Annotated in this window: 111 protein-coding genes and 1 tRNA gene (2 of these 112 running past the window's edge); 57 read left to right on the top strand and 55 right to left on the bottom strand. The window is 60.6% G+C overall.

The annotated features are described in order from the left end of the window. From J7447_RS23165 to J7447_RS23115, 11 genes are all read right to left on the bottom strand, one after another. Positions 1–398: the 5' end (the start) of a glycerate kinase gene (locus J7447_RS23165; protein WP_209171076.1), read on the bottom strand. The gene continues 874 nt to the left of window position 1, outside the view; 398 of the gene's 1,272 nt are visible here — the first part of the coding sequence; it begins with the start codon at positions 396–398; its stop codon lies beyond the left edge, outside the window. Further along, positions 395–1,408 carry a LacI family DNA-binding transcriptional regulator gene (locus tag J7447_RS23160; RefSeq protein WP_023002945.1) on the bottom strand — a complete coding sequence of 338 codons (1,014 nt, stop codon included), beginning with the start codon at positions 1,406–1,408 and terminating at the stop codon, positions 395–397. The genes J7447_RS23165 and J7447_RS23160 overlap by 4 nt, the downstream gene beginning before the upstream one ends. A 7-nt stretch (positions 1,409–1,415) precedes the next feature. Next, positions 1,416–2,579 (bottom strand): dihydrodipicolinate synthase family protein, encoded by a 1,164-nt coding sequence (locus J7447_RS23155; protein WP_209171075.1) that lies wholly within the window; start codon positions 2,577–2,579, stop codon positions 1,416–1,418. 27 nt (positions 2,580–2,606) lie between these two features. Further along, on the bottom strand, positions 2,607–2,921 hold the full coding sequence (locus tag J7447_RS23150; RefSeq protein ID WP_209171074.1) for a Dabb family protein: 315 nt from the start codon (positions 2,919–2,921) through the stop codon (positions 2,607–2,609). After that, entirely contained in the window at positions 2,918–4,510 is a 1,593-nt protein-coding gene (locus J7447_RS23145; RefSeq protein WP_286189470.1) for a GMC family oxidoreductase N-terminal domain-containing protein, read from the bottom strand. Before J7447_RS23145 ends, J7447_RS23150 begins: the two co-directional genes overlap by 4 nt. Positions 4,511–4,535: 25 nt before the next feature. Then, on the bottom strand, positions 4,536–5,294 hold the full coding sequence (locus J7447_RS23140) for a 3-ketoacyl-ACP reductase (protein WP_209171072.1): 759 nt from the start codon (positions 5,292–5,294) through the stop codon (positions 4,536–4,538). Beyond that, positions 5,291–6,775, bottom strand: coding sequence for a GMC family oxidoreductase (locus J7447_RS23135; RefSeq protein ID WP_152505378.1), 1,485 nt, complete (start codon positions 6,773–6,775; stop codon positions 5,291–5,293). Before J7447_RS23135 ends, J7447_RS23140 begins: the two co-directional genes overlap by 4 nt. Positions 6,776–6,778: 3 nt before the next feature. Further along, entirely contained in the window at positions 6,779–7,888 is a 1,110-nt protein-coding gene (gene ugpC, locus J7447_RS23130; protein ID WP_055659653.1) for a sn-glycerol-3-phosphate ABC transporter ATP-binding protein UgpC, read from the bottom strand. Positions 7,889–7,892: 4 nt separating this feature from the next. Continuing rightward, positions 7,893–8,765 carry a carbohydrate ABC transporter permease gene (locus tag J7447_RS23125; RefSeq protein ID WP_023002938.1) on the bottom strand — a complete coding sequence of 291 codons (873 nt, stop codon included), beginning with the start codon at positions 8,763–8,765 and terminating at the stop codon, positions 7,893–7,895. After that, a complete protein-coding gene (locus tag J7447_RS23120) occupies positions 8,765–9,670 on the bottom strand; it encodes a sugar ABC transporter permease (RefSeq protein WP_023002937.1) in 906 nt (301 codons plus the stop codon). The genes J7447_RS23125 and J7447_RS23120 overlap by 1 nt, the downstream gene beginning before the upstream one ends. 164 nt (positions 9,671–9,834) lie before the next feature. After that, positions 9,835–11,037, bottom strand: coding sequence for an ABC transporter substrate-binding protein (locus tag J7447_RS23115; protein WP_228148126.1), 1,203 nt, complete (start codon positions 11,035–11,037; stop codon positions 9,835–9,837). 316 nt (positions 11,038–11,353) lie between these two features. On the opposite strand from J7447_RS23115, the gene J7447_RS23110 reads away from it, so the two are divergent. Beyond that, positions 11,354–12,403, top strand: coding sequence for a substrate-binding domain-containing protein (locus J7447_RS23110; RefSeq protein WP_209171071.1), 1,050 nt, complete (start codon positions 11,354–11,356; stop codon positions 12,401–12,403). 8 nt (positions 12,404–12,411) lie between these two features. Here the strand turns inward: J7447_RS23110 and J7447_RS23105 are convergent, their stop codons facing one another. From J7447_RS23105 to J7447_RS23080, 6 genes are all read right to left on the bottom strand, one after another. After that, the gene (locus J7447_RS23105; RefSeq protein ID WP_023002934.1) at positions 12,412–13,932 is read right to left on the bottom strand and encodes an aldehyde dehydrogenase family protein; all 1,521 of its coding nucleotides are present in this window, start codon (positions 13,930–13,932) and stop codon (positions 12,412–12,414) included. After that, positions 13,929–14,702: an enoyl-CoA hydratase/isomerase family protein gene (locus J7447_RS23100; RefSeq protein WP_209171070.1), complete on the bottom strand. Its 774-nt coding sequence runs from the start codon at positions 14,700–14,702 to the stop codon at positions 13,929–13,931. Before J7447_RS23100 ends, J7447_RS23105 begins: the two co-directional genes overlap by 4 nt. Then, on the bottom strand, positions 14,699–16,273 hold the full coding sequence (locus J7447_RS23095; RefSeq protein ID WP_209171069.1) for a CoA-transferase: 1,575 nt from the start codon (positions 16,271–16,273) through the stop codon (positions 14,699–14,701). Before J7447_RS23095 ends, J7447_RS23100 begins: the two co-directional genes overlap by 4 nt. Positions 16,274–16,275: 2 nt before the next feature. Further along, a complete protein-coding gene (locus tag J7447_RS23090; RefSeq protein WP_031270236.1) occupies positions 16,276–17,274 on the bottom strand; it encodes a Gfo/Idh/MocA family oxidoreductase in 999 nt (332 codons plus the stop codon). A 491-nt stretch (positions 17,275–17,765) separates the two neighbouring features. Next, a complete protein-coding gene (locus J7447_RS23085; protein WP_152509349.1) occupies positions 17,766–19,883 on the bottom strand; it encodes an ATP-binding protein in 2,118 nt (705 codons plus the stop codon). After that, on the bottom strand, positions 19,884–20,627 hold the full coding sequence (locus tag J7447_RS23080; RefSeq protein ID WP_023002928.1) for a response regulator transcription factor: 744 nt from the start codon (positions 20,625–20,627) through the stop codon (positions 19,884–19,886). Positions 20,628–20,838: 211 nt separating this feature from the next. Between J7447_RS23080 and J7447_RS23075 the strand changes: the two genes are divergently transcribed. From J7447_RS23075 to J7447_RS23055, 5 genes are all read left to right on the top strand, one after another. Then, positions 20,839–21,879, top strand: a complete 1,041-nt coding sequence (locus J7447_RS23075; RefSeq protein ID WP_075283361.1) for an ABC transporter substrate-binding protein — start codon at positions 20,839–20,841, stop codon at positions 21,877–21,879. A 198-nt stretch (positions 21,880–22,077) separates the two neighbouring features. Continuing rightward, positions 22,078–23,106 carry an ABC transporter substrate-binding protein gene (locus J7447_RS23070; RefSeq protein WP_031270233.1) on the top strand — a complete coding sequence of 343 codons (1,029 nt, stop codon included), beginning with the start codon at positions 22,078–22,080 and terminating at the stop codon, positions 23,104–23,106. A gap of 236 nt (positions 23,107–23,342) precedes the next feature. Then, the gene (locus tag J7447_RS23065) at positions 23,343–25,574 is read left to right on the top strand and encodes an iron ABC transporter permease (RefSeq protein WP_209171068.1); all 2,232 of its coding nucleotides are present in this window, start codon (positions 23,343–23,345) and stop codon (positions 25,572–25,574) included. After that, positions 25,571–26,632: an ABC transporter ATP-binding protein gene (locus tag J7447_RS23060; RefSeq protein WP_168687497.1), complete on the top strand. Its 1,062-nt coding sequence runs from the start codon at positions 25,571–25,573 to the stop codon at positions 26,630–26,632. Before J7447_RS23065 ends, J7447_RS23060 begins: the two co-directional genes overlap by 4 nt. 1 nt (position 26,633) lies before the next feature. Further along, entirely contained in the window at positions 26,634–27,473 is an 840-nt protein-coding gene (locus J7447_RS23055; protein ID WP_286189454.1) for an inositol monophosphatase family protein, read from the top strand. Positions 27,474–27,559: 86 nt separating this feature from the next. Here J7447_RS23055 and J7447_RS23050 read toward each other — a convergent pair whose 3' ends face one another. Next, positions 27,560–28,441, bottom strand: a complete 882-nt coding sequence (locus tag J7447_RS23050; RefSeq protein ID WP_209171067.1) for a hypothetical protein — start codon at positions 28,439–28,441, stop codon at positions 27,560–27,562. Positions 28,442–28,493: 52 nt separating this feature from the next. Next, a complete protein-coding gene (locus tag J7447_RS23045) occupies positions 28,494–29,423 on the bottom strand; it encodes a helix-turn-helix domain-containing protein (RefSeq protein ID WP_209171066.1) in 930 nt (309 codons plus the stop codon). A 96-nt stretch (positions 29,424–29,519) separates the two neighbouring features. Here J7447_RS23045 and J7447_RS23040 point away from each other — a divergent pair, with 96 nt between their 5' ends. Beyond that, positions 29,520–30,359, top strand: a complete 840-nt coding sequence (locus J7447_RS23040; protein WP_209171065.1) for an MBL fold metallo-hydrolase — start codon at positions 29,520–29,522, stop codon at positions 30,357–30,359. 133 nt (positions 30,360–30,492) lie between these two features. Here the strand turns inward: J7447_RS23040 and J7447_RS23035 are convergent, their stop codons facing one another. Together J7447_RS23035 and ppk2 are read right to left on the bottom strand one after the other, a co-directional pair. Continuing rightward, positions 30,493–31,500: a Gfo/Idh/MocA family oxidoreductase gene (locus J7447_RS23035; RefSeq protein WP_075283366.1), complete on the bottom strand. Its 1,008-nt coding sequence runs from the start codon at positions 31,498–31,500 to the stop codon at positions 30,493–30,495. A 264-nt stretch (positions 31,501–31,764) separates the two neighbouring features. Continuing rightward, on the bottom strand, positions 31,765–32,673 hold the full coding sequence (gene ppk2, locus J7447_RS23030; RefSeq protein WP_055659675.1) for a polyphosphate kinase 2: 909 nt from the start codon (positions 32,671–32,673) through the stop codon (positions 31,765–31,767). A 222-nt stretch (positions 32,674–32,895) separates the two neighbouring features. On the opposite strand from ppk2, the gene J7447_RS23025 reads away from it, so the two are divergent. The 9 genes from J7447_RS23025 (at position 32,896) to J7447_RS22985 (ending at position 41,867) form a co-directional block, all read left to right on the top strand. Next, positions 32,896–33,537, top strand: coding sequence for a TetR/AcrR family transcriptional regulator (locus J7447_RS23025; RefSeq protein ID WP_209171064.1), 642 nt, complete (start codon positions 32,896–32,898; stop codon positions 33,535–33,537). 75 nt (positions 33,538–33,612) lie between these two features. Beyond that, positions 33,613–35,220, top strand: coding sequence for a carboxyl transferase domain-containing protein (locus J7447_RS23020; protein WP_209171063.1), 1,608 nt, complete (start codon positions 33,613–33,615; stop codon positions 35,218–35,220). A 4-nt stretch (positions 35,221–35,224) separates the two neighbouring features. Then, a complete protein-coding gene (locus tag J7447_RS23015; RefSeq protein ID WP_209171062.1) occupies positions 35,225–35,650 on the top strand; it encodes an ASCH domain-containing protein in 426 nt (141 codons plus the stop codon). Beyond that, entirely contained in the window at positions 35,647–36,168 is a 522-nt protein-coding gene (locus J7447_RS23010; protein ID WP_209171061.1) for an O-acetyl-ADP-ribose deacetylase, read from the top strand. The genes J7447_RS23015 and J7447_RS23010 overlap by 4 nt, the downstream gene beginning before the upstream one ends. Further along, positions 36,158–36,487 carry a hypothetical protein gene (locus J7447_RS23005; RefSeq protein WP_023002913.1) on the top strand — a complete coding sequence of 110 codons (330 nt, stop codon included), beginning with the start codon at positions 36,158–36,160 and terminating at the stop codon, positions 36,485–36,487. Before J7447_RS23010 ends, J7447_RS23005 begins: the two co-directional genes overlap by 11 nt. Before the next feature lie 3 nt (positions 36,488–36,490). Further along, the gene (locus J7447_RS23000; RefSeq protein WP_209171060.1) at positions 36,491–38,485 is read left to right on the top strand and encodes an acetyl/propionyl/methylcrotonyl-CoA carboxylase subunit alpha; all 1,995 of its coding nucleotides are present in this window, start codon (positions 36,491–36,493) and stop codon (positions 38,483–38,485) included. Beyond that, positions 38,472–40,103: an acyl-CoA synthetase gene (locus J7447_RS22995; RefSeq protein WP_209171059.1), complete on the top strand. Its 1,632-nt coding sequence runs from the start codon at positions 38,472–38,474 to the stop codon at positions 40,101–40,103. Before J7447_RS23000 ends, J7447_RS22995 begins: the two co-directional genes overlap by 14 nt. A gap of 118 nt (positions 40,104–40,221) precedes the next feature. Further along, positions 40,222–41,082 (top strand): hydroxymethylglutaryl-CoA lyase, encoded by an 861-nt coding sequence (locus tag J7447_RS22990; protein ID WP_023002910.1) that lies wholly within the window; start codon positions 40,222–40,224, stop codon positions 41,080–41,082. Further along, positions 41,079–41,867: a crotonase/enoyl-CoA hydratase family protein gene (locus J7447_RS22985; protein WP_209171058.1), complete on the top strand. Its 789-nt coding sequence runs from the start codon at positions 41,079–41,081 to the stop codon at positions 41,865–41,867. The genes J7447_RS22990 and J7447_RS22985 overlap by 4 nt, the downstream gene beginning before the upstream one ends. 231 nt (positions 41,868–42,098) lie before the next feature. Here J7447_RS22985 and J7447_RS22980 read toward each other — a convergent pair whose 3' ends face one another. From J7447_RS22980 to hemC, 7 genes are all read right to left on the bottom strand, one after another. Then, positions 42,099–42,836, bottom strand: a complete 738-nt coding sequence (locus J7447_RS22980; protein ID WP_035907952.1) for a hypothetical protein — start codon at positions 42,834–42,836, stop codon at positions 42,099–42,101. 288 nt (positions 42,837–43,124) lie between these two features. Then, the gene (locus tag J7447_RS22975) at positions 43,125–43,946 is read right to left on the bottom strand and encodes a response regulator (RefSeq protein WP_208984613.1); all 822 of its coding nucleotides are present in this window, start codon (positions 43,944–43,946) and stop codon (positions 43,125–43,127) included. Between the two features lie 742 nt (positions 43,947–44,688). Then, positions 44,689–44,764 (bottom strand) — tRNA-Thr (locus J7447_RS22970). A gap of 200 nt (positions 44,765–44,964) precedes the next feature. Beyond that, positions 44,965–47,007: a heme biosynthesis HemY N-terminal domain-containing protein gene (locus J7447_RS22965; protein WP_209171057.1), complete on the bottom strand. Its 2,043-nt coding sequence runs from the start codon at positions 47,005–47,007 to the stop codon at positions 44,965–44,967. Between the two features lie 77 nt (positions 47,008–47,084). Next, positions 47,085–49,049 carry a hypothetical protein gene (locus tag J7447_RS22960; protein ID WP_209171056.1) on the bottom strand — a complete coding sequence of 655 codons (1,965 nt, stop codon included), beginning with the start codon at positions 49,047–49,049 and terminating at the stop codon, positions 47,085–47,087. Between the two features lie 120 nt (positions 49,050–49,169). Continuing rightward, positions 49,170–49,886, bottom strand: a complete 717-nt coding sequence (locus J7447_RS22955; protein ID WP_209171055.1) for a uroporphyrinogen-III synthase — start codon at positions 49,884–49,886, stop codon at positions 49,170–49,172. Between the two features lie 7 nt (positions 49,887–49,893). Further along, positions 49,894–50,820: a hydroxymethylbilane synthase gene (gene hemC, locus J7447_RS22950; protein WP_031270219.1), complete on the bottom strand. Its 927-nt coding sequence runs from the start codon at positions 50,818–50,820 to the stop codon at positions 49,894–49,896. A 93-nt stretch (positions 50,821–50,913) separates the two neighbouring features. Between hemC and tsaD the strand changes: the two genes are divergently transcribed. From tsaD to J7447_RS22885, 13 genes are all read left to right on the top strand, one after another. After that, positions 50,914–52,020: a tRNA (adenosine(37)-N6)-threonylcarbamoyltransferase complex transferase subunit TsaD gene (gene tsaD / locus J7447_RS22945; RefSeq protein WP_062486703.1), complete on the top strand. Its 1,107-nt coding sequence runs from the start codon at positions 50,914–50,916 to the stop codon at positions 52,018–52,020. Positions 52,021–52,123: 103 nt separating this feature from the next. Continuing rightward, a complete protein-coding gene (locus J7447_RS22940; protein WP_023002901.1) occupies positions 52,124–52,627 on the top strand; it encodes an NUDIX domain-containing protein in 504 nt (167 codons plus the stop codon). A gap of 26 nt (positions 52,628–52,653) precedes the next feature. Further along, positions 52,654–53,130, top strand: coding sequence for an NUDIX domain-containing protein (locus tag J7447_RS22935; RefSeq protein WP_055659702.1), 477 nt, complete (start codon positions 52,654–52,656; stop codon positions 53,128–53,130). Further along, positions 53,117–54,124 (top strand): NAD(P)H-dependent glycerol-3-phosphate dehydrogenase, encoded by a 1,008-nt coding sequence (locus tag J7447_RS22930; RefSeq protein WP_023002899.1) that lies wholly within the window; start codon positions 53,117–53,119, stop codon positions 54,122–54,124. The genes J7447_RS22935 and J7447_RS22930 overlap by 14 nt, the downstream gene beginning before the upstream one ends. A 479-nt stretch (positions 54,125–54,603) precedes the next feature. Continuing rightward, the gene (locus tag J7447_RS22925) at positions 54,604–54,894 is read left to right on the top strand and encodes a YciI-like protein (protein ID WP_055659704.1); all 291 of its coding nucleotides are present in this window, start codon (positions 54,604–54,606) and stop codon (positions 54,892–54,894) included. After that, entirely contained in the window at positions 54,895–55,320 is a 426-nt protein-coding gene (locus tag J7447_RS22920) for an EVE domain-containing protein (RefSeq protein WP_023002897.1), read from the top strand. It begins immediately after the preceding gene. A gap of 27 nt (positions 55,321–55,347) precedes the next feature. Then, the gene (locus tag J7447_RS22915; RefSeq protein WP_062486697.1) at positions 55,348–56,019 is read left to right on the top strand and encodes a methyltransferase; all 672 of its coding nucleotides are present in this window, start codon (positions 55,348–55,350) and stop codon (positions 56,017–56,019) included. Positions 56,020–56,162: 143 nt separating this feature from the next. After that, positions 56,163–57,335, top strand: a complete 1,173-nt coding sequence (locus tag J7447_RS22910; protein ID WP_055659708.1) for a M20 aminoacylase family protein — start codon at positions 56,163–56,165, stop codon at positions 57,333–57,335. 136 nt (positions 57,336–57,471) lie between these two features. Beyond that, positions 57,472–58,266 carry an ATP-binding protein gene (locus J7447_RS22905; protein WP_023002894.1) on the top strand — a complete coding sequence of 265 codons (795 nt, stop codon included), beginning with the start codon at positions 57,472–57,474 and terminating at the stop codon, positions 58,264–58,266. A gap of 1 nt (position 58,267) precedes the next feature. Continuing rightward, positions 58,268–59,038, top strand: a complete 771-nt coding sequence (locus J7447_RS22900) for a sulfite exporter TauE/SafE family protein (RefSeq protein WP_055659711.1) — start codon at positions 58,268–58,270, stop codon at positions 59,036–59,038. A 180-nt stretch (positions 59,039–59,218) separates the two neighbouring features. After that, positions 59,219–60,331 (top strand): 3-isopropylmalate dehydrogenase, encoded by a 1,113-nt coding sequence (gene leuB, locus J7447_RS22895; protein ID WP_062486691.1) that lies wholly within the window; start codon positions 59,219–59,221, stop codon positions 60,329–60,331. Positions 60,332–60,411: 80 nt separating this feature from the next. After that, positions 60,412–60,831 (top strand): hypothetical protein, encoded by a 420-nt coding sequence (locus J7447_RS22890; RefSeq protein ID WP_209171054.1) that lies wholly within the window; start codon positions 60,412–60,414, stop codon positions 60,829–60,831. 13 nt (positions 60,832–60,844) lie between these two features. Beyond that, entirely contained in the window at positions 60,845–61,234 is a 390-nt protein-coding gene (locus J7447_RS22885) for a VOC family protein (protein WP_209171053.1), read from the top strand. 3 nt (positions 61,235–61,237) lie between these two features. On the opposite strand, the gene J7447_RS22880 is transcribed toward J7447_RS22885, so the two are convergent. Further along, on the bottom strand, positions 61,238–62,134 hold the full coding sequence (locus J7447_RS22880) for a LysR family transcriptional regulator (protein ID WP_209171052.1): 897 nt from the start codon (positions 62,132–62,134) through the stop codon (positions 61,238–61,240). Between the two features lie 94 nt (positions 62,135–62,228). Here J7447_RS22880 and J7447_RS22875 point away from each other — a divergent pair, with 94 nt between their 5' ends. Together J7447_RS22875 and J7447_RS22870 are read left to right on the top strand one after the other, a co-directional pair. After that, positions 62,229–62,966, top strand: a complete 738-nt coding sequence (locus tag J7447_RS22875; RefSeq protein ID WP_209171051.1) for an SDR family oxidoreductase — start codon at positions 62,229–62,231, stop codon at positions 62,964–62,966. 32 nt (positions 62,967–62,998) lie between these two features. Then, complete coding sequence (locus J7447_RS22870) at positions 62,999–63,211, top strand: 4-oxalocrotonate tautomerase family protein (RefSeq protein ID WP_075283965.1); 213 nt, start codon at positions 62,999–63,001, stop codon at positions 63,209–63,211. A 65-nt stretch (positions 63,212–63,276) separates the two neighbouring features. Here J7447_RS22870 and J7447_RS22865 read toward each other — a convergent pair whose 3' ends face one another. Beyond that, positions 63,277–63,708 carry a YqaA family protein gene (locus tag J7447_RS22865; RefSeq protein WP_023002889.1) on the bottom strand — a complete coding sequence of 144 codons (432 nt, stop codon included), beginning with the start codon at positions 63,706–63,708 and terminating at the stop codon, positions 63,277–63,279. After that, on the bottom strand, positions 63,705–64,154 hold the full coding sequence (locus J7447_RS22860; protein WP_023002888.1) for a MarR family transcriptional regulator: 450 nt from the start codon (positions 64,152–64,154) through the stop codon (positions 63,705–63,707). Before J7447_RS22860 ends, J7447_RS22865 begins: the two co-directional genes overlap by 4 nt. A 69-nt stretch (positions 64,155–64,223) precedes the next feature. Here J7447_RS22860 and J7447_RS22855 point away from each other — a divergent pair, with 69 nt between their 5' ends. Both J7447_RS22855 and J7447_RS22850 read left to right on the top strand, forming a co-directional pair. Then, positions 64,224–64,622: an antibiotic biosynthesis monooxygenase family protein gene (locus J7447_RS22855; protein ID WP_082809654.1), complete on the top strand. Its 399-nt coding sequence runs from the start codon at positions 64,224–64,226 to the stop codon at positions 64,620–64,622. Beyond that, positions 64,619–65,113, top strand: coding sequence for a cytochrome b/b6 domain-containing protein (locus J7447_RS22850; RefSeq protein ID WP_209171050.1), 495 nt, complete (start codon positions 64,619–64,621; stop codon positions 65,111–65,113). Before J7447_RS22855 ends, J7447_RS22850 begins: the two co-directional genes overlap by 4 nt. An 88-nt stretch (positions 65,114–65,201) precedes the next feature. On the opposite strand, the gene J7447_RS22845 is transcribed toward J7447_RS22850, so the two are convergent. Next, on the bottom strand, positions 65,202–67,421 hold the full coding sequence (locus J7447_RS22845) for an esterase-like activity of phytase family protein (RefSeq protein ID WP_209171049.1): 2,220 nt from the start codon (positions 67,419–67,421) through the stop codon (positions 65,202–65,204). A 227-nt stretch (positions 67,422–67,648) separates the two neighbouring features. Here J7447_RS22845 and J7447_RS22840 point away from each other — a divergent pair, with 227 nt between their 5' ends. Then, on the top strand, positions 67,649–68,848 hold the full coding sequence (locus J7447_RS22840; RefSeq protein ID WP_209171048.1) for a multidrug effflux MFS transporter: 1,200 nt from the start codon (positions 67,649–67,651) through the stop codon (positions 68,846–68,848). Between the two features lie 35 nt (positions 68,849–68,883). Here J7447_RS22840 and J7447_RS22835 read toward each other — a convergent pair whose 3' ends face one another. Together J7447_RS22835 and J7447_RS22830 are read right to left on the bottom strand one after the other, a co-directional pair. Then, positions 68,884–69,393 carry an arsenate reductase ArsC gene (locus tag J7447_RS22835; protein ID WP_209171047.1) on the bottom strand — a complete coding sequence of 170 codons (510 nt, stop codon included), beginning with the start codon at positions 69,391–69,393 and terminating at the stop codon, positions 68,884–68,886. Between the two features lie 16 nt (positions 69,394–69,409). Further along, positions 69,410–69,748 carry a metalloregulator ArsR/SmtB family transcription factor gene (locus tag J7447_RS22830; protein ID WP_209171046.1) on the bottom strand — a complete coding sequence of 113 codons (339 nt, stop codon included), beginning with the start codon at positions 69,746–69,748 and terminating at the stop codon, positions 69,410–69,412. Between the two features lie 165 nt (positions 69,749–69,913). Here J7447_RS22830 and J7447_RS22825 point away from each other — a divergent pair, with 165 nt between their 5' ends. The 7 genes from J7447_RS22825 to J7447_RS22795 all read left to right on the top strand — a co-directional run bounded on the left by J7447_RS22825 (position 69,914) and on the right by J7447_RS22795 (position 76,359). Beyond that, positions 69,914–70,996, top strand: a complete 1,083-nt coding sequence (locus tag J7447_RS22825; RefSeq protein ID WP_209171045.1) for a pyridoxal-phosphate dependent enzyme — start codon at positions 69,914–69,916, stop codon at positions 70,994–70,996. Further along, positions 70,989–72,131, top strand: coding sequence for a Xaa-Pro peptidase family protein (locus J7447_RS22820; RefSeq protein ID WP_209171044.1), 1,143 nt, complete (start codon positions 70,989–70,991; stop codon positions 72,129–72,131). Before J7447_RS22825 ends, J7447_RS22820 begins: the two co-directional genes overlap by 8 nt. A gap of 18 nt (positions 72,132–72,149) precedes the next feature. Further along, entirely contained in the window at positions 72,150–72,893 is a 744-nt protein-coding gene (locus tag J7447_RS22815) for an aspartate/glutamate racemase family protein (protein WP_209171043.1), read from the top strand. Positions 72,894–73,101: 208 nt separating this feature from the next. Next, a complete protein-coding gene (locus J7447_RS22810) occupies positions 73,102–73,239 on the top strand; it encodes a hypothetical protein (protein WP_006937785.1) in 138 nt (45 codons plus the stop codon). Positions 73,240–73,349: 110 nt separating this feature from the next. Beyond that, on the top strand, positions 73,350–74,384 hold the full coding sequence (locus J7447_RS22805) for an aspartate-semialdehyde dehydrogenase (RefSeq protein WP_023002877.1): 1,035 nt from the start codon (positions 73,350–73,352) through the stop codon (positions 74,382–74,384). Positions 74,385–74,720: 336 nt separating this feature from the next. Continuing rightward, positions 74,721–75,461, top strand: coding sequence for a TenA family protein (locus tag J7447_RS22800; RefSeq protein WP_209171042.1), 741 nt, complete (start codon positions 74,721–74,723; stop codon positions 75,459–75,461). Between the two features lie 4 nt (positions 75,462–75,465). Then, positions 75,466–76,359 carry a DMT family transporter gene (locus J7447_RS22795; protein WP_209171041.1) on the top strand — a complete coding sequence of 298 codons (894 nt, stop codon included), beginning with the start codon at positions 75,466–75,468 and terminating at the stop codon, positions 76,357–76,359. 490 nt (positions 76,360–76,849) lie between these two features. Here the strand turns inward: J7447_RS22795 and J7447_RS22790 are convergent, their stop codons facing one another. Continuing rightward, on the bottom strand, positions 76,850–77,842 hold the full coding sequence (locus tag J7447_RS22790; protein WP_209171040.1) for a LysR family transcriptional regulator: 993 nt from the start codon (positions 77,840–77,842) through the stop codon (positions 76,850–76,852). Positions 77,843–77,953: 111 nt separating this feature from the next. Here J7447_RS22790 and J7447_RS22785 point away from each other — a divergent pair, with 111 nt between their 5' ends. Then, positions 77,954–78,412 (top strand): cupin domain-containing protein, encoded by a 459-nt coding sequence (locus J7447_RS22785; RefSeq protein WP_083660780.1) that lies wholly within the window; start codon positions 77,954–77,956, stop codon positions 78,410–78,412. Between the two features lie 9 nt (positions 78,413–78,421). Further along, positions 78,422–78,922 carry a c-type cytochrome gene (locus J7447_RS22780; protein WP_209171039.1) on the top strand — a complete coding sequence of 167 codons (501 nt, stop codon included), beginning with the start codon at positions 78,422–78,424 and terminating at the stop codon, positions 78,920–78,922. A 77-nt stretch (positions 78,923–78,999) separates the two neighbouring features. Here the strand turns inward: J7447_RS22780 and J7447_RS22775 are convergent, their stop codons facing one another. The 7 genes from J7447_RS22775 to J7447_RS22745 all read right to left on the bottom strand — a co-directional run bounded on the left by J7447_RS22775 (position 79,000) and on the right by J7447_RS22745 (position 83,418). After that, a complete protein-coding gene (locus J7447_RS22775; protein ID WP_023002870.1) occupies positions 79,000–79,212 on the bottom strand; it encodes a hypothetical protein in 213 nt (70 codons plus the stop codon). Positions 79,213–79,321: 109 nt separating this feature from the next. Then, the gene (locus J7447_RS22770; RefSeq protein WP_152505337.1) at positions 79,322–79,735 is read right to left on the bottom strand and encodes a DUF1801 domain-containing protein; all 414 of its coding nucleotides are present in this window, start codon (positions 79,733–79,735) and stop codon (positions 79,322–79,324) included. 20 nt (positions 79,736–79,755) lie between these two features. Beyond that, complete coding sequence (locus tag J7447_RS22765) at positions 79,756–80,184, bottom strand: SRPBCC domain-containing protein (RefSeq protein ID WP_023002868.1); 429 nt, start codon at positions 80,182–80,184, stop codon at positions 79,756–79,758. Continuing rightward, positions 80,181–80,513 carry a metalloregulator ArsR/SmtB family transcription factor gene (locus tag J7447_RS22760; RefSeq protein ID WP_023002867.1) on the bottom strand — a complete coding sequence of 111 codons (333 nt, stop codon included), beginning with the start codon at positions 80,511–80,513 and terminating at the stop codon, positions 80,181–80,183. Before J7447_RS22760 ends, J7447_RS22765 begins: the two co-directional genes overlap by 4 nt. 60 nt (positions 80,514–80,573) lie before the next feature. Further along, positions 80,574–81,368, bottom strand: a complete 795-nt coding sequence (locus J7447_RS22755; protein WP_152507541.1) for an ABC transporter ATP-binding protein — start codon at positions 81,366–81,368, stop codon at positions 80,574–80,576. Then, entirely contained in the window at positions 81,365–82,351 is a 987-nt protein-coding gene (locus J7447_RS22750; protein WP_286189449.1) for an iron ABC transporter permease, read from the bottom strand. The genes J7447_RS22755 and J7447_RS22750 overlap by 4 nt, the downstream gene beginning before the upstream one ends. A gap of 32 nt (positions 82,352–82,383) precedes the next feature. Then, complete coding sequence (locus J7447_RS22745) at positions 82,384–83,418, bottom strand: iron ABC transporter substrate-binding protein (RefSeq protein WP_055659755.1); 1,035 nt, start codon at positions 83,416–83,418, stop codon at positions 82,384–82,386. A 342-nt stretch (positions 83,419–83,760) separates the two neighbouring features. Here J7447_RS22745 and J7447_RS22740 point away from each other — a divergent pair, with 342 nt between their 5' ends. From J7447_RS22740 to J7447_RS22730, 3 genes are all read left to right on the top strand, one after another. Then, positions 83,761–85,401 carry a Cache 3/Cache 2 fusion domain-containing protein gene (locus J7447_RS22740; RefSeq protein WP_209171037.1) on the top strand — a complete coding sequence of 547 codons (1,641 nt, stop codon included), beginning with the start codon at positions 83,761–83,763 and terminating at the stop codon, positions 85,399–85,401. 474 nt (positions 85,402–85,875) lie between these two features. Next, positions 85,876–86,970 carry an HD domain-containing phosphohydrolase gene (locus tag J7447_RS22735; protein ID WP_209171036.1) on the top strand — a complete coding sequence of 365 codons (1,095 nt, stop codon included), beginning with the start codon at positions 85,876–85,878 and terminating at the stop codon, positions 86,968–86,970. A 206-nt stretch (positions 86,971–87,176) separates the two neighbouring features. After that, a complete protein-coding gene (locus tag J7447_RS22730; RefSeq protein ID WP_023002861.1) occupies positions 87,177–88,634 on the top strand; it encodes a PAS domain-containing methyl-accepting chemotaxis protein in 1,458 nt (485 codons plus the stop codon). Between the two features lie 101 nt (positions 88,635–88,735). On the opposite strand, the gene J7447_RS22725 is transcribed toward J7447_RS22730, so the two are convergent. From J7447_RS22725 to J7447_RS22715, 3 genes are read right to left on the bottom strand one after another with little or no spacing between them, the layout of a single operon-like run. Then, positions 88,736–89,758, bottom strand: coding sequence for a substrate-binding domain-containing protein (locus tag J7447_RS22725; protein WP_228872690.1), 1,023 nt, complete (start codon positions 89,756–89,758; stop codon positions 88,736–88,738). A gap of 56 nt (positions 89,759–89,814) precedes the next feature. Next, positions 89,815–90,843, bottom strand: coding sequence for an ABC transporter permease (locus J7447_RS22720; protein ID WP_023002859.1), 1,029 nt, complete (start codon positions 90,841–90,843; stop codon positions 89,815–89,817). Then, positions 90,840–92,378 (bottom strand): sugar ABC transporter ATP-binding protein, encoded by a 1,539-nt coding sequence (locus J7447_RS22715; RefSeq protein WP_031270191.1) that lies wholly within the window; start codon positions 92,376–92,378, stop codon positions 90,840–90,842. The genes J7447_RS22720 and J7447_RS22715 overlap by 4 nt, the downstream gene beginning before the upstream one ends. A gap of 138 nt (positions 92,379–92,516) precedes the next feature. Between J7447_RS22715 and mtnK the strand changes: the two genes are divergently transcribed. The 4 genes from mtnK to J7447_RS22695 are packed head-to-tail and all read left to right on the top strand — an operon-like array spanning position 92,517 to position 96,562. Next, the gene (mtnK, locus tag J7447_RS22710; RefSeq protein ID WP_209171035.1) at positions 92,517–93,779 is read left to right on the top strand and encodes an S-methyl-5-thioribose kinase; all 1,263 of its coding nucleotides are present in this window, start codon (positions 92,517–92,519) and stop codon (positions 93,777–93,779) included. After that, positions 93,776–94,885 (top strand): S-methyl-5-thioribose-1-phosphate isomerase, encoded by a 1,110-nt coding sequence (gene mtnA, locus J7447_RS22705; protein ID WP_075283981.1) that lies wholly within the window; start codon positions 93,776–93,778, stop codon positions 94,883–94,885. The genes mtnK and mtnA overlap by 4 nt, the downstream gene beginning before the upstream one ends. Further along, the gene (locus J7447_RS22700; RefSeq protein ID WP_209171034.1) at positions 94,882–95,901 is read left to right on the top strand and encodes a sugar-binding transcriptional regulator; all 1,020 of its coding nucleotides are present in this window, start codon (positions 94,882–94,884) and stop codon (positions 95,899–95,901) included. The genes mtnA and J7447_RS22700 overlap by 4 nt, the downstream gene beginning before the upstream one ends. Beyond that, positions 95,894–96,562 (top strand): class II aldolase/adducin family protein, encoded by a 669-nt coding sequence (locus J7447_RS22695; RefSeq protein WP_075283982.1) that lies wholly within the window; start codon positions 95,894–95,896, stop codon positions 96,560–96,562. The genes J7447_RS22700 and J7447_RS22695 overlap by 8 nt, the downstream gene beginning before the upstream one ends. A 13-nt stretch (positions 96,563–96,575) precedes the next feature. On the opposite strand, the gene J7447_RS22690 is transcribed toward J7447_RS22695, so the two are convergent. The 5 genes from J7447_RS22690 to J7447_RS22670 form a co-directional block, all read right to left on the bottom strand. Further along, the gene (locus J7447_RS22690) at positions 96,576–97,079 is read right to left on the bottom strand and encodes a DinB family protein (protein WP_023002853.1); all 504 of its coding nucleotides are present in this window, start codon (positions 97,077–97,079) and stop codon (positions 96,576–96,578) included. A gap of 22 nt (positions 97,080–97,101) precedes the next feature. Next, on the bottom strand, positions 97,102–97,761 hold the full coding sequence (locus tag J7447_RS22685) for a carbonic anhydrase (RefSeq protein WP_139314252.1): 660 nt from the start codon (positions 97,759–97,761) through the stop codon (positions 97,102–97,104). Positions 97,762–97,967: 206 nt separating this feature from the next. After that, positions 97,968–98,345, bottom strand: a complete 378-nt coding sequence (locus J7447_RS22680; RefSeq protein ID WP_023002851.1) for a hypothetical protein — start codon at positions 98,343–98,345, stop codon at positions 97,968–97,970. A 119-nt stretch (positions 98,346–98,464) separates the two neighbouring features. Then, complete coding sequence (locus J7447_RS22675) at positions 98,465–100,222, bottom strand: diguanylate cyclase (RefSeq protein WP_209171033.1); 1,758 nt, start codon at positions 100,220–100,222, stop codon at positions 98,465–98,467. Between the two features lie 200 nt (positions 100,223–100,422). Beyond that, on the bottom strand, positions 100,423–102,420 hold the full coding sequence (locus tag J7447_RS22670; protein ID WP_209171032.1) for a protein meaA: 1,998 nt from the start codon (positions 102,418–102,420) through the stop codon (positions 100,423–100,425). 285 nt (positions 102,421–102,705) lie between these two features. Between J7447_RS22670 and ccrA the strand changes: the two genes are divergently transcribed. Further along, positions 102,706–104,001 carry a crotonyl-CoA carboxylase/reductase gene (ccrA, locus tag J7447_RS22665; protein ID WP_023002848.1) on the top strand — a complete coding sequence of 432 codons (1,296 nt, stop codon included), beginning with the start codon at positions 102,706–102,708 and terminating at the stop codon, positions 103,999–104,001. 138 nt (positions 104,002–104,139) lie between these two features. On the opposite strand, the gene J7447_RS22660 is transcribed toward ccrA, so the two are convergent. Continuing rightward, the gene (locus J7447_RS22660) at positions 104,140–104,814 is read right to left on the bottom strand and encodes a class I SAM-dependent methyltransferase (RefSeq protein WP_209171031.1); all 675 of its coding nucleotides are present in this window, start codon (positions 104,812–104,814) and stop codon (positions 104,140–104,142) included. Positions 104,815–105,094: 280 nt separating this feature from the next. Between J7447_RS22660 and J7447_RS22655 the strand changes: the two genes are divergently transcribed. Beyond that, a complete protein-coding gene (locus J7447_RS22655) occupies positions 105,095–105,631 on the top strand; it encodes a CAP domain-containing protein (protein WP_353653810.1) in 537 nt (178 codons plus the stop codon). A gap of 9 nt (positions 105,632–105,640) precedes the next feature. Here the strand turns inward: J7447_RS22655 and J7447_RS22650 are convergent, their stop codons facing one another. Further along, complete coding sequence (locus J7447_RS22650; protein WP_023002845.1) at positions 105,641–106,207, bottom strand: SH3 domain-containing protein; 567 nt, start codon at positions 106,205–106,207, stop codon at positions 105,641–105,643. 200 nt (positions 106,208–106,407) lie between these two features. On the opposite strand from J7447_RS22650, the gene J7447_RS22645 reads away from it, so the two are divergent. Further along, entirely contained in the window at positions 106,408–106,899 is a 492-nt protein-coding gene (locus tag J7447_RS22645) for a hypothetical protein (protein ID WP_209171030.1), read from the top strand. Positions 106,900–106,920: 21 nt separating this feature from the next. Here the strand turns inward: J7447_RS22645 and J7447_RS22640 are convergent, their stop codons facing one another. Further along, positions 106,921–107,652 (bottom strand): GH25 family lysozyme, encoded by a 732-nt coding sequence (locus J7447_RS22640; RefSeq protein WP_062491289.1) that lies wholly within the window; start codon positions 107,650–107,652, stop codon positions 106,921–106,923. Between the two features lie 186 nt (positions 107,653–107,838). Between J7447_RS22640 and J7447_RS22635 the strand changes: the two genes are divergently transcribed. Further along, positions 107,839–109,032 carry a cation:proton antiporter gene (locus J7447_RS22635; protein WP_075283986.1) on the top strand — a complete coding sequence of 398 codons (1,194 nt, stop codon included), beginning with the start codon at positions 107,839–107,841 and terminating at the stop codon, positions 109,030–109,032. A 70-nt stretch (positions 109,033–109,102) separates the two neighbouring features. Beyond that, positions 109,103–109,912 (top strand): exodeoxyribonuclease III, encoded by an 810-nt coding sequence (xth, locus tag J7447_RS22630; RefSeq protein ID WP_023002841.1) that lies wholly within the window; start codon positions 109,103–109,105, stop codon positions 109,910–109,912. Positions 109,913–110,097: 185 nt separating this feature from the next. On the opposite strand, the gene J7447_RS22625 is transcribed toward xth, so the two are convergent. Further along, entirely contained in the window at positions 110,098–111,072 is a 975-nt protein-coding gene (locus J7447_RS22625) for an NADPH:quinone oxidoreductase family protein (RefSeq protein WP_209171029.1), read from the bottom strand. Positions 111,073–111,236: 164 nt separating this feature from the next. Here J7447_RS22625 and J7447_RS22620 point away from each other — a divergent pair, with 164 nt between their 5' ends. Next, a complete protein-coding gene (locus tag J7447_RS22620) occupies positions 111,237–111,782 on the top strand; it encodes an RNA methyltransferase (protein ID WP_031270178.1) in 546 nt (181 codons plus the stop codon). A 61-nt stretch (positions 111,783–111,843) separates the two neighbouring features. On the opposite strand, the gene J7447_RS22615 is transcribed toward J7447_RS22620, so the two are convergent. Next, positions 111,844–112,416 (bottom strand): sigma-70 family RNA polymerase sigma factor, encoded by a 573-nt coding sequence (locus J7447_RS22615; protein ID WP_035907892.1) that lies wholly within the window; start codon positions 112,414–112,416, stop codon positions 111,844–111,846. A 253-nt stretch (positions 112,417–112,669) separates the two neighbouring features. Between J7447_RS22615 and J7447_RS22610 the strand changes: the two genes are divergently transcribed. Beyond that, positions 112,670–113,068 carry the 5' portion of an invasion associated locus B family protein gene (locus J7447_RS22610; protein ID WP_023002837.1) on the top strand. It continues 111 nt past the right edge of the window, so the window shows 399 of its 510 coding nt (coding positions 1–399); it begins with the start codon at positions 112,670–112,672; its stop codon lies beyond the right edge, outside the window.

Here is a 113,068-nt window from a genome sequence, read left to right as displayed (position 1 = left end):
GAAATATCTCCGGCCGACGCCTCCAGCAGCGCCGACGCCCCGCCTGAAATCAGCGCAATCACGTGATCCGCTTCTTCAAGCGAGGACAACAGACCGAGAAGGCGCTGTGTTGCCTGAAGCCCACGCCCGTCCGGCACCGGATGTGATGCCTCGACGATTTCGATCCCCCGGCAAGGCCTGGAGTAGCCGTAGCGAGTGATGACCAGTCCCTCTGAAGCCCCCCAGGCTGCTTCAACCGCTTCGGCCATGCGTGCCGACGCCTTGCCGGCACCGATCACGACCGTCCGGCCGTCAACCCTTTCCGGCAGGAATGCGGGAACGCACTTCATCGGGTCGGCCGCTGCAACGGCCGTCTCGAACAGACGCCGCAACAGGGCCTCACGCGAACAATCTGTCATGCATCGAGCCCCAGGGTCGATTGCCGTTTGATCAGCTCGACCGGATAATGTTTCGTGTCGGGTGGCCTGACGCCGTCGACAATCCAGGCCAGCATCGCTTCGGCAGCATTGCGGCCGAACAGCGCAGTATCGCAGCGCACCGAGCTGAGCCTGGGAAAGGCCAGTGAGCATTCCTCGATATCGTCGAAGCCGATGATCCTGAAATCCTGACCAACCTTGATGCCAAGCTCGGCAAAGCCGCTCAGCATGCCAAGCGCAACCAGGTCACTGAAACAGATCGCCGCTTCCAGGCCTTCGTGTTCCTGAAGGATCTTCAGCGCGATTTCACGGCCGAACTGCCTCGATGGCCGTCCGTGAAAAATGGTCGGCGCAAGGCCGTTCGCCTGCATCACGCTTCGATAGCCGGACATGCGCTCCAAGGTGATCGGACGATCCGCCAGACCGCCGGCAAAGGCGATCTTCTGACATCCCGTATCGATCAGGTGCCGTGTCGCTGCTTCGCCTCCAAAGGCGTAGTCATGCGAAGCGAAGGGAAACAGGTCCGTGCGCTCGTCCAGCTGGCGCAGCACCTGCATGGTGGGAATTCCGGCCCGCTCGATCCGCTCGAACGGGCTTTCGTCGCCGCCATAGGTCGGCGAGATGACGAAGGCCGACACGCCATGCTCGATCATGCTGTCGATCACCTGAGCCTGGATTTCCGGGTCCTCATCCGTATTGGCGATGACGGTCGAGTATCCCTTGCTGGCAAAGGTCATCTGCGCACTGGCGGCAAATTCGGTGAAGAAGGGGTTGCGCAGGTCGTTGATGATCAGGCCGATGAGGCCGGATGCAGCGCCCCGCAAGCCGGCAGCCGAGCGGTTGTAGACATAACCAAGCTCATCAATTGCCCTGGCCACCTCTTCCCGGGTTGACTGTTTCACCAGCGACGAATTCTGGAGCACCAGCGAGACGGTCGATTTCGAAACGCCCGCCTGCCTTGCAACATCCAGAATTGTCGGCCGCTTCTTCATGAAAGGTCTATCCGATCCCGTGCAGTTTCAGGAGCAGCCCCATGCGCTCCTCGGCGATCTCCGGCTTTGACAACAAACGCGCCTGATCCGCAAGCCGGAAGACCTCTGCATAATGGGCAATCTCACGCGAAGACTGAAAACCGGCCGGCATGATGAAGTGGCTCTGGGCATCGTTCAGCCAGGCAAGAAACGCGATTCCGGCCTTGTAGAAGCGGGTCGGAGCCTTGAAGATTTCCCGGCTCAGCGGAACGGTTGGCGCGAAGAGCTGGTGATAGGTATCCATATCCCCTTCCGCCAATGCCTCAAGCGCCTGGCTCGCCACGGGGGCAATCGCCGCAAAGGCCCCTAGCAGAGCATGCGAATAGTGCTTGCCATCGCCGGCGATCAGATCTGCATAGTTGAAGTCATCGCCGGTATAAAGCCGCACACCGTCGGGCAAGCGTGCACGGAAGGATTCTTCGTGTGCCTGATCGAGCAAGGAGATCTTGATGCCGTCGACCTTCGCTGCATGGCTTTCGATGATGGCGAGGACGGCGTCGGACGCCGCCGAGACATCCTTAGACCCCCAATAGCCGGTCAATTCCGGATCGAACATATCGCCCAGCCAGTGCAGGATGATCGGCTCCCGCGCCTGACGGATCAGCCGGCCATAGACGTCGGCGTAATCGTCCGACCCGGCCCCGATGGCGGGAAACGCCCGCGATGCCATCAGGATCGCCTGACCGCCTGCCGCCTCGATGGCCTCCAGCTGGACCGTATAGGCCGCAACGATGTCGTCCTTCGTCTTGAGATTTTCCAGCGGCACCTGATCGGTGCCTGCCCCGCAGGCAACACGCGGCTTCAGCGGATGCGCCTTCGCCTCTTTCATGGTGCGTTCGATCAGTTCCTTTGCCGTTGCCCAGTCAACGCCCATGCCGCGCTGCGCAGTGTCCATCGCCTCGGCCAATCCCAGCCCCTGATCCCACAGCCAGTGCCGGAATTTCAGCGTATTTTCCCAATCGACAGCCGGAGAACCAACCCAGGGATCGCGCTCGCGCAGCGGATCGGACACCACATGCGCTGCGGCAAAAGCGGTGCGGGTCAGCGGCACGCGCGGGGCACGCGGGGTCAGGGCTTCTCCGATGAGGCTGTAGGGTTCCAGACGGTTTTCGTAGGTGGGCAGGGTCAGCATGATACGCTCCGGAAACTTGGCGGCCGGTCAGGCCGAGACGGGAATATCGAGGACGAGAATGCCATCGATCCCGGCGATGGCATTGGCGACCAACTTGGCGCCGAGCGCCTTGTGGTCCGGATGGGTCTGGTAGGCTTCCAGTGCCTCCCAGCTTTCGAAATCGACGGTGAAACCGTGCATGTAGCCCCGTTCGATCTGTTCCGGGCTTTCGCTGCGGCCCGAAACGATCTCGCCGATGCCGGACACCTGATCGCGGATGCTTCTGAGTTCCTGAAACAGGCTTTCGATCAGCTCTTCGGCAACGTCCGGCTGAAACTTGATGAGAACGATATGGCGGATCATGACAGCGCCCCGTGATCTTGGTGGATCATGTCGGAGGCTTTCTCGCCGATCATGATGGCCGCGGCATTGGTGTTGGATGAGATGACCGTCGGCATGATCGAGGCATCGACCACACGTAACCCCTCGATACCGTTGAACCTCAGGCGCGGATCGACCACGGCCTTGTCGTCGGAGCCCATGCGGCAGGTACCTGCCGGGTGATGGGAGGTCTTGGAGTGTTCGCAGATGAAGCGGAAGTAGTCTTCGTCGGTCTTCACTCCTGGCCCCGGCAAGTGCTCGGCCTTGATGAAGGGCTTCAGCGGTGCCTGCGCCAGAATTTCCTGCGTCAGCTTCAGACCCCGGATCGACATTTCCCGGTCCTGGCTGTCCTGCAGGTAATTCGGGTCGATTAACGGAGCATCTGCGGGATTGGAGCTCTTCAGGCGCACGCTGCCCCTTGAGCGCGGACGAAGATAACAGGAGTTGAGCGTCACGCCGCCGTCCGGCATGGCGGCAACGCCGGATTCGATCCCCGTCCCCAGACCCAGATGGAACTGAAGGTCCGGCGAACGCGCATCGGGGTTCGCGTACCAGAACCCGCCCGTCTCGAACAGGCTGGAGGACACCGGCCCGCGCCGGGTGAGCAGATATTGAAGGCCGGCCAGCACAGAGAGATGCGGCTTGGCATAGCGGTCGTAGGTATGCGGGCCACTGACTTCGCAAATGCAGTAAAGGTCTAGATGGTCCTGCAGGTTGGAACCGACCTCAGGCTGGTCATAGGCGATATCGATGCCGAGCTTTCTGAGTTCGTCCGCGGGACCGATGCCGGAAAGCTGAAGCAGACGGGGCGAGCCGATGGAGCCGGACGACAGAATGACTTCAGAGCCCGCCGTCAGCCGGGTGCCGTCGATAAGTTCGACACCGGTCGCCTTGCCACCTTCCACCACGATACGGCGCACCTGGGCACCGATCTTGATGTGGAGATTGGGCCTGCCCTTGTTGGGCGCCAGATACGCCATGGCGGAGGAAGACCGGCGGGCATTGCGCTGTGTCAGCTGGTAGTAGGCAACACCGTCCTGCTTCTCGCCGGTCACGTCCTCGTTTTTCGGAATGCCGAGCGCAGCAGCGGCTTCGAAATAGGCTTCGCAGATCGGCAGCGGGGCACAGGGCCTGGAAACGCCGAGCGGGCCGCCCTTGCCGTGGTAGCGGTTGTCGTAGGTGTCGTTGTCCTCGGCCTTGCGGTAATAGGGCAGAACATCTTCATAGCCCCAGCCCTCGCAGCCCATCTGACGCCACTCGTCATAATCGAGCGCATTGCCGCGGGTATAGATCTGCGCATTGATGGCCGAACCGCCGCCAATCACCTTGGCCTGGGTATACCGGAACACGCGGTTCTGCATGTGTTTTTGCGGCACCGTGTGCCAGCCCCAGGAGCCGATCCCCTTGGTCATTTTCGCAAAGCCGGCAGGCAGGTGATAGAACGGATGCCAGTCGCGTCCGCCTGCTTCCAGCAGCAGCACGGAAACGTCCGGGTTCTCGGTTAAACGCGCGGCAACAACCGAGCCGGCGCTGCCACCACCGATGATGATGAAGTCGTAGCCTGTATTCATCTGAAGTCTCTCAGAACAACTCGCTCTAAAGCCGGGGGATCGACAGTCCGCCGTCCACCGCGAAGGTCGAACCGGTTGCAAAGGCCATTTGGCCATCGGCAATCGGCACGATGATTGAGCCGATATCGGCGGGCTGCCCCCACCTGGCAGCAGGCACCAGACCGCCTTCGATCCGGGCCGTGTATTTGTCTTTCACTCCGGCGGTCATGCCGGTTTCGATGATGCCTGGCCTTAGCTCGAAGACACCGATGCCATGCGGCGCAAGCCGGACGGCGAAAAGCTCCGCCATCATGGCGGCGCCTGCTTTCGACAGGCAGTATTCCGCCCTTTCGATCGACACCATCTCCGCACTTACGGAGGTGATGAAACTCATCGAGCGATAGCTGTCTGACGGCTGATTCAGCATGCGTCTCGCCACTTCCTGCGCCAGGAAGAAGGCCCCGCGCAGGTTGACACCCATGACGAAGTCGAAACTGTCGGGCGCCAGATCCAGCATGTCGCCCCGGATCCTGGCCGGAACGCCCGCGTTGGAAACAAAAGCCGTCACCGGCCCGAGATCCGCCTCCACCCGGTCGAGCAGCGTCTTGCAATGGTCGATGTCCAGAAGGTCATGCCGGAAATAGCGGCCCTTGCCACCCAGGCTGTTCAGGGCTTCGATCACCTCCGGTGCGCCCGCTTCTTCCTGAGCGGCGATGGCAACCGTGTAACCGGCCTCCGCGAGAGCCCTCGAAATGCCAAGACCGATGCCGCGCTGGCCACCGGTGACAAGTGCGATCCTGTTCATGCCGCCAGGTCCTTCTTGATCGTTTCGGCGGCGCGCAGTGCCAATGCCGCAACCGTGAGGGCCGGATTGACGGCAGCCGAAGTCGGCAGCGCTCCCGCATCGGCCACAAACAGGTTCGGATGATCCCAGGACCGGCAGTCCGGATTGAGCACGGAGTTAGCCGGATCATCGCCCATGCGCACCGTGCCGCACTGATGCGAAGGCACCCTGCCGTCGAACAGGCGCGACAGAACCAGCGGGAAACCGGCCTCGCGCAGGGTCTTGCGGGTCTTCTCGACCAGCTTCCTGTGCGCCGTCATGTTGGACCGCTGCCAGATGAGCTGGATCTTGCCGTCCTTCAGGACAACCCGGCTTTCAGGATCAGGCAGATCCTCGGAAATCAGATAGAGATCAAGGGCATGCCCAGAAATCCAGCGGGCAGCGAATTTCGGCAACTGCGGCACCTGGATCTTCAGGATATCCGGCGTTACCCGCCCCAGCAGCTGGACGTTGCCCAATGGCTTGCCGTCTTCGCCGTCATCGAGATACCAGTCATTCAGGCCGAAGGTCTTCTGATAAACGGAAGTATTCCGGAACCGCGGATCGATGGCGATCATCGCCGTCGCATTGTGGTTCATGAAACAACGGCCGACATAGTCCGAGAGGTTGGCAACGCCGGACCGCAACAAGAGCGCCGCGGACTGGACCGCCCCCGCACACAGGGCAACGACCCCCGGTGTCAGGCAGATCTCTTCACCGTCCTTGCTGTAGTGGACTTCATCTATTCGGCCGGACTTGTAGCCCGTCCGGAGCGCGGTGACTTCGGCACCGGTGACAAGGGTGACGTTGTCATGGGCCATTGCGGCTTCCAGCGCACAGGTTTCCGCATCCATCTTGCCGCATCTGAGATCGGGGTAACCGTCCCAGCCGGTGTGCCCGGCATCCAGCCAGCGGTCGATATCAACCCCCAGGGGCAGGCTGAACGGGCGAACGCCCGCCTGCTCAAGGCGCCGCCGGGCAATCCGGATGGCTTCCTCGTCCGGGATGGGCGGAAACGGATATGGCCTACCGTGCGGCGGTTCAGTCGGATCGGAAGCGGTATCCCCCCGAACCTGGAAAAGCTGTTCGGCGGCGTCATACCAGGGCGACAGCTCGTCATAGGCAATCGGCCAGGCAGGTGAAACACCGTCATAATGCTCCAGCGCGCTGAAGTCCTCTTCCCGGTAACGGATCAGCACCGCACCGTAGAGCTTCGAGTTGCCACCGACATTGTAGTAATTGCCCGGCTCGAACGGATTACCCTGTCCGTCGAGCCAGGTTTCCGGTGCCCGGAAGGCGCTGTTGGTATAGATGCGCCAGGGGTCCCGGGCCGGAGCATCGTCCGGTATCCGGTATCCCCGTTCCAGAATCGTGATCTTGGCCCCGGTCGGAGCAAGGCCTGCGGCAAGGGAAGCTCCCCCCATGCCGCTGCCGATGATCACAATGTCGGGCGCCGTATTCATGGGTCAGGCGATCCGCTTTTCGGTCTTCGGGTCGAAAGCGACCGCCTTTTCCATGTTGAAGGCAAACGGGAACACTTCTCCCGCCTTCACGGCAACGTCGGCACGGAAGCGGCCGGTCACGTCCTTGCCGCCGATCTGGCTGACGACGAACGTGTCGGAGCCTGCCGGCTCGGTGACTTCCACCGGAGCATCGACGATGTGAACCGCCTTGGAATTGCGGTCGGCACCATCCTTGTCGGTAATGGCTTCCGGCCGAATGCCGAGGATGATGTCCTTGCCGATGCTGGAAGAGAGCGCGTCGGAGGCAAACGGAATGGCCGCCGTCTTGCCGTCTGCCAGCGAGACTTCCGCAGCCGGCCTGCCGTCCGCCGAGACCACCTTGGCCGGGAACAGGTTCATGGAAGGCGATCCCATGAAGCCCGCCACGAACATGTTGGCCGGATTGTCGTAGATCTCTTTCGGCGTGCCCAGCTGCTGGACATAGCCACCGAACATGACAGCGATCCGGGTCGACAGCGTCAGTGCCTCGATCTGGTCATGGGTCACATAGACGATTGTCGTGCCGAGCTTCTGGTGCAGCTTCTTGATTTCCGTGCGCATGTCGACGCGCAGCTTTGCATCCAGGTTGGACAGCGGCTCGTCGAACAGGAACACGTCCGGCTCGCGCACCAGTGCACGCCCCATGGCGACACGCTGGCGCTGACCACCGGAAAGCTGGCCCGGCTTGCGGTCGAGCAGATGGCTGATCTGAAGGAGATCGGCCACCTGGCCGATCCGCTTTTCGCGTTCCGGCTTCGCAATGCCGTGCATTTCCATGCCGAAGGAGATGTTCCCGGCAACGGTCATGTTCGGGTAAAGCGCGTAGGACTGGAACACCATTGCGATGTTGCGGTCCGCCGGCTTGACGCCGTTCATGCTCTTCCCCTTGATCGCGATCTCGCCGGAAGTGATGTCCTCCAGGCCGGCAATCATGTTGAGCAGGGTGGACTTGCCGCAGCCGGACGGGCCGACGAGCACGAGGAACTCGCCCTCTTCGATGGAGATGTCGGTTTCATGCAGGACCCGCAAGGATCCATAAGACTTGGTCGCCTGCTTGATGTCGAGAAAGCCCATTGTCTTATCCTTTTACTGAGCCTGCCATCAGACCACGCACGAAGTAGCGGCCCGCGACGATGTAGACGAGAAGGGTTGGCAGCGCGGCCATGATCGCGCCGGCGAAATGCACGTTGTATTCCTTCACCCCGGTGGAGGATTGCACCAGGTTGTTGAGGGCAACGGTCATCGGCTGGCTGTCGAAATCGGAGAAGGACGCGCCGAACAGGAAGTCGTTCCAGATGTTGGTGAACTGCCAGATGATGCAGACCACCGCGATCGGACCGGACGATGGCAGCAGGATGCGCCAGAAGATCCGGAAGAAACCGGCACCGTCGATCTGCGCCGCCCGGACAAGCTCTGTCGGAAAGGCCGCATAGTAGTTGCGGAAATAGAGCGTCGAGAAGCCGATGCCGTAGACGAAGTGTACGAAGATCAGCCCCGGCACCGTGCCGGCGATGCCCATCAGACCCAGCATGCGAGCCATCGGGATCAGCACCATCTGGAACGGAATGAAGCAGCCGAACAGCAGCAAGCCGAACAGGATGGTCGCACCGCGGAACGTCCATTTGGTGAGAACGTAACCGTTCAGCGCGCCGACCAGCGTCGACAGGGCGACCGCCGGAACGACCATGATGATGGAGTTGAGGAAATAGGGCCGCAGACCCGTTGCCTCAACACCCACCTGGGCACTCGACCAGGCACTTTGCCACGGAGCGATGGTCCACTCCTGCGGCAGCGCCATCATCCCGCCCGAAGTGATTTCGGTCAGCGGCTTCAGCGAGTTGACCACCATCACGTACAGCGGCAGCAGGTAGTAGATGCAGAACAGCGCGAGCAGCAGATACAGGATCACCCGGGCCGGACGCAGGGAGGAAGACTTGGACATCGTCGACATCACTTTTTCTCCCTGAGCTCTGACCAGAGGTAGGGCACGATGATCGCGGCGATCGTCATCAGCATGATCACGGCGGAAGACGCACCGATGCCCATCTGGTTACGGGTGAATGTGTAGGAATACATGAAGGTTGCCGGCACTTCGGTTGCGGTGCCCGGTCCGCCGCCTGTCAGGGCGATCACCAGGTCGTAGGACTTGATCGCCATATGGGCGAGCACCACGAAGGCCGACATGAAGGCAGGACGAAGCTGCGGGATCACGATCCGGCGATAAAGCGCGAACGTGGAAGCACCGTCGATCTGGGCAGCTTTCATCATCTCGCTGTCGATACCGCGCAGGCCCGCAAGGAACATCGCCATGACGAAGCCCGAGGTCTGCCAGACCGCCGCGATCACGATGGTGTAGATCGCGAAATCCCGGTCCTTGATCCAGTTGAAGGTAAAGGTTTCCCAGCCCCAGCCGCGCACGACGGCCTCGATACCGATGCCCGGGTCGAGGAACCATTTCCAGGCAATTCCGGTCACGATGAAGCTGAGCGCCATCGGATAGAGGTAGATCGTGCGGATGAAGCCTTCTGCGCGGATCTTCTGATCGAGAAGGATCGCCAGCAGCAGACCCAGGACGCAGCAGATGGTGATGTAGAGAACGCCGAAAACCACAAGGTTCCAAACGGCCGTATCCCACGCACGGATCTTGAAGAGGTTTTCATAATTCTGCCAGCCGACCCAGCCGAAGGTGGGCAGAATACGGCTGTCCGTGAAAGACAGATAAAGCGTGAAGGCGATGAAGCCGTAAACGAAGATTGCCACGATGGCGATCGTCGGGCTGAGCACGAGTTTGGGCAAAGCATCACGCAGTCTGTCAACAACGGAACCGCGCGGGTTCGCCGTTTCAGAGAGAGACATCTTGAGTTCCCCGACCTAGAGCACTTTTGCCGGCGTTCCAGCGAACGCGCGCGGCAGCTCTGAGACTTTGGTTCCGGCCGGCTTCAGGCGGTTGCTTGCAACCGCGAGACGGTCCGCCGAACCGGTGGGAGAGCGGTGACGGATCACCGCTCTCCGCGCGGTCGTTACTTGTTGATCTGAACGGCGGTAACGAGTTCTGCAACAGCGGTTTCGCTGTCGTATTCCCCGTTGAAATGCGCCGTGATCACGTCATACATGGCGTTCTTGACGGCAGCCGGGTTGGCGTGACCATGCGCCATGGAGCCGTAGAGGTTGCCGCTGTCGGCAGCCTTTTTCAGATCCACCATGCCCTTCTTGCCGCAGGCGTCAAAGTCATCGTTCGGCACGTCGGTCCGGGCCGGAACGGAGCCTTTGACGACGTTGAACGCGGACTGGAAGCTCGGTGACAGGATGGCGGTTGCCAGGGCAGCCTGCTCCTTGCCGACTTCCGGACCCTGCGCGAACATCGCGAACTGGTCGGCGTTGAAGGTCACCTGGTCCTGGGTGCCCGGGAAGCGGAAGCAGAGGAAGTCTTCATCCGGCTTCTTGCCGGCATTCAGGAATTCACCCTTCGCCCAGTCGCCCATCATCTGGAAGGCTGCATCGCCATTGATGACCATGGCGGTCGCAAGGTTCCAGTCACGACCGGAGAAGTTGTCATCCACATAGGAGCGAATCACGGCCATGCGGTCGAACGATTCCTTCATGGTGTCGGAGCCGAGCGCTTCCTCGTCCAGGTCGATGAAGGCCTTCTGGTAGAACTCGGGACCACCGGTCGCCATCACGACTGCGTCGAAGATGGTCGCGTCCTGCCAGGCCTGACCGCCGTGCGCGATCGCGGTCTTGCCGGATGCCTTGACCTTTTCCAGAGCGGCAACGAATTCGTCCCAGTTCTGCGGCGGCTCGATACCAAGCTCGTCGAGGATGGCCTTGTTCGCCCAGACCCAGTTGGTGGAGTGGACGTTCACCGGAGCGGAGACCCACTTGCCGTCATACTTGGAGAATTTCTGCAGGGCTTCCGGAACCACGTCGTCCCAGCCTTCCATGCCGGCCAGGATGTTCAGGTCGGCAAGTGCGCCTTCCTTGGCCCAGTCGGTGATGTCGAAGCCGAGCATCTGTACGGCGGTGGGCGGGTTGCCGGAGGTAACGCGTGCGCGCAGCACGGTCATGGCCTGGGTACCGCCGCCACCTGCAACCGGCATGTCCTGCCAGCCGATGCCCTGGCTTTCCAGGTCCTGCTTCAGAACGTTCAGAGCAGCAGCTTCACCGCCGGAAGTCCACCAGTGCAGAACTTCAACATCGGCGGCGGACGCCAGGCTTGTGCTCATTGCAAGGGCGGCGAGGCCCAGCTTCAGAGATTTCAAAGACATCGATATTCCTCCCATAAGGTGCCTAAAGGCGTTTCGAGTGCCGGAGCCCGGCATTCGAGTGTCACGCAACGTTTATTGTAACGTTGCAAACCGGAGTGGTGTCAACGATTTTCATCACTCCCGAAAAACAAAGAGTTTCGTTTGTCTTACATACTATTAAGGCGGATGTTTCGGTGCTGCAGTGCAGCACATTATTGTGTTGTAACGTTACAAAAGCCCTGATTAGACTTGGCTTGCTTTTTGAGCTAGAAGGCTTCGGCTGAAGTGAACGGGCATGACGCGAAAAACCTTTGAACCCAACAGCGGTCGCGCCGCCGAAAAGCTGCCGCGTCCCACCTTGCGCACGGTGGCGCAGGAGGCAGGCTTCGCGGTGACCACGGTTTCCCGCGCCCTTGCCGGAGACCCCAGGATCGCGGAGACGACGCGCGAACGCGTTTCCGAAGTTGCCCGCCGTCTCGGCTACGTTCCCAATCGCGCGGCACAGCGCCTGCGCACCGGCCGCACCAAGGTCATCAGTCTTCTCCTGAACACACGGCACGAGTTTCTCAGCTTCACATCCGAGTTTCTCGGCGGCATGTCCGAAGGCCTTGCCGGAACAGGCTACGCGATCACCATTACAGCAGACGGCCTTGCCGACGACCGGCTTGAGGCAATTCGCAACATCCGCAGGCACTCGCTGGCAGACGCCATTGTCTTTACCCGCACCGAATGCTTTGACGAGCGGGTCCGCTACCTGCTGGAGCACAACTTCCCCTTTGCCACCCATGGCCGGACGGACTTCACCACGCCCCACCCTTACGTCGACTTCGACAACGAGGTTTTCGCTCGCATGGCCGTGGAGCGACTGGTTGCAAAGGGGCGCAAACACATTTGCATGGTCATGCCGAACGAACGCTACACCTTCGGTCAGCACCTGCGGTTCGGCGCCCGCCAGGCAGCCATTTCCCATGGCATTCAATTGACGGTTCCCGATGGCGTTGACCTCGACAGCGAGCCCGACGAGATCGCAGCGACCCTGCGCTCGCTCCATGCCGGCCCCAACGCGCCCGACGGTTATGTCTGTGTCGGTGAGGTCATGGCCCTGGTCACCCTGGCCTATCTCAACGACATCGGTCTGACACCCGGTATGGAAATCGACGTCGTCGCCAAGCGCGCCTCGCCCATTTCCAATCATTTCCGCCCGAGAATCGAGACCATCGACGAGGACCTGCGTGCCACCGGCAGAGCCATGGCCAAGGTTCTTCTCGCGAGGATCGACGGCGCCCCCATGGAGGATATGCAGATCCTCCTGAAGCCCGAAGGCGCCTTCTCGATTTCGGACTAGCCTGCTCATCACGCCACCCAGGGTGCCCGGGTCTTGCCGATGCGCATGGTCACGGTCTTGGCTTCCAGGAACTCGTCCAGTCCGTATTTGCCAAGTTCCCTGCCCTGGCCGCTTTCCTTCACACCGCCGAAGGGCAGTTCCGCAAAACCATCCATCCAGGTGTTGGTCCACACCGTGCCTGCATGCGCCCGGCGGGCGAATTCCAGACAGGTGTGAACGTTCTCGCTCCACACACCGGCGGACAGACCGTAGTCGGCATCGTTGACGAGTTCGATCGCCTCATCCAGCGTCTTGAAAGTCAGCACCGAAAGCACCGGCCCGAACACTTCTTCGCGGGCGATCGGCATGTCGCTTTTTACATCCGCAACGATCGTCGGCTGGTAGAACTGTCCCGCAAGGCCAGGAACCGTCAGGGCTTCCCCACCCAGGTGGACAGTCGCTCCGGCGTCCGCGGCATCGCGCACATATTTGTCGATCTTGCTCTGGTGGTCGGGCGTGATGATCGCGCCGACCTTGGTCGATGGGTCCAGAGGATCGCCGAAGGGCACCTTCCGCGACAGGTCCACTGTCGCCTTCAGGAACGCCTCGGCGATGTCTTCGTGCACAATGATCCGGGATCCGGAGTTGCAGCATTCGCCTGCATTGAAATAGACGCCGAAGACAACCGCATCGACGGCGCTTTCGAGGTCGGCATCCGGGAAGATGACCTGCGGGTTCTTGCCACCAAGTTCCAGCGAGACCTTCTTCAAGGTTCCGGCCGCCGCCTTGACGATGGCCTTGCCGACGCCGGTCGAGCCGGTGAAGGTGACCATGTCGACACGCTTGTCGGCGGTCATCGCCGTTCCAACCGGATCGCCATAGCCAAGGACGATGTTGACGACCCCGGCCGGAATACCGGCTTCGATGCACAGTTCACCCAGAATGACCGTCGTTGCCGGGGTCATTTCGGAAGGTTTGATAACCGCGGTGCAGCCGGCGGCCAGCGCGAAGGGCAGTTTCTGCGACACGATCAGGAACGGAAAGTTCCACGGTGTAATGATGGAGACGACACCGACCGGCTCCTTGAGAACCAGGCCGAGCATGTCGCTGCCGAGTGAATTGTAGCTTTCGCCGTGCATGGTGCGCGCCAGCGAAGCGGCAAAGCGCCAGATATCGGACGCGCCTTCGATTTCAGCCATGGCCTGGCTGATCGGCTTGCCGGATTCCAGCGTTTCCCAATAAGCGATCCGCTCCCGTTCCCGGTCGATCAGATCGGCGATCTTCAAGAGAAGCGTTGCCCGCTCCTTGCCGCTGGTGCGCGACCAGCGCCCCTTGTCGAAAGCAAGCCGCGCGGCGGATACCGCCGCATCAACATCACGGGCACCGCCCTTCGCCGCCTTCGTGACAACGCTGCCATGGGACGGAGACACACGATCGAAGGTTGAGCCGTCAGCGCTCTGACGCCAGTCGCCATCGATCAGGTGACGGGCGACGAAGGGTTCGGCCGGGAGTTTTGCTTCGCTGATGGAAACGACGTTCAGGTCACTCATGACTTAACTTCCAGGAAATTCGGTTTGCGCTTTTCACGGAAGGCGGTAACGCCCTCGTTGCGATCTTCTGTCGGACTGATCATGCCGGAGCCGAGCGCCTCGATCATGGCACTGCGATCTTCACCCACGGCGGCATGGATCATGTATTTGGCCACTTCCACGGCCCGGGACGATTTGTCGGCCAGCTTCTCGGCCATCTCGAACGCAGCTGAAGCCGGATCGTCGGATATCTCGGCTGCAAAGCCCGCCGCATAGGCACGTTCTGCGGAGATGCGCCGGCCGAACAGGGCCATTTCCTTCACCATCGGCTCACCCAGCAAACGGATCAACCGTTGCGTGCCGGACCAACCCGGTACGATGCCGACGGATGCTTCCGGCAGCGCCAGCGTCGCCCTTGGCGCCATCACGCGGATATCGGCGGTCGCTGCAAACTCCAGTCCACCACCAAAGGCGTGCGCGCCAAGCGCAGCCACCGTCGGCTTGGAAAGCCTCGCCAGCCGGTCAAAAACCCGGTGGCCTTCGCGCACCCAGTGGCGGACAAAGTCGTAAGGCGACAGCTCGGACCATTCGAGAATGTCCGCGCCGGCACAAAAGGCCTTGCTCTCCTCCGCCGTAATCACCACCGCAAGGATCGACGCATCGCGCTCCAGCTCATCGCAAAAGGGTTCAACCGCCTTCAGCATGTCGAGCGTGAACGCATTCAGCTTGGCCGGATTGTCCAGCTTCAGCTCGGCGATTGCCCCGTGACGGATGAGATGCAGCGCGCTCACAGGCTCAGCTCCATCGCCCCTCTGGACAGAAGCGCTTTCGGCATCTCGACCAGATCGTTTGCGAGCCGGACCCGGCCCTTCGAAGCATCGACGATGTCACGTGCCGGATCGATGCCCGGCATGATCTCCGTCGCCACCAGGCCTGCATCGGTCAGGTGGATAACGCAGCGCTCGGTCACATAGATGACGTCCTGGCCGAGTTCCTTCGCCCTGCGGCCGGAGAAAGTGACATGCTCGACCTCGTCCACCATCTTGGTGAACTTGCCCGGCGTCCGCACCTTCAGTGCGTGTTCCGTCAACTCCAGATCGGCACCCGCCTCGAAAAGACCCGAGAACACGATCTTGCGCGCGTTCGCAGTGATGTCGACAAACCCGCCGCAACCTGCGGTCAGATAGGGCTTCTTGCCAAGCTTGGAGACATTGACGTTGCCATCCAGGTCGATCTCCAGGAAGGACAGGAAGGAGACATCGAAACCGCCCCCCTGGAAGTAGGTAAACTGCTGCGGCGACGGCATGTAAGCATCGGCGTTGGAGGCGCAGCCGAAAGCAAAACCCGTCAGCGGCATGCCGCCGGTCGCACCTTGCTCGATCGCCCAGGTGACGGCCTGTTCCTGACCGGCTTCCAGCAGCACGCGTGGCACCATCGCCGAAATGCCGAAGCCGAGGTTTGCCGTCTGGCCGGACTTGAGTTCCATTGCTGCCCGGCGGGCGACAACCTTCTCGATGCCGTGCTCGGCAAGCGAGAAGCTGGACCATGGCCGCATGATCTCGCCCGAGATCGCCGGGTCGTAACCGGTTTCCGTGGTCTGGCGCTGGTCCGGATCGACAACGATGAGATCGACCAGATGACCGGGCACACGGACATCGTGCGGACGCAGCGAGCCCGAGGCCGTCACACGCTTCACCTGCGCGATCACCAGGCCGCCGTGATTGCGCACGGCAATCGCCTGCTCCAGGCCGCCGAGATAGGCGCCTTCGTGTTCGTAGGTGAGGTTGCCGCGTTCATCCGCAGTCGTTGCCCGAATGATGGCGACATCCGGCACGATATTCGGAAAATGCAGCCAGGTTTCGCCGCCAAGCTCCAGCCGGGACACGATGGGCCGGTCTGCCGCAACATCGTTCATGGCACAGCCCTGACGGATCGGGTCGACGAAGGTGTCCAGCCCGACCTTGGTCATGACGCCCGGGCGGCGGGCCGCAACATCCCTGTGCATGTCGAACAGGATGCCGGAAGGCACGTTGTAGGCAGCTACCCGGTTCTCCACCAGCATCTGCCAGATCGCCGGCATCGGCAGGTTGGACGGACCGGAGGGGTAGGACCCTGCAATGATGGTCGACAGCAGACCGTCCTTGGCAAGGTGGTCGATCCCCTTGATGCCGTACATGTCGCCGGCGGCAATGGGATGGAGCGTCGTGAGGTTTCTCGGGTGCCCTTCGCTGTCGAACCTTGTGCCAATGGCCTCAAGGATCTTGTCCGGGCACCCGAGACCGGAGGAAGAGGAAACGGTGATGACCGCGCCGTCCTGAATGCGGGCGGCGGCATCCGCCATGGAAACGATCTTGGAGGTCATGTTCAGAAGCCTCCATAGTTGACGGCAACGGCCTTGCCGGACTGCGCGGCCTCACGCACGGCAAGGGCGACCGCCAGCGACTTGACCCCGTCGACACCATCGGCAGAAGGACGCCCCTTGCCGTTGACCGCATCGGCAAAGAGACCGAGCGCGCGGTGGTAGAGGTTATGCTTGTCGTAGGAGATCTCGTGTTCGCCATCCGCATCGACCAGACGAACCGCTCCGACAGGTTCCTGGGTCATGACGTTGCGGGCGAAGATCGACCCATCCGTGCCATGAAACTCGATGCCGGTTCCCGCAAATTTATGCGTGAAGCTTTCATGCGACTGCACCATGGCACCCGACGGCATCGACCAGACGGACATCACGCTGTCCTCGACCCCTTCTCCGAGGCCTGAGGCTGCTGCCTTGGCAACGACTTCCTGCGGATCTTCACCCAGGTGGAAGCGGATGGTGTCCGCGTCATGCACGGTGATATCGGGAATGACGCCGCCACCGGCAGCCGCATCGTTGATGCGCCAGCCGCGCAACGCGTCCGGCAGGTTGACCGCGTGGAAGACGCGCGCGCTCAACACCTTGCCGATGCGGCCGGAAGCGATCAGCTCGCGGATGGCCAGATGAGACCCGGCATTGCGCAAATGATGATTGGTCGCAAAGACCACACCCTTGCCGGCGGCAGTGCGAACCATTTCACCGGCCTCATCCAGGGTCATGGCCAGCGGTTTTTCGCACAGCACATGCTTGCCGGCAGCGATCGCGGCCAGCGCCTGCGCATGGTGCTTTTCGTTGGTGGTGGAAATATAGACCGCGTCGACACTGTCATCCGCAAGGAGCGCATCCAGATCCGTGAAGCTGTCGGCAATACCATGCTCACGGGCATACGCCTCGCCGCGGGCCGCATCCGAACTCAGGACGGACTGAATGTCGGCATTCTGCGAGCGGATCGCATCGATCATGTAACTCGACGCAATTCGGCTTGCACCGATAAGGGCCCAACGCATCCATTCCTCCCGAATAACTCTTAATTTTGGAACGTTCCAATTTCTTGATCGGAACAATTACTGGAACGTTCCAAATGAGTCAAGAGTGGAATTTTGCAAGGACGTGAAATTGGAGAGAAAGACGAGATCGATGATCGGGTTGGACAACATTCCGCAACACGTTCGCATTGCTCAAAGTCTCCAGACATCTCCGCCTTATCAACGGCTTAAGGCAGCTAGGCTCTCGCCGGCTCAGCACTGCATCAGAAATTGCCCCCATTTCACAACACGCCCCTGCGTCACCCCGGGCGTGCATCGCGAGACCCGGGACCCACTCATTTCCAGAGCGTTCGCAAGGTGCAGCAACCATCAAGACGATGACATCGGCTTCAGCAAGCGGCTTCGCGAGTAGGCCCCGGATCTGCGCTTCGCTTGTCCGGGGTGACTCAGGTGGTGAGGTGGTTCCGAATACGATGAACTTGGAAACGTTCCGCAGGTGGATAGTCAGCGCCTCAGGAAACCGCCTGGATGCGCGGGGTAGCTTCCCCGGCATTTTCCACGTCCTGTGGAAACCGAAGCTCGACGGTCGTGCCCTTGCCCGGCTCGGAGAAGATATTTGCCGTGCCGCCGCTTTGGCGAACGAAGCCGTAGACGACAGCGAGGCCCAGCCCCGCGCCGCCTTCGCTGGTCTTGGTGGTGAAATAGGGCTCGAAGGCCTTGTCGACCTCTTCCCGGCTCATGCCGATGCCCGTGTCCCGGACGGCAACCACGACCGCGTCCCCGTTTGAAAATGTGGCAACCTGCACTTCGCCGCCGTCGGGCATCGCCGCTGCCGAATTCAGGCAGAGATTGAGTACCGATTGCTCGAAGAGTTCCGGATCAAGCACCAGCGGTGGCAAGCTGTCGTCCAGATCCAGTTTCAGACTGCATTTCTCGCCGATGGCAATTTCCAGGATGTCCGCCATGCCGCGCAGCAACGAGGACATACCGATGCGGCTGAGGTTGGCAGGTTGCTGACGGCCGATTGTCAACATGCTGCTGGCAAGCGACCGACCTCGATCCGCCGCCTTGCGAATGCGGGCAATGTTGCGGGCCTGGCGATCGCTGAAGCCGCCGTCCCGCTCCAGCAGTCCGAGGCTTCCGGTAATGATGCCGATGGTGTTGCCGACCTCGTGGCTGAGCTGGTGCGTCAGGCGCATGATGCCGTCAAGCCGCTGGGCCTTGGCTGCCTCCGCTTCCTGCCGGTCCAGCAAGGTCACATCCCGGGCGAGCAGCACGACACCATCATCGCTTTGCCGCGACAGCGAGATTTCCGTCACCGACCCGTTCTCGGAACGATGACGTACGGAAAAGGGGGCGCTCAAGGGTCTGCCGTCGGGCGCACCCGGAAGCAGTTCGGTCCGGATTTCCGGGACCGGTTCCAGAAACTGGACAAGAGGCAGCTTGCGGGCAGCACCCTTGTGACCCAGCAATTCGATGACCCGCCGGTTCATGGTGACCGGTTTGCCGGCAGCATCGAAGATGGCAATGCCCTCATTCATGCTGCGGAAGGTGGAACGGATTGTCCTGGCAGCGGCCTCCGCCGTGCGCCGCAGACGTGTGACCCGGTCAACGCTTTCCTTGAAGGCGAGAAAGGCCTGCTGCAGGTTCAGGAGCTCGGTTTCATCGCCCTGATAGACCGGCGGACCGACATCCTTCTGCCCCTTGGCAAGGGCGTTCATGCCGCTGGACAGCGAAACGATGCCTTTCGATACCCGGATGACCGAACGGATCGACATCACCGCCATTGTCAGCACCAGCAGTGAAGCCACGGCAACGATCACCAGAAGCTGCTGCAAGGTGGCCGAAGTCGACTGGAAATCCCGGTTGAGGGTTTCCGTCACGATGCCTGACTGGGTTTCCGTCGCAAGGGACAGCTCTCGCGCCACCGTGTGCAGTCTGGCAATTGCGCTGCGCACGGCGAACATTTCCAGGAGATAGCTGGTCTGCGCCTCGAAAACCCGCTCATAGGGCCTGAGGTCCGACGGCGGCAATGAGGCCGCGGCCGGCTCCGCCACATAGCGCCGCTTCAACTCGCCAAGCTGAAACAGGCTGCCCGCACTCGACACGGAATGCACGATGGCATTGAGGCGCTGACGAGGTTCCTTCTGGCTGGCCGTGTCGGCAACGGCGATCATGCCGAGCGCGGAGGAGACTTCTTCCTTGTAGTGCTGGGCCGTTTCGGCCTTGGCAGACAGCGCGAGCGTCTGCGCACGGATCTGCCCGAGAAGTTCGAAGATCCGTGTGTTGGCAGCCCGGTAGGTCTCCTTGCCCGGCGGATAGTCAGGAAGCGAACTCAACAACTGGTCGACCTGCTCCACCAGCAGCCGGCTCTTGCCAGAGACGGTGTAGGGCGAGGTCGCATTCATCAGGAAAGGCGCACTGGAGACGAGGTCGGACACCTGCCGCGAGACCAGCGCGGCATCAGCCAGACTGGTGAAGGCCTGCAGCCCGTAAGCGGCGGTTTCCTCACGCGCCTTCAAAAGCCCGTAGATCGCGATGGCCGACAGCGTGAAGGCGACGGCGCAGATCAGCGCGATGGCGGCAGGCAACCTGAAGGCAATGGAAGAAAGAACCGGCCGGCTGATCATTTAAGGTGCATGGGCGGGATCCTGATGCAGGATGTAGCCCTTCCCCCGGCGGGTCTTGATATGTTGCGGCAGGTCCGGGTTTCGCTCGATCTTGCGGCGAAGCCGCAGGACCAGAACATCGACGTTGCGATCGATCAGCCTGTCCGTTTCCGCGCCCAGCTGTTCCAGGATCTTGGTCCGGCTCACCGGTTCGTTCGGCGTCGATGCCAGGATCTCCAGCAGGGAAAATTCCGACGACGTCAGCGTCCGGGTCGGGTGAGACGTGCAGACGGCCTTGCGATTGACGAGATCGATCACCCAGTCGCCCAGAAGCAGCGCGGTCGGCTCGTGCTGAACGCTGATGGTGTCCTTGTCGCTGCCGCGCAGGGACGGATGCATCCGCCGGAGCACCGCCTTGATCCGGGCGGTGAGTTCAATCGGCTCGAACGGCTTGACCACATAATCGTCGGCGGCGGTTTCAAGGCCAAGCACACGCTCTGCGGCGCTACCGGCGGCCGTCACCATCACAATGCCGATATCGGTCTGCGACCGCAGCTTCTGCGCAAACACCCGGCCGGACATGCCCGGCAGGTTATGGTCGACCAGAACCAGATGAAAGGCATGCTCCGGCAGGATCCGCGCAGCCTCTTCCGCCGAGCGCGCGGCAACCGGCGACCAGCCTTCGGCTTCCAGAAGATCCGATATCAATTCCGCCATATCCTGATCGTCCTCCACGATCAGGATCTTGATGCCTTCGTTCAGCAAACCTATGTCCTCCCGAGTGACATCATAGGCATAGAGCCGTATTATGCAAAGCCTTGGTTTTTCAATTGCTTGTCACATTTGTAAGGCTTGTAATATTTGTAACTCTTTTCTTTTGCCAGCGAAACAACAGTAACCAATCTCCTGTTGCGAACACTGCCTCTTCTGCCATGGTAATAGCTGTCCGGGGCCTGGTTCCGGACTGGGAGGAAACATGAAATTCATCGCGTCACTCGGAGCGGGTGCGGCCGTATGGCTGTCGCTGTCGCTCAACGCTGCTTCGGCGCAGGACCTGAATGTCCTGTGTGCCGTGCAGGTCGAGTGGTGCCAGATGATGGAGGCTGTCTTCGAGGAAAAGACCGGCCTTGATGTTTCCATGGAACGCAGAAGCACCGGCGAGATCCTCGACAGGGTCCGGGCCGAGCGCGACGCACCAGAGATCGACGTTTGGTGGGGCGGCACCGGTGATACCCACCTGCAGGCAGCAGGCGAAGACCTGCTTGAACCCTACCAGCCGAAAAACTTTGAGGACACGCTGCCCTGGGCGCAGAATTTCTTTCTGATGTCAGGCGGCAAGGCGGCAGGCATTTATGCAGGCGCACTCGGGTTTGGCTATAATTCCGACTTTCTGGCTGAGCATGGCGTTGCCGCTCCGTCCTGCTGGAAGGACCTGACCGCACCGCGGTACAAGGGCCTTGTTCAGATGCCCAATCCGAATTCCTCGGGAACCGCCTATACGATGCTGGCAACGCTCGTTCAGCTGCTGGGGGAAGACGAGGCTTTCGAATATCTGGCGGCGCTTGCGAAAAACATCGACCGGTTCACCACTTCGGGCGCAGCACCGGTTCAGGCAGCCGCCCGTGGTGAGACAGGCATCGGCATCTCTTTCATCCACGACGCGGTGACGCAGAAACTTGCCGGCGCGCCCATGGTCATCGTCGCACCTTGCGAAGGCACCGGCTACGAGATCGGCGCCGTCAGCATCGTCAAGGGCGCCAGAAACCCCGAGGCTGCACGCCTGTTCGTCGATTTTGCGCTGAGCCCGGAAGGACAGGAAACCTGCGCGGCCTCGGGACAGAACCAGATACCCGCAAACGCGAAAGCGTCGCTGCCACCGGCAGCCCCCGATATTTCACTCATTCGCATGGTCGACTACGACTTCGCCACCTTCGGTTCACCTGACCAGAGGCGAAGACTGCTCGACCGTTTCGACAAGGAGGTGCTGCAGACGGCAACCCCTGTAGCCACCCAGTAAAGGACGAGATTGCCCCTTCGCCAGCGAAGGAAAAATCCGGAGTTCGTCATTTGAAATTCGACCGGCAACGGACCCGTGGAGGCGGATCCGAACGGGAAAGCTTTGCCTCATGCCGGTCAACACATCAGCCCCCGGGCTGAAACAAACGCCTGCCCGTCCGGGCAGGTAACAGGCTGAAAGCCAAAAGTGGAGGAAACCATGTCTTTGAAATCACTTTCCGTCGCACTGCTTGCAACGGCAGCAACCTACTCGGTTGCTCCGGCCATGGCAGCGGGCGACCTCAATGTCATCTGTTCGGCGGATGTCGTGATCTGTGAACAGCTGCAGGGCGACTTCGAAGCCAAGCATGACATCAAGGTCAACATGGTGCGCCTGTCGTCAGGCGAAAGCTACGCAAAGATCCGCGCCGAATCCCGCAATCCGAAGACCGATATCTGGTGGGGCGGCACCGGCGACCCGCATCTTCAGGCAGCTTCTGAAAACCTGACCCAGGAATACAAGTCGGAAAAGCTCGCAGACCTTCATGAGTGGGCTCAGAAGCAGGCGGAAAGCTCCGGCTTCAAGACCGTTGGCGTTTATGCCGGCGCTCTCGGCTGGGGTTACAACACCGAAATCTTCAAGGACAAGGGCCTTGCCGAACCCGCCTGCTGGGCAGACCTCCTGAAACCTGAGCTGAAAGCTGAAATCCAGGTCGCCAACCCGAACTCTTCCGGCACCGCCTATACCGCGCTTGCTTCCCTGGTTCAGATCATGGGCGAAGACGAGGCCTTCGACTATCTGAAGGAACTCAACAACAACGTGTCCCAGTACACCAAGTCGGGTTCTGCACCGGTGAAGGCCGCGGCACGCGGCGAAACCGGCCTCGGTATCGTCTTCATGCATGACGCCATTGCACAGGCTGCTTCCGGCTTCCCGGTCAAGGCAATCGCACCGTGCGAAGGTACCGGTTATGAAATCGGCTCCATGTCCATCGTCAAGGGTGCCCGCAACCTCGACAATGCGAAGGTCTGGTACGACTGGGCCCTGTCCCCGGAAGTTCAGTCCCGCATGAAAGAGGCAAAGTCCTTCCAGCTGCCGTCCAACAAGGCTGCCGAAGTTCCGCCGGAAGCACCGAAGTTCGAAGATATCAAGCTGATCGACTACGACTTCACCACCTACGGCAATCCGGATACCCGCAAGAGCCTCCTGGAGCGTTGGGACCGTGAGATTGGCGCTATCGCCAACTGACCCCAACACCCGAAGAAGTCCGCACACGGCTGCCTAAAAGCCGGGTGCGGGCTTCGCCCGGACAGACTGCGCAGCAAGGCGGACGTACGTTCGCTGAAAGCTGCCGCCACAAGCATCTGCACATCGATGGCAGTGCCGCGGCAGGTCCGCACTTCCGGCCGGCTTCGCCAGCGCATCGCAATAGCCATGCGGCGGGGTACGACCGTTATTGAAAAACCATAAATACAGGGGTGGCCATGCTGAGTGGCAACAAACGGCTGAACGCTCTAATCGGGCTGGGGATCGGCGCCTTTCTGATCGTACCCTGGTACAGGGTCGAACGCGGCTTCTTTTCCTTTGAGTGGCCATCGGACTTTCCGTTCTCACCCGATCTCGCGCCCGGTCTTCTGCAGATCTTCGCGGAAGGTCGCGTGTGGCTTGTACTGGCACTGGCTCTCTTCCTGATCGGCGGCAGCGCGCGCTTCATGGCGGACGCCAACAAGCGCGGCCGATTGCTCGTCGTCACCGGTACCATCGGCATTCTGTACATGGCACTTCAGGGCCTTGCGATCAGCTTCACCGGCTGGGCCTGGACCTTTCCCGAAACCGCCTTCGGAGCCTTGCCGCTTGGCCAGCCCGCCATGGGGGCCGGTGCCATCCTCACCTCGCTGATCTTCGTCCTTTTCATCGCCTTCGGCCTTGCCGAGCGGGGCTTCATGAAGGGCGATGCCTTTGTCGTCGGATCGATCTCCATCCTGATCTTCCTGGTGACGGTATTCATCTTCTATCCCATTGGCTCGATGTTCGCCGGCTCGGTGCAGGATTTCGACGGCTCCTTCAAGCCGGACGGCTTCATCCGCAACATGCAGGATCCCGCGATCTGGAGCCTTGATTGTGTCATCGGCGGCAATCGCTGCGGCGTCGCATGGCGCACGCTGTTCCTTGCGGTGATGACCGGCCTCGGCTCGACCATTCTCGGCCTCGCCTTCGCACTGGTCGCCACACGCACGCGCTTTCCCTTCAAGAAAGGCCTGCGGCTTCTGACCGTCCTGCCGATCATCACCCCGCCCTTCGTGATCGGCCTGGCACTCACCTTGTTGTTCGGCCGCTCCGGCGTCGTTACCGAAGCGCTCGACACGCTGTTCGGCATCGAACCAAGCCGTTGGCTCTATGGGCTGACAGGCATCTGGATTGCGCAGGTCCTGTCCTTCACGCCAATCTCCTTCCTCGTCCTGATCGGTGTTGTCGAAGGTGTCAGCCCATCGATGGAAGAAGCCTCGCAAACGCTGCGGGCCGACCGCTGGCGCACGTTCTGGCGCGTCTCTCTGCCGTTGATGAAACCCGGCCTTGCCAACGCTTTCCTGATCGGCTTCATCGAAAGCATGGCCGATTTCGGCAATCCGCTGGTGCTTGGCGGCAGCCATGGCGTGCTCTCGACCGAAATCTTCTTTGCCGTCGTCGGCTCGCAGGTCGACCCGTCCCGCGCCGCCGTGCTCGCGATCATCCTGCTCAGCTTCACACTGACTGCCTTCCTTGCGCAGCGTCTGTGGCTGTCGGGCAAGAACTTCGCAACCGTCACCGGCAAGGGCGACAGCGGTGCCCACGCAGGCCTGCCGAAGAGCCTCTCCGTCACCGTCTATGGCATCGTTCTTCCCTGGATGGGCTTCACCATCGTCGTCTACGGCATGATCCTGTTCGGCGGCTTCGTGAAGACCTGGGGTCTCGACAACTCCCTGACGCTGGAACACTACGCCAGGGCGTTCTCGGTCACCTTCCAGGATGGTGCTCTCGTGTGGACCGGCGTTGCCTGGAACTCCTTCTGGACGACCATGGAAATCGCGCTGATCTCCGCCCCCCTGACGGCGGCAGTCGGCCTGCTGACGGCCTATATCATCGTGCGGCAGAAATTCGCCGGCAAGAACGCCTTCGAATTTGCCCTCATGATGAGCTTCGCCATTCCCGGCACCGTCATCGGCATCAGCTACATCATGGCCTTCAACCTGCCGCCCATCGAGATGACCGGCTCGGCCCTGATCCTGGTTGCCTGCTTCGTCTTCCGGAACATGCCCGTTGGCGTGCGCGGCGGCATTGCCGCCATGAGCCAGCTCGACAAGAGCCTGGACGAAGCTTCGCTGACGCTTCGGGCCAACAGCGCCCGGACCCTGCGCAAGGTGATCCTGCCGCTGTTGCGGCCGGCCATTACCGCCGCGCTGGTCTATTCCTTCGTCCGGGCAATCACCTCCATCAGTGCGGTCATCTTCCTGGTCAGCGCGGAATACAACATGGCGACCTCCTACATCGTCGGCCTCGTCGAAAACGGCGAATACGGCATCGCCATCGCCTATTCCTCCATGCTGATCTTCGTGATGATCACGGTCATTGCGGGCTTCCAACTGCTGGTCGGCGAACGCCGCCTGCGCCGGGAAAACCGCGTCTCCGGCATGGCCAAATCCAATAAAATCCGTATCGCGCAGGAGAAAACTGCATGACTGACCTCAAACCCGGCTCCGTCGTTTTTGAAAACGTCCGCAAGGACTTCGGCACCTTCACCGCCATTCCGGACCTGTCGATCACCATCGAACCCGGCACTCTGGTGACCCTGCTCGGCCCCTCCGGCTGCGGCAAGACGACCACCTTGCGCATGCTGGCAGGTCTCGAACACCCGAGCGCGGGCAGGATCCTGATCGGTGGACGGGACGTGACCATGGTTCCGGCACATGAACGCGACGTCTCCATGGTGTTCCAGTCCTATGCCCTTTTCCCGCACATGAACGCGCTCGACAATGTTGCCTACGGCCTGGAATCCTCCGGGTACAAAAAACGCGAGGCGCGCGAGCGGGCGGAAGAAGGCCTTGCCCAGGTCGGTCTTGGCGGCATGGGTCACCGCCTGCCGGCAGAGCTTTCCGGTGGTCAGCAGCAGCGCGTCGCGGTCGCTCGTGCTCTGGTGCTGAACCCACAGGTGCTTCTGCTGGACGAACCCCTGTCCAACCTTGATGCCCGGCTGCGCCGGCGCGTCAGGACGGAAATCCGCGAGCTGCAGCAGCGGCTCGGTTTCACCGCCGTCTACGTCACCCACGACCAGGACGAAGCACTTGCGGTGTCCGACCGTATCGTGGTCATGAAAGACGGCAAGATCGCCCAGGAGGGCGCTCCGCGCGAACTCTACGAAGAACCCGTCTCAGAGTTCATCGCAGACTTCATGGGCGAGGCGAATGTCGTCAGCTGTGAAGTCGTCGGGCGAGAAGGCGACGAAACACTGATCGATGTCGGTGGCCTGCAGCACCGACTGCGCGCCCGCCAGACCGCCAATGGCAAGGCCAAGCTGGCGGTACGGCCCGGCTCGGTCGTGCTGAACCCGGAAGGTGCTTCCGGACTTGGCGGAGAGATCCTGACCGCAGCCTATCTCGGCGATCACGTCGAATACGAGATCGAGACCCAGGTCGGAAACTTCTTCGTCATCGATCATTCGGTCGAAAGGTCGTTTGCCCCCCACACAGCCGTTTCCCTCGGCTTCCGCAACCGCGGGCTCGCCCTGATCGAGGCATGAGATGACACTGGTTACTGAAGACATGTCCCCATCGACCGATGCGCTGACAGCAAGGTTCGCCGCAGCTCGGGAAATCGCCGAAGAAGCCGGTTCCCTGGCACTGGACTATTTTCGGCGGCGCAAGGACCTCACCATAGAGATCAAGGGCGGCCTGCAGGATGTCGTTTCGATCGCCGACAGGAACGTTGAAACCCTCATCCGCGACAGGCTGCACACGTCTTTTCCCGAAGACGGCATCCTGGGTGAGGAACACGGCGTCGAACAGGGCAGCAGCGGGTTCACCTGGGTGGTTGACCCGATCGACGGCACCTCCGCCTTCGTTCACGGTCTGCCGAGCTGGTGTGTTTCCATCGCCCTTCTCAACGGCACGGATCTGGTCATGGGTGTTATCCGCGTGCCTTGCGACGACGAGAGCTTCGCAGCCGTCAAGGGCGGCGGCGCAACACTTAACGGCGAACCCCTCCGGCTTGATTCATCCAGAACCCTGCAAAACAGCCTGACCGGGATCGGCGCCAACCACGCCGTGCCAGCGGAAATGATCGGCGCGCTTATCGCCGGTCTGATGGCGCGTGGCGGCAACTACATCCGCACCGGATCGGGCGCGCAGATGCTGGCCTCCGTGGCCGCAGGCAGGCTCGCCGGTTTCTACGAACCGTCCATGCATGTCTGGGATTGCCTTGCCGGCTATTGCCTAGTCGCCGAAGCCGGCGGCAGCTACCGCCCCTTCCCGGTGGCGGTGGATGCCATCCTGGACGGTGGTCCGGTTCTCGCGGCCGGTCCGGGAACGTTTGACGATCTGTCGGCTCTGGCAACGGAGTGCGAGCGTTTCCTGAAAAGCTGACGTTTCAGGGAAATCCTGCAAACATCTCCAAAGGCGTGTCTCGGAAGAGGTACGCCTTCTTTTCATTCAGGACCTTTTGAACGACCTCAAAACATCACGCGCAGCAATTTTCCGGTCGATTTTTCAAACTCGAGCCATTCCGGGCGAACCTCTGTCAGAACATCGATTTCCGCCCAACCACAGCCTGAAAGCGGAACGCAGACGGCCCGGCGCCCGGGGCTGTCCGTTTGCTCGTCCGCATTCAGCAGCAAGAACTTCAAGCCGAGTGCATCCGTCGCCGCAGCTGTATTCTTCGCAGACAGGTAAAGCGGCGCAGCGGGGTTTGCAGCTATCATGTAATCAGGGTTCGCCTCTACTTCCGGCGGCCCAAAGCCGACAAGATAGCGAGTGGCGTTTTCGAAGATACGGACATCCTTGCGTTCCAGGTCTTCTGCAATACGCTCGATGGCGTTGAGCGCGGCCCAATCGCAATTGCCGCCACACTCTTCTCCGCTGGCGAGGGCAAACTCCGGCACATCCCGGTTTATTGCCGCCAGCAGTTCTGCAGACGCCTGAGGCAGACCAAAGGCAGCAAGATGCTGTGCAGCGTCTTCGCGTGTCTGGTTTGCACCTATTGCGGAAAAGCTCTCCAGAACGGCCATCCGCTGCAGCAATTCAGAAGAAATCCGACCGTTATGAAGAAAACTTCCGGCGGTGTTTCCCTCTGCATCAAAGACCAGGACCCGATCGACAGCCAGAACGATGTTGCCACCTTTCGGAAAAGGCAGACGGTCACCGTTTGCCAAGATCAAACGTCTTTGACCGTCGCCCTCTGACAGCTTCATCTGGAGACCGCCGAACTCGACCTCACCCGTGATGGGGGAAGGCAACGTGTCCGCAGCGGCGCCTCCCGCGAGAAGGCAGGGGCTCACCACGGCCAGAAGTCCCAAAGTTCTTGCGTAGATACCTATCGCGTGTCCCTCTCTCATATTCGTATGCGCTCGCCGGCAGCGGGAAAGGTCGCACCAACAAGAGGGTCGATCAAGCCGATTGCCCTGCCATATCTGACTGCCGTCGATACTGTTCGCGGAACGCGCCCGGTGTCAGGCCGGAAAGGCGTGAAAACAGGCGAACGAAGGATGGCGGGTCGTTGTAGCCGACCGCAAAGCAGATATCCGAGACGGGCCGATCCGTTTCGATCAGGAGATCCCTGGCACGTTCAATGCGAAGCTCCTGGAGATACTGTTTCGGGGCAAGTCCCGTTGCCAGCTTGAAGCGCCTTTGAAAGGTCCGCGCCGGCAGCCCGCTGGTGCGCACCATATCGGCAACGCTCACGTCGTCACCCGACCGGGTTTCCAGGAAATGCTGCACTTTCAAGATGGAAGCATCGCCGTGCCGAAGTTCAGGCAGGAAGCGCCTGAACCGGCGCTGGTCGCGGCGGCGAAAGTCGACAATGAAATGCCGCGCCGTGGCAACGGCCACCGGGTACCCCAGAAACCGCTCGATGAGCGCCAGCGCAAGATCGACCCAGGCCATGAGGCCTCCGGCCGTGATCAGGTCGGAATATTCGATCAGCAGCCTGTCCGTATCGAGCCTGAGGTCCGGATAGGTTGCTGACAAACGCTGTTCCAGTCCCCAATGGGTCGTAACCTTGCGCCCCTCCGCCAGACCGGCCGCCGCAACGAATGTCAGCCCGGTACAGGCCGAACAGACAACAGCGCCGCGACCGTGCAAATGCTGGAGAAAAGCAGGAAGAGCCGGAACCTCTTCCAGACGGACAGTCCCTGCCGAGGGCGGCAGGACTACCGCGTCATATCGGTCCACTGCCGCAGAAAAATCCTCCAACAGATCCAGTTTCATCCCGGTATCGCTGATCCGCGCCGCATGGCCCAGAATATCCTGGAGCCCGTAGACAGCGGATTTCAAGGATCCCGGATAAGCGAGAATGGCGATCGACAGCGATTGGTCCATTTGGCTGATTTAGCACATTCTTTGTCATTTGCGCCAATCGCCCTGAAAGATGCTCGAAGTTAGGTTTCTCCAAAGCACAAACACATGGAGACCCCTATGCTCGGCACTCTCGATAAATCAGCTTCCTGTCTTGCACTCGGCAACCTGACCGTCACGGCCCTGTCGGACGGTTATCTCGACATTCCCGCAGCCTATTTTTCCAACGTGACACAGACCGAACAGGACGCCGTCAGCCCGAGCACACGCTTTGGCGCCAATACCTGGTTGATTGAGACCGGCACCCGCAAGATCCTGGTCGACACCGGATCGGGCGAATATCTGAAGGAACGATTTCCGGCCAGCGGCACGCTGACATGGCAGGCTCCGGAAAAGACCGAAGAGCGCGCAGCGGTGACCGATATCGTCATTACCCACATGCATGCCGATCATATCGGCGGACTGTCACTGAACGGCAGCAGTCTCTTCCCGAATGCAGAGATCCACGTTCAGGCCGCCGAGTGGGACTTCTGGACCGACGCAGCCCTGCTGACCTCCGTGCCGGAAGACAAACGGCCACTGGTGGGTCTCATTCAGGCGCTTGCGAAACCGGTCGGCAATCAGCTGCGGCTTCATCGTGGCGATGCCGACATTGGCGATGGCATCACCCTGCTCTCAGCGCCCGGCCACACCCCTGGCCATCAGGCCTTGCACCTTTCTTCAGGCAACAAGGAAGCCATTCTGCTCGCGGATGTCGTGGTGTCGGATGCGCTGCAATTTACCAATCCGGACGTCCGCTATGCGCTCGACAGTGACCCGGATCTGGCCGTGAAAACAAGAAGGGCTCTGTTAGACAGGCTGTCGGCAGACAGGATCCCTTTCGCCGCGACGCACCTGTCTACCGACAGGTTCGGATGCCTGGAAACACGCGACAACGGGTTCGCTTTTGTGGAGATTTGAACACAAGGCGACTTTTCAACCACGCCAAGTCCTTTCGTGGCTGCGCAGGCCTTTGCGCCGCGGTCTCCTCAAAAAACAGGTCCCGGCTCGAGGCCGGGACCTGGCTTTGCGGGAGGCAGGGTGTGCGAACGGCTTAACCGATGCTGACCCAGCCATCCTTTTCGGCCGACGCGAAGATAGCGTCGAGGATTTTCATGTTCTGGACGGCATCTTCCGCGCCATAAGGAAGTGGCGCTTCACCGGTGATCGCCCGGCCAAACACATCCGCCAGTTCGGCATATTGATCGCAAGGCGCGATGATATCCGACTGCATCGCCGCATCGCCGAGCAGCGAACCGTCGTCAAGCCGGATCTGAACAGCTTCGCCCTGCGGCGCGTTGAACGGGATGACGATTTCCAGCCGCTTCTTCGTACCGACCAGATGAATGCGCTGATAAGGCGTCAGCTGGGTCGAGACGGTGAAGTTGAGATGCCGGTTGTTGCCGAAGTCGAGCAGGGCACTGGTCATGCGGTCGGTGCCGAAGGCGGGATCCCGGTCGATCAGCGAAACGACCCGCTGAGGTTCGGCATCGAAGAAATACCGGCCGGCCAGCATCGTGTAGCAACCGATGTCGAGCAGCGCACCCCCACCGATATCCGCCTTGTTGCGGATGTTGCCCGGGTCATCGTTGTAGTAGCTGAAGAAGGTCTGGATCGCCTTCAGCTCCCCCAGATCGCCGGACCGCACGATCTCGCGCGCCTTGATCCATTGCGGGTGGGCCCGAACCATGAAGCCTTCGGCAACCAGCTTGTCTTTCGGCAGGTCCAGAAGCTGCTTTGCCTCTTCGGCATTGAGAGCCACCGGCTTTTCGCAAAGCACGTGCTTGCCCGCGTTCACCGCCTGGATCGTCACGGGCACATGCATGTGGTTGGGCAGCGGATTGTAGATCGCGTCGATCTCCGGATCTGCGAGCAGCTCCTCGTATGATCCGTAGGCCTTCTCGATGCCGAGACCCTTCGCTGCTTCCTTTGCCCGGTCGAGATCTCGCGAAGCAATCGCATAGGCGGTGCCGGTCTTCGACCGCTGGATGCCCGGAATGACCTTATCAAGACCGATTTTCGCGGTCGAAACGATCCCCCACCTGATAGTCTTTTCCGTCATGCCGGCATCCTTCCCATGATTTTGAGGTACGCACGCCAGATGACATAAAACGATTTAACTCCGCAAGGGCAGAAAGGCCGGAGAAAGGCCTGCTCGCTGGTGAAAAGCTGATTTGAATCCGGCCTCATCGGCTGGACGCGGGCGGCAGTCACATCAATCTCGCCCCCCCGGACAAGCGTAGCGGAGATCCGGGGAGACATCGAAGGTCTTTCACCGCGATTTCACACAGCAGCGCCGCCCCCGTGAAGGGAGCACTGTCCCGGCTCAGAATTTCTCCGGCACGTAGAGATGTTCCGGCAGGACCTTGCGCTCATAATCGGAATTGTAGACCCGTTCCGGCAGCTTGATGGGGTCGTGCGGGATATCTTCGTAAGGGATCATCGACAGGAGGTGGCTGATGCAGTTGAGGCGCGCCTGCTTCTTGTCGTTGCCTTCCACGATGAACCAGGGTGCTTCGGGAATATTGGTCCGCTCGAAGGTTTCTTCCTTGGCCTTGGTGTAATCCTCCCAGCGCACGCGGGATTCCAGGTCCATCGGCGACAGTTTCCACTGCTTCAGCGGATCGTGGATGCGCATCAGGAAGCGCAGCTGCTGTTCTTCGTCCGTAATGGAGAACCAGTATTTGATCAGCCGCACACCGGAGCGCACGATCATGCGCTCGAATTCCGGCACATCGTGGAAGAACTCCTCCACCTGGCTATCGCTGGCAAAGCCCATGACGCGCTCGACGCCGGAGCGGTTGTACCAGGAGCGGTCGAACAACACCATTTCTCCGGCGGCTGGCAGATGCGGCACGTAGCGCTGGAAGTACCACTGGGTCTTTTCACGGTCGGTTGGTGCCGGCAGCGCCACGACACGGGCGACACGCGGATTGAGCCTTTGCGCGATGCGCTTGATGACCCCGCCCTTGCCGGCGGCGTCGCGCCCCTCGAAGATGATCACGATCTTCTCACCGGTATGCTGCACCCAGTCCTGCAGCTTCACCAGTTCGGCCTGCAGACGCAGCAACTCGTGGAAATAGGTGTTCCGGTCGATGGTCGACTTGTGCTTCTTCGCGGAGATGAAGGCGAGATCCTTGGCGACGAGAAAATCGTCGATCTCCATTTCCAGCTCTTCGTCCAGGCTGTCTGCCCATTCCGCTTCAACCCAGGTTTTTGCACTTTCTTCGGTCATCAATCGGTTCCTTTGAAATACATCCCGGAGGTACGCCCAGGTTCGTCAGCGCATTCAACCGGACGCAGAATGCTCAAGGACTGTGAACAGGTTATCCATGAAAGTTTTTTGACAGTCGCGCCTGTTCCCCTGTCATTCTTTCTAGCAGCAACGCTTTCGCACTCAAATTACCCTTGCAAATGAACGAACGTTCATTTATTTTTTGCGATAGGGAGAACCAAGATGGCAAGTGCAGCCGCAAGACCGCAAAGCCGATCCAGAACGGGCGCGAAAGGCCAGGAGACTGCCGCACGTGTGCGCAAGGCAGCCCTGAAACGCTTTGCCGCCAACGGTTATGCCGCTGTCTCCATGCGCGAAATCGCCGCCGATGTCGGCGTTCAGCCAGGCGCGCTCTACAACCATTTTCCGACCAAGCAGGATATCCTGAAGGACCTGATGCTCGCCCACATGGGCGAACTCCTTGCTGCCTGGGACGAAGCGGCTTTTGCGGCTGACATGGACCCGCTGGAGCGTTTTGTCCGCTTTCACATCCGCTATCACCTGGAACGGGCGGACGAGGTGTTCATTTCCTACATGGAACTGCGCAATCTCGAACCGGACAACTTCGACATCGTCGAAGCGGAGCGCCGTCGCTACGAGGGCATCCTGACGGCTATTCTGGAAACCGGCTCCGCTGAAGGGCGCTACAGCGTACGCGAACCGAGGGTCGCCACCCGCGCGATCATCGCCATGCTGACTGGCATTCCTAGCTGGTACCGCCAAGGCGGCCGCCTGTCGAAACTGGATATCGAAGAGATTTACCTGGACCTGGCGCGCAAGGCCGTTGCGCCGGAGAACCGAGACATTCCGGCCCCTCAGGCGTGAAACCGGACGCGTGGGGAGCAAGCAACTGAACTCAATCGACCGTCCACAAGGTTGATCCAAGGGAGACCGGGTGACATGAGCATCCTGAAATCGAGCCTATCGCCGAGAAGCGAACAGTTTGCAGCAAACCGCGCTGCCCACGAAGCGGCCATGGACACCGTCAAGGCAGCAGCCCAGACAGCCCTGGACGGTGGTGGCGAGACCGCCCGACAGCGTCATGTGTCCCGCGGCAAGATCCTGCCGCGCGAACGCGTCTCCCGCCTGCTCGATCCCGGCTCACCCTTCCTGGAAGTCGGCATGCTGGCCGCCCACGAGATGTACGAGGGCGCGGCCCCCGCCGCCGGCATGATCGCGGGCATCGGCCGGATTGAAGGCCGCGAGGTGATGATCCTCGCCAATGACGCCACCGTCAAAGGTGGCACCTATTATCCGATGTCGGTCAAGAAACACCTGCGCGCTCAGGAAATTGCCTCGGAAAACAATCTACCCTGTATCTATCTGGTCGACAGCGGCGGCGCCAACCTGCCCAACCAGGACGAGGTCTTCCCCGACCGCGACCACTTTGGCCGCATCTTCTTCAACCAGGCCAACATGTCGGCAAAAGGCATCGCCCAGATCGCGGTCGTCATGGGTTCCTGCACAGCGGGCGGCGCTTATGTGCCGGCCATGTCGGACGAGACCATCATCGTCAAGAACCAGGGCACCATCTTCCTGGCCGGTCCGCCTCTGGTGAAGGCCGCCACTGGCGAGGAAGTATCTGCGGAAGATCTCGGCGGCGGCGATGTTCACACGCGCCTGTCCGGCGTTGCCGATCATCTGGCCCGCGACGATGCCCACGCACTCGCCCTCGCCCGCCGCGCCATCGCCAGCTTAAACCGCACAAAGACGCCATCCGTCGCGCTGCAGACCCCGGAAGACCCGCTCTACGATCCGGACGAAATCCTCGGCGTCGTTCCGGCCGATCTGAAAACGCCCTACGACATCCGCGAAGTGATCGCCCGCACCGTCGACGGATCGCGCTTCGATGAATTCAAGGCCCGCTACGGCACCACACTGGTCTGCGGCTTCGCTCATATCCATGGCATGCCGGTCGGCATTGTCGCCAACAACGGCGTTCTGTTTTCCGAAAGCGCAGTGAAGGGGGCTCATTTCGTCGAGCTCTGCTCCCAGCGCAAGGTTCCACTGGTATTCCTGCAGAACATCACCGGCTTCATGGTCGGCCGCAAATATGAAAGCGGCGGCATTGCCAAGGACGGTGCCAAGCTGGTGACGGCGGTCGCCACCACCTCGGTCCCGAAGATCACCATGCTGGTGGGTGGCTCCTTCGGCGCCGGCAACTACGGCATGTGCGGCCGGGCCTATTCGCCGCGCTTCCTCTGGACCTGGCCCAATTCCCGCATTTCGGTCATGGGCGGCGAACAGGCCGCCGGCGTGCTTGCCACCGTCCGCCGCGACGGTATCGAGCGCAAGGGTGGCAGCTGGTCGGCGGATGAGGAAAAAACCTTCAAGCAACCGATCATCGATCAGTTCGAACAGCAGGGTCACCCGCTTTACGCGACTGCCCGGCTCTGGGACGATGGCATTGTCGACCCACGCAAGACCCGGGACATTCTGGGCCTTTCCCTGTCGGCAGCCCTCAACGCCCCGATCGAAGACACGCGCTTCGGTCTCTTCAGGATGTGATCCGATGTCCATCGACGAGCTGAAAGCAAGATACCCCGGCGCCGAAACCTTCAAGTTCGGCGACAATGCGGACCTGTGTGCCCAGCTCATCGCCCTTGTCCGCGCCGGCAGGAAAACCGCCACATGCGGTGCCTTGCAGAGCTATGAGGACGGCGGTGACGTCCTGCCCGTTCATGGACGGCGGGACATTGCACTGAACTGGGACGACACCCCCGCGCTGGTGATCGAAACACTGGAAGTGTCCGTCGTGCGCTTCTGCGATGTCGGGGAAGACTTCGCCCTGGCGGAAGGCGAGAATGATGACCTCGCCGGCTGGCGCAGGGACCATCAGGTCTTCTTTGAACGCAACGGCGGATTTGACCCGGAAATGGACCTTGTCTGCGAACGCTTCAAGGTTGTTGAAGATCTGCAGCCGGAGCTCAAGCCGTGAGCAGGATCGAGACACACATCGGCGACATCACCCGGCTCGACGTGGATGCCATCGTCAACGCGGCCAACTCGTCGCTGCTCGGCGGCGGTGGTGTCGATGGGGCGATCCACCGTGCGGCAGGTCCCGAGCTCCTGGCCGAATGCAGGACGCTTAACGGCTGTGAAACAGGCAAGGCAAAGATCACCAGTGGCTACCGTCTGCCCGCCCGCCACGTCATCCACACGGTCGGCCCCGTCTGGAAAGGTGGCACGTCGGGCGAAGCGGACCTTCTTGCCTCCTGTTATGAAACCAGCCTGCGTCTTGCGGCAGAAACCGGCTGCAGAAGCATAGCCTTCCCGGCTATTTCCACCGGTATTTACGGCTATCCGGCCGGCAGCGCCGCGTTGATCGCGGTGGAAACTGTCAAACGGGTTCTGGAGGACCTGCCGGAAATCGAAACCGTCACACTGGTTGCCTTCGACGAGGCTAGCCATGCCCATCTTCTGGCAGCACTCGGGAGGAAACCTCATGAAGGGTGAAGTCCGCTCGATGGTGGAATGCGGCCCGGATATCGAAGCGGCGTTCCGTGACCAGCATCCCGACATACAGCTGACGCAGCCCCTGACGGCCATTCTGGTTGCGCTCGACGAAGGCAATATCGACAAGGGCGACACCCTCTCCGTCGGCGGCCTGAAGGTGAGCGTGCTGGCAACCGGACGAAGCGCGCTCCTTGCCGACGGGAGCCGGAACTCCATCACGGTGTTCAGCGAGCTGCCCATACAACATATGCCGGATCTTGCTCCGGACCGAACTGCCGATACCCCCGGCGCACTAGTCACTCCCTGGGAGGAGAACTGAGAAATGTTCAAGAAGATCCTCATTGCCAACCGCGGCGAGATTGCCTGCCGGGTGATGGCAACGGCCAAGAAGCTCGGCATCAAGACCGTTGCGGTCTATTCCGATGCGGACGCCAGGGCCAAGCACGTTGCCATGGCCGACGAGGCTTTCCGCATCGGACCGGCACCGGTCTCGGAAAGCTATCTGAAGGCTGACAAGATCATCGAAGCCTGCAAGCTGAGTGGCGCCGAAGCCGTGCATCCGGGCTACGGCTTCCTGTCGGAAAATCCGGATTTCGTCGACGCCCTCGACAGGGCCGGCATAGCCTTCATCGGCCCGAGCGCCTCTTCCATCCGCGCAATGGGCCTGAAGGATGCCGCCAAGGCGCTGATGGAAAAGGCCGGCGTGCCGGTGGTGCCCGGATATCATGGCGAGAACCAGGACGCGGACTTCCTGAAGGAACAGGCCGACCGGATCGGCTATCCGGTGCTGATCAAGGCGCGTGCCGGCGGTGGTGGCAAAGGCATGCGCCGGGTCGATGACCCGAAGGATTTTGCAGACGCCCTGAAAGGCGCGCAGCGCGAAGGCGAAGCCAGTTTTGGCGATGGCCGCGTGCTGATCGAGAAATACCTGACCAAGCCGCGCCATATCGAGATTCAGGTTTTCGGCGACAGCCACGGCAATGCCGTGCATCTGTTCGAGCGCGACTGCTCGCTGCAACGCCGCCACCAGAAGGTGATCGAGGAAGCCCCTGCCCCCGGCATGCCGGTAGAAATGCGCCGCGCCATGGGGGACGCCGCCGTGACCGCGGCCAAGGCGATCGACTATTCCGGCGCCGGCACTATCGAGTTCATCGCCGACGTTTCCGAAGGCCTCAGATCCGACCGGTTCTATTTCATGGAAATGAATACCCGGCTGCAGGTCGAGCACCCGGTTACCGAGCTCATCACCGGCGAAGACCTGGTCGAGTGGCAGCTTCGCGTGGCCTCCGGCGAAACCTTGCCAAAGCGCCAGGAAGATCTTTCCTTCAACGGCTGGGCCTTCGAAGCCCGGCTGTATGCGGAAGATGCGCCGAAGGGCTTCCTGCCCGCCATCGGCACGCTGGAGCATCTGGCCCTTCCGGAAGACAGCGCGCGGGTCGACAGCGGCGTGCGCTCCGGAGATGAAATCACCCCTTATTACGATCCGATGATCGCCAAGGTGATCGTCCACGGCCCGACCCGCCAGGCGGCACTCGGCAAGTTGCTGGCAAGCCTTGAGGCAACGGAAGTTGCCGGCTGCGTCACCAACGCCGGCTTTCTGGCGGCCCTGTGCCGCCATGAAGGTTTTGCCGCGGGCGATGTCGACACCGGCCTCATCGACCGGGATCTGACCCAGCTCATAGAAGAACCCTCCATCCCGGTGGACGCGATTGCCCTTGCCGCTCTCACGGCGCTCGGCCTGACCAGGCCGGCAAGTGGCAACGATCCGTTCGACACGCTGGCCGGATGGCGGATCTGGAGTGCATCGCGCCAGTACGCACTGCTTGAAATTGCAGGCGAGCGCCGGGATGTCGAGGTCCATGCCCTCGGCCATCAGCGGTTCGCGGTCCAGCTGGAGGAAGGCTCACGCAAATATGCTCTGGTGAAGGTGGAAGGCGGTGCGATCACCTACGACTGTGACGGCCACCGTGCCCGCGCGGTCGTGGTGGAGGACCGCAAGGGACTGACGGTCTTCCTCGGCGGCCATGCTTTCCCGGTTGCCTTGCCGGACACGCTCAGCGCAGACGAGGAAGCCGGCGGCGCGGGCGATCAGCTGATCGCACCGATGCCCGGCCTCGTGAAGGTTCTGAACGCCAAGGCAGGCGAAGCCGTGACGAAGGACCAGCCTCTGGTGATCCTGGAAGCCATGAAGATGGAACACACGCTGAAAGCCCCGCGGGACGGTGTCATTGGCGAGGTTCTTGTTGCCGAAGGCGAGCAGGTAACCGACGGCACCGTCCTTCTGGCGCTCGCGGAGGAAGCCGATGCTGCCGCATGACGCCACGAGTTATGACGACCTGTCCGGCAGGTTCCGATGGGAGATCCCAGACCGGTTCAACATCGGCGTTGCCATATGTGACGACTGGGCGGCACGCGAGCCGAACCGGGAGGCGCTGGTCTATACGGACGAGGACGGCAGCGCCACCAGCTACACCTATGGTGACCTGAGGCGGCTTTCCAATCAGCTTGCCAACCTGCTGACTGCCCGAGGCGTACAGCCCGGAGACCGGATCGGCGTCCTGATGCCGCAAAGGCCCGAAACCGCCTTTGCCCATATTGCGGCCCTGAAACTCGGCGCGATCACCATTCCGCTTTTCACCCTGTTCGGTGAAGAAGCACTTGAGTATCGGCTGAAGGATTCCGGCGCGAAGGCGGTGATCACGGATGCAAGTGGCGCTGCCAAGCTGGCGACTATCCGTGACCGATTGCCGGAACTGACGACTGTCCTTTGTGCAGATGAAGACGTCCCGGGGGCAGAAAGCCTCCATCATCACATGGCCGGACACGAAGGCACATTCCACCCCTTCGACACAGGCCCCGATGACCCGGCAATCATCATCTACACTTCCGGAACCACCGGACAGCCCAAGGGTGCCCTGCACGGCCACCGGGTGCTGCTCGGCCATCTGCCGGGCGTCGAGATGAGCCATGATCTTCTGGGCCAGCCGGGTGACAGGATCTGGACCCCGGCGGACTGGGCCTGGATCGGCGGCCTGCTCGACGTTCTGATGCCCGCGCTCTTCCTGGGTGTGCCAGTGGTAGCGTGCCGGTTCAGAAAGTTCACCGCGGAAGCAGCCTTCCAGCTGCTGCAGGACCAGAAGATCCGCAACACCTTCCTGCCGCCAACCGCGCTGAAGGTGATGCGTCAGGTGGAAGCCCCGGAAAACCGCTGGCAATTCACCCTGCGGTCCGTTGCCTCCGGTGGCGAGACACTCGGCGCGGAGCTGATCGACTGGGGCCGCCGCACATTCGGCCTGACGATCAATGAATTCTACGGCCAGACCGAGTGCAACATGATCGTTTCCAGTTGCGCCAGACTGATGGAAGCGCGCCCCGGCATCATGGGCCGCCCGGTTCCGGGTCATGATGTCAGCGTCGTCAGCGACACGGGCGAGGAACTGCCTGCCGGATCACTCGGCAACATCGCCGTCAAACGTCCTGATCCTGTGATGTTCCTGACCTACTGGAACAACATGGAAGCGACGAAAAAGAAATTTGCGGGCGACTGGCTTTTGACCGGCGACACGGGCATCAAGGACGACACCGGGTGGATCCGCTTCGTCGGACGGGATGACGACGTCATCACGTCATCAGGCTACCGCATCGGCCCGGGAGAGATCGAGGATTGCCTGATCAAACACCCGGCGGTCGCAATGGCCGGTGTCGTCGGCAAACCCGACAGCCAGCGCACGGAGATCGTCAAGGCGTACATCGTCTTGAAAAGCGGCATTGAACCGACCGACAAACTTGCCGGGGAAATCGCCGACTTCGTCAAGACGCGCCTTGCAGCCCACGAGTATCCGCGCGAAGTCGCTTTTGTCGACGCCCTGCCCCTGACCACCACCGGCAAGGTCATCCGCCGTGAACTGCGCGCCCGAGCCGAGCAGGAAGAGTGATCGTGTCAAACGCCGTTTAACGAATGCCTCCGCGATTTGCCTGGTGCCGTCCCCCGGACGAAGCGCAGCGAAGAACCGGTCTCACCTTTAGGCCTCACGAGAAGCTAGAGAAGAAAACATGTCTGAATTCGTCACCCTGTTTGAAATGGGCCCGCGCGACGGTCTGCAGAACGAGAAAACCTTTGTGCCGACGGCCCAGAAGATCGACCTCGTGGACCGGCTTTCTGCCTGCGGCTTCCGCAAGATCGAGGTGACCAGTTTCGTCAGTCCGAAATGGGTACCGCAGATGGCCGACGCCCAGGAGGTGATGGAAGGCATCTACCGGCATCCGTCCGTGACCTATGCGGTGCTGACACCCAATGTGAAGGGTTATACGGCCGCCAAGAAGGTGTCGGCGGATGAAGTCGCCATTTTCGGTTCGGCCTCGGAAGGCTTTTCCAGAAAGAACATCAATTGCTCGGTTGCCGAAAGCATCGAACGCTTCAAGCCGCTTCTGGAAAAGGCACATGAGGACGGCATCCCGGTTCGCGGCTATGTCTCTTGCGTAACCGACTGCCCCTACGACGGTGCAACACCACCGGAGAAGGTTGCGGAGGTCGCCAAAACGCTGTTCGATCTCGGCTGCTACGAGATTTCCCTCGGCGACACCATAGGCGCCGGAACGCCGGAAACCATCGGCCGGATGCTGGACGCCGTGCTGACCGCGATCCCTGCGGACAAGCTTGCCGGCCATTTTCATGACACAAAGGGCCGGGCGATCGAGAACATCGAGGTCAGCCTCGAAAAAGGCTTGCGCACCTTCGACAGTGCGGTCGGCGGTCTGGGCGGTTGCCCCTATGCACCGGGTGCCAAAGGCAATGTCGCAACCGAAGCCGTGCTAGACCTGATGACCCGCAAGGGCTTCGAGACCGGCATCGACCGGGCAAAGCTTGCTGAAATCGCCGACTTTGCCCGCACCCTCAGGAGTGTTGACGCATGAGCTTCGAGACAATCTCCCTTGCCGTTGACGACCGGGGCGTCGCAACGCTGACACTCAACCGCCAGGACAAGCACAATTCGCTTTCCGCCACGATGATCGCCGAACTGACGGAAGTTGCCGCACAATTGGCGGAGGACGACACTGTCCGTGTCGTTATACTGACGGGTGCTGGCGCCAGCTTCTGCGCGGGCGGCGACCTTGGATGGATGCGCGAGCAGTTCGAAGCTGACCGCGAAACCCGCATGACTGAAGCGCGCAAGCTTGCCATGATGCTGCAGAGCCTCAACGAATTGCCGAAGCCACTGATAGGCCGCGTACAAGGCCAGGCCTTTGGCGGCGGCATCGGCATGATGAGCGTCTGCGACACCGTGATTGCCGTCGACAGCGCCAAATTCGGCCTGACGGAAGTACGTCTTGGCCTCATCCCGGCAACCATCAGCCCCTATGTGCTGGCCCGCATGGGCGAAGGCAAGGCACGCCGGGTATTCATGTCCGCCCGCCTGTTCGGCGCGGAAGAGGCTCGGGATCTCGATCTTGTGGCGAAGGTCGTGAGCGAGGCGGACCTCGATGCGGCGATCGAAAAGGAAATCAAACCGTATCTCTCCGCTGCCCCCGCTGCGGTAGCCGCCTCCAAGGCGCTGGCCCGCAGCCTTGGCCCGGAAATCACCGAAGAAATCATCGACGACACCATCCGCCGTCTCGCCGAGACCTGGGAAACCCCCGAAGCCCAGGAAGGCATCACCGCATTCTTCGAAAAGCGAAAGGCGAACTGGGTCGGTTCATAGTTTGCAGCGGCTGATGCCAGTACCGGGTATTCGGCAGATCGCCCCTCCTTCCGTCGGTGCCCCCACACGCCCTCATGCTGAGGAGGACCGTCAGGTCCGTCTCGAAGCATGGGCCAGGAGCTCCTGCGTGTGCCGCCCATCCTTCGAGACGCGCGCAAGCGCGCTCCTCAGGATGAGGACGAAGTTGTGGTCAGCAGACAGCCGAATGTGATGTGAGGTGAAAAACCGCCCTCAATGGCCGGCGCTGCGCCTGGCATGTTCGATCAGGGCCGCGATACGCGCCACTTCCTTCTGTTCCGACTGCGGCGGTTCCTGCGGCGGGCCGCCGTACATGCGTTCACGCCGCTGGCGGATCTTCTTGCGCTGATATTCACTGATCCCGTCAGGAAGCTCCATACCGGCCCTGTCGATGTTGATCAGCACCCGCTGCAGGTCCGGCACCAGTTCGGATGAAATGGTGAAGGTTGCCCCGTCCGGGCGCTTGAAGACCAGAGTCGTGGTGGTTTCAGCCCCATTCAGCAGAACCGCTGATCTCGGCCCCAGCGAGCCGATCGTCGACTGGAACCAGGCAGCCCAGCCCGAAGCGTGCCACAGGCGGATGTCGATCTTTTTCAGATCCTCATACATCACCCGGACGCGCCGGCCGAACTGGGTGAATTCGAAACCGTTGCTGAAGAAACGGACCCAGGATGTCTCCTGTCGTGCGGACACGGTGAACAGCACCGGTGCAATCGAGGCAGGACCCAGGCAAAGCAGCGCCATCAGGGCTGCGCCTCCGCTCCAGTCAGCCATCCCGATGAATGCTATGGAAAAGAAAGCGGCACCAATAACAAACCCGATCATGTCGAGTACCAGAACCGGCGGATGACATACCGGCTTTACGGCACCGGACGGTACGTTCGGCCGCGGCAAGGCGGCATAGATCCCGGCGGCCGCGATAATGCAGAGCAGGCTGCTGAGCACCGACATGAAAAAATATCCGCCGACTATACCCAGCACGCAGAGGCCGAGAGGCAATATCCGGCGAAGTAATTCAAGTTTTGCTGTTTTGCCCACACCGCTCTCCATGCATTCAGACAGTGGAACCGATACGAACTAGGGGGAGACTTCTGATTCTTTCATTGAATCAACTGAAGCGTTTTAAATCAAGAATGCTGACAAACAATCCAGAAACAATGTAAGCGTTCGGCAAATGGTTCCCTTGAAATTTCCAGGAGACCCAAGAGGAACGATCAGCACTCGCCAGTCCGGCGAGCCTCACGATGCCTTGCGTTCTCGTTCCATGAAGCTGAACATGTTGCGCACCTTGCCGAATTTTGGCGTATCCAGCTCCAGGAACTGATGCATGAGCGTATCTATGTCCTGAGGCGTGAACGGCTTTTTCAGGAAACCGGATATCCCGACGAAGGCCGCGGACCGCTCCAGATAGCTCGTGTCGTTGGTGGACATCATGTAGATGCCGATCTTGCTCGACAGGTCCCGGATCGAACCGGCAAGCTCGATACCGTCGACATCCGGCATGTGAAAATCCGTCAGCACCATCCGGAACTTGCCCGATGCCAGTGTACGAAGCGCCGCCTGCGCACTGTCGGCTTCCGAGATTTCGAAGTCGAACCGGCTGGCCTCCAGAACCTTGCGCGTCAGTTTGCGCATCGTACCGCTGTCGTCGACGATCAGGATCGGATAGGTCGTCGTCATCGTCATGTAAGTGGCGACGATCTCCGACACATCCTCCTGGGTGAAAGGCTTTTTCAGGAAATGATAGGCCCCCAGCTGCTGAAGCATGTTGGCATTGCGCTCATCAAGGCCGCTTGAAATCGCGACCGTCAGACAATCTGCAGACTTCGTCTCGCTCATCGCGGCGATTACGTCCGGACCATTCAGCCCCGGCATGTTGATGTCGATGAAGGCGATGTCGATCTGTTTCTTCTTCAGAACCTCAACAGCAGAACGACCGTTATCGACGTTATCAACCTCGATGTACCGCTTGGAACGATGAACAGCGATGCCGTTGTTGATGACTTCACGAGCGATGCCGCTGTCGTCAGCGACAAGAATGCGGATCATTTTATGCAGCAATTCTCATCACCTTGTGTGCGGCTCTCGCATCGTCACTTGAGGCCATGTCTAAATTAACAAGTACAATAAGGAAACAATTGTATATTTTCTGTTACTGAAGCTCGCCAGGCATTTTACAACCTTTGATATACATAAATTTACATGAATATTCATTCACTCGATTCCACAATTCTTACAAATAGGATGTAAAGACCGAAACCTCATCTGGGAAAATCCCGCAAAATACGAGGAAACAGGCGCAACCCGGCGTCACAGGATTCCCGCAGTCGCATTATGGTTCAGTGACTTCCGTCGAATTGGAGCAACTTGCGGCTAGCTTTTTCAAAACACGGGATCCAACCAGCCTGTTTCTGAAAATAAGACGAGACCTAAACAAGGATCTGCTGGACGATAGGATCGTCACGTCAGGACAAGGGCGCCCGCAACCTGCCACACCAACTCTACGTCAATTTGTAGCGTCAGAATTGGACAATCACCTCGCCTCTTGCAAGGACTGCCGACGAGCCATCAATGTGGCACTTCCCGTCCGACAAACAGAAACCGGATCAGCAGCAGGGCAACACAAGTTCGCCAGCATCAAAGCTGTCACTGAGACCTGTGCAGCCCATGGACTGGTGGCAGGGCCAACGATCGCACAGCTGTTTCTGAAGTCTCGTGACAGCTTGCTCAATCCAGAGGAAAGCATCAGAGAAGGGATAGCCCTGTCGGGCGCACCTGAAGAAAGGAACCTGGGCCTGGAAAGTGGTGCCGCTGAAGGGACTCGAACCCCCGACCCCATCATTACGAATGACGTGCTCTACCATCTGAGCTACAGCGGCGTTCTCCGGCAGATGCCGGGCATCGCGCGATTTGGCGCGGGCACTCAGGTCAAGCCCGAGTGCGCCGCTAATTACCGGAGCTTGGCGTCAGATGCAAGAGCCTAAAACCGGTTCTTTCAGGAAGATCACATCTTCCCTTTTCCGCAAGCAAGGCAAACACATGCTCGTCAGCACATTCCGACTATCGCCGCAGCAGCGCTTCAGTTGAAAAAGCGCGGCCGTGGCGTCTTGGCGCTCTCTTCCTCGTCGTCCTCATCCGGGCCCGGATCGTCCGGCATCCGCGACAGGGGAAATTCGATTGGCCGGTTGAGATCCTCTTTGGAACTGCCGGATTTTGTTTCGCCTGTCTTGGCCTCCCCGGCTTTGGCAGCCGATGGCTTTGCATCCGCCGATTTCGGAGTTTCCTCAACCTTGGCCTCAGATGCTGCCTCTGGCTTGGAAGGCGTCTCGGAACCGTTCCGGGTGTCGGTCTTGCCGGTCACACCAGCTTTCGCTGTCCCGGCGTCTTTGCCTGTCACCACGGCAGGTTTATCGTCTGCCCCGGCTTCGGCTTTTACCGCGCTTTCCTTGGCTGCCGTCTTCTCAACGGTCGCAGCCTTGTCCGAAGGTGCCTTGGTAGCCTCGGCGTCGGGCAGGTCCTTCAGCGCAGGGCTGTATTTGACATCGTCCGTCGTCCCTTCGTAGCCCTGCTTTTCCAGTGCTGCAGAGGCAGCGGAAGGTTCCGCGGCGGCTGACTTGGCGCTGCCGGATTTGGCGTCACCCGTCTCGGGTCCCGCAGGCTTGGCAGTGGCAGGCCTGGTGACGGGTTCGGCTTCCAGCACCATCGCGTCGTCATCCACATCTGCAACCGGCCGAACCGGCTCGGCTGGAGTGGCGGACGGCAGGGCCGGCGCCTCGAACAGGCTGTCCTCAAGCAGCGGACCGTCCTCGTCGGACAGACTGCCCGGCGTTGCCCACTGGAACGCATCGAGCTTGCCGGTGACCGGTGACACCGGCTGCCATTCGGCGGAAATGATGCCGTCGGCCATCCAGACCTTGTCGAGCGGCGCACTGACGGCACGGGCCAGCCAGTCGCGTGTGCGGCCCCGGTCACCGTGTTCGGCTTCCTCCACTTCCGCCATCAGCAGAAACGCCTGACGGGTAGGTTCGGACTGCAGGACCTTTTTCAGCTGCTTGCGCGCTTCTTCGAACTCGCGCGCCTCCATGGCTGCGCGGGCGATGGCCAGCGCACCTTCGGGAGTGTTTGCCCGCTGTGCGGAAAGCGATTTCACCCGCTTCAAGCGATCGACAGCCGAATCGCCGGTACGCACATGGGCATAGGTTTCAGCCAACTCCGGATGCGGGAACAAACGCCAGGTCGCCTCCAACACTTTGGAGGCCTTGCGGATGTCGCCCCGGCGCGTTGCCAGACGAGACGTCAGCACGGCCGCCGGCACAAGGTCGAGTGCCAGCCCATGAGCTTCCTTGGCCAGCGAATAGGCCCGTTCCGGCTCGCCGTCCTCCAGCTTCGTCGCAAGGGCCGTCAGGATGACGGCGCGCTGACGCCGATAGGTTTTCTTGTCCAGCATCTTTGCGGCGTAGTTGCGCTCCAGGGTCTTGAGCGCTTCGTCCCAATGGTGGGCAACCGCCTGGTAGCCGAGCACGGCCTTGCCGGCCCACTCCAGACCCGGCGATGTCTTGGCAGCTTCCTCCGCATAATGGCGTGCTGCCACCGGTTCCCTGTGCCGCTCGGCCTCGATGAAGAGGCCGTGCAGACCAAGCGCCTTGGTGGCCGGATCTTCCAGCATCGCCTCGAAACGCTGACGCGCTTCGTCGTCCTTGCCGGCAAGCTGGGCCGTCTGTGCAAGCAGCAGCTTTGCCGCGGGTTCATCATCCAGCAGCTTGTCGGCGTCCAGCGCGTAGCGGCGCGCCAGTTTGGCGTTGCCCGTGCCCAGAGCGATCAAGCCTTGTGACAGCGCATTGTAGCCCTTGTCTTTCCGGCGGCGCCGAAAGAAGCGGCTGGCAATCTGCGGTGATTTCAAGACGACGCGGATCACCCAGACAATCGCCAGGAAGATCGCCAGGAAAATGGCTGCGGCAAGGGCAACAATCGCAGGCGACTGCTCCCAGATATCCGTCCCGACCTGCTGGCCACCTTCATAAACTGGCCAGGAAATCTGGATCGTTCCCGGCAGGTCCGCCATCCAGGCAAAGCCCATGGCAACGGCAAACAACAGCGCGAAAAAGAACAGAACGCGGATCATTCAGTTCGCTCCCTGCGACGGCCGGCTCCTGCCGGCACATAATTCCATTGACGGGCGGGCGAGTGGCCGGCCTGCATTCAGCTATCCTTCGCAGCAAGCGCGTTGAGCACTTCCTGCGAGGCCTTGTCCGTCAGGTCATCAACCTCGACGCGGGCTTCGGCGCGCGTTGCCCAGTCGGCAGCAGCAGCCTGTCCCTGTTCTGGCAGATCCTTGTAGGCGGCAAGTGCCGACTTGAGGTCTCCCTTCCGGACGGCGTTTTCCATGCGCTGCAGGGCAGCGGCCGGCCCGTCGCCTTCACCTGAGCCCGAACGACGAACGGTGAACAGCGACTGTGCACTGGTCATCAGGCTGTCGAGTACATCACCGGACCGGTCCGGTTCGGAAAACGTCTGGTAGACAGAGCGCGCAACCGGCGGGAACTGGGCGATCAGCACGGGCACCGGTTCGACACCGGTCTTGGCGTTGGCCTCCAGTGCAGACAGGTCGAGCCCGCCCGGCAGCCCCGCCTTGACGGCGGCCAGCTCGGTTTCATAAGGGCGGCCGGAATCAACGGCCGACTTCAATGCGGAAACGGACAGTGCCCTGGCAGCAACTTCACGCGCCGTCGCATCGCCCATCGTTGCCTCAACCGCGGCAAGTCGCGTTGAAAGCGCGTCCAGCTCAGAGCGCAAACCTTCCAGCGCTGCTGTGTTGGCCGCGCCGACAGACTTGATGTCGGCAGCCAGCGAAGACAGGGTCTCGGTTGCCCGTGCCTGGCTGTCGGCAAGGGTCTTCAGGGAAACGTCCGACGTCGATACGGCTGTCTGTGCTGCTTTCGCGGTCGCTTCGGTATTGGAAAGTCTGGTTTCCACCTCGGAAAGGGTCGTCTTCAGGTCCGAAAGCTGGCCCTCGAGCCCGGTTACGGAACCGGAAAGCTTGTCGGCTTCGGAAGATGTCGATGTGGTGTCGGTTTCCAGCTTGGCCAAGCGGTTTTCAAGCGGCGCCAGATCCACCTGGCTATCGCCCTTCACTTCCTCTTCCAGCGCGGCCAGACGGCTTTCAAGCGGCTGGAGATCGGCTGGGGTTCCTTCGCCGGTGCCGGCACCTGCCGAAGCGACGGTGCTGCGCAGTCCTTCGACATCCTGCTTCAGGGCATCGACTGCGGCGCTCAGATCGGACGACGACGCATCCTGCAGTTTGGCTTCAAGCGCGCTGACTTTGCTTTCCAGAGCAGAAACAGCACCGGAGCTGCCCTGGCTGGAGACCGAAGACGTCACGTCGCCGAGTTTTTTCTCCAGATCGGAAATCTTGCGTTCGGCGGCACTGAGCGCGCTGGTGAGCTGCTGGTTCGGCTCGGGCGACAGTTTGACGAGCCCGGCCTGGTAAAGGCCGAAGCCGCCGCCAAGCACCAGGATACCGCCGATAACGGCCGCAATCAGAACGCCGAATGCCCCGACACCGCCGCGGTCCTCAGCGGCCGGCGGATTGGAAAAGCTGGTTGCCCCCCCTGGACGGGAGCTGCTGCTTGTCGAGGAGGTTCCGGTCTGGCTGGTGGCAGACGTCGATGAGCCTGCCGGAGACGCTGGTTTGCCGGTCGCAGATGACGACCCGGTTGTGCTGGCTCCTGCGGGCTTTCCTGCAGTGGAAGACCCGGCAGTGGTAGACGACGAAGAAGAATAGCCTGATCCGGTCGAGGACGATGTCGATGCAGACGAAGAGGGCGACGATGTGCTGCCCGCATTGCCGGTGCTGCCAGATGACGTTGTATTTCCGGCTGATGTTGAGCTGCCGGACGCAGTCGTGCTGCCGATACCGCCTGTCTTGGTTGCACCCGCAGTCGTGCCGCCAGACCCCGTCGTGGCGCTCGTCGTTGAGCTCGTACCAGAGGCTGGCTTCGTGTCTGTCGGCTTGGCACCGACCTTCTCTGCGGTCAGATCAATCGTTACCGGCCGCTTGCTGCTGCCGGAGGAAGACGCAGTGCTGCTGCCCGGCTTGTCCTTGCCGCCAGTGCCGCTGCCGCCCGATGAAGATGTCCCGCCCGGGGATTTCTTGTCCGTCGTCATCTCATCTCCTCCTGAACCCTGCCGGTCCCAAGACCTTCACTATACACACCTCTTTGCGAAGCGGTACCGCCGCAGCAAAGACTTTTGCGCGCTGCAAAAGAACGACTCCCCCGGATCTGGTTAACACTGTGTTAAAGCCAGATCCATCAAGGCGCTTTCGTTCGGCGCAGCTGCAATACGCACCTGGCTTACCTCAAATAGGGGCTCGGCCGACTGCCGCGAAAGGGCATAGACAGGCAACCTGGAAAAAATATGGTCAAGACCGTGCCTGCGAACCAGCGCCAGAAAAGCTTCGGCCGTGCGTTTGGAATAAATGAAGACACCATCAAAGGCATTCTGGCGAAGGCCGTCAACCACGGCAGAAGGCAGGCTTTCCGCCAGCTCCATGCTGTAAAGCACGACGGTGCGACAGGAAATTCCCCCTGCGGCGAGAAGTCCCTCCAGATCCCCCGCCCGATCCTCGGCAGCAGGATAAAGGACGGCCCCTGAAGACAATCCGCTCCGATTATCGAGAATCAGCTGAGCCAGCGCAGCAATATCCCCGCTGGCCGAAAGTACATTTGAAAAGCCCGCTTCCCGGCAGGCGAGTGCGGTCGCGTCGCCCACCGTGAAAACCGGCAAGCTCCGCAAGGCATCGATCCGGCCCTGTGCTGACAGGACGGCGACCGACCGCCGGCTGGAAAACGCCAGCGCAGACACGCCATCCAGCCCGAATTGTGCCGACCGCACCTCAACGGTTTTCAGAACGGGAGCTTCATCGGCAACATGCCCCAACGCCCGCAGTTTTTCAGCGGTCCGCCGGCAATCCGGCTGGGGGCGTGTCACCAGAAAGCGCATGACCGGGTCAGGCTCCTGCCAGAAAGTCCGGTCCCATCCGGGTTTTCAGATCTTCCCCGACAGACCGGCCAATCCGCGCGGCCTCTGCCGCAGGCCCACTGCCCGATGCCTCATGCGCGGCCGATCCGTCCGGCTTCAGCACAATCCCTCGGAAGTGCATCGTATCGCCTTCGAGCGTTGCCAGACCGCCGATGGGCGTGCGGCAAGACCCGTCCAGAACAGCAAGGAAGGCGCGCTCCGCATCAAGGCGGATCTGCGTTGCCGCGTCGTGAATTGCCGCCAGCATTTCAAGGGTAGCCTTGTCGTCCGCCCGGCTTTCGATGCAGATCGCACCTTGGCCGACAGCCGGCAGAAACTGGTCGGTTTCCAGAAGGCTGGTGATTTCCGCTTCCAGGCCCAACCGGCGCAGACCGGCAGCCGCCAGAAGTGTTGCGTCCACCTCGCCCTCTGCCAGCTTGCGCAGGCGTGTCTGCAGGTTGCCGCGGTACATCACCACTTCGATATCCGGGCGCAGCCGCTTGATCATCGCCTGGCGGCGCAGCGAACTGGACCCGACGACCGCGCCCTGCGGCAGATCGGTCAGGGTCTTTGCCTTGGGCGACAGGAACGCATCGCGCACATCTTCCCGCGGCAGGAAGGCCGTCAAAGCCAGACCATCCGGCAGGACCGTCGGCATGTCCTTGGACGAATGAACGGCAAGATCGATCCGCCCGTCCAGAAGCGCTTCCTCGATTTCCTTCGTGAACAGCCCCTTGCCACCGACTTCCGACAGCGGCCTGTCCTGGATCCTGTCGCCGGAGGTCTTGATGACCACGATCTCGAACGCGTCTTCGGCCAGATCATGGGCCGCCATCAGCCGGTCGCGGGTTTCGTGGGCCTGTGCCAGCGCCAGCGCGCTGCCCCTTGTTCCGATACGCAAAGGATTTGATTGCAAGGTTTACCGTCCAGATGCTACGCCCGGCAGAAATGACGGGCACCGATTTATGTCTTTTCGGATGTCCTAACACAGGCCACCGCACTTAGACCAATGACCTCAGTCAAAACAGATGACAATGCGACCAATCTGACGGTCCTGGGCATTGAAACCAGCTGCGACGAAACCGCAGCAGCGGTTGTGTGCGGCCCTGCGCACAAGAAGATCCTCTCCAATACGATCCGTTCGCAGATCGACGAGCATACAGAATTCGGTGGCGTGGTGCCGGAAATTGCCGCCCGTGCCCACATCGAAATCCTCGACCGGATCGTTGCCGAAGCCATGAACGAGGCCGGTTGCGGCTGGGATGATATCGACGCGATTGCCGCAACTGCCGGCCCTGGCCTCATCGGTGGCGTCATCGTCGGCTTTATGACCGCCAAGGCCATCGCCATGGCAGCGGGAAAGCCGATCGTCGGCGTCAATCACCTGGAAGGCCACGCCCTGACCGCGCGCCTGACCGACGATCTCGAGTTTCCGTTCCTCTTGCTGCTCGTCTCCGGCGGCCACAGCCAGTTCCTGCTGGTGCGCGGCGTCGGGGACTATGAACGTCTCGGCACGACCATCGACGATGCCATTGGCGAAGCTTTCGACAAGACAGCCAAACTGCTGGGCCTGCCCTATCCCGGCGGCCCGCATGTAGAAAAAATGGCTGCCAAGGGCGACGTCACCCGCTTCCGCCTGCCGCGTCCGCTTCTGGATCGCCCGGGTCTCGACATGTCCTTCGCCGGACTGAAAACGGCACTTCGCACCCAGGCGAAAAAGCTTGAGCCTGTCGATGAACAGACGATTGCCGACCTCTGCGCGGCGTTTCAGCGATCTGTGTCCGACGTTTTGGCAGCCCGCACCCGCTCCGCACTCGATCTCTTCCGGACACGCCACCCGGGTGTCAAACCGGCAATCGTTGTGGCTGGTGGTGTCGCGGCGAACCAGGAAATCCGCAACAGTCTTCTGGCTGCGGCAGAAGAGGCAGATGCCCGTTTCATCGCGCCGCCCATGCGCCTTTGCACCGACAATGCAGCAATGATCGCCTGGGCCGGGATCGAGCGGCTTCGACTTGGCCCCGTGGACGACATGAGTCTGTCACCCAGGCCTCGCTGGCCGCTGGATTCAGCCAATGCCGGTGTGCTCGGCGCGGGTAAAAAGGGCGCCAAGGTCTAGGATGTGGACCTGTAAATCATCGCTCAATTTCCCACCGACCCTTTTGCGCGACCAAAGACCCTGTTAGGAAACTTCAGCCTTCCAACAAGGACTGTTCTGAGAAATGCGCGTCTACCACAAGGCCTATGTCTACCTGACCTGCGGCACGGACCTTCTGGTCTTCGACGAACCGGACACGCCTCATCTGGGCCTGCAGGTTCCGGGTGGCACCATCGATCCGGGCGAAAGCTTTCTGCATGGCGCCATGCGGGAATTTGCCGAGGAAACCGGCCTCGAACTGGACGTGGCCTTTGATCATTTTTCCAGTCAGGATATCCCGTTCGAAACGATCCCTCCCGTCGGACAGTACCGGCCCGCACCCAACCGTCCGCTGCTTGGCCGACACATCCGCCGCAACTACCATGTCCGCCTTGGTGCCCGGCCGAAGAGCGAGTGGGAGCATTACGAAATGCATCCCAGCAGCGGCGGCGAACCGATTCGCTACCGTTTCTTCTGGGTTGACCTCTTTGGCGAACGGGCAAGCGACGAGGAAAACTTCTTCGCCGCCTTCGGCGCGCCCCTCGATGCCCTGCGCAAACGTGTGACACGCCTCGCCAACGCGGCATAAACAACAGTTCTTTCAAGGACCTGCCCGTGCTGATCTACCAAAAGGCCTATGTCTACCTGACCTGTGGAACAGAGCTTCTCGTGTTTGTGGAACCCGATTTCCCGAATGCCGGCCTCCAGGTTCCCGGAGGCACGGTCGACCCCGGCGAAAGCTATCTGCAGGCTGCCAGGAGAGAATTTGCCGAGGAGACCGGACTTTCGTTGGATATCGCGCTCGAATCGTTCGCCGACCAGGACCATATCTTCAAAGATGTTCCCCGTTGTCTCGACGGCTTGCATCGCCGGCGGCATTTTCATGGCCGAATTCGTGAAAAGCCCGCGACAGAATGGGAACATTTCGAAATGTCACCGAACGCAGGCGGTCCCCCGATAAGGTTCCGTCTGTTCTGGATTGACCTGTTCACCATGGATGCGCCGACCGAGGCCCGCTTTTTTGAAGGGTTTGGAGCGCAACTTGAAACATTACGGACGCGCGTGGAAAGGCAGAGCAATGGGCGCCATTAGGTCTATCGGCGTCGTTGGCGGCGGCGCCTGGGGCACGGCCCTGGCCCTGACCGCAGCCCGTGCCGGACGGGAAGTGCGCCTTTGGGCGCGTGATCCCGGTACGGTCTCCGATATCAGGTCCCGTCGGCAGAACCCGAGGTATCTGCCGGGAATCACCTTTGACGAGGAACTGGAAGCGACATCTTCGCTGGAAGAGGTTGCTGACGCCGATGCCATCTTGCTGGTGACACCCGCCCAGACAACCCGCGCGATGCTGGCTGCCCTGAAACAGACCGGCAAAGTGCGCGGCCCCGTCGTGCTGTGCGCCAAGGGCATCGAACAATCCTCCGGCAAGCTCTTGTCCAAGGTCATGAGCGAGGAACTGCCCGGCGTCGAACCGGGCGTCCTGTCCGGCCCGAGCTTTGCCGACGACGTCGCCAAGGGCCTGCCGACTGCCGTCACCGTTGCCGCCAATTCGGCCAAGACCGCGCTCAGCCTGTGCGAAGCAATGCAATCGCCCTGTTTCCGGCCCTATGCCTCGATCGACATTCTCGGTGCCCAGATCGGCGGCGCCCTCAAGAATGTGCTCGCGATCGCCTGCGGGGCCGTGGTCGGCCGCAAGCTCGGCGCCAGTGCCCAGGCGGCCCTGACCGCACGCGGCTTTGCCGAACTGTCACGCCTCGGCACTGCCATGGGCGCACAGGGTGAAACCCTGACAGGCCTTTCCGGTCTGGGAGACCTTGTGCTCACCTGTTCGTCCAGCCAGTCGCGCAACTTTTCCTTCGGGCTGCGGCTCGGCGAAGGCTTCATGGCTTCCGAGCTGATTTCGGCAGGTGGCAAGCTCGCGGAAGGCGCCTATTCCGCCCGCGTCGCAGTCAAGCTGGCCCGCAAATACGATGTCGAAGTGCCGATCTGCGAGACCGTCGCCAGGATGATCGACGAGGACCTGACCATCGACGACGCCCTCAACACCCTGATGGCACGCCCGCTGAAATCGGAAACGGCAGGGCTTTGACCCCGTCTCGACGAAACCGGCCTTCGACATAGGCACAAGCCGGCGCCTGGCTCTCTTTCCGCTTGTGATAGGGGATTGGCATATGAGCGATATCCTCATCCCCACGGCGTCACCCCGGACAAGCGAAGCGCAGATCCGGGGCCCACTCGCCGCGCCGCTTGCCGAAGCAGACAAGGTGCCCTGAAGAGGCACAACCCATTCCGGCTCTCTGGAAACGAGTAGCCCCCGGGTCTCGCGTTGCTCGCCCGGGGTGACACTTGTGCTTGCTGCCTGTCTTTAGTCCAAAGTCAGTTGCCCTGCCACGAAGGGGAGAACAGCTCCCCCACTCCCTCATCCTGAGGAGCCGGGCAACGCCAGGCGTCTCGAAGGATGGGCCGCTTGCACAGGGTTTGATGCACCTCTCCTTTCTTTCCCCCATTGAGTTTCCCCCGCCCCGGCCCTAGGTTCGACGCAGATTCGACCAACCCGGGGAATTCTTCATGCTCTATGCCCTGATCTGCACCGACAAGCCCGGTGCCCTGCAGACGCGCCTCGACAACCGCGCCGCCCATCTCGACTTCCTGAAAGGCCTCGGCGACAGCCTCAAGGCAGCCGGCCCGTTTCTTGACGACGACGGCAACATGACCGGCTCGCTGGTTGTGATCGAAGCCTCCAACCGCGACGAGATCCTGGCGATCTCCCAGGAAGATCCCTACGCCCGCGCCGGTTTGTTCGAAAGCGTCGAGATCCGCCCCTGGAACTGGGCAATCAAGAACCCGGAGGCAAACTGAGTGCAGTACTGGCTGATCAAGTCCGAACCCGACAAATGGTCCTGGGAACAGCAGAAGGCCCGTGGCGACAAGGGTGAGCAGTGGGACGGTATCCGGAACTACCAGGCACGCAACAACATGCGGGCCATGGAAATCGGCGACAAGGCGTTCTTCTACCATTCCAACATCGGCAAGGAAGTCGTCGGCATCGTTGAGGTCTGCAGCGACATCCATCCGGACACCACTATCGATGATCCCCGCTGGGAATGCGTGGACTTCAAGGCCGTCCGTGACATGCCCAAGCCGGTGACCCTGGCCGACGTCAAGGCCGAACCGCGCCTTGCCAAGATGTCGCTGGTCACCTCCATGCGCCTGTCGGTTCAGCCGGTCACGGAAGAGGAATGGAAAATCGTCTGTGAAATGGGTGGCCTGAAAGAGCCTGCCTAACTTCCTCTCCTGAGAGATCCGCCCTGAATGGCCCTTATCAAGGATCCGGCAGCCTTCATCCGGAAGGAGACCAAGGTCAAACCTGTGCCGCATGCGGAGGAAATCCTTCTGCATGTGGCCGACGAGGCCATGGATCTGTGGCAAAAGACCGAAGACGAACTGGGCGAGCTAGGCCTGCCGCCGCCATTCTGGGCCTTTGCCTGGGCTGGCGGCCAGGGACTTGCCCGCTACGTGCTCGACACGCCGGAACTGGTCGCGGGAAAACGCGTTGTCGACTTTGCCTGCGGCTCTGGTCTGGTCGGCATAGCCGCCATGAAGGCCGGCGCAGCGTCCTGCCACGCGGTCGACATCGACCCCTACGCCCTGACCGCAACACGCCTCAACGCCGCGCTCAACGAGGTGGAGATCACCACCGAGACCGCGGACATCACCACCGGAGAACCGCCGCAAGCGGACCTTGTCTTCTGTGGTGACGTTTTCTACGACAAGCCCATGGCCGACAAGGTGCTGGCATTTCTCGACAGGTTGCTGGCGAACAACATCGAGGTCTATGTCGGCGATCCTGGCCGGTCCTATCTGCCCTCGTCACGCCTGATTGAACTGGCGGCCTACAGCGTTCCGGTGGTCGGTGCGCTGGAAGACAACGAGATCAAACGCACGCGCGTTTTCCGTTTGCAGGAAAAATCATCCGGAGAATGACCTGGAGGCGGATCAGTCTTGCGGACCATCGCCTTGCACATAACTTTTTCCGCAATCCCACTTCCTCTTTTTGCAGCTTGCGATAGGTTAGCCGTTCAAGCTTAAAGCGCTTTCCTGTTCCGATGTGTTTCTAGGAGTCCTTCATGCCCATCGTTAATCGCCTCGCGGATCTGGCCGACGAGATCACCGCCTGGCGCCGCGACATTCACGAAAATCCCGAAATTCTCTACGAAACGGTGCGGACTGCCGAGAAGGTGTCCGAGCTGCTGCAGAGCTTCGGTGTCGATGAAATCGCAACGGGCGTCGGCAAGACGGGCGTCGTTGGCGTGATCAAGGGCCGCAACGGCGGTGCCGGCAAGACCATCGGCCTGCGCGCCGACATGGACGCGCTGCCGATCGAGGAAATCACCGGCAAGGACTATGCCTCCAAGATCCCGGGCAAGATGCACGCCTGCGGCCATGACGGCCACACCGCCATGTTGCTGGGCGCTGCAAAGTATCTCGCCGAGACCCGCAACTTCGACGGCACGGTCGTCGTCATCTTCCAGCCGGCCGAAGAAGGTGGCGCAGGCGCGAAGGCGATGATCGACGATGGTCTCCTGACCCGCTGGCCGATCGAGGAAGTCTACGGCATGCACAACTTCCCGGGCATGCCGGTGGGCGAATTCGCCATCCGCAAGGGCCCGATCATGGCCGCGACCGACGAATTCCGCATCACCATCACCGGCCGGGGCGGCCATGCCGCCAAGCCGCATGAGACCATCGACCCGATCGTGATCGGCTCGCAACTGGTGTCCGCACTGCAGACTATCGCCAGCCGCAATGCCAATCCGCTCGATTCGGTTGTTGTGTCGGTGACCGTTTTCCAGGGTGGCAACGCCTTCAACGTCATTCCGCAGGAAGTGCTGCTGCGCGGCACCGTGCGCACGCTGAGCCCGGAAATGCGGGATCTCGCCCAGGCACGGATGGAATCCATCGTCAGCTCTGTTGGCGATGCGTTCGGCGCAAAGGCAGTTCTGCAATTCACGCGCGGGTATCCGGTCACGGCGAACCACGACGAGCAGACGGATTTCGCGGCAGCCGTCGCCGAAGGCATTGCCGGGGTCGGCAAGGTCAATCGCGAGATCGAGCCGATGATGGGCGGTGAGGATTTCTCCTACATGCTGGAAGAACGCCCGGGTGCGTTCATCTTCGCCGGCAACGGCGACAGCGCGGGCCTGCACCATCCGGCCTATGACTTCAACGACGACCTGATCCCGGTCGGCTGTTCCTACTGGGTGAAACTGGTCGAAACGGCCCTCCCCGCGGCCGCCTGACCTCCTGTGAAATCCTTCATCGCCATCCCGTTTCGCACGATGCCGACCCAGGATGACGGGCCGGGATGACGGCGGGAAGGTTTTGGATTAAGAGTGACGCCGGTTCCGACCGGCGTTTTCATTTGGATTTTCGAATATGGCTCTTTCCCCGTTCAAGCTTCCCTTTCTGGCAGCCTATGTCGTGGTCGGGGCCATTGTCGGTGTGCTGGTGATCCACCCGCTGAACCTTGTGGTGGTCTGGTGGGAACTGGCCCGTTTTTCGGAAACGGCTCCGAACCTCCTTGAATTTCTGACGGCGCGCCTGTGGCTGGTGCTGCTTCCCCGGCACCTGGATGTTGCGGTTGCCTATACCGGTCTCGGCGCAGTTGTCGGCCTCGCCTTCGGCATCTTCACCCGCAACTACATGCGAACGTCCGAAGCCTACCGGTCGCTGCGCGAAGAGCAGACCGCGCTCATTCCCGATCTTCTGAAACAGGGCGAAAACCGGCGCGTGGAGTTCAAGTCGTCGCTGCGCTGGGACCTGAAGGAAAACCGGACCAACCGGTCCCTGGAAAAGGTCATCGCCAAGACCCTTGCCGGCTTCTTCAATGCCGATGGCGGCCATCTTCTGATCGGTGTTGATGACAACGGCACACCGCTTGGTCTCGACAAGGACCTGGCAACGCTGAAAAGCCCGGACCTCGATTCGTTCGAGCGCACCGTCAACGACATCGTTTCAAAGACACTCGGCGGAGATCTCTGTCCTTACATCCACACGGTCTTTTCCAGGGTGGACGGCAAGGACGTGGCCATGGTCATCGTCAGCCCGGCACCCCGCGCCGTCTATCTGGAAGAAAACAAGGCCTCGGTCTTCTATCTGCGCAGCGGCAATTCCACCCGCGCACTGGATGTCCGCGAAGCGGTCAACTACGCCAACAAGAGATGGTCGTGACATGTCGGACATCGCCGGCTTCTTCTTTCCCGATCAGCTGCACCTTGCTGCATCGCTGACACTGATCGTCACGAGTTTCTTCACCTCGGCCCTGACAGCGGCCGTCGGCCTTGGCGGCGGGGTCGCGCTGATCGCGATCATGGCAACCGTCATGCCGGCCAGTGCCCTGGTGCCGGTCCACGGTGTCGTTCAGCTCGGATCGAACGCCGGGCGTGCGCTTGTACAACTGAAACATGTCGACTGGCTGATTGCGCTTTGGTTCGCAGTCGGGGCGGCAATTGGCGCGGCCGTGGGCGGCGCCATCGCGGTGGAATTGCCGCCGGCGGTTCTGAAGGCGGGCATCGGCCTGTTCGTGCTGTGGGTCGTCTGGGGCAAGGCACCGCATTTCGGCAAGGCACCGAAACGGGTCATGGCAGCAGCGGGTTTTGCCTCCACGTTCCTGTCCATGTTCTTCGGTGCGGCCGGCCCCATCGGCGGTGCCGTTTTGTCGACCCTCGGCCTGCCGCGCCACGGGTTCGTCGCCAACCAGGCAATCACCGCGCTGATCATGCACGTCTTCAAGATCATTGCGTTCGGCGCGCTCGGCTTTGCCTTCGCGCCCTGGCTGGGACTGATTGTCCTGATGATCGCCAGCGGCTTTCTCGGCACACTCGCCGGCAGCCGCCTGCTCGGCAGAATGGACGAGAAGAGCTTCAAAACCGGCTTCAGATGGGTGATGACCGCGCTGGCGCTGAACCTCCTGTTCCAGGCAGTGCGGGGCTGGCTCGGCTGATCCTTGCAGGAGCTGTCCTGATACCGGCTTCAATCCCGCTGTCCTCCGGGCCTTTCAGGCGTTCTTGACCTTTCCCCACGGCTTGCTTGAGTTCTTCGCAACTGGCTTCATCTTGAAAGACAACGGCTGACGCGCTAACCCATCGCCATCAGATTTCTCAAAATGCGGGATGGAACATCCATGGCTTCACAAAACCTTCTGCTTCTGCCGGGTGACGGCATTGGCCCGGAAATCATGCAGGAAGTGAAAAAGGTCATTGCCTGGTTCAATGAAAAGGGCGGCATGTCCTTTGAAACCGACGAAGGCCTGGTGGGTGGTTCCGCCTATGACGCGCATGGTCAGTCGATCTCCGAAGAAGACATGGCCAAGGCCATGGCTGCCGACGCGGTCATCTTCGGCGCCGTCGGCGGACCCAAGTGGGACGACGTTCCTTACGAAGTTCGCCCGGAAGCCGGCCTATTGCGTCTGCGCAAGGACATGCAGCTGTTCGCCAACCTGCGCCCGGCCATCTGCTACCCGGCGCTTGCCGATGCATCGTCGCTGAAGAAGGACGTGATCGAAGGTCTCGACATCCTGATCGTGCGCGAGCTGACCGGCGGTGTCTACTTCGGCGAACCGAAGGAAATCATCGATCTCGGCAACGGCCAGAAACGCGGCATCGACACGCAGGTCTACGACACCTACGAGATCGAGCGCATTTCCGGCGTCGCCTTTGAGCTGGCACGCACGCGTGGCAACAAGGTCACGTCCATGGAAAAACGGAACGTGATGAAGTCCGGCGTACTGTGGAACGAAGTCGTTACCCAGACGCACAAGAACGGCTACGAGGATGTTCAGCTGGAGCACATGCTGGCTGACGCCGGCGGCATGCAGCTTGTCCGCTGGCCCAAGCAGTTCGACGTCATTGTGACGGACAACCTCTTCGGCGACATGCTGTCCGACGTTGCCGCCATGCTGACCGGTTCGCTCGGCATGCTCCCGTCCGCATCGCTCGGCGCACCGGATGGCGTTACCGGCAAGCGCAAGGCGCTTTATGAGCCCGTCCACGGCTCCGCTCCGGACATTGCCGGCACGGGCGCTGCCAACCCGATCGCCATGATTGCCAGCTTCGGCATGGCGCTGCGTTACTCCTTCGAGGAAGTTGCAGCCGCCGACAAACTGGACAAGGCCATCGCCAACGCTCTCGACAAGGGCCTGCGGACGAAAGATATCGCAGCGCCTGGCCAGGCCACCGTTTCCACCGTGGAAATGGGCGACGCCATCATTGCCGAACTGGACGCCTTGAGCGCCTGATAGGCAATCGCCATTTGCAAGCAGAGCCGTCACCGGTTATCCCGGTGCCGGCTTTCCCTTTTCAAGATACCGCTGGTCCCATGATCGAAGACAAACTCGCCCCCTTTCTCGGCACCTGGATCCTCGACACGGAGGAAAGCGACTTCGAACAAGGCGAACCGCCACGCAGCGCCACGCTCAAGATCGACGAGAACTTCGGCGTTGCCGTCTTCACGATGAACCAGGTGGCCTCCGACGGTGAAGTCACCATCGACACTTTCGAGGCAATGCCGGACGGTCCGGAAGTGCGTCTTGGCAAAAGCGGCCTGGTCGACGCCATGCGTCTCGTGTTCCAGGGAGATCGCAACCTCATTTCGGAAGCCCGCCGCGGCGGGCTGACGATCATGAAAGCCGACCGGGAACTGTCCGACGACGGCAGAACGCTGACCGTAACGCAAACCGTCCACCTGGTCGACGTTGCAAGCTACACGAACGTATCCGTCTACCGGCGCGCGCAGTAGGAAACGGCCTGCCATGAAACAGATGATTGGAGCGATTGCCCTCATCGTGCCCGAGTATGACCAGGGTATCGACTTTTATGTCGGCAGGCTTGGCTTCGACCTGGTCGAAGACACTCACCTTGGCGACGGCAAACGCTGGGTACTGGTCGCGCCCAAGGCCAGCTCCGAGACACGTCTCCTGCTGGCGCAAGCCGACGGTGACGATCAGCACGCCGCCATCGGCAACCAGACCGGCGGCCGTGTGTTCCTGTTCCTGCACACCGACAACTTCGATCGCGATCATCAGGCGATGCTCACGGCCGGCGTCACCTTTCTGGAGACACCACGCCATGAGGCTTATGGCAAAGTAGCCGTCTTCCAGGACCCCTTCGGCAACAAGTGGGATCTGATCCAGAGGTTCTGAGGTCTATATTTCCACCGCGGCAAAGATACCGGCCACCCATTCGACAAAGACACGAACGCGTGGTGAAAGTTGGCGGTTCTGGGGGTAGAACGCAGCCAGTGGCAACGAGGTCGGTGGAAATTCCGGCAGGATCTGCACCAGCGCACCGCTTTCCAGATCTTCGGCAAGCCGGTACCGAGGCGCCTGGATCAGCCCGAACCCAAGACACCCGAGTTGGTGTACCGTTTCTGCATCGTTGGCGACGATCCGGCTGGGCAGCATTATTTCGCGCACGCCTGCGGACGTCCGAAAGTCAAGCGGCATGACGGCACTCGTCCGTGACGACAGAAAACCGACCATCAGGTGCCCTTCCAGATCATCAAGATTTGTTGGCGTACCGTGCGTGGCCAGATAGTCCGGGCTGGCACAGGTGATCTCCGCGATCTCCGTCAACTTTCGCATTATCATGCCACTGTCGTCCGGCACGCCGGCACGGAGCACGCAGTCAACTCCCTCTCGCACCAGATCCACCAAGCGCTCTCCCTGGCCGAGCTGCAGGTCGATCTTCGGATAACGCGCCATGAAGTCCGGCAGGTGCGGCAACAGGAAAGTGCGGGTCAGCCGTCCCGGCACATCGACCCGCAACTGTCCGGCAGGCTCGTGCCCGCGCAGCGCGCCCTCGGCTTCTTCCACTTCCGCCAGGATCGACACACATCGCCGGTAATAGGCTTCACCATCCGGGGTCGGCGTCACATGGCGTGTGGTTCGCTCCAGCAACCGGCAGGCGAGATCACGCTCAAGACGCTGGATCACATCCGTGGCGGTGGACCGTGGCAGGTTCAGATCTGCCGCGGCAGCAGTGAAGCTGCCTCGTTCGACCACCCGGACAAAGAGCTGCATTGCGTCGAACTTGCCGTACATTTGTTCCTGTTATCCGAATTATCTTTTCATTTAAAGCATCATTATCCGGAGTTTCCGCCTCGCTATGTTCAGGATCAACGAGAAGGAGACTTAGATGACACCAGATCTCGATACCGCCATCGTCACCGGCGCCAGCAAAGGCATAGGCGCAGCGATAGCCCGCAGGCTGTCACATGACGGGTTTCAGGTGGTGATCAATTACGGCAAGGATGAAGCTGCGGCTCTCGCTCTTGTCCGAAGCCTGGAAGACCAGGGCGGCAAGGCAATCGCGATCCAGGGAGACGTTGCCGAAACAGCGACCCACGAGCATCTCTTCGAAGCTGCAGAAAAGGCCTTTGGCCCGGTGGGTGTACTCGTCAACAATGCCGGCACCATGCGCAATGCCGCCATTGCCGAAGCAAGCGACGAAGATTTCGACAGACAATGCGCGGTCAATCTCGGTGGTGTTTTTCGCGCCATGCGGCTCGCGTCGAGCCGGCTCGCGGACGGTGGCCGCATCATCTCCATTTCCTCCAGTGTGGTCGGCCTCTATCAGCCTCACTACGGCCTCTACGCCGCGACCAAGGCCGCCGTTGAAGCCATGACCCGGGTTCTGGCGAAGGAGCTTGGCCCGCGTGGCATCCGGGTCAACGCGATCGCCCCCGGACCGGTTGAGACTGACTTTTTCCTTGCCGGCAAGCCGGCGGAGCTTGTGGAAACGATCCGGAAATCAAACCCGCTCGGCCGTCTCGGCACCCCCGAGGACATCGCTGCAACCATTGCCTTTCTGGCCGGTCCAGACGGGGACTGGATGAATGGCCAGGTTCTGCGTGCCAACGGCGGCATCATCTAGACACGGACACCAAAACCCCAAGGAGAACCTTAATGCCCTTTGCAAATTACAAACTGCCCGAAGCTGCGTTGAGCACAGCGCAAAAGGAAGAGCTGATCCACAAGACCACCGATCTGCTCGTTTCCTTTTTCGGTGAGATCGTGCGCCCCAACACCATGGTTCTGGTGGAAGAGGTCAAAGACGGCGGCTATGGCCGCGCCGACGAAGTCTTCACGATACCGCCCGAGTATCGCGCCGGGGACTGATCAGAAGCAACGTCACCTGCCCGGCTGGAACCAGCCGGGCACTTTCCGTCATCTGGCCCGCAGCCTCAGATAACCTGCAACGTGATCAACGCGACAGCGACATAGCGTGCTGTCTTTGCAATTGCGACCAGCAGGGTGAAGCTCCAGAAGGGTTCCTTGAGCACACCTGCTGCCAATGTCAGGGGATCGCCGATAATTGGCGCCCAGCTGAGCAGCAGGCTCCATCGTCCATAGCGGTGATACCAGCCCGTTGCCTTGGCGAGCTTGTCAGGCTTGACCGGAAACCAGGAAGCGGTCGACCAGGCGGTTGCTGCCCTGCCGAGACCCCAGTTGACCATTGATCCGAGCGTGTTGCCAAGGCTTGCCGCCGCAACCAGCAGAACGACGGGTTCCGTTCCAAGCGCAATCAGGCCGGAAAGGCCCAGTTCGGATTGGGCGGGCAGCAGGGTGGCAGCCAGAAAGGAGACGCCGAACAGGCCCATCAAGCTGGCACTCATCGGGAACTGCCGGTCTGGGCTTTCTGCATGGCTGAAATGGCTCTGTGCATGAAATCCAGGAACTGCGCCTTTTCCTGTTCCGAAAACCCCTCCAGCGCCTCTCCGTTCTGCGCAATCGCAGACGCGATGGCTTCCTTTTCCAAAACCTTGGCCTTGTCGGTCAGGAATATTTCCTGAACCCGGCCGTCTTCTTCACTCGCCCGACGGGTGATCAAGCCGTCCCGTTCCATCCGGGCCAGGGTGTTTGCCAGCGTTGCCTGTTCGATATCAAGCAACTGCACGAGTTCCTTTTGCGTGCGTCCTTCCTTTGCCCAAAGGGCGACCAGTGCCGGAAATTGGCCCGGCGAAAGGCCTAGCGGCCGGATGCGGCGATGGAGACCGGCGGCAAACAGCCGTGCCATGTGGTTTGCCAGATACCCGGCGGAGGAATCTTTTTCGAAGGTCATCCCTTGCATATACGATAGATAGCACCCTATATAAATAAACATAGCTTGCTATATAATTAGGAATTCGAAATGACATCACTCTGGACACGTCGTGCCATTCATCTGGCAGCACTTTCCTTCCTGACCGCCAACCTGGGAGTCTCCGCCATGGCGAGTGAAATCAACACCAACACCCCGGTAACGCTGATCAATTCCTTCGAAGTTCCCGAAGACCGTCTTGCCGACGCTGTTCGCAGCTGGGAACAGGCGCGCGACTTCCTGAAAGAGCAGCCTGGCTACATCACCACGCGCCTGCACCAGTCCCTGTCTCCGCAGGCGAAGTTCCAGCTGGTCAACATCGCGCTTTGGGAAAGTCCCGATGCCTATCAGGCCGCCATTCAGAAGCTTGGCAAAAGCGGCATCGTCGCCGAATTCAAGGGCATCAGCTTTCATGCCGCACTCTACACCGTCATTCGGGAGGATGAATGATGGTGGCCTTGCCCGTAACCGGAAACAGGCTGCTGCACTGGACGATTGCCGCTCTTACCATCAGCGCCCTGGCTACCGGCTATGCCCTGACGAACAACGAACCGTTTTCGCCAAACCTTCTGAAAACCCATCTGGGACTTGGCTTGTCTGCGGGCCTGCTCGCTCTTGTCCGCACAATCTTTTGGCTGGCAAAGGGTGCCCCTCAGCCGGTGTTCGCCGTTCATTCCGGGTTGCAGCAAGCTGTCGGCAAGGGCGTCCACGCCGCCTTGCGCCTCGTACCGCTTCTGCTCCTCGTCAGCGGTATCGGCATGATCGTCATATCCGGTAGCCTTGAAAAGATTGCGAGTGGCACATTGCCGGGACTTGCGGCTTTCGCCGGATTGCCACCGGCAGGCCTGCACCATGCTGCGGTGCTTTTGGTTGCAGCACTCATCGGACTGCACAGTCTTGCTGCTCTGTGGCACTGGCAAAGACTAAGTTTCACGGCATGAGACTGGCAATGCAGAAAAGTAAAGGCCCGGCTGCATAAAGCGGCCGGACCTTCGCTCAGGTCTTGGGAGGACCTTTGTCTGAAGTGCCTTAGTTCAGGCGGCTTGCCGGGCCGAGGTCGATCAACCGGGTTTCACCCGGTGCATCGTCGACACCGTCATTGTCGGTGACCAGGATCAGACGGCCGTCGGCGGTGATCGTCAGGCCTTCCGGCTTGTCGAGAACCCAGCCCTTGCCTTCGGCCAGAGCCGGCAGGATATCCATGGCGTAGCGCTTCTGAACCACCGGGAGCTCAGATCCGTAGGCAGCCGGGGTCACACCTTCCAGGGAGATCGTGGTGATCTGCTTGATGGCTGCGTCTTCACCACCTTTGTTGTCGCGCTCCAGAATGGCGAATTTGCCGTCGCCCATGGAGACGATTTCCGACAGGCCGACCCAGCCGCCGGCTGCGCTCTTCGGCTTGTCGAGCGGATAGTGAACGAAGCCCCAGGACTTGTCGGCCGGGTTGTAGATGGCCAGCTTCACCATGCCCTTCGGGTCGTCTTTCCACTCACGCTGAACGGCGACGGCCACCAGCGTCTTGCCGTCCATTTCGAACTCGGCAACGCCTTCAAAGGAGAAACGCGCGGACTGGGCGTTCAGCTCTTCCGGAAGCGTGATTTCTTCCTGAACCTGACCGTCGGTGCCGACTTTCAGCAGCAAGTGCTGCAGTTCCTTGTCCGGATTGCCTTCGGAAGCCAGCCAGAAGCCGCCATCCTTGGCAACGGAGATGCCTTCCAGGTCCAGTTTTGCCTGCTTGCCACCCTGAACGGTTGCATAGGCAACGATTTTTGCCGGTTTGGAAGAGATGTCCAGCGTGTAGATGCGGGCGTCGTCATAGAAGCTGTCGCTGACGGCGTAGAGCTTGTTACCGTCTTCCGGGTCTGCAGCCAGTGCGGACAGTGCGCCCCAGCCAATCGGTGCGCCTTTTTCAGGGTCGGTTTCGGACACGACCATCGGGTAGGACGGAGCGTCCGCACCAAACTTGTAGAGGGAGACCTGCGCGCGAACGTTGTCTTCCGCACTGTCGACCTCGTTGGCAACCACAAACAGGTCACGGCTCGGGATCGCAAGTGAGCCTTCCGGACCGACGTGGGTCGGCAGGAACTGGACGAATGCCGGCTCGGCACCGGTGTCCTTGTAGACAGCGACGAAGTTGCCGCGTTCGGAATTGACGAAGATCAGCTTTTCACCGCCGAATTCACCAACCGTCACACCTTCCGGCTCGGTGCCCTTCTTGGACGCGCGCTTGGCCGGATAGTGGCCGTTGGCCATGCCAAGATGTTCCATCTGGTTGCCGCTGTCGAACAGGATCTCGCCCTTGGTGTTCCAGATGGTGAAGCCGCGCGAACCGCCTTCGTAGTCGCCTTCGTTGGCGGTCACGAAACGCTCGTCGTCGATCCAGGCAACCGCATCCGGCTCACGCTTGACGTTTTCGGTCGAACCGGAGGCATCGCTCATGCGCGCCTTGGAAACCGGAATGTTTTCAGCCGAAGCCGTACCGGCGGAGAAATGGCTGACAACTTCACCGGAGGCCAGATCGACCACGGCGATATGGTTGTTTTCCTGCAGCGTGACGACAACCTGGTTCTGGGAGTTGATCGAAACGAACTCCGGCTCCGGATCGGTCGGCGCAATTTCGGCAAGACCCGTCAGGTCGACAATGCGGACCGCGTCGCAGTTGGTCGGCGTGCCGGTTTCGTCCAGATCGAAGATCGCCAGATGGCCGGCCGGCATTTGCGGGATCACGCCGTCGTTCAGATCTTCGTCGCGCTCGTTCTCGATGGCGATCGCAACGAACTTGCCGTCCGGAGAGATGGCAACGCTGTCCGGCTGACCCTTGGCATCGCACTTCGCGGTGATGCCAAGACCGTCGAGAGCGATCACGGCCAGATGGCCGGACGCATTGACGTAGTCTTCGGACGTGTTGACGCCGGCATAGGCGAATGTTTCGCCGACGGCGACCGAAGTAGGCTCACCACCAAGGGCGGTGCGGCCCATCGGCTGCAGGTTCAGCGGGTTGGCCGCATTGACGAAAACAATGGCTTCGCCCGGGCTGTCGGTGAAGACGAGCGTGCGGCCGTCCTTCGTGGCGTAGATGATTTCGGCAACGGTTTCGGTGGCCTGATCCACGCCTTCCGGCAGGGTCTTGTAGACCGGGAATGTGTTGATACGCTCGAAATACTCTGCCTGTGCTGCCGACACGGCGCCAAGGCCGAACAGGACTGAAAGGCTGACACCTTTTAAAAAGCGCCCACGAAGGTCCGCCATTGCACTCGCTCCCACAAAATATCGGGTTGATGGTGCGCGCAAGCTAGTGGCCCTGATTACAATATCGGTGACAGTTGCATGAAGCTTTCATGACAACACCCGGCAAGCCTTGAATTTGCATTTCGAACACTTACATCATATCAAGGCTGGGCGGTGATCTCCGCCACCTCCATCTTCCAAACTTTCCCGCATTTGTGCCTCCGGCGCATTTTTCATCGGATTTTCCAATGCAGATCGGTTTTGTCCGCTCCGCCATTGTGCTGGGGCTTCTCGCTGCTGTCGGTCCATTTGCCATCGACCTCTATCTGCCCGCCATGCCGGAAATCGTGCAGGCATTGCAGACGGACGACGCTGCGGTTCATATGACCTTCACGGTCTATTTCATCGCTTTCGGGTTAGCCCAGTTGATCTACGGTCCGCTGGCAGACCGGTTTGGACGCAAGCTGCCCGCCTTCCTGGGCCTGATCGTCTTCCTCATCGGATCGGTCATGTGCGCGACCGCGGTCGACGTTTCAGCCCTGACATTCGGCCGTTTCGTACAGGCCCTTGGTGCCGGCGCGCCGATGGTCATCGTGCGGGCCGTGGTCCGCGACCTCCACACCGGACCAAAAGCGACCAGGCTGATGGCTCTGGTGATGCTGGTCTTCAGCGTTTCGCCGATGCTTGCACCGCTCGCCGGCAGCCTGATCATCCAGTTCGGCAGTTGGCGCCTGATCTTTGTGGCCCTGGGCGTTATTTCCCTTTTCGCCATGCTGCAAATGGCCTTCTTGCTGCCCGAAACGCTACCGGCCGAGCGCCGAGGCAAGATCGACCCGACAGCAATGCTGCGCAGCGCCATCTACCTGATGCGTGACAGCAGGTTCATGGGTCTGACGCTGATCGGTGGCTTCTCGCTGGCGAGTTTCTTCGTCTTCATCGCCGCAGCGCCGCTGGTCTACATGACCCAGTACCAGTTGACGCCGACAGCCTTCAGCCTTGTTTTCGCGCTGAACGCGATCGGCTTCTTTGCGTCTTCCCAGTTTGCCGCCTCGCTTGGTGAGCGCTTCGGCATGGGCAGAGTGGCATTGAGGGCCGTCAGCGGATTTGCGGCAGCCAACGTTCTGCTGGTCATTCTTGTGTGGAGCGGCATCGACGACCTGCCGGTTCTGATGGCACTCTTCTTCATCGGCAACACCTGCCTCGGACAGGTCATTGCTCCTGTGATGGTCATGGCGCTGGAAGAACATGGCGAACATGCCGGCATGGCATCCTCCCTCGGTGGCACCTTCCAGATGGTTGCCGGTGGCGTGATGATCCTCGTCTGCAGCCCGTTCTTCGACCGGACAGCTTTGCCATTGGTTGGCGCGGTTGCCGCCTGTGCGCTCATCGCCCTGGTCATCGCACTGCTGACCCTGCGCACGTCGCGCGAAGGCCAGGCCGTCGCCTGAGGTGATATTCCCGAAACAGGTACGCCGGAGCAGCCTTACACGGGCTCTTCGGCGGACTGCCCGATTTGATCGAGTTTCTTCTGCAGGGACAAACGGTCAAGCGAAGACATCGGCAGGCTCACGAACACCGAGATCCGGTTGCTGAGCATCCGGAAGGCCTCGTTGAATGCGACCGCCCGTTCGCTGTCGCTTCCGGAAACGGCTGCCGGATCCGGCAGCCCCCAATGAGCGGACATCGGCTGCCCGGGCCAGACAGGGCAGGTTTCCTTCGCCGCATTGTCGCAAACGGTAAAGACGAAATCCATGACCGGGGCATCCGGCACGGCGAACTCTGCCCAGTCCTTCGAGCGCAGCCCATCCGTCTTGAAATTGAGCTTGCCGAGCAAGGCAAGTGCTTCCGGACGCACGGCGCCAGCCGGTTGTGACCCGGCAGAAAACGCCCTGAAGCGGCTCTGCCCGTCCCGGTTCAGGATCGCCTCCGCCATGATCGACCGGGCGGAATTGCCCGTGCACAGGAAAAGCACGTTGTAGACATCGCCGGACATTTGATCCCCCTTAACCTCAACAGGTCTCTCCGCAGGCGATCGTCTCGATGACCTGCGCACAAAGTTCCGGATGACCACCACAGCAATCGGCCATCAGAAACGTCAGCAACTCGCGTATGCCGTCAAGATCCGCGAAGTAGCGGATCGACCGCCCCTCGCGTTCATTGCGGACCAGCCCGGACTGAAGCAGAACAGCAAGGTTCGCCGACATGGTGTTCTGCCGAACGTCCAGAGCCTCGCCGATCTCGCCGGCAGTCATTCCTGCGTCGCCAGCCCGGATCAACAACCGGAAGACTTCCAGTCTGGTTTTCTGGCTGAGCGCCCCAAAGGCGCTCAGTGCATCTTTTATATCCATAATTCATGATATTTCGATTCATCAGAAACAGGCAAGTCTTTTTTGCAACCAGGCGCAACATCTCGGACACGGCCCGATCTGGTTCGTAACCGTCATTTTCCGAAAGTCGCTTGCAACCGGCCTTCAGAGCTGCTGACCTGCCTGGGAAACCGCGCGGGACAGATGATGAAAACACTGAAAAATCCTTTCCTCGGCAAAGGCCTTCCCGAGCAAAGCGGACTTGCGGATGGATCCGTGTCGCAGGACGTCACCGGAGCAGAGAACCTTTTTCGGAAATGCCCGCGTGCCGATGAAACCCCGCTTCTGATTGCGAATGACCTCGCGGCCGGTCTTGCTATCGGCAACCTTGCCCTCAAGGACGAACGGCAGCGCATGGGCCTTGGCAGCTTCAAGGCACTTGGCGCGGCCTATGCGATTGCCAAACTGGCGGACAGCCGCGTTCGGGGCGGACTTGCCCAGTCTCACGCTTCCGCACTGACCGGCAGGACCTTTGTCTGTGCGAGTGCCGGGAACCACGGCATGTCCCTTGCCGCAGGCGCTCCGCTGTTTGGGGCGAGGGCTGTCGTCTTCGTTGCCGAAACTGTTCCAAGCGCCTTTGAGGCCCGCCTCAAGGCCCGGGGCGCTGATGTTGTCCGGGCCGGAGCCACCTATGAAGACAGCATGACGGCAGCCCAGAGGCGCGCCGAGGCCGAAGGCTGGACCTTGCTACCGGACAGCACCTGGCCGGGCATGACCGCCGCCGGACACGACGTCATGGAGGGCTATCTTGTGATGGCCGCGGAAATTGCCCGGCAGATCAAGACACCGCCCACGCATGTCTTCCTGCAGGCGGGTGTCGGCGGACTTGCCGCCGCCTGTGCCGTCGGCGCGCGCCTGACCTGGGGCCACGATGTCACCATCGTCGTGGTGGAGCCAGAATACGCACCCGCCCTCATGGCCAGCATCGAAGCCGGAAAGCCCGTCACGGCGCCCGGTCCGGTGTCGAACATGGGCCGGTTAGACTGCAAGGAACCCTCGCATCTGGCGCTGAAGTACCTGGCCAGGGAAGCCGATTTCTTCGTGACCGTTTCCGACAGCGAAGCGGCTGAAACGGTCGACTGGCTGGGCAACAACGGCATTGCGACGACGCCATCCGGTGCGGGCGGTATCACAGCCGTTCGACACGCAGGTGGCGGGGCATCAACCCTCGGCCTCGGACCGGAAGCCCGGGTGCTCTGCTATCTTTCCGAAGGACCGGAAGATGTCTGAACAGGATTTTCCTGAAGACGAATTTGCCGCGCGCACGCAAGCAGCCCAAAAAGCCATGCATTCCCAGGGCATCGACGCGCTGTTTTTCACGACCGAAGCCGAAATGCGCTATTTCACCGGGTTCCGGACCCTGTTCTGGCAGAGCCCCACGCGGCCCTGGTTCCTCGTGGTGCCGGTAAACGGCAAGCCGATTGCGGTCATTCCGCAGATCGGCGCGCACCTGATGGCGAGCACCTGGATTGACGATATCCGGGTGTTTTCCGCCCCGCACCCCGTCGATGACGGCATCGCCCTGCTCGCGGACACCCTCAAGGACTTCACGAAAATCGCCATGCCGATGGGGCGGGAAAGCGTGCTTCGCATGCCGCTTCGCGATTTTCAGCGCCTTCGAGATCTTACCAACCACGCAGAATATCTGGACGGAACCGGTCTGATCCAGAGCCTCAGGATGGTGAAATCTGAACGTGAAATTGCTCTCCTGCGCGAGATTTGCGGTATCGGTTCGGAAGCATTTGGCAGGGCACCGGAGCTTTTCCACTCCGGCCAACCGCTCAACGAGGTTTTCCGGTCCTTCCGGATCGAACTTCTGAAGCAAGGTGCGGACGATGTGCCTTATCTGGTCGGCGGAGCCGGACAGGACGGCTACGGCGATGTCATTTCTCCCCCCTCGGCCCGACCCCTACAGGAAGGGGACGTCCTGATGCTTGATACGGGTGCCACCAAAAGCGGATATTTCTGCGATTTTGACCGCAATTTTGCGATCGGCCAGGCCAGTGATGCTGTCAGGTCCGCCCATGAAACACTTGTCCGGGCCGTTGAGGCAGCTGCCGAAATTGCCCGCCCGGGCCGTACCTGTGCCGATCTGTTCCAGGCCATGGCCAAGGTGCTGGATCAGGGCGAAGGTGACGTCGGCCGGCTCGGCCACGGACTTGGCATGCAGCTTACCGAAGCGCCCAGCCTGACCGGCTTCGACGAGACCCCACTTCGAGAAAACATGGTGCTGACACTGGAGCCGAGCCTTGCTCTCGGACCCGGCAGGATGATGGTTCACGAGGAAAACATCGTCATTCGAGACCGATCGCCCGAATTCCTGACCGTGCCGGCAGGACCGGACATTCCTATAATCACCCGCTAGAACACCTGGAACCGCGGCATGAAACTTTCCTTCGACTGCGACAGGGGATCGGCAACCAAAGCGGCTTTCGGTCTGATCTTGCTGTCGGTTGACGAAACCATAGAGTGCGAGTTTCGGTCCCTCTTTGATCAGGAAGGCGTCTCGCTGCTTCACGCCAGAATCGAGAGCGCTTCCGAAGTCACCTCCGAAAAACTCATGCAGATGAAGGCCCGGCTGACGGACACCGCGGCCCTCTTGCCTGGAACGCGCCCACTCGACGTCATTGCCTATGCCTGTACGTCCGGCGCAACGGTGATCGGATCGGATCAGGTCGCCGGTGCAATCCAGGCAACTCATCCTGGCGCACGCGTGACCGACCCAGCCCGCGCAGTCGTTGCAGCCCTTGCACACCTAGGTGTCTCACGGATCGCCATCGTCTCGCCCTATGTGGAGGAAGTCTCCGACGCACTCTGCCGTCTCCTGGAAGAAAACGGCATAACGCCCTTGAGTGTCGGCTCTTTCGGGCAAGCGGAAGAAGCCGTGGTTGCAAGGATCAGCCTGCAGTCCGTGGAAGAGGCAATCTGCGAGGTTGGCAAGGATCCGGAGATAGAAGCCGTCTTTGCCTCCTGCACCAACTTGCGCACGATGCCTGTCATTGAAGCCTGCGAGAAACGTCTTTCCAAACCCGTCATCAGCTCCAACCTGGCGCTCGCATGGCACATGATGCATCTGGCGGACCTGCCGACGGCGGACCGTGGACCGGGACGGCTCTTTGCCACCTGACCTGCAAAAAACGAACACATCCACGCCAGTACACAAGGCTGGCGAAGGTCTTCTTTCGGTGAAATTGCCGAGGCTGCAGCTATTCGACTGTTCCCGAACGGCATCAATTCGTTCACTTAGCTGGCAACACCTGTCTATTCCTTGTTGACTCGCGGGGATTTCCGGGCAAAAACACCGCCGTCTCAAGTTTTGACGATTGCGAGCCCCGATGACCCGGCTGAAAGCCGACATTCTGGATATGATGTCCCAGGCCCTTGCCAGCGCTACCTTCATGCGCGGCGAGCCCCGGACGGCTGCCGCAACCGCTCTTAAACGCACTACCAAGACCACCAAGACCACCGCTTGACGGTGCCGCTCATCCCGCCTCCCCGGGGATGGGAGGCGCCGGGAGCCGGCCACGCCCATCCAGAACCGGGCGGCTGGCGAAGCGGGGAGACGGACAAGGACTAGTCAAAGATGGGTTTCAAGATCGCAATTGCAGGCGCTACCGGCAATGTCGGACGCGAGATGCTGGACATTCTCGCTGAGCGCGGCTTTCCGGCAGACGAAGTCGTCGCCCTCGCTTCCCGCCGTTCCCAGGGCACCGAAGTCTCCTTCGGCGACAAGACGCTGAAGGTTCAGGCCATGGAGAACTACGATTTCTCCGACACCGACATCTGCCTGATGTCCGCCGGTGGCACCGTTTCCAAGGAATGGTCGCCGAAGATCGCTGCCAAGGGCTGCATTGTCATCGATAACTCTTCCGCATGGCGCTACGACGCGGATGTGCCGCTGATCGTGCCGGAAGTGAATGCCGATGCCGTTGCCGGTTTCACGAAAAAGAACATCATTGCCAATCCGAACTGCTCCACCGCCCAGCTGGTCGTGGCGCTGAAGCCGCTGCATGATCACGCAAAGATCAAGCGCGTCGTCGTTTCCACCTACCAGTCGGTTTCCGGCGGCGGCAAGGAAGCGATGGAAGAGCTGTTCAACCAGACCCGTGCGGTTTTCGTGAACGATCCGATCGAGCCGAGCAAGTTCACCAAGCGCATCGCCTTCAACGTGATCCCGCACATCGACAGCTTCATGGAAGACGGCTACACCAAGGAAGAATGGAAGGTGTTGGCGGAAACCAAGAAGATGCTCGATCCGGCCATCAAGGTGACCTGCACCGCCGTTCGCGTACCGGTGTTCATCGGCCATTCGGAAAGCGTTAACATCGAGTTCGAAAACGAGATCACCGCTGAAGAAGCCCGCAACATCCTGCGCGAAGCTCCGGGATGCCTCGTCATCGACAAGCAGGAAGATGGCGGCTACATCACGCCATACGAAAGTGCCGGCGAAGATGCGACCTACATCTCCCGCATCCGCGAGGACGCGACCGTTGAAAACGGCCTCAACATCTGGGTCGTTTCCGACAACCTGCGCAAGGGCGCGGCGCTCAACGCCGTCCAGATCGCCGAGGTTCTCGTGAACCGCGGCCTGATCACGCCGAAAAAGGCAGCAGCCTGATCGACAGTTCAAACGGGCGCCTCTGGCGCCCGTTTTCTTATGGCCTGCCGGCTGCTATCCGGTCGACGGCACTGCGAAGGTCCTGAAGCGGGAACCGCGTTCCCGACACGTACCAAGCAGCCCCCCGAGCCATCGATCCAGGCCCCGGATTTCCTCTTTGCAGGGAAGCTCGACGCGCTATGTCGAGGGATGAAGCGACAACACCCAGCTCAGCGCCACAAACCCGAACATTGCCGGCGACCGACAGGTTTTGATGTTGACAGGCTGCGAAAACAGCATCACCTCTGTCATCCCCTATTCCCGGCGTTCGCAAAGGTCGCCAACGAGTTTTCTCCCATGCCCTCTCAATTTGACGGGTCGTTCACCGACTTCCTTGAAAGCGCTCCCGGCGGACGCTTCACCGACTGGCTGGCAGCTTGCGCCGAGCCCTACTGGAGCGATGCGTGCAGCCACCCCTTCACCGTTGCGATCGGCGATGGCACCATGCCGGAGGAAGCCTATGCGCGTTATCTGATCGAGGATTACACCTTCGTCACGGATCTCGCTTCCACTCTGGGATATCTCGTCGCCAAAGCCCCCGGAATGCCCGCCAAGTCGCGGCTCTCCGGTTTCCTGGCTCTGCTGACCTCGGAGGAAAACGACTATTTCCTGCGCTCGTTCGAGGCGCTCGGTGTGGAGCCGCAAGTTTACGAGACCGCAGCACAGGGCCCTGTGACCCGCGCTTTCTCGCAGCTCCTGCTGAAATCGTCCGGACAAGGCAGTTACGCCGAAGGGCTTGCATGCCTTCTCTGCGCGGAATGGTGCTACCTGACCTGGGGCCAGCGCGAAGCTGGAAAACCGCGCCCGGATGCGTTTTATCTCGCCGAATGGATTGACCTGCACGCCGTGCCTGGCTTCGAGGCCTTCGTGACCTGGATTCGGGCGGAAATGGACCGGATCGGCCCCACTCTGCCGGAACCCGAGCAAGCCCGCGTTGCGGGCCTTTTCCGCCAGATGAGCAAACTGGAAGTCGCCTTCTTCGAAGCCGCCTGGACCGGCAAAGTGCCCGGTCCGGAGGACGATCTGTTACGGACCTGACCCGATGTTTCTCTATGAAGCCGCAGCCCTCGGCGCGGCTGCCCTGTGGGCGCTGACAGGTCTGCTCTCCACCGGGCCCGCTCAGCATCTCGGCGCGATTGCCTTCAACTGTACCCGCATGGTGCTTGTGGCATTGATGCTGTGCGCCTGGGTGTTCCTGACCACGGGGTGGAGCTCCATCGGCGACGCGCAGATGCTGCCTCTAGTCCTGTCCGGTTTCGTCGGCATCTTTCTTGGCGACACCGCGCTTTTCCTGACGTTGAACCGCATGGGTCCACGCCGGACCGCAATGCTGTTCTCTCTGAATGCCCCCATGTCGGCGATCCTCGGCTGGCTGCTCTTGAACGAAAACCTCAGCCCCACGCAGATGGTCGGTATCGGCCTTACCTTTCTGGGGGTCCTGCTGGCCATCCGTTTCGGCAAGCGCAAGTCCCAACTTCACAAATGGGAAAACATCAAGGGTCCGGTGTGGATTGGCGTGCTTCTCGGCCTTGCCGCAGCACTGTCCCAGTCGGTCGGCTCCCTCATTGCCCGTCCGATCATGGAAACCGGCGCTGACCCGGTCGCAGCTTCCAGCATACGCGTCGGCGTTGCTGCTGTGGGCCTGCTGCTCCTGACACGCCTTCCGGTCAGCTGGGTCAAGCCGGCGGGAAATTTTACGCTTCCGGTCGTCGGCCTGATCGCCATTTCCGGCTTGCTCGGCATGGGTCTCGGGATGACGCTGATCCTGTTCGCGCTGTCCGGCGGAGAAGTCGGTATCATCGCGACCCTGTCGGCAACGACACCCGTCCTCATGCTACCGATGATGTGGTGGCGAACCGGGGAAGCACCGGCGCTCGGCGCCTGGGTAGGCGCGGCAGGTGTTGTGGCAGGCAGTGCGCTGCTCTTTGCCAGCTAGGCAAAAGGAAGTTGGCAGATCGGAACAATGGATCTACAAGTGTGAGAGGAATATGGGAGCCGGATTCGAACCGGTACTTTGCAGCGGGCTGCAAGCGGGTAGTTCCGACCTCACCCGGCTCCCTAACGCCAGTATCGATAGTTTAAAAAACACCCGAAACGAATTTCGAGGACCGACCGCCCCTCGAGTAAGCAACCGGCAAAAACACAGCTGACACCAAACAAGACGTTCCAGCTTAAACAGCCATACCGCCCCGACGCAGCCAGGAAGATCTTATGCCCCTACGGCATATCTCCTATTCCCCATCTGGGGAATATATCGGTACTTTTTTCGAAAAATTTACTTAAACCCGTTTCTCAACCTCGCCTGAATTACTACTACTGGGTGTATTTTTGCAACAAACACCTCAATGACAGGAACAGGCGTCAGCATCGATTTACAGCCAAGCAGCGCCATTCGGCCGCCAAAACCGAACGGTAATGAGCGCAGATCACCGCAAACTGGCGGCCTGTTCGTCGGGGCGCGAACCATCCGAAATCACATTTACGCCATCTGCGGGACATCCATCTTGCGCTACGTCCATGTCCGGCATGTCGCTTAGACTTTGGCGCAGGATCGGCGCCAGGTGATCGACAAAGCGGCGCACCTTCGCCGTCACCAGTCGGTTTGAAGGATAGACGGCATAGATGCCGCTTTCAGGTAGCGTCCAGTCCCGCATCACCCTGATGAGGGCCCCCTCATTCAGCTCAGTGGCAACCGCCCAACGGGGGAGTGCCGCCAGGCCGATACCCGACACGACTGCTGCCCGTAGCGATGCCGTGCTGTTGCAAATCATCACGGGAGACAGTGAAACGGTGTGTTTCTGAGGCGACAAGAACGGCCATTCCCGTGCCCAGTAGAGCGCAGCGAACCCGATGCACTTGTGGTCCGGAATGTCGACGGGATGTTGCGGCACCCCATGCCTTGCGATGTAGTCCGGTGCGGCACAGACGAGGATCTCCGACATGCCGAGTTTACGGACAATCGTCGCAGGCTCCGGTTCACGCACGATCCTTATCGACAGGTCGAGACGCTGCTCAACGAGGTTGACCATGCGCATGTCTTCGACGATTTCTGCTGTCACTTGCGGATTCTCTGCAAGAAAAGACCCGAGTGCCGGAATGATAAACCGGTCAGCAAAAGCTTCAGGCGCACCGATCCGCATATGGCCAACTGGGGTTTCCTGATACGCCATCACTTCAGTTACACCCGCATGTGCCTCTTCCAGTGCACGGGTACAGCGCTGGTAGAAGATCACACCGGCTTCGGTTGGAGAAACGTGACGGGTGGTCCGGTCGAGAAGGCGTACCCCCAGACGTTTTTCCAGGGCAATGACACATTCGCTGACACGGGATTTGGACAAGCCGAGCTGCTCGGCGGCCCGGGTAATGTTTCCGGCTTCAACCACCCTGGCGAAGATCTCGATTGCATCAAAGAGTGCCATGCGAACGTCCTGTGAAACCGGACAAACTGTCCGGAGTATCGCCACTTCCGCAATTTCGGGAAAGTCGTATTTTTTGCCCTCGCCGCAGTTTGCGGCTTGAGGAGACCCATTATGACAGCAATTTTTAATGCAGCCGCAATCGCGGCGCACCGGGACGCTTGCGAAAACGAAATACTCGGCTTCCGCCGCTTAAGGGTGCGGAGTGCCGATACCGGCGGACGGCTTGGATTTTTTGAGGAAATCGTTCCGCCCGGAGAAGGTGTCCCCCTGCACATTCATCACAAGGAAGACGAGATGTTCAATGTCCGCGAAGGTCATTTCCGCATCTGGTGCGCCGATGAAGTCTTCGACGTCCATCCAGGTGATGTCGTCGTCCTGCCACGTGGTGTCCCGCATGCGTTTCGCAATGTCGGCGTTGTCGAGGGTTGGCTCGATGTGACCGTTACGCCCGGCGGGTTCGAAACGATGTTCGCACGCGCTGCCGAAGCTGGCACAGAAGGAGCAGAACGTTTCATGGAACTTGCTCCCGACTACGGCCTGGAAATGCTTCCAGGTCAGGCTGCGGCTTAGGAGGCGGCAATGATCTGCTTGGTCTTCCAGAGAACCATTCTGGCTTTTGCGGTGCTCGCGGCCTTTTCAGGATCCGCGTCCGCGGATGAGAACAAGGCTGCACGTGGAGCCTATCTTGCCCGGATCATGGCTTGCGCCGATTGTCACAGCCCGCGCGGACCGAACGGCGCGCCGATGCCCGAAGCCGGGCTCATCGGCGGCAATGTCGGCTTCGAAATTCCGCAGGCAGGTATTGTCTGGGGCCCGAACCTCACGCCCGCCAATGGCGGGGCGGGATCCTGGAGTACGGAAGAAATCGTAACGGCCCTGACGACCGGCGTTCGACCAGACGGACGGTTGCTCATTCCCGTTATGCCCTGGCCTGCCTACGCCGGACTGACCACACAGGACGCCGAAGCTCTTGCGAGCTACCTGCAGTCCCTGACACCGGATGACAATCCCGTTCCAGGGTTGATTGCGCCGGGGGAAAACGCCCCTGCCCCCTATTTCACGATAAGGTTTCCAGGATAGGGGACACCAATGCCGTTGGCCTGACGGCCAACGGCGCCTGGAAGCCGAATTCGGGCTATCCTCCAATCGACTGCCCGTTAACGTGCCTGCCGACGCCACCTTTCGGCATAAGGCAGGGCAAAAAGGTAAAGTCCCGATACCAGCAAGAAGATCAATGGCACCAACGCCAGTAAACCGATCCAGAGTGCCGGCTCGGACTGCCCCATGGCAGCCAGATTGACAACCACGGCCAGCGTAAAGGCTATGGACAGCCAGCGGTGCAGCTGACGGATGATCTTGTTCCAATTCATGGTTTGCTCCTGGTGATCACGACGCAAGATCCCGTCTGCCGGAAAGATCCGTCAGCAAAGGGTTCTTGAGAGTTGGAGGTGTGCGCTCAGGCCGCCGCGCGGCAGACTGTCAGACCTTGGCTGATTTCCTGCGCGATTTCCTGGCGGCCGAGGCAGCGGCATTCTGCTCGGCGGCTGCACAAACGAGGGCTTTCAGCGCCGCTTCATCGATGTCTGCATCCTCGAACAGGTCGATTGCCCGGCGCACGTTGCCGTCCAGGCTGGAATTGAAGAGACCAGCCGGATCATCAAGTGACGCGCCTTTTGCGAACGTCAGCTTCACGGCTTTCTTGTAAGTCTCGCCGGTGCAGATGATGCCGTCCTTTTCCCAGACGGGAACACCGCGCCATTTCCAGGCTTCCTCGACTTCGGGAACCGCATCGTGAATGAGGGCGCGCATCCGCGCCAGTGTGCGTCCACGCCAGTCGTCAAGTTCTGCGATCCTGGCGTCAATCTGCTGCGCGGGGGACATTTGATTGTCCATGGTCGTCTTCCTTGCGGTTATCAGGCGTCTTTGCCGGCATCGTCCAGCCGCGCAACAACGCTTTCCAGCGCTTCCATGAAGCGGGGCCAGGCGGCGCTTGCACCGCGATAGTAGGGCAGCTGTTCCTGCGTGAAGCCGATTTGCTCCATACGCAGAAGGGTGCCGTTATCCGTCGGGGTCAATGTCCAGGTCACGGTGCTTCGAAGATCCTTGGTGTTCCAGCTGTAGGCCAGCGCTTTATGCGGCTCGATCGACTGGACTTCGCAATCGACCATTCCCCAGTCGGCACTCAGGTCGAAGCGGTGGCCGACAACCGGTTTGAAGGCATTTTTCATGAGCCATTCCTCGATCAGGTGGGGCTGGGTCAACGCGCGCCAGATCTTTTCCGCGGGAAAGGGAATTTCCCGTTCCACGACAACAGCAAGGGTATCTTCGTCCGAGAAACTCATTGGTCCATTCTTCTCAAAAGGTCTTCCAGATCGTCGAACCGGCGTTCCCAGAACACGTTCATGCGCTGAGTCCAGTCGACCAGCGGTGCGAGCGCTCCGGGCCTGGCGCTATAGTGCGACTGCCTGCCCTCCTGGCGGTCCGTGACAAGCCCGGCCTCCTTCAGGACGCCAAGATGTTTGGAAACTGCGGGCTGGGAGACACCGGCCTGATCGGTCAACACCCGCACTGTCAGCTCGCCTTCGCGGCAAAGCCGCTCGAACAACGCCCGCCGGGTCGGGTCGGCCAGCGTCCGAAACAGAAGGTCAGGTGTTGGCTCACTCAAATTCATAACTCCACGGTTATTGATTTGATTGATAACCTCGAAGTTATGAATTAGTCAAGGGGCAATTCAGACCTGCACCGCTTCCCGCTTGCGCGCAAGTGACGGCAGGCAGACGGTGCGGCCATCGGCGAACTGTTCGATCCGCACATCGACACCATAGACTTTGCAAAGAGCAGCGCTTGTCAGCACTTCCTTTGGAGGGCCATCCGTCTTGATGCGACCATCGTGAAGCAAGGCCACCCTGGTTCCGATTGCAAAGGCGTGATCAGGGTCGTGGGTCGACAGGACAACAGTCAGGCCGTCCGCCGCAAGACCCGCAACTTCGGAAAGCACCAGTGCCTGATTCCCGAAATCGAGACTGGCTGTCGGCTCATCCATCACGAGGACACGTGTTTCCTGCGCAAGTGCCCTGGCGATCAGCACCAGTTGCCTCTGTCCACCGGAAAGCCGCGTATAGTCTGCACCGGCGAGTTCCCCGATACCGAGCCTTTCCAGCGCCGCCAACGCTACGTCCCTGTCACGCGGGCCGGGCTGCTGAAAGGCACGCAGTTTTGCGGTTCGGCCCATCAACACGACTTCCAGAACCGGAAAGGCAAAAGGCGCGGCGTGTGCCTGTGGAACGTAGGCGATCCGCGTCGCGATATCTGCACGGGACAGCGACTTGAGCGGTCGTCCTTCCACGAGCACCGTGCCTCCACGCGCCGGCAACAGCCCCAGAAGCGTCTTGAAAAGAGTGGTCTTGCCGGACCCGTTGGGCCCCAGCAGGCAATAGACGTCGCCAGAGGAAGCGGTCAGGTTCAACTCGCTCCCGACATCGTGGCCCGGATAGCCGATGGACAGGTTTTCAGCCCTGAGCTTCACGCCCATGCCCGCCTCCCCCTGGCAAGCAGCCACAGGAAAAATGGCGCACCGACAACGGCGGTCAGAATGCCGAGCGGGACTTCAGTTCCCGAGAGCGTGCGTGCCAGCGTGTCGACTGCAAGAAGGTATCCCGCACCAAGCAAGGCTGCTGCCGGCAACAGGCGCCCGAAACCAGGGCCAACGATCATCCGGGCGATATGCGGTATCACCAGCCCCACCCAGCCCACGACACCGGCAATGGCGACGACGCTTGCGGTGATCAAGGTCGCGCAGAAAATGACAACAAGCCGCAGCCGACCGGCCTCCACACCAAGCGCCTTCGCTTCTTCATCCCCCAGAGACAGGACGTTGATCCGCCAGCGCAACAGGAACAGTGGGACAAGGCCGAACAGAACTGCAGGTACCGCCGGCAGGATATCGCCGGCCTTCACGCCTGCCAGACTGCCCAGCAGCCAGAAAGTGATCGCCGGAAGCTGGTCATAAGGATCTGCCAGCACTTTGAGCAAGGATGTCGCCGCCCCCGCCAGAGCGCCGACGACGACGCCTGCAAGCACAAGGACAAGCGTGCTGTCTCCACCGCGCACCGTCGCGGCAACAAAACCGACGAGAACAACAGCGGCAAGACCGCCGGCAAAACCCATCAGCTGGATTGCCGCGACAGGAAGCGACAGGAAGATGCCGAGCACGGCGCCGAGCCCCGCGCCGGCAGAAACACCGAGAATATCCGGTGACACCAGCGGATTGCGGAAAAGGGTCTGGTAACACGCACCGGCGGCAGCAAGCGAAGCGCCGACCAGCAGCGCGGCAACCACCCTCGGCAGACGGATCGACAGCAGCACCGTGTCCTGCGCTCCCGAAGGCTGTGCGCCGGACACGACGCGCGTCAGCACACCGACGGCCTCGGACGGCGTAAGCGGAAACGGGCCGATCAGAAGAGCCGCGAAACTGCCAAGAACAAGCGCGAGGCCGAGCCATACGAACAAGCCGGAACGCGCGAAAGAAGTAGATTTGCCGGTCAGGGAGCCCGCCCCTTTGCCCATTCCAGCAGAGTGTCGAGCTCTGCTTCACTCAGGTCCACATGATACCACAACTTATAGAAGTCGGCGGTTTCCTGACGCAGCTCCCCATCCCAGAGTTCGGGATAGAATAGGCCTGCAAGCCATTTCAAACCCATCATCCGATTGACGGACGGCGGCCTGTCGATCCAGCCGAAAGGGGCCGTTGGCGACAGGAAAACCCGGCCTTCACGTACCGCGGCAATGCCTTGCCACAGGGGATCCTGCCAGACAGCTTCATAGAAGCTACGATCCCACGTCACGATTGTGTCCGGGTTGGCAACGATAATCTGCTCGGGACTTGCCTGCACCAGTCCGTATTGCCCGGGCACATCGGCAACGTTGCGCCCACCGGCCTTTTCGATGATTTCGGTGTTGATCGAGCCTTTCAGGCCTGTTTCAAGTCCATCCGCCCCACGGGCGAGGTAGACACGCGGCCTGTCCGCCTCGGGCACGGCACCGAGTGCCGACGTCAGCGCGGTGAAGGTTGCCTCGACATCTGCGGCCAGAAGATCTCCACGCTCCGGAACGCCAAGCGCCTCGCCCACAAGACGCAACGCGCCGGCGGTTTCATCGAACCGACCGTTGACCAGGAGATAGGGAATCCCTGTCTGTTCCTGCACACGGTCGGCAAGATCGATATAGGTATCGCGGACGGACCCGAAATCGATGATCAGATCGGGTTTCAGGGCAAGAACCCGCTCCAGGTTTGCCTCCCCGCCACGCCCGGTCAGGCGGCCGGTCTCGGGCAGGTCCCGAAAGGCTTCGGCGATGAATGGCTTCTCGTAGTCCCGCAGCGCTCTCGGCCAGCCGAGCAGCGCTTCCGGTTTGAGCGCATAGACGAGAATGGACGCCGGAGGCCCGGCAGCAAACACCCGGGTCACCGTATCCGGGATCTCGACCGTACGACCCGCGGAATCGGTAACGCTTCGCGCCAGGACGGACGTCCCCGAAATGCAAAGCAGGAAAAGGCAAATGGCGGCCAGGCGCGTCATGTTTCCTCCAGCATTCTTTTAACTGACCGAGGGTTTCTGTTCATTTCAGTTCAGCTTCAGGAAAGCGACAAGACAGAAACTCCATCGGTACAGAGATGGATCACGCGGAGAAAATACACAAAAACAACATAAAATGCAGCCCTTTCACGGAACTATGAAACGCTCACTAAACTGTGATTATCACTGCTATTTTTACGCGAATTTTCTTTCATTCTTAATTTACGCAAATCGACAAAGATGATCCCAATTATGACCTTGGGGGAAATGATGAAGAAGTTCTTGTCCCGATTAAGCGTGACTTCGACGCTCGCAATTATTTCTGCCAGCGTGCTTGGAATATCGATGATTGTTGTGGGCTTTATCCTGTATCAGGTCGCCCTTGGCCAGGCGCAGGACCGTGCCCAGGTCAAACAGGAAATCAACCTTCGCGTGGCCGCGACGCTGTTTCAGGACCGCATCGACGGTGCAAAGGTCACCTGGGACGCGAACAGCAACGTCAAGCGGATCGAACTGGCCGAAATGCCGGTGTTCGAAAACCATGACATGATCGACGCCGTCGGGCGCATGACAGGTGAAACCGCGACTGTTTTTGCCTGGGATCCGGAAACGAAGGATTTCTGGCGCAAGACCACCAACATCATCAAGGGTGACGGCAAGCGTGCCGTCGGAACCCAACTCGGCCAGAACGGCGCGGTTTATCCTGTCGTTACCCAGGGCAAGACCTTTCACGGGCAGGCCACCATTCTCGGCAAGGACTACTTCACGGTTTACCAGCCGATCTTCTCATCCAAGGGCGATATCCTCGGCATCCTTTATGCCGGCGTGGAAAAGGCCGCAGTCGAAGCCAACGCATGGGAACTGACCAGCCGCTACGCGATGCTGGTGCTGCCGGTTGTCGCCGTTTCGGTGGTCCTCCTGATCCTCGCAATTCGCCGCCAGCTGCGTCCGATTACACGCCTTGCGGAAATCACGGACCAGATTGCGCAGGACAATCTCGCAGACGAAGTCCCCTTCAAGGAACGCTCCGACCAGATCGGCACGCTTGCCCAGGCCGTCAGCACCCTGCGTGACAGGGCCGTCGAGCGGATCGAACTGACCGAGCACCAGCGCACGTCCGAAGCTGCGGCGATCGACCGCCAGAACCGTGTTCAGGGTCTGATCGAAACCTTCCGGACCAATGTCTCCAACGTGCTCAACTCGGTCAACGAAACCGTTCATGGCCTGGAAGGCACCGCGGGACACCTCTCCGACCTGTCCGGCCAGAGCGCCTCAAGCGCGACGGAAACCCTGAACTCCGCCGATGAAGCAACATCGAGCGTTCAGACCGTGGCCAGTGCCGCGGAAGAACTCTCTGCGTCCATCAGCGAAATTTCCCGCCAGGTGGCCCAGACGACGGAAGTTGTTGGCCGGGCAACCGAAGGCACCCGCATGACCAACGAAAAGGTGGAAGGCCTTGCAGCCTCCGCCTCCAAGATCGGCGAAGTGGTAACGCTCATCCAGGCGATTGCCGAGCAGACAAACCTGCTGGCCCTCAATGCCACCATCGAAGCTGCACGCGCCGGGGAAGCCGGCAAGGGCTTCGCGGTCGTCGCAGCGGAAGTGAAGGAACTGGCCACCCAGACCTCCAAGGCGACCGAGGAAATCAGCGCCCAGATCACCGCCATTCAGGATGCGACCAAGGACTCGGTCGGTGCGATCGCGGAAATCACCAAGATCATGGAAGAGGTGAATTCCTACACCAGCACCATCGCGGCAGCCGTGAGCCAGCAGGGCTCGGCCACCGGCGAGATTTCGCAGAACGCCCAGAATGCCGCCGAAGGCACCACCTTCGTGTCGTCCTGCATGTCGGACCTTTCCAGTGCGGTCAATCAGACGTCGCAGGCTTCCCAATCGGTTCTGGACGCATCGGAAATGCTGTCTTCGCGCACGGAAGAGCTGAAACAGGAAGTGGAAACATTCCTGAACGGTGTGGCAGCCGCCTGAGGCAACCAACCATCGACAATTTATCTTGTCAGGAAGGCGCGGACATCGTCCGCGCCTTTTCGTTTTCGTTTTCGGCATCCGGTTTTCGCTCAGAACTCTCCCGACATCAGAGCCCTGCGTCGCGGCAATCAGCCTCCAACCACGTTTATCCAGAAACCGCACAGGCCAGCCCGCCCGGCACGTTGGTGAGCGCAGGAAACGTCGAGCACCTGAAAAGGCGAGACTTTCAGCCCTGCAACCGTCACGCAGCACTTTTCGCGTAGCCAAAACTTTGCTGCACTGCACACGATTATTTACCAAGTGCCTTTAACGTTTACAGTCAGGCCAATTCACACATGCGGTTAAAGGGAAGTGTCCGAAGCAAAAATTACTCGGCATCCTGCGTATTTTTACTTGGCAGATTTACTAAACCTTTTTTAGGTTTTTTCTACAATCCTTGATTTCAACCAAAATTGTTTCAGATGCCGATTGATCATGGTTCAAATTTTAGTTGCGGCAGTGGATTTCGGAAATTTTCCATCGCGTTTCGCCAGAATCGCGACCCTCTACCCGACAAAACGAATTGCCTTCTCCCGCGCCAACCTGAGGGACATCAAGCCCCGCTCGCTGCTTCTTGTCGACTTTCTGGACCTTGGCACTGACCACATCGAAATCCTTCGGGATTTTTCGAGAAGCGGCCAAACGGCGCCGACGCTCGGCATCGTTGACACAAAAAGCAGACAGAGCGTGCTGCAGGCGCGCGAGCTCGGCTTCTACAATCTGATCGATCGCGAGGAAAAATTCGCGACACTGTTCGAAAAAATACGCGAAGTGGTTGGCGACTATTCCAAACCGACGCTGCCCAGCCGGTATTCGGAGAAAATCGTCAAGTCGGTTGAAACCACCAGCATGGGCTTGAACCTGATGTCGGCCGCAGCCCTTTCCGGCGCTCCCCTGCCCATGCAGCTTCTGGCAACCAACGCCCAGGACATCACCTCGGTCATCATGACGGACGGTCTCGACAGTTGGTTGAGTGCGGTTCAATGCCACCACAGCCACACCTTCTGCCACACGATGATGGTCGCCGGACACACGGTTTCGTTTTCGCGTGCACTCGGCCATTCCGAAGCGGAGCAGACAATTCTCGGCCTGGGTGCGCTGGTGCACGACCTGGGCAAGGTCAAGATCCCGCTTTCCATCCTGGACAAGCCTGGCAGGCTGACCCTGGAAGAACGTGAGCTTGTCAACAAACATCCGCTCTTTAGCCGGGAGATGCTGGCAACGCGCCAGGAAGTTCCAAAGCAGGTTGTCGAGATGGCGCTGTGTCACCATGAGTTTCTGGACGGAACCGGGTATCCGGATGGCCTCAAGGGCAATCAGATCTCGCAAAGGGTCAGGCTTCTGACGATCAGCGACATCTATTCCGCCCTCACCGAAAAACGAGCCTACAAGGACAGCCTCAGTCCGCGCCAGGCCTTTGCAATCATGTTCGAGATGAAGGGCAAGCTCGACATGGACCTGTTGCGAAAATTTAGAACCCAGGTGTTGAGCTCGGAATTCGGCCGTGTCCGGCGGCAGGCCAGGGCCTGAGACCTGGGAAAACACCCCAAGGCTGCAGCGCTAAATTCGACACCGTCTCAGGATTGCGCGATCACCTATTTGTGTTGTCAAAAATAGCTATATCGTCCGACTAGAAAGGGTCATTGAAACTCTTTCTTCAGTTTCCCCTACGACAATATCTCCCCCTACAGAGGCAAAAACCGGGAGTAAACAAGGTGCTGTTTTCAGGGTCGAACATGTGGAAAGCCGCCTTTGATGCGCTAAACCGCTCGCAGGCCATCATCGAGTTTACACCCGAAGGCACGATCCTGACTGCCAATCCCAATTTCCTGAAAGCGATGGGCTACGCCCTCAATGAAGTTCAGGGAAAACCTCACAGCATGTTTGTCGACCCCGCCTACGCGGCATCGGCAGAATACAAGGCCTTCTGGAAAAAGCTGGCGCAAGGCGAATTTCAGACCGCCGAATACCTGCGCTACGGCAAGGGCGGTCGGGAGGTCTGGATTCAGGCCTCGTACAACCCGATCCTCAACACCGCCGGCAAGGTGGTCAAGGTAGTCAAGATCGCCTCGGACATCACCGAGCGCAAGCAGAAGAGCGCCGATTTTGAAGGCCAGGTCGAGGCGATGAACAGGTCGCAGGCCGTGATCCATTTCGACCTCGACGGCACGATCCTCGACGCAAACGAAAATTTCCTGTCCGCGATGGGTTACTCCCTCGATGAAATCAAGGGCCGTAAACACAGCATGTTCGTCGAAAAGGACCATGCGGCGAGCACGGAGTACCGGCAGTTCTGGAAGAATCTCGCCGAAGGCAAATTTCAGGCGGGTGAGTTCAAGCGCATCGGCAATGGTGGGCGCGAAGTCTGGATCCAGGCAACCTACAATCCGATATTCGATTCCGCCGGTCGTCCCTTCAAGGTCGTGAAGTTCGCGACTGACCGCACTCCGCAAGTCGTCGAAAGACGTCGCCGCGCGACCGTTCAACAGGGCATCGACCAGGATCTTTCCGAAATCGCCACGGCCATTTCCAACACGACGGAACAGGCAACAACTTCCGCATCAGCGTCCGAACAGACCTATTCCAGCGTGCAGACTGTCGCGGCGGCGGCAGAAGAACTTGTTGCCTCGATTCAGGAAATCAGCCGCCAGGTCCAGACCGCGCTTGAAGTTTCGCAAAGCGCTGCGACCGAGGCCGAGCGGTCAAGTGACATCATGAGCGGGCTGTCTGAGGATGCAAAGACCATCGGTTCGGTAATCGAACTGATTGACGGCATCGCCGACCAGACCAATCTCCTGGCCCTGAACGCGACCATCGAGGCCGCAAGAGCTGGGGAAGCCGGCAAGGGCTTTGCCGTTGTTGCCTCCGAAGTGAAGAGCCTCGCCGCGCAGACAAGCAAGGCAACCGAAGAGATCTCCAACCAGATCGGCTCCATGCAGGAGACGACCGGTCAGGCAGTTGCCGCAATCGAATCGATCCTTGCGGTCATCAAGAATGTCGGAGACATCGCCGCCAGCATCGCATCCTCGGTCGAGGAGCAGTCGGCGGTTACGAACGACATATCCTCCAACATGCATTCAGCCGCCCAGGGCGTGGAACGGATCACCTCCAACATGCAGTCGATCTCCTCGGCAACTGCCCAGATAGACGCCGCGACCAAGAACGTTAAGCAGGCCTCGCAATCCCTGATGTGAACACGGGACGCGTAATCTGACATCACGCCCCGTCCCTGCCAGACAAAAAAACCCGGTGCCAACGCACCGGGTTTTCTTTTGACGGGTTATTGAACCTGGCCTTAGCGCGCCGGAAGCGGGATCCACTCGGCAACAGAAACATCCGCATGCTGGAACTGCGGCATCTTCTGGCCCAGCTCTTCCATGTTCTTGACGTCCTGCTCGTTCAGGAAGTCCTGGGTGATCAGGGTCGGCGGCACGACAACCTGCTTGCCCGGGTCTTCACCTGCCAGCATCAGCGCCAGCGTGCGCACGCTGACCTCACCGACAACCGCCGGGTTGGTCGCGACCGTAGCCGCCCAGGCGGAATCCGGCTCGCGCATGGCGGAGATATCGGCCGTGGAAACGTCTGCGGAATAAATGGCGATGTCCTGGTTGAGACCGGCTTCATCGACCGCGATCTTCACGCCTTTGGCAAATTCATCGTAAGGGGCAAAGACGACATTGATGTTCGGGTTGGCCTGCAGCACCGAACGGGCCTGGTTGGCAACGGAGTTGGCAATCGGGTTATCCAGCGTGCCGAACATGGCCGCTTCCGTGATCCCCGGATTGGCTTCCTTGACTTCCTTCCAGGCGACGTCGCGGCGGTCCAGCGGTGCGATGCCCGGCACATAGACATAGCCGGCGGTAAAGCTGTCGCCATTGTCCTTGATCGCCTGTTCCAGGGCCAGCTTGCCGAGCAGATAGTCGGACTGTTCGATCTGCGGGATCGCATCGTTTTCAACGTTGACGTCGAAGGCGACAACCTTGATGCCCGCATCGACGGCGCGCTGTGCGGCGGCCTTCATGGATTCGGTCAGGCCGTGCTGGATGATGATGCCGTCGACACCAAGCGCGATGGCCTGATCGACCATGTCGGCCTGAAGGGCGGCATCCTGACGGCTGTCGAGAACACGCAGATCAACGCCAAGGGCAGCTGACTGCTTTTCAACACCCGAAAGATAGGACTGGAAGAAGTCACCGGTGGACAGATAACGCACCAGCGCGATCTTGACCTCTTCCGGCTTGTCGAACGGCGCCGGCATGTCGGCTGCAAAAGCCGCTCCGCCGGAAAGCCCGATCCCGGCGGCAACCGCCAGCTTCATGAATTCACGTCTCAGCATTTGTTTTCCTCCCAATGGAAACGGCGCCATTCAGGGCGTCACGCTGTTCTCCGGCCCCCACGTCGCGAGGACAGGTAGAATGTGAAGACAAGGGCGGCGACCAACACGGCGCCCTTGACGAAATCCTGCATGTAGTAAGGAGCGTTCATCATCGTCAGCCCCTGAAGAAGAATGCCGACGAACAGTGCCCCTGCCGCCGTGCCGAAGGCGTTCGGGCGGGCAGCGCCCAGTACCGCGAAGCCGATGAGGGCTGCGGCCACGCTGTCGAGCAGAAGGTTGTTGCCGGAGGCGATGTCACCGCGGCCAAGGCGGGCAGCCAGCAAAATGCCGCCAACCGATGCCAGCATGCCGGAAATCATGTAGGCCACGATCTTGTAGCGCTGCACGTTTGTGCCGACCAGTTCGGCAGCCCGTTCGTTGGAGCCGATGGCATACATCAGGCGGCCATGGCGGGTGTACCCCAGGAACAGCCAGATCAGCAGCGCGATCAAAAGGAACACCACCACCGGCACCGGCAGCAACCGGTCCAGGAACAGGTCGAACCGGTGCCGACCGAGCCACAGGAAGGCCGCGGAGAACGTTCCCTCCGCAACGACGCCCTCGCCCAGGCTCATCCCGGTCGCAATCGAATTGCCCTGGGTCGGAATGCGCTGCAAACCGATGAGAAGGAACATCATGCCGAGCGTCGCCAAAAGGTCCGGCACCCGCATCTTCACGATCAGGAACCCGTTGATCAGCCCGACGACCGCCCCCATCACCAGGCAGAGTGCAACCGCGACAAAGGCGGATTGCTCCAGCACCACCATGGAATAGGCGGACAGCATCAGCGCCGAGGTTGCGACCGAGCCGATGGACAGGTCGAACCCGCCCACCACAAGCGTACAGGTGACACCGAGTGCGAGAATGCCGGTAATGGCCACCGACTGCAGGATGAAGACTGCCGAACGCGGGCTGGCAAAGCCGCTGGCATAGAGGCTGAAGAAAAGGGCCAGTCCGCCGAGTAGGACGAGGAAGCCGTAGCGGATGGCAAGTTCGAGCGGGTTCTTGTTCATTGTTCCGGTATTCATCCTGCCATTGCCTGCGTTGCTGGCTCGCTCTGCCCCTGCCCGCCTGCGGGCCCCGAGACATCCGCGACCAGACGGTTCAGGTCGACGTTCTTGTTGATGTATTCGCCGACGATGGCGGCCTCGTGCATGACGACGATGCGGTCGGCGATTTCCAGGGCCTCGTCGATTTCCGCCACGAAGACGAGCGTCGTGCGCCCTTTTGCGGTCTGCCGGATGTAGTGGCCGATGTCCCGCCGGGCGCCGATGTCGACACCCTGGAAAGGTTCGTCCAGCAACAGCACGCGGCTTGCCTGCAACAGCCAGCGGCCGATCATGACCTTCTGCTGGTTGCCACCCGACAGGGTGTTGATGCCGTCGCCGTTGCCCTGACAGACGATCCCGATCTTGCCGATCATGTCGTCAGCAGCCCGGCGTTGACCGCGTTCGCTCAGGAAAGAGAACCGGCTGAATGCCCCCAGGAAAGGCAGTGTCATGTTGTTGGCGATGTCGAAGTCCGGCACCACGGCGTTCACGCTGCGGTCCTTTGGCGACATGAATACACCCTTGGCGACGGCGTCTTCCGCACTCTTCGGAGTGTAGGCCTTGCCGTCCAGGCGCAAGGTGCCGCCGGCCGGTTTCGCAAGTCCAAACAGCACTTCCGCCAGTTCCGTGGTGCCGCTGCCGAGCAGACCCGTCAGGGCAACCACTTCGCCTTCGCGAGCAGTCAGATCGATCTGCGGGCCATTTTCGTGTAGGCGCACACCATCGACTTCCAGGATCGGATCGCCGCCGGCAACCGGATCGATATCGACCTCGGTCATCTGGTGGCCAAGCATGGCGTTGACCGCGCCGACGTAGTCCAGAGGCTCTGTCTCGAACAGGCCGGAAATCGCCCCGTCTCGCATGGAAACGATCCGGTCGGCCACGCGGCGGATGTCCGACATGCGGTGGGAAATATAGAGAATGGCGACACCTTCCGCACGCAGCCGGTCAATCAGCGCGAACAGGCGGTCGGCTTCGGAAGCGGACAGTGATGAGGTCGGCTCGTCCAGAATGAGCAGCTTCGGCGCGCGGGCCATGGCACGTGCGATCGCGATCATCTGGCGGTCGGCAACCTCCAGATCCGCAACACGGGTGCGCACGTCCATCGTCAGACCCATGCTCTCGGCAACCTTGCGGGCCTGCCGGCGAAGTTTCCTGTCGTTGACGAAGAAATCGGCGCCCGGTTCGGTCAGAAGGTCCAGCGTCAGGTTGGTGGCAACATCGAGATCCGGAATGACACCGTCATCAATGGACTGGTGAACGGTCACGACACCCTTTGAGATGGCATCGGCCGCATCAAGCGGCTTGAAGGGGGCACCGGCCAGCTCGATCTCGCCGGCATCGGCAAAATGATAGCCGCACAGGACCTTCACCAGCGTCGACTTGCCGGCACCGTTGGCTCCCATCAGCGCCGTGACTTCGCCGGCGCGCAGCTCCAGATCGATCCCCCGAAGCACGTGGTTGCGCCCGAAGGACTTTTCCAAGCCGCTCAATTTACAGGTGACGTCTGGCACCTTTCCTCCCGATATTTTTGCGAGTTCCTCCCCCGCTTCTCATCGTTACAACACGCTAAATAGGCATTTGTCAACTGTGTTGACTTTTGAATAATCTTGACCATTATCGGGGCAAAATAGGGAGGAACAAGACCCAAGATGGACACGCCAGACCTCTATCGGCCCCTCACGCCGGAAACGCTCGGCGAAAGACTTTCCGGCATTTCCGCCGTTGCGGACAGGATCGGAGCAGACCCGTCTGACTGGACCGTTCGCGAAGTTGGCGACGGCAACCTGAACCTCGTCTTCATTGTCGAGGGCCCCAAAGGCACGATCATCGTCAAGCAGGCGCTGCCCTATGTGCGCCTGGTCGGCGACAGCTGGCCGCTGCCGCTTTATCGTGCGCTTTACGAGAACCATGCGCTTGTGCGACAGGCCGCCCGTGATCCGGGCGCGGTACCGGAGGTCTACCACTTCGATGAGGACCAGGCGCTGATCGTCATGGAATTCCTCTCACCGCACAAGATCCTGCGGCGCAAGCTGATCGATGGTGAAAAGGTTGCAGGGCTCGGTGCTTTCCTTGGCACCTTCTGCGCCCGCACCGCGTTTCGCGGCTCGGAACTGTCCATGAAGAGCGCGGACAAGAAGGCCGATGTCAGCCTGTTCGCCGGCAACGTGGAAATCCCTGCAATCACCGAAGCGCTGGTTTTCACCGATCCTTATTATGCTGCTGAAATGAACCACCACACGGAAGGTCTCGACCCCGTTGTGGCAGACCTGCGCGCCAATGCCGAACTGAAGGCAAAGGTGCAGCGGTTCCTGATGAAATTTGCCTCCAACACCGAAACCATGGTGCACGGCGACCTGCACAGCGGCTCCATCATGTCCACGGACAGCGACAGCCGCGTCATCGATCCCGAATTCGTGCAATACGGCCCGCTCGGCTTCGACATCGGCATGCTGACGGCCAACTTCCTGATGGCCTATTTCAGCCAGCCGGCCCATCGCAGCGCGGAAACACTCGACGATTTCCAGGAATGGGTTCTGTCGGTCATCGCCGAAACCTTCTCATCCTTCGAGGCCGAGTTCACCCGCCTCTGGAACACCGAGCGCACCGGCATGCTTTACCCGGCTTCCCTATTCGAGGATCAGGGGCAGGCATCGGACTTCGCATGTGCGGGCCTCCTGCAGGAAATCCGCAACGAGGCCATGGGCTATTGCGGTATCGAGATGCACCGCCGCACCCTGTCGCTCGCCCACAATGCCGACTTCGAGGAAATCGAGGACAAGCAGCTGAAGCGCCGTCTGGAAACGCGCAACCTGCTGATGGGGGCCGACCTCATCCTGTCGCCAGAAAGTTACGGCTCGACCGATGCGCTCGTGAAGCTTGCGCGCCAATTCAACAAGAAGGACATCCCATGAAGGTCAACGGCACTCATTACCGCTCGCTCTGGTGGGATGACGACAAGGCTGCCCTGCAGATCATCGATCAGCGCTGGCTGCCGCACGAATTCCGCATCCAGCAGGTCGACACACTTCAGGACTTCGCCGACGCCATCGTTGAGATGCGCGTGCGCGGCGCGCCGCTCATTGGTGCAACCGCTGCCTACGGCATGGCACTGGCCGCAAAGATCGACCCGTCCAATGCGCATCTGGACACGGCCTGGGAGTTTCTCGACAAGACCCGGCCGACGGCCATCAACCTGCGTTGGGCGCTTAACCGCTGCCGTGCGCACCTGCTCCCGCTGCCGGAAGCCGACCGTCCCGCCGCAGCGCTGAAGCTCGCGCACGAGATTTCCGACGAAGATGTCGGCATCAACCACAGCATCGGCCAGAATGGTCTTGAGATCATCCGCAAGATCGCAGCGGGCAAGAAGGACGGAGAGCCTGTCCGCATCCTGACCCATTGCAACGCCGGCTGGATTGCGACCGTGGACTGGGGCACGGCGACGAGCCCGATGTACCAGGCCCATGACGCCGGCATTCCGATCCATGTCTGGGTGGATGAAACCCGCCCGCGCAACCAGGGCGCCCTCACCTCCTGGGAACTGGGCAGCCACGGCATTCCCCACACCTACATCACCGACAATGCCGGCGGCCACCTGATGCAGCACGGCCTTGTCGACATGGTCATCGTCGGAACCGACCGCACCACACGCCGCGGCGACGTCTGCAACAAGATCGGCACCTATCTGAAGGCACTCGCCGCCAAGGCCAACAACGTGCCGTTCTACGTTGCCCTGCCTTCACCGACCATCGACTGGACGGTAGATGACGGCGTTGCCGAAATTCCGATCGAGGAACGCCAGGAACGCGAAGTCACGCACATCCAGGGCCTGACGGACGACGGCAAGATCGGCGTCGTCCAGGTGACACCGGTTGGCACGCCCGGCGGCAATCCTGCCTTCGATGTCACGCCGAACCACCTCGTCACCGGCCTGATTACCGAACGCGGTGTCTGCGAGGCCAGCGCCGAAGGCCTTGCCGCCCTCTTCCCGGATCTCAGCAGGATCGCCAAGAGCGCATGAGCCCTGGCCCGACCAGTTCCCGGCCAACCGGCACCAGGGCCGCGGCACCCTCCGCGGCCACCAGGGCGCGCAGCCAGGACGATGCCATCATCGAAGTCACCTGGTGCTACTACCAGGAAGGCATGAACCAGAACGAGATCGCCGAACGCCTCGGCATTTCGCGGGCGACGGTCGTCAACTATCTGTCCGAAGCGCGAAAACGCGACTATGTCCGCATCACACTGGATACGGACATCTTCCGCGACCACGACCTGGCGCGCCGTCTCGTCGACCGGTTCGGTCTGCAGGACGCCATCGTCGTTCCGACATCCCCCGCCGGGGCAGACCAGTCCCTTGACCGGGTCACCCGGGTGGTTGCCGACTGGCTGCCAGGCCTGCTGGAACCGGGCGACCGGCTTGGCGTTGCCTGGGGCGAAACGGTCTACAGGGTGGCGGAGGCCGCGCCGCGGGTGACGGTTCCGGACCTTACCGTGGTTCAGCTGGTCGGTTCGCGTCCGGCAGCTCTCGGCTTTGCCGCGGAAACCTGCTCGGCAACGCTCGCCCGCCGCTATGGCGCGCACTGCGTCAACCTTCATGTGCCGCTGCTCTTGTCCAACCGGGCGTTGGTGGAAGAACTGAAGCGGGAGCCGGTGATCCGCATGCAGCTTGATGCGGTAGCCGACTGCAACAAGACCATCTTCGCCTGCGGCACCTGCACGGCAGACAGCCACGTTGTCCATACCGGCCTGCTTGACCCCGCCGACGTTGACCCATGTGCGGAACGTGGTGCTATCGGCGTGATCTGCGGCCGCCTGATCGACCACGACGGCAACGGTCTCAACCGGGAAATCGAGGACCGGATGATTGCCGTGACGCTGGACCAGATGCGCGGCAAGGACATGGGCTTGCTGGTCGGCTCCGGCCCGGACCGTGCCAGACCGATGCTGGCCGCCCTGCGCGGCGGCTACGCCACCCACATCGCCACCTGCTCGGAAACGGCGACGGAAATGCTCAATCTGACGGAAAACAATGCTTAAGACGCCTTATCAGGACACTCCCGAACTTCGACAGGCCATCATCGATTCCTGCAAGGAGATGAACAGCCGCGGTATCAACCAGGGCACATCGGGCAATATTTCCGCGCGCGCAGGCGACCGGATGATCATCACGCCCTCTGGCGTGCCCTATGACCGCATGACCCCGGAGATGCTGGCCTCCATCCCGCTGGACGGCGACAGCGCTTTCGAAGGGCCCCTACCACCTTCAACCGAATGGCAGTTCCACCTTGCGCTGCTGCGGGCAAAGCCGGACATGCACGCAGTCGTGCACGCCCACCCGGTCCACTGCACCGCGCTGGCGATCAACCGGATGGAAATCCCCTCCTGCCATTACATGATCGCGCTCTTCGGTGGTGACACGGTTCCCCTGGCGGGCTACGCCCTCTTCGGCAGCGACGAACTTGCGCGGGAAGTGACAGACGTCATGAAAGACCGGCAAGGCTGCCTGATGGCCAACCACGGTGCCGTGGTTGTCGGCGAGACCCTTGAAAAGGGCCTCTGGCGTCTTGAGGAACTGGAAGTCCTGGCCAAGGCCTATATCCTCAGCCGGACGATCGGCTCGCCGCACATTCTCTCGAAATCCGAGATCGACGCGGTGCTTGGCGCGGTGAAGAACTACGGAATGAAGACGGAAGTCTGAACAGGCTTCCCCGTCACACCAGATCGGGCATGAACGGCAAATCGGTTACGCCGATGTCATGCCCGGCCTGTGTCAGCAGTGTCGACACCTGGCCGCGATGATGGGTCTGGTGATTGAACATGTGGGTGACAAGCATCCAGCGCGGCCGGGACCGGGGAATGCCGTCCTGGCCGCTTGTCCATTCCAGATCCTCCGCCAGCCAGTCGATGGTCAGCCACTCGGCAAAGTCGGAAATCTGCAGGCACATGTCGAAATGGGCGGCTTTCAACTCATCGAAATTCTCGAAGAGATCAACGCCCATGCCCTTGATTTCGTATTTACGGCCGGTGAAGCGGCTCATCCAGGCCCTGTCGGCAAACAGGATGTGGTTAAGCGTGGAATGCACGGACCGGAAGAAGGCACCCCGGTCGGCCTTGCGGTCTTCATCGCTCATGAGATCCGCTGCCGCATAGACCTTTTCGGTCATCCAGCTGTTGTATTTGGCCATTCGGCGATAGAGCACCGGATCGACGAGCATGACGTCCCTTTCCTTGCAGCGCTTATCCCGCCGTGGCGAGAGCCTCAGGGGCTGTCGTGGAGAATCTCTGTGTTTCGGCGTCCATGACCCGCAATTCGCCGGACCCGATGTCGAACCAGGACCCGTGCAGGCTGAGTGACCCCGCCGAAACGGCCGCCTCGATGAACGGGAAGGTCATCAGGTTCTTCAGCGACTGGCGGATACCGGCATATTCCATGGCAAGCTGAGGATCGTCAGCCTTGTCCACCGGCATGCAGGCCATCGCGATTGCCGCCGGCTCCAGCAGCTTGATCCACCGGCCGATGAACTGACCTGTCGCCATCGGCGCATTCGCGTTTTCCCGGAACGCCTTCACGCCGCCGCACTGGCCGTGTCCCATGATCACAATGTGCTTGACCTTGAGCCCGTTGACCGCGAATTCGATCGCGGCGCTGGTGCCGTGCTGGCCTTCCGTATCCTCGTAAGGCGGCACCAGGTTGGCAACGTTGCGCACCACGAACAATTCGCCCGGACCGACATTGAAGATGCCTTCCGGCGTGACCCGGCTGTCGCAGCAGGAAATCACCATCACATCCGGCGTCTGACCATAGACCGCCAGGCGTTCATGGGTTTCCTTGTATCTGACGAACCCCTTGTTGAGGTAACGGCCGTAGCCTTCGAGAAGATGTGCGGGGAAAGTCAAACTCAAGTCTCCAGCTCTTGTCACCCGGGATCAGCCACCTGCGCCAGATATGGGCAGGCTTGCCAACCGGAATGGCGGCACCTGGTACTGCATCCCGAAGGACGCGCACCTGTGCACGAACGATAGGGGATCTCCCCTGCCGGCCATAGATACGGGTTAATACGTAACGAGCCAAGTGACTTCAACCTTTTGGACGACTTCGCCCGTCAGGTCGCGACATTCACCTCATGGGGCGGCTCACCGTCCTCGTGATCCTCATAGGCATGACGGACGTTGTCCGCGGGCATCCTGTCCACAGGTCCCCGCAAGGGGTGAACCGGCCCGTGATCAATGCCCGGTTCCATGACCTGCAACGCGACAGCCCGATAGGCGGCTACGCCATCCAGCACATGATTTACGGTGTGATGATCGTCAACAAGAACTGCCGGAGTGTCCTCGGACATCCCGGTTTCATTTTCATGGCGCTCTGCGGTGTCACGCTTCTTTCTGCGGTCGTAACCGGTGCCGTCACCGTCACGGTCCGCGGGGTACTCTGTCGCATGCGCCACGACCTGGGCCGATTGCGGCCTTTCGATCGTCGCCATTCCGGCCTCCTGGCCCTCAGAGAATTGCCGCCTTCTGGCGGAACCCGCCAATTGTTTCAACAAAGGGTTAACAAAACTTTACGTTAAGTTAACCCTCGGTTTCATCAATAGCAACGGCGTCAGGCCGACTGGGACCGAGGGGTCGGATAGTCGACACAGACCCGGTTGCGACCCGACGATTTGGCGATGTAAAGCGCCTGATCCGCCCGGGCGATCGTGTCTTCGACATCACGATCATCAGCCGTGACTTCCGCCAGACCAATGCTGACCGTGACGGAGATATTGCCAACGCCGGCATCCACGGTGAGGGCTGCTATTCTCAGCCTGATGCGCTCGGCCAGGACCCAGGCCCCGTTTGCGTCGTTTTCCCTCAGCAGGAGAACGAATTCTTCACCGCCGAACCGGGCAGCCTTGTCGGTCGAACGGATTTCTTCAACGATGGCATCCCCGATGGCCCGGATGACGTCGTCACCGGCCCGGTGCCCGAATTGGTCATTGACGGTCTTGAAGTGGTCCGCATCGATCATCAGCACGCTGAACAGCCGGTCGTGACGCTGGAAGGTCGCAAAGGCATCTTCCGCAAATGGCTGGAACGCGCGCCGGTTCAGAAGGCCCGACAGGGAATCGTGTTCCGCCAGCGTTCTCAAGGAGCGGATGTCGGCTCCCAGTTGCCGGTTCCGTTCCTCACTGGACCGTATGTTGCGGCTGTATTCGTCCTTCAGAACCGCCAGCATGTCCCGGGCTGTCCTGGCGCTTTCTTCCACCGTACCGAGCCGGCGCAACAGCGATCTGAGGGAGGCAGACACCTGCGAAAGCTCCCGGAACCCGTGCAGGCGCGGAACTGTCGTTTCCTTTTCGTCACGCCCGATCCTGTCCAGCGCCGAGACCAGGCCGAGAAGCGGCTGCGAGATGGTGCGAGACGCAAGCCATGCCAGCAAAGCGGAAAGACAGGCAACGGCAAATCCGATCAGAAAGATATTGCGAACCAGAGCCGCCACCCGAGCGGACACGACGCTGACCGGCTGCTGCACGGCAACTTTCCAGCCCAGCCCCGGATAATCGCCAAGGCCCGAGGTTTCGACTTCCGCGACCACCATGTCGGGATTGCCGGGATCGTAGGCAGCATTTTCCCGGGAGAGGCTTGTGCCCTCGGCGTCTTCCCCCACAAGCACCGAGCCGTCGCGCGCAAGCACGAAGAGGTCGAGCCCTTCCTTGCCGAGATTGTTTTCCAGAACATCGCGCCGGGTTTCTTCCGCCCAGCTCCAGCTCATGTGCGCGCCAAGCACGCCCGCCAGTTTTCCGTTTTCGTCTTTTACCGGCATTGCCACGTCAACGAAACGAAACGGCGCTTCGTCGGGGCTTGTCCGCAACAGGTGGTCAAGCAACTTGGCAAGATGCACATCCTCGACCGCGGGCCCTTTCAGGCCACTGATGAACCAGGGTCGCTCGGCGACGGATGCGCCCTCCAGCATGCCCTTGGTTGCCGCCACGACCGTGCCGTCGACAGATGCAAAGCCGATCCAGGCATATTGCGGCAGGCTGCGCTGCAGCTGGTCAAGCGTTTCACGGATGATGTCGGGATTGCGGGTCCAGACAGGCTTCAGCAGTTCCATGTCTGCAACGTTGCGCACTTCGCGGTAACGGTCGAACATCGTCTGGTCCAGCCGTTGCGCCATGCTGCGTGCAATCAAGGTCAGGTCCCACCGGTTTTCCCGGATGGCTTCGCCGCGTGCAATCAGCGCCGCACCGAATGCGGCGACCGCGATCGAAAAGATGCAAAGCGAAGCCGCCAGAAGGGCAATCTGCTGGCGCAGACTGGTCCCGTCCCGCAATCCGATGAGGACTGAAGTTATTCTGGAAATTGGCTTACGTATCATCGGATCGTTTCCTGCTTAGACCCGCGCTAAGGGAAACTACTAATGGCCAAGTATAAATAAATCTTGAACCCGCCAGCGAAACCGACGCAGCCACGACTGCGCCAGTTGCAACTGAAAGTTTATCCGAGACTAGAAGAGCGACTAATTTACGCCAATAAATACTTCAATCGGCATTATTGTCACTTTCGACGAAGGCCGGTTCAAGCAGCCTGTTCTGCAAGGTTGCCGACAATCTTCACCACATCGGCCATGATATCGGTGAGCTGGAAATCCTTGGGCGTATAGACCGCCGCAATGCCTTGCGCCTTGAGCTGTGCGGCGTCTTCGTCAGGGATAATCCCGCCAACCACGACCGGAATATCGTCCGCACCGGCTGCCCGCAGGCGGTCCATCACGTCACGCACCAGGGCCAGGTGCGAGCCGGACAGGATCGACAGACCGATCACGTGAACGTCTTCTTCCACCGCGGCGTTGACGATCTGCGCCGGCGTCAACCGGATTCCCTCATAGACCACTTCCATGCCGCAGTCGCGCGCCCTGACGGCAATCTGTTCCGCACCGTTCGAATGCCCGTCGAGACCCGGCTTGCCGACCAGGAACTTCAGCCGGCGGCCAAGTTTCTTTGATACCGCCTCCACGTCAGAGCGGATGTCTGCCAAAGTGCCGGCATTGTCCCGCACGGCCTGGCCGACACCGGTCGGTGCACGGTACTCGCCAAAGACCTCGCGCAGTGTCCGGCCCCATTCGCCTGTGGTCGCTCCGGCCTTGGCCGCGGCAATCGAGGGCTCCATGATGTTGCGGCCTTCCTGGGCGGCGGCTTTCAGGTCCGCCAGCGCGGTTTCGACCGCGGCTTGATCGCGTGCATCGCGCCAGGCCTTGACCTTCTCGACCGCTTCTTCCTCGACATGCTCGGAAACGGTGAGAATGCCGCCGTCCTCCCCGGCGGCCAGAGGCGAAGGCTCGCTGTCCGTCCAGCGGTTGACGCCGACCACCACCTGGTTGCCGCCTTCGATCGCGGCAAGGCGTGCGGAATTGGCTTCCACAAGCTGGCGCTTCATGTAGCTGCTATCGACCGCGGCGACCGCACCACCCATGGCATCGATCCGGGCAAGTTCCTCGCGGGCTTGCGCCTTCAGCTCTTCCACCTTGCGGGTAATTTCGGCCGAGCCGTCAAAAATGTCCGCATAGTCCAGAAGGTCGGTCTCATAAGCAACGATCTGCTGCATCCGCAGCGACCACTGCTGGTCGAACGGTCGCGGCAGGCCCAGCGCCTCGTTCCATGCCGGCAGCTGCACAGCGCGGGCACGCGCATTCTTGGACAAGACCACTGCCAGCATCTCGATGAGGATACGGTAGACGTTGTTTTCCGGCTGCGGCTCGGTCAGCCCGAGGCTGTTCACCTGAACCCCATAGCGGAAGCGGCGATAGCGCTCGTCCTCAACGCCATAGCGCTCCAGGCAGATCTCGTCCCACAATTCGGTGAAGGCGCGCATCTTGCACATCTCGGTAATGAACCGCATGCCCGCATTGACGAAGAAGGAAATCCGGCCGACAGCCTTGGGGAAATCGTCCTCGGGAATGGCACCGCTCGCCTTGATGGAATCCAGAATAGCCACCGCCGTTGCCAGCGCGAAGGACAGCTCCTGAACCGGTGTCGCGCCTGCTTCCTGCAAATGATAGGAGCAGACGTTCATCGGGTTCCATTTGGGCATGTTGGAATAGGTCCAGGCGATGACATCGGTCGTCAGCCTGAGCGATGGCGCCGGCGGAAACACATAGGTGCCCCGGGACAGATATTCCTTGATGATGTCGTTCTGGGTCGTGCCCGACAGCAGTTTGCGGTCGGCGCCCTGTTCGTCGGCAGCCGCTATATAGAGCGACAGCAGCCAGGGTGCGGTCGCATTGATCGTCATGGATGTGTTCATCCGCTCCAGCGGTATGTCCTGGAACAGGGTGCGCATGTCGCCGAGATGAGCCACCGGAACACCGACCTTGCCCACTTCGCCGCGCGCCAGGGCGTCATCCGGATCGTAACCGGTCTGAGTCGGCAGATCGAACGCAACGGACAGGCCGGTCTGACCCTTGGCAAGATTGCCACGGTAGAGCTTGTTCGATTCGGCCGCCGTCGAGTGGCCCGCGTAGGTCCGGAAAATCCACGGACGATCTTTCTCCGGCCGGCTCTCACCCGATGCACTCATGCCACTCATCCTCCTAAGGCGTTCTGCTGCCTGTTTTTTCTTGATTTGGCAGCACCGCGTCAGCCTGTTTCTCCCGAACAGTCAGCAGTGTGCCGGAGTTTACGCGACTGCGAAACCCCAATGTGCAATGCAAAATATGGTTGGCATCAAAACGCAAGTTAAGCAATAGTCGTATAGAACGGTGATCGTTTTTGAACAATAGTTGCGCAAAATTGGGTATTTGCCCGATTACGACTTGTGCAAATGCGAAATTCTGAGGCCCAAAAGAAGCCCTGGGAGGGGAGAATGACAGCGACCGCGGAAGCCAATGACAACCAAACGCGAGAGGGCGCGCCGGTGAAAGATCTTTATGAAATCGGAGAGATCCCGCCGCTCGGACACGTTCCCAAAAACATGTATGCCTGGACCATCCGCCGGGAACGCCACGGACCGCCGGAAGACGCCATGAAACTGGAAGTCGTGCCGACCTGGGAACTCGACAGCCACGAGGTTCTGGTTCTGGTGATGGCCGCCGGCGTCAACTACAACGGCATCTGGGCAGGCCTTGGCCAGCCGATCAGCCCGTTCGACGGTCACGGCGCCGCCTATCACATTGCCGGCTCCGATGCCTCGGGCATCGTCTGGGCCGTCGGTGACAAGGTCAAGCGCTGGAAAGTGGGCGACGAGGTCGTGGTTCATTGTAACCAGGACGACGGCGACGACGAGGAGTGCAACGGCGGCGACCCGATGTTCTCCACCTCCCAGCGGATCTGGGGCTACGAGACACCGGACGGGTCGTTCTCGCAGTTCACCCGCGTGCAGGCCCAGCAGCTTATGCCCCGGCCGCGCCACCTGACCTGGGAAGAAAGTGCCTGCTACACGCTGACGCTCGCGACCGCCTATCGCATGCTGTTCGGCCATCACCCGCATGAGCTGAAGCCGGGTCAGAACGTGCTTGTCTGGGGCGCCTCGGGTGGCCTTGGCTCCTACGCCATCCAGTTGATTACGGCAGCAGGCGCCAATGCCATTGGCGTCATCTCTGACGAGGACAAGCGCCAGTTCGTGCTGGATCTCGGAGCGAAGGGTGTGATCAACCGCAAGGACTTCAAGTGCTGGGGTCAATTGCCGACGGTCGGCTCGCCCGAATATGCGGAATGGTTCGCGGAAGCGCGCAAATTCGGCAAGGCGATCTGGGACATCACCGGCAAGGGCAACAACGTCGATATTGTCTTCGAACACCCGGGCGAGGCAACCTTCCCGGTCTCCACCCTGGTCTGCAAGAAGGGCGGCATGGTCGTCATTTGCGCAGGCACGTCAGGCTTCAACTGCACCTTCGACGTCCGCTACATGTGGATGCACCAGAAGCGCCTTCAAGGGTCACACTTCGCCCATCTGAAGCAGGCCTCGGCCGCCAACAAGCTGATGATCGAACGGCGCATCGACCCTTACATGTCCGAGGTCTTCCCCTGGGATCAGATCCCGAAGGCCCATACCAAGATGTGGAAGAACCAGCACGCACCGGGCAACATGTCCGTCCTGGTCTGCGCGCCGACCACCGGTCTTCGGACCTATGAGGACGTTCTGGAAGCCTCCACCCGCTGATCCGGCACGTCGCCTTCAGGGCAACCACCTGCAGGCGGCGGGCTCAACAAGCTCCCTGAAAGGCTGGGGGCCTCAAGCCCCGTTAGCCTCATGCAGCCTGACCAGCCCGTGTCTCACGGGCTGGTCTTTTCTTTTTGATTACCCGGCGGTGGCGACCCAGCCTCTGAAGGTGAAGGCCGTGTAGAAGGTCTCGACGTCGACAAATCCGGCCTGCCTCAACAGATCCGCATCCTGCTCGGGCGTCAGCACCGGCAATCGCTCCTTCATCGCAGCCATGCCGTTTTCGGTAAGCGAACGGGAAGTACCGGATTCGGTGGAAAATGCGGCATATCTTGCCAGCCACCTGTCCTTGCCCGCAGGGTCGGTCGGAAAGCTGTGATGAACCGAAACGAAGGCTGCTCCAGGCTTCAACCGTTGCCGCAGTCCGGAAAGCGTCTTCAACCTCTCCTCCCGATCCAGAAAATGAAGCGTCAGCAGGCAGGCAGCGCCATCAAATTGTCTCTCGGGGGCATCATGGATGTATCCCTCCAGCAGGCTCACTCTTGCCCCGAGGGGACCAAGGTGCTCTTGCGCCTTTTCCAGCATGTCTGCGGACGGGTCGACACCAAGGAAACGCCAGTCCGGCTGCATGCGGGCAAAGGCCTTCAGTTCAACACCGCCACCGGCACCAAGCACCAGGATTGTTCCGTCCGATGGCGCCCGCTCCGCCAGCAGCAGGCCGGTCATCTTGTGCATGTCTGCAAGCCCGGGAACGAGCCTCGCCGTTCTTTCCGCATATCCGGCGGTTGATGCGGCTCCGGAAAACAGGGACATGGAAAAGGTCCTCAAGCAATGCGTGGCCTGGTGCTCCGATCCATACCAAGACGTTCGGCACCATCATGTTACTTTATATGTAACTTGAAAATTGCCATTCAAGAAACCTGCTCCATTTTTTCCAAACCGTTGCGCGCACACCCCAGCTGAACGGATTGTGCACCGGTTTCAGGAGCCTTGCGCCGCAATTCTGCTCAACTGTCGTCCCATCACCTTCCAAAGTGAGGCGAATCATGTGCCTCACTAAATCTCATTGATCCTGAGCGGGAGCTTCAACAGCGTGGCTGACAATCCGATGGTCCATCGATCCCTGAAACTCGCCCTCGCCGGAGCGCTGCTGCTTTCGGTTGCCGCCTGCATGGGCGACCGCATGCAGACGCCGCCCTTCTACGAAGACATGGCGCGTGTCGACGGTGTGGTGGATGCTGCAACGGCCGCTCAGATGATCTCGCAATACCGGATCAACAACGGACTTTCGCCCGTGATTGCCGATCCGCAGCTGACATCCATTGCTAAATCGCAGGCCGACGCAATGGCCTCGGCCGGAAACGTTCAGGCATCGCTCGCCCCGAACCAGCAGCTGGCAACCCGCATGGCCTCCATCGGCGAGCCGAAGACGGCTGCCGCCGAAAACGTCAGCGCCGGATACAGAACCTTTGCCGAAGCTTTTTCAGGCTGGCGGGAAAGCCCGAAGCATAACCAGGTGTTGCTGACGAAAGACGCCACCCGGCTTGGCATCGCGACGGCTTACGCGCCCAATGCCAAGCACAAGGTTTTCTGGTCGCTGGTCATGGCCGGACCGAAACCGGCCCGGTAACAGCTCGCGTCAATAGATACGCGGCTCGAAATACCTTTGCGGATAACCGGGAAATGAATCCCAGTAGGGCCGGATAATGATCGGCTGCGGCGGCGCGACCACGACAGGCGGCGCTTCGTAAAGCGGTTCCGGTGCATAGACTGGGCCCGGTTCAACCGGCGGCGGATCATAGGGAGGATCGCCCTTGTAGACCGGCCCGCCGCGATAGGCAGGCGCAGGCGCCTCCGCATAGATCGGGTAATCCCGGTAGTAGCGCTGCACACCCAGGTTGATGCCCGCGCTGGGGATCGGCCGGCCATAATAGATGCCTTCACCGCCATAGCTGAGATATTGGCCGGAAACCCAACCCTTCACATTGGTGAAGGCGGCATCGCACCAGCCGAAGTCGGCCGTACACCCGAAAATGGTTACCCCGCCCCCGCGCGGCACGGTGGCCATTACGGGATAATTGGTTCCCGGTCCGGCGCGCATGTTGAGATTGGCCGTCGTGAAGGCAATGGCCGGCCGTGATTGTGCGCTTGCTGGCAGCACCATCATCACGATCGCGGCAAATGCCAGCGAAAAGCGGATCAACATGTTCAAAACTCCAAAGTTCTGCGCCCTGACGCTTTCAAGAAGCGGCTAGCATCATGGCAAAAGTATAGCGCTGCAGGCGTCTCTATTCCTTCTCACGCCAAATGCTGCCCGCCCCAGCTTGCGCCCAGCTTGCGTCCGATTTGCGTTCGGCCTGCATTTCGGGCTTGATAGGCGCACAAACAGCCGGGGGGCTTTGTGAAGTGAAACGAATTCAATCTGTTGCGTCTGCCATGGCGCTGGCGGCGCTCTGGTTTGCTGCATCCATTGCATCGGTGTCGGCCTTCGATGCGCATTCGGGCTATTATTACCCGGAGGTGCAGACCCAGGAGGTTTATGTCTCAGAACTGGGCCTTGCACCTGACACGGGCAAGCGGTCGCGGGCAGCCTTCGTCAGCGGCCTTGCATCCCAGAACGCAAAACTGGGGTATCCGCCAGGATATCACCTGTTCGCCAAGGGCACAGAACTGGAAAAACTGATTGTGGTGGCAACCGGCGACGGGCGCTATGACACGCTGTTCAGGCTGCGGGCCCTGCTTGCCTCGCTGACCTCGATGGCCCGCACGACGGAACTCTTCGCGCGGTCAAATCAGCCGCAGGACCTGAACTTCCTCGATCTTTGCAAGATGATCGGCTTCACCCAGGTCACAGTCAGCAACGGCAAGGACGTCACGCACCAGATCAAGGTGCGCTAGCGGTATTGGCCCAGGGAACAGTCAGCGCCTCAGCTTGCCGTTCAGCCAGTCGCGGTACTGCGACTTGGTTCCGAAGAACGCATTCCGGTCGACGTCGCCTTTGACGCCCGGCACCCGGCCCTCGGCCGTATACTGCCAGAAGACCCAGTCGTCGCGCTGCTCATAGATGTTGTTCGGGAAGCTGGCGACCGAGCGCAGCCAGAATTGCTCGTTCCTGAGCGCACCGACCAGCCTGTCTCGGTGAAAATCGACCGAGGAATAGATCACCGGGCGCTTGCCGTAGTGCTTTTCCATTTCGTCAAGGAAGATCTTCATGTCCCGCAGGATCTGCGGTCGTTCCGGCCGTTCCCTGCAGGTCTTGGAATGCGCATTCCATTCCATGTCGAGAACAAGCGGCAGGGCTTGCGGGTCGACGGGAACGATTTCCTTCACCCACGAAATCTGTTCTTCAACCGGACGGCAGAAATAATAGAAGTGATAGGCCCCGCGTGGCATGCCCGCCTGGCGCGCTGCCACCCAGTTCTCGACAAAGCGCGGGTCGACGTGGTCGCCGCCTTCGGTCGCCTTGATCCAGGCAAAGGCGACACCGCCCTGTTTTGCGGCCGCCCAATCGATATCGCCCTGCCATCGGGACACGTCGATGCCGTGTACCGCGTAGTCTTCTGGCGTTGGATCCGGAAAGTCGTAAGCCGCGCACGAGCTTAAAAAGATGAACCCGAAAATGGAACAAAACGATTTTACGATTGCCAGCACAGCGTCCTCGGCAGGGTTAAGAAAGGCTTTCACTCACCGCACAAAATGCGCGGGATTTCCTAACGGAGCGTAGACGAAATCACGATTTCTCCGCATAAACACGTATCTGTTATCGTGCGGGCAATCGAATAGGGCGGGATTGCGGCGGATCAAAGACGTCTGGTCTCTTTCCCTCAATGTATGAGCATGGAAATCGCGACCACCCTGATCGCCATTGGCGCCCTGCTGCTGCTCGGCATGCTGGCCGACGAAATCGGCCACAGGACGCAGATGCCCCGCGTGACGCTGCTGATCCTGTGCGGACTGGCCGCGGGCCCCGCCTTTCTGGATCTTCTGCCTGAAAACCTGACCCAGCTTTATGAAACCCTCGCCGTTCTGGCCCTGTCGATGGTCGCCTTCGTTCTGGGCGGCAAACTCTCCAGGGTCCATCTGCAGAACAGCGGCAAGGCCGTAACGGTCGTTTCGGCTTCAGCGGTCGTGTCAACCGCGATCGTCGTCTTTGCAGGCCTCGCCCTGCTCGGCTTTCCCCTGGAACTGGCACTGATTCTGGCAGCCCTGGCGACCGCCACCGACCCGGCGGCCACCAGCGATGTCATCCGCCAGTACCGCGCCAAGGGGCCCTTCACAACCATCCTGTCCGGCATCGTTGCGCTGGACGATATCTGGGGCATTCTGGTCTTCGCATTCTGTCTCATGGGAGCACAGGCGCTCATGGGCGGCGACGGCTCGGGCGCCCTGCTGCATGCGGTTTGGGAGATTGCCGGATCGCTCCTGCTTGGCGCGATTGTCGGCCTCCCGGCGGGCTACCTGTCAGGCCGCCTCCAACCCGGCGACCCGACCCTTGCCGAGGCGCTTGGCATCGTGTTCCTGACGGCGGGTCTGGCCATCTGGCTCGACCTCTCGTTCCTGCTTGCCGGCATTGCCTGCGGGGCCATGGTGGTCAACACCGGGCGTCACCATACCCGGCCGTTCTATGAAATCGAACATATCGAATGGCCGTTCATGATCTTCTTTTTCGTGCTGGCCGGTGCAGCGCTGCAGCCGGACCTGCTTTTGAAGCTTGGCCTCCTTGGCGCGGCATATGTTCTGCTGCGGCTCGCCGGGCGTCTGGCTGGAGGCTGGCTGGGCGGCAAGCTCAGCGGCGGGGCCGGAACCGACCGAAGCTATCTCTTCGGCCTCTCGCTTCTGCCCCAGGCGGGCGTCGCGCTTGGCATGGCCCTGGTTGCTGCCGAAGTGCTGCCGCAGTTCCGGGACGAAATTCTGACCGTCGCGATCGGATCAACCATCGTCTTCGAACTGCTCGGCCCCGCGGCCACTCAGCTCGCCCTGAAACGGGTCGGCGAAACCGGCAAGGCCGGGGAAGACGATCCCGAGACCTGAATTCGTTTGCACTCGGTGGCCGAATCCGTATGACTTGGCTATTCTCGCAACAAGCCTTGGCAAATTTCCCATGACAGACCGGATCAAACTCGTCACCTGGAACATCAATTCCGTGCGCCTGCGCATGCCGATTGTGGAACAGTTGATCGAGGAAGTCGCACCGGACGTGATCTGCCTGCAGGAAACCAAGTGCCCGGACGCCAATTTCCCGGAAAACGCCTTCCGCAAGGCGGGATACGAACACATGGCCATCCACGGCCAGAAGGGCTACCACGGCGTCGCAACGCTTTCCAAGCTGCCGCTGAGCAACATCGAGAAACGCGACTTCTGCCAGGTGGGTGACAGCCGTCACGTGGCGGCGGACGTGCCGTTCAACGGCTCCAGCATCCGGCTGCACAATTTCTATGTGCCGGCAGGTGGCGACGAGCCGGATCGCACGATCAACCCGAAATTCGGCCACAAGCTCGACTTCATGGCAGAGATGCTGGGATGGCTGAAAGGCGAGGAAACCTCGAAACCCGCCATTCTGGTCGGCGACCTCAACGTCGCGCCTTACGAGCACGACGTCTGGTCCCACAAGAAGCTCCTGAAGGTGGTCTCACATACCCCCGTCGAAACGGAACTGTTCGAGCAGGTGCGCGAGGCAGGCGGCTGGCTGGACGCCATGCGCCAGTTCACCCCGCTGGACGAAAAGCTCTACACCTGGTGGAGCTACCGCGCCAAGGACTGGTCTGCCGCCGACAAGGGCCGCCGTCTTGACCACGTCTGGGTGTCTCAGCCGCTCGCCCCGTATGTGAAGGGCACCACGGTCCTGCGCGACGCACGCGGCTGGGAAAAGCCGTCCGACCACGCCCCGGTGATCGCCGAATTCGCGATCTGAGGTCAATTCTAACAAGCGGCCCATCCTTCGAGACGGACCTTCCGGTCCTCCTCAGGATGAGGCTGTAATTTGGACAGCCCGGAAAGGTGCAACAGTGACGACCTCATCCTGAGGAAGCGCAAAGCGCTGTCTCGAAGGATGGGCCACACCCCCGGAAGGCCGCGCCGCGCATACTTCCGCAGCACTCAAGGCGTCACAATCACCTTGCCCTGCACCCGGCGCGCAGCGATTTCCTCAAGCGCGGTTGCCGTTTCTTCCAACTTGTAAACGCCGTGGATGTGCGGCTTCAGCTTGCCTTCAGACACCCAGGACAAAAGTTCCTTCATGTTGCGGCGATGGCCTTCCGGATCCCGGTCGAGTGCGGCGCCCCAGAAGACACCGCGAATGTCGCAGCCTTTCAGCATCACGATATTCAGCGGAATTTTCGGAATGTCGCCCGCGGCAAACCCGATCACCAGGAACCGCCCCTCCCAGGCGGTTGCCCGGATGGCCTGTTCCGACAGTTCTCCGCCAACCGGGTCGTAGACAACATCAACGCCCTTTCCACCGGTCAGCTCCTTCAGGGTTTCCTTGAGCGGCTCAACCGAATAGTCGACCGTCATGTCAGCGCCGAGCGAGCGGGCGAAGGCGAGTTTTTCCTCAGATGAGGCGCAGGCAATCACCTTTGCCCCCATGATCGCGGCAATTTCCACTGCAGCCTGGCCGACACCGCCCGATGCGCCCAGAACGGCAACAGTCTCGCCAGGCTTCAACCCGGCCCGGTCGCGATAGGCATGCAGCGTGGTGCCATAGGTCACGGTCAAACCTGCCGCGACTTCAAAGGAAATATCGTCCGGCAGCGAGACGAGATCGCCTGCTACGATCACCACTTTTTCCCGCGCCGCCCCCCAGCGCATGTAGCCCATGACCCTGTCACCGGGCGAAACCCCATCGACGCCGGAGCCCACCTGATCGACCACACCGGCGAATTCGGCACTCGGCGAAAACGGCATTTCCGGCTTGTACTGGTACTTGCCCCTGATGATCAGCGTATCGAAAAAATTGAGCGCACAGGCCTTCACCCGCACCACGACCTCCCCCGGCCCGGCAACCGGATCGGCAATCTCCTCGACAACCAGGCTGGAAGGCGGACCGAAGGTTTTGCAGAGACAGGCTTTCACGGCATCCTCATGACATTCTACGGGTAAAGCGCCGCTCGCGCTGCGCGGGGTGAGACGTTAGCAAGCCCTGTTCGAGGCGGGAATTGGCTTTCCGGATAAGCTGAAAACTTTCGGCCATGGCGAAAGTCGGCTATGAGGCAGCCAATTCGAAAACGGACAAACTGATGCGCGGATATTTTGCAATCGGGGCCGAAGGCCTCTCGAAACGGATGAACCTGGGCACCTTGATGCGCTCTGCCCATGCCTTCGGCGCCAACTTCTTCTTCACGGTGGATGCCGACCAGAAGCTGCGCAAGGCGCCCCCCTCCGACACCTCCAAGAGCCCCGGCCACCTGCCTGTCTTCACCTGGGACAGCGTAGACACGATGGACCTGCCCAGAGGTTGCCAGCTTGTGGGCATCGAGCTCACGGACGAATCGATCGAGCTGCCGAGCTTCGGACATCCCCTTCAGGCAGCCTACGTTCTTGGTCCTGAAAGAGGCTCGCTTTCACCGCAGATGCTCGCGCGCTGCGACCACGTGGTGAAGATCCCGACAAAGTTCTGCATCAATGTCGCCATGGCCGGCGCGATCGTCATGTACGACCGTCACAGGGCGCTGGGTCGCTACGCAGACCGCTCAACCACGGCCGGCGCTCCCAGGATCGAACGTCCGAAACATGTCAGCGGCGGTCCGGTGATGCGCACGGGACGGAAAGTGCCGGGAACCTGAATGAGTTGTGCCTGAACTTCAGGCCGCCAGAATTTTGGGTGTCTCTTGCACGGGGTCCCAATTAGTCCACATCCACGGACGTGTCGGTTTCCAGAAGCTGGCGCAACCGTCCGAAGGCAAGCCGGATACGGGATTTGACCGTGCCAAGCGGCAAGCCCGTGTGTTCGGCGATCTCGCTGTGCGACTGTCCTGCGAAAAAAGCCAGCCGAACCACGTTCCGCTGCTCTTCAGGCAACTGCGACAAAGCAGCACGCACGCGTTTTTCCCGCAGCTTCGCATCCATCTCTTCGGCAATGTCCGGCAGCGGCGTCGGGTGCAGGGACGGATCTTCGGGATCGAGCGCGGCAGACTTTTGGCGGCGGATCCTGTCGATACGCCGGTTACGGGCAACCCGGAACAGCCAGGTGCTGGCGTTGGATTTTTTCGGATCGAACAGATCGGCCTTGCGCCACAGCGTCATCATGACGTCCTGGGCGACTTCTTCGGCAAGGGCCTCATCGGCGCCCTGCTTCATCAGGTAGCCCTTCAGGCGCGGCGCAAAGTGATCGAACAGCTCGATGAAAGCCGCCTTGTCCCGGTCTTCCGCCACTTTGACAATGAGATCGGAAAAATACTGCACCTGCGTCAAAGACAATCAATCCCCCTGCCGATCCATCTTCTTTATCAGGTTCGGCATAATTCGAAAGGGGGGTCAAGCAGGTCTGCCACACTGTTGCCGCGTTTAACCGCAAAGCGATTAGGTTGGTGCACGCACCGAAAAACAGAAAATACAATTGTCGGGCTTCAACCCTTTCGTAACCCGCTTTAAGTTATCATTAAAGCAAGGTTTATATGTCAGACGGCAGTTGAACTAAATTTGACGGAAACTCAAATCCAACGGTGTGGAGATGATGAAAGCAAAATCGCTGGTTCTGGCCATAGCAGGTCTTGCCGTTTCGAGTGCAGCGGCTTTCGCACAAACCCCGACACTTCTGAAGCAGCACAAGGACTGGGCGGCCTATGCGCTGACCAGTGGCGGCGGCAAGGTTTGCTACGCGCTTACCAAACCGACGACGTTGCTTCCGGGAGATCGAAATCACGGGGACGTATTCTTTTTCGTGACCACCCGCCCGGCGGAAGGCGTCTCGTCCGAGCCGAGCCTGCTGGTCGGTTATCCTTTCAAGGACAAATCCTCGGTCAGCGTAGACATTGACGGCAAGGGCTTCACGCTCTTCACCAACAATGACGGTGCCTGGGTCGAAAATGCTGCAACCGAAGCGCAACTCGTTTCTGCCATGAGGGCAGGC

This window comes from Labrenzia sp. R5_0 (assembly GCF_017743835.1).
Taxonomy (GTDB): Bacteria; Pseudomonadota; Alphaproteobacteria; order Rhizobiales; family Stappiaceae; genus Roseibium; species Roseibium algicola.
Note: the sequence above shows the minus strand (reverse complement) of the source record. Positions and strands in the feature narration are given on the sequence as shown.

What these genes read in the sequence shown, in the direction of transcription:
- J7447_RS23160 (WP_023002945.1), bottom strand. Translation starts at nt 1,408, where the DNA reads ATGAAGAAGCGGCCGACAATTCTGGATGTTGCAAGGCAGGCGGGCGTT.
- J7447_RS23155 (WP_209171075.1), bottom strand. Translation starts at nt 2,579, where the DNA reads ATGCTGACCCTGCCCACCTACGAAAACCGTCTGGAACCCTACAGCCTC.
- J7447_RS23150 (WP_209171074.1), bottom strand. Translation starts at nt 2,921, where the DNA reads ATGATCCGCCATATCGTTCTCATCAAGTTTCAGCCGGACGTTGCCGAA.
- J7447_RS23145 (WP_286189470.1), bottom strand. Translation starts at nt 4,510, where the DNA reads ATGAATACAGGCTACGACTTCATCATCATCGGTGGTGGCAGCGCCGGC.
- J7447_RS23140 (WP_209171072.1), bottom strand. Translation starts at nt 5,294, where the DNA reads ATGAACAGGATCGCACTTGTCACCGGTGGCCAGCGCGGCATCGGTCTT.
- J7447_RS23135 (WP_152505378.1), bottom strand. Translation starts at nt 6,775, where the DNA reads ATGAATACGGCGCCCGACATTGTGATCATCGGCAGCGGCATGGGGGGA.
- ugpC (WP_055659653.1), bottom strand. Translation starts at nt 7,888, where the DNA reads ATGGGCTTTCTCGACATCAAGCAGGCGACCAAGTCTTATGGATCCTTG.
- J7447_RS23125 (WP_023002938.1), bottom strand. Translation starts at nt 8,765, where the DNA reads ATGTCGACGATGTCCAAGTCTTCCTCCCTGCGTCCGGCCCGGGTGATC.
- J7447_RS23120 (WP_023002937.1), bottom strand. Translation starts at nt 9,670, where the DNA reads ATGTCTCTCTCTGAAACGGCGAACCCGCGCGGTTCCGTTGTTGACAGA.
- J7447_RS23115 (WP_228148126.1), bottom strand. Translation starts at nt 11,037, where the DNA reads ATGAGCACAAGCCTGGCGTCCGCCGCCGATGTTGAAGTTCTGCACTGG.
- J7447_RS23110 (WP_209171071.1), top strand. Translation starts at nt 11,354, where the DNA reads ATGACGCGAAAAACCTTTGAACCCAACAGCGGTCGCGCCGCCGAAAAG.
- J7447_RS23105 (WP_023002934.1), bottom strand. Translation starts at nt 13,932, where the DNA reads ATGAGTGACCTGAACGTCGTTTCCATCAGCGAAGCAAAACTCCCGGCC.
- J7447_RS23095 (WP_209171069.1), bottom strand. Translation starts at nt 16,273, where the DNA reads ATGACCTCCAAGATCGTTTCCATGGCGGATGCCGCCGCCCGCATTCAG.
- J7447_RS23090 (WP_031270236.1), bottom strand. Translation starts at nt 17,274, where the DNA reads ATGCGTTGGGCCCTTATCGGTGCAAGCCGAATTGCGTCGAGTTACATG.
- J7447_RS23085 (WP_152509349.1), bottom strand. Translation starts at nt 19,883, where the DNA reads ATGATCAGCCGGCCGGTTCTTTCTTCCATTGCCTTCAGGTTGCCTGCC.
- J7447_RS23075 (WP_075283361.1), top strand. Translation starts at nt 20,839, where the DNA reads ATGAAATTCATCGCGTCACTCGGAGCGGGTGCGGCCGTATGGCTGTCG.
- J7447_RS23070 (WP_031270233.1), top strand. Translation starts at nt 22,078, where the DNA reads ATGTCTTTGAAATCACTTTCCGTCGCACTGCTTGCAACGGCAGCAACC.
- J7447_RS23065 (WP_209171068.1), top strand. Translation starts at nt 23,343, where the DNA reads ATGCTGAGTGGCAACAAACGGCTGAACGCTCTAATCGGGCTGGGGATC.
- J7447_RS23060 (WP_168687497.1), top strand. Translation starts at nt 25,571, where the DNA reads ATGACTGACCTCAAACCCGGCTCCGTCGTTTTTGAAAACGTCCGCAAG.
- J7447_RS23055 (WP_286189454.1), top strand. Translation starts at nt 26,634, where the DNA reads ATGACACTGGTTACTGAAGACATGTCCCCATCGACCGATGCGCTGACA.
- J7447_RS23050 (WP_209171067.1), bottom strand. Translation starts at nt 28,441, where the DNA reads ATGAGAGAGGGACACGCGATAGGTATCTACGCAAGAACTTTGGGACTT.
- J7447_RS23045 (WP_209171066.1), bottom strand. Translation starts at nt 29,423, where the DNA reads ATGGACCAATCGCTGTCGATCGCCATTCTCGCTTATCCGGGATCCTTG.
- J7447_RS23040 (WP_209171065.1), top strand. Translation starts at nt 29,520, where the DNA reads ATGCTCGGCACTCTCGATAAATCAGCTTCCTGTCTTGCACTCGGCAAC.
- J7447_RS23035 (WP_075283366.1), bottom strand. Translation starts at nt 31,500, where the DNA reads ATGACGGAAAAGACTATCAGGTGGGGGATCGTTTCGACCGCGAAAATC.
- ppk2 (WP_055659675.1), bottom strand. Translation starts at nt 32,673, where the DNA reads ATGACCGAAGAAAGTGCAAAAACCTGGGTTGAAGCGGAATGGGCAGAC.
- J7447_RS23025 (WP_209171064.1), top strand. Translation starts at nt 32,896, where the DNA reads ATGGCAAGTGCAGCCGCAAGACCGCAAAGCCGATCCAGAACGGGCGCG.
- J7447_RS23020 (WP_209171063.1), top strand. Translation starts at nt 33,613, where the DNA reads ATGAGCATCCTGAAATCGAGCCTATCGCCGAGAAGCGAACAGTTTGCA.
- J7447_RS23015 (WP_209171062.1), top strand. Translation starts at nt 35,225, where the DNA reads ATGTCCATCGACGAGCTGAAAGCAAGATACCCCGGCGCCGAAACCTTC.
- J7447_RS23005 (WP_023002913.1), top strand. Translation starts at nt 36,158, where the DNA reads ATGAAGGGTGAAGTCCGCTCGATGGTGGAATGCGGCCCGGATATCGAA.
- J7447_RS23000 (WP_209171060.1), top strand. Translation starts at nt 36,491, where the DNA reads ATGTTCAAGAAGATCCTCATTGCCAACCGCGGCGAGATTGCCTGCCGG.
- J7447_RS22995 (WP_209171059.1), top strand. Translation starts at nt 38,472, where the DNA reads ATGCTGCCGCATGACGCCACGAGTTATGACGACCTGTCCGGCAGGTTC.
- J7447_RS22990 (WP_023002910.1), top strand. Translation starts at nt 40,222, where the DNA reads ATGTCTGAATTCGTCACCCTGTTTGAAATGGGCCCGCGCGACGGTCTG.
- J7447_RS22985 (WP_209171058.1), top strand. Translation starts at nt 41,079, where the DNA reads ATGAGCTTCGAGACAATCTCCCTTGCCGTTGACGACCGGGGCGTCGCA.
- J7447_RS22980 (WP_035907952.1), bottom strand. Translation starts at nt 42,836, where the DNA reads ATGTCGGTGCTCAGCAGCCTGCTCTGCATTATCGCGGCCGCCGGGATC.
- J7447_RS22965 (WP_209171057.1), bottom strand. Translation starts at nt 47,007, where the DNA reads ATGATCCGCGTTCTGTTCTTTTTCGCGCTGTTGTTTGCCGTTGCCATG.
- J7447_RS22960 (WP_209171056.1), bottom strand. Translation starts at nt 49,049, where the DNA reads ATGACGACGGACAAGAAATCCCCGGGCGGGACATCTTCATCGGGCGGC.
- J7447_RS22955 (WP_209171055.1), bottom strand. Translation starts at nt 49,886, where the DNA reads ATGCGCTTTCTGGTGACACGCCCCCAGCCGGATTGCCGGCGGACCGCT.
- tsaD (WP_062486703.1), top strand. Translation starts at nt 50,914, where the DNA reads ATGACCTCAGTCAAAACAGATGACAATGCGACCAATCTGACGGTCCTG.
- J7447_RS22940 (WP_023002901.1), top strand. Translation starts at nt 52,124, where the DNA reads ATGCGCGTCTACCACAAGGCCTATGTCTACCTGACCTGCGGCACGGAC.
- J7447_RS22930 (WP_023002899.1), top strand. Translation starts at nt 53,117, where the DNA reads ATGGGCGCCATTAGGTCTATCGGCGTCGTTGGCGGCGGCGCCTGGGGC.
- J7447_RS22925 (WP_055659704.1), top strand. Translation starts at nt 54,604, where the DNA reads ATGCTCTATGCCCTGATCTGCACCGACAAGCCCGGTGCCCTGCAGACG.
- J7447_RS22915 (WP_062486697.1), top strand. Translation starts at nt 55,348, where the DNA reads ATGGCCCTTATCAAGGATCCGGCAGCCTTCATCCGGAAGGAGACCAAG.
- J7447_RS22910 (WP_055659708.1), top strand. Translation starts at nt 56,163, where the DNA reads ATGCCCATCGTTAATCGCCTCGCGGATCTGGCCGACGAGATCACCGCC.
- J7447_RS22905 (WP_023002894.1), top strand. Translation starts at nt 57,472, where the DNA reads ATGGCTCTTTCCCCGTTCAAGCTTCCCTTTCTGGCAGCCTATGTCGTG.
- J7447_RS22900 (WP_055659711.1), top strand. Translation starts at nt 58,268, where the DNA reads ATGTCGGACATCGCCGGCTTCTTCTTTCCCGATCAGCTGCACCTTGCT.
- leuB (WP_062486691.1), top strand. Translation starts at nt 59,219, where the DNA reads ATGGCTTCACAAAACCTTCTGCTTCTGCCGGGTGACGGCATTGGCCCG.
- J7447_RS22890 (WP_209171054.1), top strand. Translation starts at nt 60,412, where the DNA reads ATGATCGAAGACAAACTCGCCCCCTTTCTCGGCACCTGGATCCTCGAC.
- J7447_RS22885 (WP_209171053.1), top strand. Translation starts at nt 60,845, where the DNA reads ATGAAACAGATGATTGGAGCGATTGCCCTCATCGTGCCCGAGTATGAC.
- J7447_RS22880 (WP_209171052.1), bottom strand. Translation starts at nt 62,134, where the DNA reads ATGTACGGCAAGTTCGACGCAATGCAGCTCTTTGTCCGGGTGGTCGAA.
- J7447_RS22875 (WP_209171051.1), top strand. Translation starts at nt 62,229, where the DNA reads ATGACACCAGATCTCGATACCGCCATCGTCACCGGCGCCAGCAAAGGC.
- J7447_RS22870 (WP_075283965.1), top strand. Translation starts at nt 62,999, where the DNA reads ATGCCCTTTGCAAATTACAAACTGCCCGAAGCTGCGTTGAGCACAGCG.
- J7447_RS22865 (WP_023002889.1), bottom strand. Translation starts at nt 63,708, where the DNA reads ATGAGTGCCAGCTTGATGGGCCTGTTCGGCGTCTCCTTTCTGGCTGCC.
- J7447_RS22860 (WP_023002888.1), bottom strand. Translation starts at nt 64,154, where the DNA reads ATGACCTTCGAAAAAGATTCCTCCGCCGGGTATCTGGCAAACCACATG.
- J7447_RS22855 (WP_082809654.1), top strand. Translation starts at nt 64,224, where the DNA reads ATGACATCACTCTGGACACGTCGTGCCATTCATCTGGCAGCACTTTCC.
- J7447_RS22850 (WP_209171050.1), top strand. Translation starts at nt 64,619, where the DNA reads ATGATGGTGGCCTTGCCCGTAACCGGAAACAGGCTGCTGCACTGGACG.
- J7447_RS22845 (WP_209171049.1), bottom strand. Translation starts at nt 67,421, where the DNA reads ATGGCGGACCTTCGTGGGCGCTTTTTAAAAGGTGTCAGCCTTTCAGTC.
- J7447_RS22840 (WP_209171048.1), top strand. Translation starts at nt 67,649, where the DNA reads ATGCAGATCGGTTTTGTCCGCTCCGCCATTGTGCTGGGGCTTCTCGCT.
- J7447_RS22835 (WP_209171047.1), bottom strand. Translation starts at nt 69,393, where the DNA reads ATGTCCGGCGATGTCTACAACGTGCTTTTCCTGTGCACGGGCAATTCC.
- J7447_RS22830 (WP_209171046.1), bottom strand. Translation starts at nt 69,748, where the DNA reads ATGGATATAAAAGATGCACTGAGCGCCTTTGGGGCGCTCAGCCAGAAA.
- J7447_RS22825 (WP_209171045.1), top strand. Translation starts at nt 69,914, where the DNA reads ATGAAAACACTGAAAAATCCTTTCCTCGGCAAAGGCCTTCCCGAGCAA.
- J7447_RS22820 (WP_209171044.1), top strand. Translation starts at nt 70,989, where the DNA reads ATGTCTGAACAGGATTTTCCTGAAGACGAATTTGCCGCGCGCACGCAA.
- J7447_RS22815 (WP_209171043.1), top strand. Translation starts at nt 72,150, where the DNA reads ATGAAACTTTCCTTCGACTGCGACAGGGGATCGGCAACCAAAGCGGCT.
- J7447_RS22810 (WP_006937785.1), top strand. Translation starts at nt 73,102, where the DNA reads ATGACCCGGCTGAAAGCCGACATTCTGGATATGATGTCCCAGGCCCTT.
- J7447_RS22805 (WP_023002877.1), top strand. Translation starts at nt 73,350, where the DNA reads ATGGGTTTCAAGATCGCAATTGCAGGCGCTACCGGCAATGTCGGACGC.
- J7447_RS22800 (WP_209171042.1), top strand. Translation starts at nt 74,721, where the DNA reads ATGCCCTCTCAATTTGACGGGTCGTTCACCGACTTCCTTGAAAGCGCT.
- J7447_RS22795 (WP_209171041.1), top strand. Translation starts at nt 75,466, where the DNA reads ATGTTTCTCTATGAAGCCGCAGCCCTCGGCGCGGCTGCCCTGTGGGCG.
- J7447_RS22790 (WP_209171040.1), bottom strand. Translation starts at nt 77,842, where the DNA reads ATGGCACTCTTTGATGCAATCGAGATCTTCGCCAGGGTGGTTGAAGCC.
- J7447_RS22785 (WP_083660780.1), top strand. Translation starts at nt 77,954, where the DNA reads ATGACAGCAATTTTTAATGCAGCCGCAATCGCGGCGCACCGGGACGCT.
- J7447_RS22780 (WP_209171039.1), top strand. Translation starts at nt 78,422, where the DNA reads ATGATCTGCTTGGTCTTCCAGAGAACCATTCTGGCTTTTGCGGTGCTC.
- J7447_RS22775 (WP_023002870.1), bottom strand. Translation starts at nt 79,212, where the DNA reads ATGAATTGGAACAAGATCATCCGTCAGCTGCACCGCTGGCTGTCCATA.
- J7447_RS22770 (WP_152505337.1), bottom strand. Translation starts at nt 79,735, where the DNA reads ATGGACAATCAAATGTCCCCCGCGCAGCAGATTGACGCCAGGATCGCA.
- J7447_RS22765 (WP_023002868.1), bottom strand. Translation starts at nt 80,184, where the DNA reads ATGAGTTTCTCGGACGAAGATACCCTTGCTGTTGTCGTGGAACGGGAA.
- J7447_RS22760 (WP_023002867.1), bottom strand. Translation starts at nt 80,513, where the DNA reads ATGAATTTGAGTGAGCCAACACCTGACCTTCTGTTTCGGACGCTGGCC.
- J7447_RS22745 (WP_055659755.1), bottom strand. Translation starts at nt 83,418, where the DNA reads ATGACGCGCCTGGCCGCCATTTGCCTTTTCCTGCTTTGCATTTCGGGG.
- J7447_RS22740 (WP_209171037.1), top strand. Translation starts at nt 83,761, where the DNA reads ATGATTGTTGTGGGCTTTATCCTGTATCAGGTCGCCCTTGGCCAGGCG.
- J7447_RS22735 (WP_209171036.1), top strand. Translation starts at nt 85,876, where the DNA reads ATGGTTCAAATTTTAGTTGCGGCAGTGGATTTCGGAAATTTTCCATCG.
- J7447_RS22730 (WP_023002861.1), top strand. Translation starts at nt 87,177, where the DNA reads ATGTGGAAAGCCGCCTTTGATGCGCTAAACCGCTCGCAGGCCATCATC.
- J7447_RS22725 (WP_228872690.1), bottom strand. Translation starts at nt 89,758, where the DNA reads ATGAAGCTGGCGGTTGCCGCCGGGATCGGGCTTTCCGGCGGAGCGGCT.
- J7447_RS22720 (WP_023002859.1), bottom strand. Translation starts at nt 90,843, where the DNA reads ATGAATACCGGAACAATGAACAAGAACCCGCTCGAACTTGCCATCCGC.
- mtnK (WP_209171035.1), top strand. Translation starts at nt 92,517, where the DNA reads ATGGACACGCCAGACCTCTATCGGCCCCTCACGCCGGAAACGCTCGGC.
- mtnA (WP_075283981.1), top strand. Translation starts at nt 93,776, where the DNA reads ATGAAGGTCAACGGCACTCATTACCGCTCGCTCTGGTGGGATGACGAC.
- J7447_RS22700 (WP_209171034.1), top strand. Translation starts at nt 94,882, where the DNA reads ATGAGCCCTGGCCCGACCAGTTCCCGGCCAACCGGCACCAGGGCCGCG.
- J7447_RS22695 (WP_075283982.1), top strand. Translation starts at nt 95,894, where the DNA reads ATGCTTAAGACGCCTTATCAGGACACTCCCGAACTTCGACAGGCCATC.
- J7447_RS22690 (WP_023002853.1), bottom strand. Translation starts at nt 97,079, where the DNA reads ATGCTCGTCGATCCGGTGCTCTATCGCCGAATGGCCAAATACAACAGC.
- J7447_RS22680 (WP_023002851.1), bottom strand. Translation starts at nt 98,345, where the DNA reads ATGGCGACGATCGAAAGGCCGCAATCGGCCCAGGTCGTGGCGCATGCG.
- J7447_RS22675 (WP_209171033.1), bottom strand. Translation starts at nt 100,222, where the DNA reads ATGATACGTAAGCCAATTTCCAGAATAACTTCAGTCCTCATCGGATTG.
- J7447_RS22670 (WP_209171032.1), bottom strand. Translation starts at nt 102,420, where the DNA reads ATGAGTGCATCGGGTGAGAGCCGGCCGGAGAAAGATCGTCCGTGGATT.
- ccrA (WP_023002848.1), top strand. Translation starts at nt 102,706, where the DNA reads ATGACAGCGACCGCGGAAGCCAATGACAACCAAACGCGAGAGGGCGCG.
- J7447_RS22660 (WP_209171031.1), bottom strand. Translation starts at nt 104,814, where the DNA reads ATGTCCCTGTTTTCCGGAGCCGCATCAACCGCCGGATATGCGGAAAGA.
- J7447_RS22650 (WP_023002845.1), bottom strand. Translation starts at nt 106,207, where the DNA reads ATGTTGATCCGCTTTTCGCTGGCATTTGCCGCGATCGTGATGATGGTG.
- J7447_RS22635 (WP_075283986.1), top strand. Translation starts at nt 107,839, where the DNA reads ATGGAAATCGCGACCACCCTGATCGCCATTGGCGCCCTGCTGCTGCTC.
- xth (WP_023002841.1), top strand. Translation starts at nt 109,103, where the DNA reads ATGACAGACCGGATCAAACTCGTCACCTGGAACATCAATTCCGTGCGC.
- J7447_RS22620 (WP_031270178.1), top strand. Translation starts at nt 111,237, where the DNA reads ATGCGCGGATATTTTGCAATCGGGGCCGAAGGCCTCTCGAAACGGATG.